103 protein-coding genes and 5 pseudogenes (1 of these 108 only partly in view) are annotated in these 111,972 nt (G+C 62.5%); 46 read left to right on the top strand and 62 right to left on the bottom strand.

The annotated features are described in order from the left end of the window. Together AC0ZT5_RS10830 and AC0ZT5_RS10835 are read right to left on the bottom strand one after the other, a co-directional pair. Positions 1-449, bottom strand: a pseudogene (locus AC0ZT5_RS10830) (hypothetical protein); the annotation flags it as partial. Positions 450-570: 121 nt separating this feature from the next. Next, positions 571-786 carry a hypothetical protein gene (locus AC0ZT5_RS10835; RefSeq protein ID WP_488496449.1) on the bottom strand — a complete coding sequence of 72 codons (216 nt, stop codon included), beginning with the start codon at positions 784-786 and terminating at the stop codon, positions 571-573. 216 nt (positions 787-1,002) lie between these two features. Between AC0ZT5_RS10835 and AC0ZT5_RS10840 the strand changes: the two genes are divergently transcribed. From AC0ZT5_RS10840 to AC0ZT5_RS10855, 4 genes and pseudogenes are all read left to right on the top strand, one after another. Beyond that, positions 1,003-2,718 carry a hypothetical protein gene (locus AC0ZT5_RS10840; protein WP_488496450.1) on the top strand — a complete coding sequence of 572 codons (1,716 nt, stop codon included), beginning with the start codon at positions 1,003-1,005 and terminating at the stop codon, positions 2,716-2,718. A 172-nt stretch (positions 2,719-2,890) separates the two neighbouring features. Continuing rightward, positions 2,891-3,011, top strand: a pseudogene (locus tag AC0ZT5_RS10845) (transposase); the annotation flags it as partial. A gap of 568 nt (positions 3,012-3,579) precedes the next feature. Beyond that, positions 3,580-4,731 (top strand): porin, encoded by a 1,152-nt coding sequence (locus AC0ZT5_RS10850; protein WP_488496451.1) that lies wholly within the window; start codon positions 3,580-3,582, stop codon positions 4,729-4,731. A gap of 220 nt (positions 4,732-4,951) precedes the next feature. After that, a pseudogene (locus AC0ZT5_RS10855) lies at positions 4,952-5,383 on the top strand (DUF6088 family protein); the annotation flags it as partial. Between the two features lie 1,219 nt (positions 5,384-6,602). Here the strand turns inward: AC0ZT5_RS10855 and AC0ZT5_RS10860 are convergent. Continuing rightward, a complete protein-coding gene (locus tag AC0ZT5_RS10860) occupies positions 6,603-6,770 on the bottom strand; it encodes a hypothetical protein (protein ID WP_167392245.1) in 168 nt (55 codons plus the stop codon). Between the two features lie 496 nt (positions 6,771-7,266). On the opposite strand from AC0ZT5_RS10860, the gene AC0ZT5_RS10865 reads away from it, so the two are divergent. Then, positions 7,267-7,470 (top strand): hypothetical protein, encoded by a 204-nt coding sequence (locus AC0ZT5_RS10865; protein WP_488496452.1) that lies wholly within the window; start codon positions 7,267-7,269, stop codon positions 7,468-7,470. A gap of 460 nt (positions 7,471-7,930) precedes the next feature. Then, complete coding sequence (locus AC0ZT5_RS10870) at positions 7,931-9,490, top strand: polysaccharide biosynthesis/export family protein (RefSeq protein ID WP_488496453.1); 1,560 nt, start codon at positions 7,931-7,933, stop codon at positions 9,488-9,490. Between the two features lie 948 nt (positions 9,491-10,438). Here AC0ZT5_RS10870 and AC0ZT5_RS10875 read toward each other — a convergent pair. Both AC0ZT5_RS10875 and AC0ZT5_RS10880 read right to left on the bottom strand, forming a co-directional pair. After that, positions 10,439-10,678 carry a hypothetical protein gene (locus tag AC0ZT5_RS10875; RefSeq protein WP_488496454.1) on the bottom strand — a complete coding sequence of 80 codons (240 nt, stop codon included), beginning with the start codon at positions 10,676-10,678 and terminating at the stop codon, positions 10,439-10,441. A gap of 129 nt (positions 10,679-10,807) precedes the next feature. Further along, complete coding sequence (locus tag AC0ZT5_RS10880; RefSeq protein ID WP_095089594.1) at positions 10,808-11,023, bottom strand: cysteine rich repeat-containing protein; 216 nt, start codon at positions 11,021-11,023, stop codon at positions 10,808-10,810. 63 nt (positions 11,024-11,086) lie between these two features. Between AC0ZT5_RS10880 and AC0ZT5_RS10885 the strand changes: the two genes are divergently transcribed. Continuing rightward, the gene (locus AC0ZT5_RS10885; RefSeq protein WP_488496455.1) at positions 11,087-12,250 is read left to right on the top strand and encodes an efflux RND transporter periplasmic adaptor subunit; all 1,164 of its coding nucleotides are present in this window, start codon (positions 11,087-11,089) and stop codon (positions 12,248-12,250) included. Beyond that, positions 12,247-15,396 (top strand): efflux RND transporter permease subunit, encoded by a 3,150-nt coding sequence (locus tag AC0ZT5_RS10890; protein ID WP_488496456.1) that lies wholly within the window; start codon positions 12,247-12,249, stop codon positions 15,394-15,396. Before AC0ZT5_RS10885 ends, AC0ZT5_RS10890 begins: the two co-directional genes overlap by 4 nt. 97 nt (positions 15,397-15,493) lie before the next feature. Here AC0ZT5_RS10890 and AC0ZT5_RS10895 read toward each other — a convergent pair whose 3' ends face one another. Together AC0ZT5_RS10895 and AC0ZT5_RS10900 are read right to left on the bottom strand one after the other, a co-directional pair. Beyond that, positions 15,494-15,847 carry a cupin domain-containing protein gene (locus tag AC0ZT5_RS10895; protein WP_488496457.1) on the bottom strand — a complete coding sequence of 118 codons (354 nt, stop codon included), beginning with the start codon at positions 15,845-15,847 and terminating at the stop codon, positions 15,494-15,496. Between the two features lie 102 nt (positions 15,848-15,949). Continuing rightward, positions 15,950-16,972 carry a sugar-binding transcriptional regulator gene (locus AC0ZT5_RS10900; protein WP_488496458.1) on the bottom strand — a complete coding sequence of 341 codons (1,023 nt, stop codon included), beginning with the start codon at positions 16,970-16,972 and terminating at the stop codon, positions 15,950-15,952. A 156-nt stretch (positions 16,973-17,128) separates the two neighbouring features. On the opposite strand from AC0ZT5_RS10900, the gene AC0ZT5_RS10905 reads away from it, so the two are divergent. Then, positions 17,129-17,929, top strand: coding sequence for a hypothetical protein (locus tag AC0ZT5_RS10905; protein ID WP_488496459.1), 801 nt, complete (start codon positions 17,129-17,131; stop codon positions 17,927-17,929). A 15-nt stretch (positions 17,930-17,944) separates the two neighbouring features. Here AC0ZT5_RS10905 and ptsP read toward each other — a convergent pair whose 3' ends face one another. From ptsP to AC0ZT5_RS10930, 5 genes are all read right to left on the bottom strand, one after another. Then, the gene (gene ptsP, locus AC0ZT5_RS10910; protein ID WP_488496460.1) at positions 17,945-19,924 is read right to left on the bottom strand and encodes a phosphoenolpyruvate--protein phosphotransferase; all 1,980 of its coding nucleotides are present in this window, start codon (positions 19,922-19,924) and stop codon (positions 17,945-17,947) included. Between the two features lie 50 nt (positions 19,925-19,974). Beyond that, positions 19,975-20,355, bottom strand: coding sequence for a PTS glucitol/sorbitol transporter subunit IIA (locus tag AC0ZT5_RS10915; protein WP_488496461.1), 381 nt, complete (start codon positions 20,353-20,355; stop codon positions 19,975-19,977). A gap of 129 nt (positions 20,356-20,484) precedes the next feature. After that, positions 20,485-21,489 carry a PTS glucitol/sorbitol transporter subunit IIB gene (srlE, locus tag AC0ZT5_RS10920; RefSeq protein ID WP_488496462.1) on the bottom strand — a complete coding sequence of 335 codons (1,005 nt, stop codon included), beginning with the start codon at positions 21,487-21,489 and terminating at the stop codon, positions 20,485-20,487. A 16-nt stretch (positions 21,490-21,505) separates the two neighbouring features. Then, entirely contained in the window at positions 21,506-22,267 is a 762-nt protein-coding gene (gene srlA / locus AC0ZT5_RS10925; RefSeq protein WP_013892733.1) for a PTS glucitol/sorbitol transporter subunit IIC, read from the bottom strand. A gap of 56 nt (positions 22,268-22,323) precedes the next feature. Next, on the bottom strand, positions 22,324-22,761 hold the full coding sequence (locus tag AC0ZT5_RS10930) for a transcriptional regulator GutM (protein ID WP_488496463.1): 438 nt from the start codon (positions 22,759-22,761) through the stop codon (positions 22,324-22,326). Positions 22,762-22,954: 193 nt separating this feature from the next. Here AC0ZT5_RS10930 and AC0ZT5_RS10935 point away from each other — a divergent pair, with 193 nt between their 5' ends. Next, complete coding sequence (locus AC0ZT5_RS10935) at positions 22,955-23,596, top strand: hypothetical protein (protein ID WP_488496464.1); 642 nt, start codon at positions 22,955-22,957, stop codon at positions 23,594-23,596. Between the two features lie 111 nt (positions 23,597-23,707). Continuing rightward, complete coding sequence (locus tag AC0ZT5_RS10940) at positions 23,708-24,382, top strand: HAD family hydrolase (RefSeq protein WP_488496465.1); 675 nt, start codon at positions 23,708-23,710, stop codon at positions 24,380-24,382. Between the two features lie 4 nt (positions 24,383-24,386). Here AC0ZT5_RS10940 and AC0ZT5_RS10945 read toward each other — a convergent pair whose 3' ends face one another. Continuing rightward, a complete protein-coding gene (locus AC0ZT5_RS10945) occupies positions 24,387-25,553 on the bottom strand; it encodes a DUF930 domain-containing protein (protein ID WP_488496466.1) in 1,167 nt (388 codons plus the stop codon). A 131-nt stretch (positions 25,554-25,684) separates the two neighbouring features. On the opposite strand from AC0ZT5_RS10945, the gene AC0ZT5_RS10950 reads away from it, so the two are divergent. Further along, a complete protein-coding gene (locus AC0ZT5_RS10950; protein WP_488496467.1) occupies positions 25,685-25,963 on the top strand; it encodes an HAD-IA family hydrolase in 279 nt (92 codons plus the stop codon). Here the strand turns inward: AC0ZT5_RS10950 and AC0ZT5_RS10955 are convergent. The 8 genes and pseudogenes from AC0ZT5_RS10955 to AC0ZT5_RS10990 form a co-directional block, all read right to left on the bottom strand. Then, positions 25,960-27,177: a DUF930 domain-containing protein gene (locus tag AC0ZT5_RS10955; RefSeq protein WP_488496468.1), complete on the bottom strand. Its 1,218-nt coding sequence runs from the start codon at positions 27,175-27,177 to the stop codon at positions 25,960-25,962. The two genes, AC0ZT5_RS10950 and AC0ZT5_RS10955, sit on opposite strands and share 4 nt — an antisense overlap. Before the next feature lie 160 nt (positions 27,178-27,337). Continuing rightward, positions 27,338-28,114, bottom strand: a pseudogene (locus tag AC0ZT5_RS10960) (ABC transporter ATP-binding protein); the annotation flags it as partial. 200 nt (positions 28,115-28,314) lie between these two features. Further along, positions 28,315-29,667 (bottom strand): pyruvate dehydrogenase complex dihydrolipoamide acetyltransferase, encoded by a 1,353-nt coding sequence (locus AC0ZT5_RS10965; RefSeq protein ID WP_488496469.1) that lies wholly within the window; start codon positions 29,665-29,667, stop codon positions 28,315-28,317. A gap of 3 nt (positions 29,668-29,670) precedes the next feature. Further along, the gene (locus tag AC0ZT5_RS10970) at positions 29,671-30,669 is read right to left on the bottom strand and encodes an alpha-ketoacid dehydrogenase subunit beta (RefSeq protein ID WP_488496470.1); all 999 of its coding nucleotides are present in this window, start codon (positions 30,667-30,669) and stop codon (positions 29,671-29,673) included. Next, the gene (locus AC0ZT5_RS10975) at positions 30,669-31,697 is read right to left on the bottom strand and encodes a thiamine pyrophosphate-dependent dehydrogenase E1 component subunit alpha (RefSeq protein WP_488496471.1); all 1,029 of its coding nucleotides are present in this window, start codon (positions 31,695-31,697) and stop codon (positions 30,669-30,671) included. The genes AC0ZT5_RS10970 and AC0ZT5_RS10975 overlap by 1 nt, the downstream gene beginning before the upstream one ends. A 2-nt stretch (positions 31,698-31,699) precedes the next feature. Continuing rightward, on the bottom strand, positions 31,700-33,028 hold the full coding sequence (locus tag AC0ZT5_RS10980) for an NAD(P)H-dependent oxidoreductase (protein WP_488496472.1): 1,329 nt from the start codon (positions 33,026-33,028) through the stop codon (positions 31,700-31,702). A 270-nt stretch (positions 33,029-33,298) separates the two neighbouring features. Next, positions 33,299-34,063 (bottom strand): phosphodiesterase, encoded by a 765-nt coding sequence (locus AC0ZT5_RS10985; protein WP_488496473.1) that lies wholly within the window; start codon positions 34,061-34,063, stop codon positions 33,299-33,301. A gap of 87 nt (positions 34,064-34,150) precedes the next feature. After that, entirely contained in the window at positions 34,151-34,939 is a 789-nt protein-coding gene (locus AC0ZT5_RS10990; protein WP_488496474.1) for a 3-hydroxybutyrate dehydrogenase, read from the bottom strand. A gap of 244 nt (positions 34,940-35,183) precedes the next feature. Here AC0ZT5_RS10990 and AC0ZT5_RS10995 point away from each other — a divergent pair, with 244 nt between their 5' ends. Further along, the gene (locus tag AC0ZT5_RS10995) at positions 35,184-35,972 is read left to right on the top strand and encodes an acetoacetate decarboxylase (protein WP_488496475.1); all 789 of its coding nucleotides are present in this window, start codon (positions 35,184-35,186) and stop codon (positions 35,970-35,972) included. Beyond that, positions 35,965-37,125 (top strand): annotated as a pseudogene (locus tag AC0ZT5_RS11000) (patatin-like phospholipase family protein). The gene AC0ZT5_RS10995 and the pseudogene AC0ZT5_RS11000 overlap by 8 nt, the downstream one beginning before the upstream one ends. A 160-nt stretch (positions 37,126-37,285) precedes the next feature. Here the strand turns inward: AC0ZT5_RS11000 and AC0ZT5_RS11005 are convergent. Both AC0ZT5_RS11005 and AC0ZT5_RS11010 read right to left on the bottom strand, forming a co-directional pair. Further along, positions 37,286-38,887, bottom strand: a complete 1,602-nt coding sequence (locus tag AC0ZT5_RS11005) for an inorganic phosphate transporter (protein ID WP_488496476.1) — start codon at positions 38,885-38,887, stop codon at positions 37,286-37,288. A 128-nt stretch (positions 38,888-39,015) separates the two neighbouring features. Continuing rightward, positions 39,016-40,230, bottom strand: coding sequence for an ROK family protein (locus AC0ZT5_RS11010; protein WP_488496477.1), 1,215 nt, complete (start codon positions 40,228-40,230; stop codon positions 39,016-39,018). 209 nt (positions 40,231-40,439) lie between these two features. On the opposite strand from AC0ZT5_RS11010, the gene AC0ZT5_RS11015 reads away from it, so the two are divergent. From AC0ZT5_RS11015 to AC0ZT5_RS11040, 6 genes are all read left to right on the top strand, one after another. Further along, the gene (locus tag AC0ZT5_RS11015; RefSeq protein ID WP_488496478.1) at positions 40,440-41,678 is read left to right on the top strand and encodes an extracellular solute-binding protein; all 1,239 of its coding nucleotides are present in this window, start codon (positions 40,440-40,442) and stop codon (positions 41,676-41,678) included. Positions 41,679-41,760: 82 nt separating this feature from the next. Continuing rightward, on the top strand, positions 41,761-42,645 hold the full coding sequence (locus AC0ZT5_RS11020) for a carbohydrate ABC transporter permease (protein WP_488496479.1): 885 nt from the start codon (positions 41,761-41,763) through the stop codon (positions 42,643-42,645). Then, positions 42,645-43,490: a carbohydrate ABC transporter permease gene (locus AC0ZT5_RS11025; protein ID WP_095089248.1), complete on the top strand. Its 846-nt coding sequence runs from the start codon at positions 42,645-42,647 to the stop codon at positions 43,488-43,490. The genes AC0ZT5_RS11020 and AC0ZT5_RS11025 overlap by 1 nt, the downstream gene beginning before the upstream one ends. After that, the gene (locus AC0ZT5_RS11030; protein WP_488496480.1) at positions 43,487-44,509 is read left to right on the top strand and encodes an SIS domain-containing protein; all 1,023 of its coding nucleotides are present in this window, start codon (positions 43,487-43,489) and stop codon (positions 44,507-44,509) included. Before AC0ZT5_RS11025 ends, AC0ZT5_RS11030 begins: the two co-directional genes overlap by 4 nt. Continuing rightward, the gene (locus AC0ZT5_RS11035) at positions 44,509-45,447 is read left to right on the top strand and encodes a PfkB family carbohydrate kinase (protein WP_488496481.1); all 939 of its coding nucleotides are present in this window, start codon (positions 44,509-44,511) and stop codon (positions 45,445-45,447) included. The genes AC0ZT5_RS11030 and AC0ZT5_RS11035 overlap by 1 nt, the downstream gene beginning before the upstream one ends. Next, complete coding sequence (locus tag AC0ZT5_RS11040; protein WP_488496482.1) at positions 45,434-46,522, top strand: ABC transporter ATP-binding protein; 1,089 nt, start codon at positions 45,434-45,436, stop codon at positions 46,520-46,522. The genes AC0ZT5_RS11035 and AC0ZT5_RS11040 overlap by 14 nt, the downstream gene beginning before the upstream one ends. Here the strand turns inward: AC0ZT5_RS11040 and AC0ZT5_RS11045 are convergent. After that, a complete protein-coding gene (locus AC0ZT5_RS11045; RefSeq protein WP_488496483.1) occupies positions 46,513-47,079 on the bottom strand; it encodes a TetR/AcrR family transcriptional regulator in 567 nt (188 codons plus the stop codon). The two genes, AC0ZT5_RS11040 and AC0ZT5_RS11045, sit on opposite strands and share 10 nt — an antisense overlap. 145 nt (positions 47,080-47,224) lie before the next feature. On the opposite strand from AC0ZT5_RS11045, the gene AC0ZT5_RS11050 reads away from it, so the two are divergent. Beyond that, positions 47,225-48,577, top strand: coding sequence for an efflux RND transporter periplasmic adaptor subunit (locus AC0ZT5_RS11050; RefSeq protein WP_488496484.1), 1,353 nt, complete (start codon positions 47,225-47,227; stop codon positions 48,575-48,577). After that, positions 48,574-51,657: an efflux RND transporter permease subunit gene (locus AC0ZT5_RS11055; RefSeq protein ID WP_488496485.1), complete on the top strand. Its 3,084-nt coding sequence runs from the start codon at positions 48,574-48,576 to the stop codon at positions 51,655-51,657. The genes AC0ZT5_RS11050 and AC0ZT5_RS11055 overlap by 4 nt, the downstream gene beginning before the upstream one ends. Positions 51,658-51,861: 204 nt before the next feature. Here the strand turns inward: AC0ZT5_RS11055 and AC0ZT5_RS11060 are convergent, their stop codons facing one another. Continuing rightward, positions 51,862-52,323, bottom strand: coding sequence for a L,D-transpeptidase (locus tag AC0ZT5_RS11060; RefSeq protein WP_488496486.1), 462 nt, complete (start codon positions 52,321-52,323; stop codon positions 51,862-51,864). Between the two features lie 245 nt (positions 52,324-52,568). On the opposite strand from AC0ZT5_RS11060, the gene AC0ZT5_RS11065 reads away from it, so the two are divergent. Next, positions 52,569-53,009 (top strand): hypothetical protein, encoded by a 441-nt coding sequence (locus AC0ZT5_RS11065; RefSeq protein WP_488496487.1) that lies wholly within the window; start codon positions 52,569-52,571, stop codon positions 53,007-53,009. A gap of 32 nt (positions 53,010-53,041) precedes the next feature. After that, a complete protein-coding gene (locus AC0ZT5_RS11070) occupies positions 53,042-53,209 on the top strand; it encodes a hypothetical protein (RefSeq protein WP_478351034.1) in 168 nt (55 codons plus the stop codon). A gap of 70 nt (positions 53,210-53,279) precedes the next feature. Here the strand turns inward: AC0ZT5_RS11070 and AC0ZT5_RS11075 are convergent, their stop codons facing one another. After that, entirely contained in the window at positions 53,280-53,966 is a 687-nt protein-coding gene (locus AC0ZT5_RS11075; RefSeq protein WP_457151571.1) for a winged helix-turn-helix domain-containing protein, read from the bottom strand. Positions 53,967-54,011: 45 nt separating this feature from the next. Here AC0ZT5_RS11075 and AC0ZT5_RS11080 point away from each other — a divergent pair, with 45 nt between their 5' ends. Both AC0ZT5_RS11080 and AC0ZT5_RS11085 read left to right on the top strand, forming a co-directional pair. Beyond that, positions 54,012-54,785, top strand: a complete 774-nt coding sequence (locus AC0ZT5_RS11080; RefSeq protein WP_488496488.1) for a response regulator — start codon at positions 54,012-54,014, stop codon at positions 54,783-54,785. 76 nt (positions 54,786-54,861) lie between these two features. Then, a complete protein-coding gene (locus AC0ZT5_RS11085; RefSeq protein ID WP_488496489.1) occupies positions 54,862-56,949 on the top strand; it encodes a PAS domain S-box protein in 2,088 nt (695 codons plus the stop codon). A 124-nt stretch (positions 56,950-57,073) separates the two neighbouring features. Here AC0ZT5_RS11085 and AC0ZT5_RS11090 read toward each other — a convergent pair whose 3' ends face one another. Further along, positions 57,074-57,484: a hypothetical protein gene (locus AC0ZT5_RS11090; RefSeq protein ID WP_477285160.1), complete on the bottom strand. Its 411-nt coding sequence runs from the start codon at positions 57,482-57,484 to the stop codon at positions 57,074-57,076. 497 nt (positions 57,485-57,981) lie between these two features. Between AC0ZT5_RS11090 and AC0ZT5_RS11095 the strand changes: the two genes are divergently transcribed. After that, on the top strand, positions 57,982-59,184 hold the full coding sequence (locus tag AC0ZT5_RS11095) for an aromatic ring-hydroxylating oxygenase subunit alpha (RefSeq protein WP_488496490.1): 1,203 nt from the start codon (positions 57,982-57,984) through the stop codon (positions 59,182-59,184). Between the two features lie 51 nt (positions 59,185-59,235). Here AC0ZT5_RS11095 and AC0ZT5_RS11100 read toward each other — a convergent pair whose 3' ends face one another. Then, positions 59,236-60,654, bottom strand: a complete 1,419-nt coding sequence (locus AC0ZT5_RS11100) for an aminotransferase (protein ID WP_488496491.1) — start codon at positions 60,652-60,654, stop codon at positions 59,236-59,238. Positions 60,655-60,925: 271 nt separating this feature from the next. Here AC0ZT5_RS11100 and AC0ZT5_RS11105 point away from each other — a divergent pair, with 271 nt between their 5' ends. The 3 genes from AC0ZT5_RS11105 to AC0ZT5_RS11115 are packed head-to-tail and all read left to right on the top strand — an operon-like array spanning position 60,926 to position 63,775. Beyond that, positions 60,926-61,843 (top strand): ABC transporter permease, encoded by a 918-nt coding sequence (locus tag AC0ZT5_RS11105; RefSeq protein ID WP_095089267.1) that lies wholly within the window; start codon positions 60,926-60,928, stop codon positions 61,841-61,843. Next, positions 61,840-62,664: an ABC transporter permease gene (locus tag AC0ZT5_RS11110; protein ID WP_488496492.1), complete on the top strand. Its 825-nt coding sequence runs from the start codon at positions 61,840-61,842 to the stop codon at positions 62,662-62,664. The genes AC0ZT5_RS11105 and AC0ZT5_RS11110 overlap by 4 nt, the downstream gene beginning before the upstream one ends. A gap of 37 nt (positions 62,665-62,701) precedes the next feature. After that, the gene (locus AC0ZT5_RS11115) at positions 62,702-63,775 is read left to right on the top strand and encodes an ABC transporter ATP-binding protein (protein ID WP_488496687.1); all 1,074 of its coding nucleotides are present in this window, start codon (positions 62,702-62,704) and stop codon (positions 63,773-63,775) included. On the opposite strand, the gene AC0ZT5_RS11120 is transcribed toward AC0ZT5_RS11115, so the two are convergent. From AC0ZT5_RS11120 to AC0ZT5_RS11140, 5 genes are all read right to left on the bottom strand, one after another. Next, positions 63,739-65,049, bottom strand: a complete 1,311-nt coding sequence (locus AC0ZT5_RS11120; protein WP_488496493.1) for a flavin monoamine oxidase family protein — start codon at positions 65,047-65,049, stop codon at positions 63,739-63,741. The genes AC0ZT5_RS11115 and AC0ZT5_RS11120 overlap by 37 nt on opposite strands. Further along, entirely contained in the window at positions 65,046-66,122 is a 1,077-nt protein-coding gene (locus AC0ZT5_RS11125) for an extracellular solute-binding protein (protein ID WP_488496494.1), read from the bottom strand. Before AC0ZT5_RS11125 ends, AC0ZT5_RS11120 begins: the two co-directional genes overlap by 4 nt. A 115-nt stretch (positions 66,123-66,237) precedes the next feature. Then, positions 66,238-67,320: an ABC transporter substrate-binding protein gene (locus AC0ZT5_RS11130; RefSeq protein WP_488496495.1), complete on the bottom strand. Its 1,083-nt coding sequence runs from the start codon at positions 67,318-67,320 to the stop codon at positions 66,238-66,240. Between the two features lie 25 nt (positions 67,321-67,345). Continuing rightward, positions 67,346-68,038, bottom strand: coding sequence for a transcriptional regulator BetI (betI, locus tag AC0ZT5_RS11135; protein WP_477285146.1), 693 nt, complete (start codon positions 68,036-68,038; stop codon positions 67,346-67,348). A 27-nt stretch (positions 68,039-68,065) separates the two neighbouring features. Continuing rightward, positions 68,066-68,860 carry a class I SAM-dependent methyltransferase gene (locus AC0ZT5_RS11140; protein ID WP_488496496.1) on the bottom strand — a complete coding sequence of 265 codons (795 nt, stop codon included), beginning with the start codon at positions 68,858-68,860 and terminating at the stop codon, positions 68,066-68,068. A 201-nt stretch (positions 68,861-69,061) separates the two neighbouring features. Here AC0ZT5_RS11140 and AC0ZT5_RS11145 point away from each other — a divergent pair, with 201 nt between their 5' ends. Genes AC0ZT5_RS11145 through AC0ZT5_RS11160 form a run of 4 tightly spaced genes read left to right on the top strand, consistent with a single transcriptional unit; the run spans position 69,062 to position 73,759 of the window. After that, positions 69,062-70,681: a phytoene desaturase family protein gene (locus AC0ZT5_RS11145; protein ID WP_488496497.1), complete on the top strand. Its 1,620-nt coding sequence runs from the start codon at positions 69,062-69,064 to the stop codon at positions 70,679-70,681. Next, positions 70,668-72,233, top strand: a complete 1,566-nt coding sequence (locus AC0ZT5_RS11150; protein ID WP_488496498.1) for a phytoene desaturase family protein — start codon at positions 70,668-70,670, stop codon at positions 72,231-72,233. The genes AC0ZT5_RS11145 and AC0ZT5_RS11150 overlap by 14 nt, the downstream gene beginning before the upstream one ends. A gap of 3 nt (positions 72,234-72,236) precedes the next feature. After that, positions 72,237-73,496, top strand: coding sequence for an aminomethyl transferase family protein (locus AC0ZT5_RS11155; RefSeq protein ID WP_488496499.1), 1,260 nt, complete (start codon positions 72,237-72,239; stop codon positions 73,494-73,496). Positions 73,497-73,498: 2 nt separating this feature from the next. Further along, the gene (locus AC0ZT5_RS11160; RefSeq protein ID WP_488496500.1) at positions 73,499-73,759 is read left to right on the top strand and encodes a hypothetical protein; all 261 of its coding nucleotides are present in this window, start codon (positions 73,499-73,501) and stop codon (positions 73,757-73,759) included. Between the two features lie 5 nt (positions 73,760-73,764). Here the strand turns inward: AC0ZT5_RS11160 and AC0ZT5_RS11165 are convergent, their stop codons facing one another. The 4 genes from AC0ZT5_RS11165 to AC0ZT5_RS11180 all read right to left on the bottom strand — a co-directional run bounded on the left by AC0ZT5_RS11165 (position 73,765) and on the right by AC0ZT5_RS11180 (position 76,836). Further along, entirely contained in the window at positions 73,765-74,823 is a 1,059-nt protein-coding gene (locus AC0ZT5_RS11165; RefSeq protein ID WP_488496501.1) for a dipeptidase, read from the bottom strand. Positions 74,824-74,976: 153 nt separating this feature from the next. Further along, on the bottom strand, positions 74,977-75,276 hold the full coding sequence (locus AC0ZT5_RS11170) for a GNAT family N-acetyltransferase (protein WP_488496502.1): 300 nt from the start codon (positions 75,274-75,276) through the stop codon (positions 74,977-74,979). A 2-nt stretch (positions 75,277-75,278) separates the two neighbouring features. Beyond that, the gene (locus AC0ZT5_RS11175) at positions 75,279-75,899 is read right to left on the bottom strand and encodes an alpha/beta hydrolase (protein ID WP_488496503.1); all 621 of its coding nucleotides are present in this window, start codon (positions 75,897-75,899) and stop codon (positions 75,279-75,281) included. A 4-nt stretch (positions 75,900-75,903) separates the two neighbouring features. Further along, a complete protein-coding gene (locus AC0ZT5_RS11180) occupies positions 75,904-76,836 on the bottom strand; it encodes a VOC family protein (RefSeq protein WP_488496504.1) in 933 nt (310 codons plus the stop codon). A gap of 226 nt (positions 76,837-77,062) precedes the next feature. Between AC0ZT5_RS11180 and AC0ZT5_RS11185 the strand changes: the two genes are divergently transcribed. Next, a complete protein-coding gene (locus AC0ZT5_RS11185) occupies positions 77,063-78,631 on the top strand; it encodes an alkaline phosphatase family protein (protein ID WP_488496505.1) in 1,569 nt (522 codons plus the stop codon). A gap of 69 nt (positions 78,632-78,700) precedes the next feature. On the opposite strand, the gene AC0ZT5_RS11190 is transcribed toward AC0ZT5_RS11185, so the two are convergent. Continuing rightward, positions 78,701-80,035 carry a PRC-barrel domain-containing protein gene (locus AC0ZT5_RS11190; protein ID WP_488496506.1) on the bottom strand — a complete coding sequence of 445 codons (1,335 nt, stop codon included), beginning with the start codon at positions 80,033-80,035 and terminating at the stop codon, positions 78,701-78,703. Positions 80,036-80,291: 256 nt separating this feature from the next. Between AC0ZT5_RS11190 and AC0ZT5_RS11195 the strand changes: the two genes are divergently transcribed. Then, on the top strand, positions 80,292-81,212 hold the full coding sequence (locus tag AC0ZT5_RS11195) for a diacylglycerol/lipid kinase family protein (RefSeq protein ID WP_477285124.1): 921 nt from the start codon (positions 80,292-80,294) through the stop codon (positions 81,210-81,212). 29 nt (positions 81,213-81,241) lie between these two features. Here AC0ZT5_RS11195 and AC0ZT5_RS11200 read toward each other — a convergent pair whose 3' ends face one another. Beyond that, entirely contained in the window at positions 81,242-81,415 is a 174-nt protein-coding gene (locus tag AC0ZT5_RS11200) for a hypothetical protein (protein ID WP_477285122.1), read from the bottom strand. 176 nt (positions 81,416-81,591) lie between these two features. On the opposite strand from AC0ZT5_RS11200, the gene AC0ZT5_RS11205 reads away from it, so the two are divergent. Further along, positions 81,592-83,112, top strand: coding sequence for a sensor histidine kinase (locus AC0ZT5_RS11205; protein WP_488496507.1), 1,521 nt, complete (start codon positions 81,592-81,594; stop codon positions 83,110-83,112). 75 nt (positions 83,113-83,187) lie between these two features. On the opposite strand, the gene AC0ZT5_RS11210 is transcribed toward AC0ZT5_RS11205, so the two are convergent. The 3 genes from AC0ZT5_RS11210 to AC0ZT5_RS11220 all read right to left on the bottom strand — a co-directional run bounded on the left by AC0ZT5_RS11210 (position 83,188) and on the right by AC0ZT5_RS11220 (position 84,874). Further along, positions 83,188-83,646: a hypothetical protein gene (locus AC0ZT5_RS11210; protein ID WP_488496508.1), complete on the bottom strand. Its 459-nt coding sequence runs from the start codon at positions 83,644-83,646 to the stop codon at positions 83,188-83,190. Between the two features lie 11 nt (positions 83,647-83,657). Next, positions 83,658-83,984, bottom strand: a complete 327-nt coding sequence (locus AC0ZT5_RS11215; RefSeq protein ID WP_488496509.1) for an ElaB/YgaM/YqjD family protein — start codon at positions 83,982-83,984, stop codon at positions 83,658-83,660. Between the two features lie 128 nt (positions 83,985-84,112). After that, positions 84,113-84,874: a Crp/Fnr family transcriptional regulator gene (locus AC0ZT5_RS11220; RefSeq protein ID WP_488496510.1), complete on the bottom strand. Its 762-nt coding sequence runs from the start codon at positions 84,872-84,874 to the stop codon at positions 84,113-84,115. A gap of 204 nt (positions 84,875-85,078) precedes the next feature. Between AC0ZT5_RS11220 and AC0ZT5_RS11225 the strand changes: the two genes are divergently transcribed. Then, positions 85,079-85,399, top strand: coding sequence for a response regulator (locus AC0ZT5_RS11225; protein WP_167392256.1), 321 nt, complete (start codon positions 85,079-85,081; stop codon positions 85,397-85,399). 42 nt (positions 85,400-85,441) lie between these two features. On the opposite strand, the gene AC0ZT5_RS11230 is transcribed toward AC0ZT5_RS11225, so the two are convergent. Together AC0ZT5_RS11230 and AC0ZT5_RS11235 are read right to left on the bottom strand one after the other, a co-directional pair. Then, the gene (locus tag AC0ZT5_RS11230; protein ID WP_095089299.1) at positions 85,442-85,993 is read right to left on the bottom strand and encodes a sigma-70 family RNA polymerase sigma factor; all 552 of its coding nucleotides are present in this window, start codon (positions 85,991-85,993) and stop codon (positions 85,442-85,444) included. Between the two features lie 3 nt (positions 85,994-85,996). Then, positions 85,997-86,200 carry a NepR family anti-sigma factor gene (locus AC0ZT5_RS11235; RefSeq protein WP_095089301.1) on the bottom strand — a complete coding sequence of 68 codons (204 nt, stop codon included), beginning with the start codon at positions 86,198-86,200 and terminating at the stop codon, positions 85,997-85,999. A gap of 224 nt (positions 86,201-86,424) precedes the next feature. On the opposite strand from AC0ZT5_RS11235, the gene AC0ZT5_RS11240 reads away from it, so the two are divergent. The 5 genes from AC0ZT5_RS11240 to AC0ZT5_RS11260 all read left to right on the top strand — a co-directional run bounded on the left by AC0ZT5_RS11240 (position 86,425) and on the right by AC0ZT5_RS11260 (position 89,725). Beyond that, positions 86,425-87,219, top strand: a complete 795-nt coding sequence (locus AC0ZT5_RS11240; protein WP_457154515.1) for a response regulator — start codon at positions 86,425-86,427, stop codon at positions 87,217-87,219. 203 nt (positions 87,220-87,422) lie between these two features. Continuing rightward, the gene (locus tag AC0ZT5_RS11245) at positions 87,423-87,587 is read left to right on the top strand and encodes a DUF1328 domain-containing protein (RefSeq protein ID WP_027031438.1); all 165 of its coding nucleotides are present in this window, start codon (positions 87,423-87,425) and stop codon (positions 87,585-87,587) included. A 185-nt stretch (positions 87,588-87,772) separates the two neighbouring features. Further along, entirely contained in the window at positions 87,773-88,804 is a 1,032-nt protein-coding gene (locus tag AC0ZT5_RS11250) for a sensor histidine kinase (protein WP_488496511.1), read from the top strand. Between the two features lie 283 nt (positions 88,805-89,087). Further along, a complete protein-coding gene (locus tag AC0ZT5_RS11255; protein WP_477285108.1) occupies positions 89,088-89,396 on the top strand; it encodes a hypothetical protein in 309 nt (102 codons plus the stop codon). Positions 89,397-89,479: 83 nt separating this feature from the next. Then, the gene (locus tag AC0ZT5_RS11260; RefSeq protein ID WP_477285106.1) at positions 89,480-89,725 is read left to right on the top strand and encodes a YMGG-like glycine zipper-containing protein; all 246 of its coding nucleotides are present in this window, start codon (positions 89,480-89,482) and stop codon (positions 89,723-89,725) included. Between the two features lie 73 nt (positions 89,726-89,798). Here the strand turns inward: AC0ZT5_RS11260 and AC0ZT5_RS11265 are convergent, their stop codons facing one another. The 7 genes from AC0ZT5_RS11265 to xylF all read right to left on the bottom strand — a co-directional run bounded on the left by AC0ZT5_RS11265 (position 89,799) and on the right by xylF (position 96,611). Beyond that, the gene (locus AC0ZT5_RS11265; RefSeq protein ID WP_488496512.1) at positions 89,799-91,439 is read right to left on the bottom strand and encodes a CHASE domain-containing protein; all 1,641 of its coding nucleotides are present in this window, start codon (positions 91,437-91,439) and stop codon (positions 89,799-89,801) included. A 154-nt stretch (positions 91,440-91,593) separates the two neighbouring features. Continuing rightward, entirely contained in the window at positions 91,594-92,451 is an 858-nt protein-coding gene (locus AC0ZT5_RS11270) for a sigma-70 family RNA polymerase sigma factor (RefSeq protein WP_488496513.1), read from the bottom strand. 70 nt (positions 92,452-92,521) lie between these two features. Continuing rightward, a complete protein-coding gene (locus AC0ZT5_RS11275; RefSeq protein WP_488496514.1) occupies positions 92,522-92,836 on the bottom strand; it encodes an EthD family reductase in 315 nt (104 codons plus the stop codon). A 34-nt stretch (positions 92,837-92,870) separates the two neighbouring features. Continuing rightward, positions 92,871-93,179: a putative quinol monooxygenase gene (locus AC0ZT5_RS11280; RefSeq protein WP_477285098.1), complete on the bottom strand. Its 309-nt coding sequence runs from the start codon at positions 93,177-93,179 to the stop codon at positions 92,871-92,873. Positions 93,180-93,274: 95 nt separating this feature from the next. Further along, positions 93,275-94,075, bottom strand: coding sequence for an ATP-binding cassette domain-containing protein (locus AC0ZT5_RS11285; RefSeq protein ID WP_488496515.1), 801 nt, complete (start codon positions 94,073-94,075; stop codon positions 93,275-93,277). 14 nt (positions 94,076-94,089) lie between these two features. Continuing rightward, positions 94,090-95,421, bottom strand: a complete 1,332-nt coding sequence (locus tag AC0ZT5_RS11290; RefSeq protein WP_477285096.1) for a sugar ABC transporter permease — start codon at positions 95,419-95,421, stop codon at positions 94,090-94,092. A 149-nt stretch (positions 95,422-95,570) separates the two neighbouring features. After that, positions 95,571-96,611 carry a D-xylose ABC transporter substrate-binding protein gene (gene xylF / locus AC0ZT5_RS11295; RefSeq protein WP_095089315.1) on the bottom strand — a complete coding sequence of 347 codons (1,041 nt, stop codon included), beginning with the start codon at positions 96,609-96,611 and terminating at the stop codon, positions 95,571-95,573. Between the two features lie 355 nt (positions 96,612-96,966). Between xylF and AC0ZT5_RS11300 the strand changes: the two genes are divergently transcribed. Beyond that, entirely contained in the window at positions 96,967-98,214 is a 1,248-nt protein-coding gene (locus AC0ZT5_RS11300) for an ROK family protein (protein WP_488496516.1), read from the top strand. Positions 98,215-98,368: 154 nt separating this feature from the next. Here the strand turns inward: AC0ZT5_RS11300 and phoB are convergent, their stop codons facing one another. The 7 genes from phoB to AC0ZT5_RS11335 form a co-directional block, all read right to left on the bottom strand. Next, positions 98,369-99,058, bottom strand: a complete 690-nt coding sequence (gene phoB, locus AC0ZT5_RS11305) for a phosphate regulon transcriptional regulator PhoB (protein WP_010911896.1) — start codon at positions 99,056-99,058, stop codon at positions 98,369-98,371. Positions 99,059-99,077: 19 nt separating this feature from the next. After that, the gene (gene phoU / locus AC0ZT5_RS11310) at positions 99,078-99,785 is read right to left on the bottom strand and encodes a phosphate signaling complex protein PhoU (protein WP_095089319.1); all 708 of its coding nucleotides are present in this window, start codon (positions 99,783-99,785) and stop codon (positions 99,078-99,080) included. Between the two features lie 25 nt (positions 99,786-99,810). Continuing rightward, positions 99,811-100,617, bottom strand: a complete 807-nt coding sequence (gene pstB / locus AC0ZT5_RS11315) for a phosphate ABC transporter ATP-binding protein PstB (protein ID WP_095089320.1) — start codon at positions 100,615-100,617, stop codon at positions 99,811-99,813. Then, positions 100,614-101,465 carry a phosphate ABC transporter permease PstA gene (gene pstA, locus AC0ZT5_RS11320; RefSeq protein ID WP_477227750.1) on the bottom strand — a complete coding sequence of 284 codons (852 nt, stop codon included), beginning with the start codon at positions 101,463-101,465 and terminating at the stop codon, positions 100,614-100,616. Before pstA ends, pstB begins: the two co-directional genes overlap by 4 nt. 3 nt (positions 101,466-101,468) lie before the next feature. Next, on the bottom strand, positions 101,469-102,452 hold the full coding sequence (pstC, locus tag AC0ZT5_RS11325; RefSeq protein WP_488496517.1) for a phosphate ABC transporter permease subunit PstC: 984 nt from the start codon (positions 102,450-102,452) through the stop codon (positions 101,469-101,471). Positions 102,453-102,518: 66 nt separating this feature from the next. Beyond that, a complete protein-coding gene (gene pstS / locus AC0ZT5_RS11330; protein ID WP_477299923.1) occupies positions 102,519-103,574 on the bottom strand; it encodes a phosphate ABC transporter substrate-binding protein PstS in 1,056 nt (351 codons plus the stop codon). A 513-nt stretch (positions 103,575-104,087) separates the two neighbouring features. Beyond that, complete coding sequence (locus AC0ZT5_RS11335; RefSeq protein WP_488496518.1) at positions 104,088-108,647, bottom strand: PAS domain-containing protein; 4,560 nt, start codon at positions 108,645-108,647, stop codon at positions 104,088-104,090. 186 nt (positions 108,648-108,833) lie between these two features. Between AC0ZT5_RS11335 and AC0ZT5_RS11340 the strand changes: the two genes are divergently transcribed. Next, positions 108,834-109,181, top strand: coding sequence for a hypothetical protein (locus AC0ZT5_RS11340; RefSeq protein ID WP_488496519.1), 348 nt, complete (start codon positions 108,834-108,836; stop codon positions 109,179-109,181). A 37-nt stretch (positions 109,182-109,218) separates the two neighbouring features. Here the strand turns inward: AC0ZT5_RS11340 and AC0ZT5_RS11345 are convergent, their stop codons facing one another. Further along, on the bottom strand, positions 109,219-109,455 hold the full coding sequence (locus tag AC0ZT5_RS11345) for a hypothetical protein (protein WP_477285084.1): 237 nt from the start codon (positions 109,453-109,455) through the stop codon (positions 109,219-109,221). Positions 109,456-109,607: 152 nt separating this feature from the next. Here AC0ZT5_RS11345 and AC0ZT5_RS11350 point away from each other — a divergent pair, with 152 nt between their 5' ends. Further along, positions 109,608-109,823, top strand: coding sequence for a hypothetical protein (locus AC0ZT5_RS11350; protein WP_477285082.1), 216 nt, complete (start codon positions 109,608-109,610; stop codon positions 109,821-109,823). A gap of 62 nt (positions 109,824-109,885) precedes the next feature. On the opposite strand, the gene AC0ZT5_RS11355 is transcribed toward AC0ZT5_RS11350, so the two are convergent. The 3 genes from AC0ZT5_RS11355 to AC0ZT5_RS11365 all read right to left on the bottom strand — a co-directional run. Then, a complete protein-coding gene (locus tag AC0ZT5_RS11355; RefSeq protein WP_488496688.1) occupies positions 109,886-110,254 on the bottom strand; it encodes a hypothetical protein in 369 nt (122 codons plus the stop codon). A gap of 359 nt (positions 110,255-110,613) precedes the next feature. Beyond that, positions 110,614-111,447 carry a glutathione S-transferase family protein gene (locus tag AC0ZT5_RS11360; RefSeq protein ID WP_488496520.1) on the bottom strand — a complete coding sequence of 278 codons (834 nt, stop codon included), beginning with the start codon at positions 111,445-111,447 and terminating at the stop codon, positions 110,614-110,616. 21 nt (positions 111,448-111,468) lie between these two features. Beyond that, a protein-coding gene (locus AC0ZT5_RS11365; RefSeq protein ID WP_488496521.1) for a VOC family protein crosses the window boundary here: on the bottom strand, positions 111,469-111,972 show its 3' portion. Its footprint extends 78 nt past the window's final position; the window shows 504 of its 582 coding nt (coding positions 79-582); the start codon falls outside the window, past its right edge; it ends in the stop codon at positions 111,469-111,471.

The following is a 111,972-nucleotide window of genomic DNA, read 5'->3' on the forward strand; positions in this document are numbered from 1 at the left end:
AGACGTCCGGCGTCACTCTGGAGGATCGAATAGCCCGCTCCGACCAGCCCTGAAAATGTCTGCGACGAGACCTCGACACTGTTGGCGACGACGCCTCTTGGTGTGCCGCTTTCTCCCGACAGTTTTACGTACATGAGGTCGCCGAAAATGCTGTAGCGGTCGTAGCGAGCCTCGGCGACGGCCATGGCCGCGAAGTCGAGATTCTTCAGGATGTCGCTGAAACTCGAGTCGACCTCAACAGTGGGCAGACCAAACTGCGCCACGTCCCCCGACATCCCGGCCGCCCAGAAATACGGCGCGACGGAGAACGTCCACCCTTGTTCGGTGACCACCGGCTTCAGGTCCGGCGTCACTGGTGAGACTGCATCCGCGGCTCCAGCGGGATGGGTAAGGCAAAGGAAGGCAAGAGCGACGCAACCCAGGGCTTGTGTCCGATACAAAGTCATCATGTCGGGGCTCCCCGCTGAGTTTGGCCGCCTTGCGACCTTTGTTGCTTGGGGAGTGGGCGACGGTGCGAAAACCCGCCCGTTGGCATGTTTCCCTCGGCGTCGGCCCGCCACTCATGGCTGTTCACCGTCGCGGCCACGGGTTGATACCCGATTTCCGGGCGGCCTCAGTGTTCAGCACTGCTGCTCCTAGCTCTCCAACCAGGCGATCCACCAGTTCCTGCCATTCGGCTCGTCTGGCTTCGCGCAATGCCGGCGGGGCCTCGTCGACCTTCGAAAGCGCAAACTCCGCATCGGCGAGTTCCTCGCAGATGTCGCGAAAGCTCTCACTTCGGTCCATCAGCCGATGGATCGTCAATTCAAACTGCGGGTATCGGCGCACTGCCGCCGAGACCGCTCGGTGTCTGTCAGACGATCCGTCTTTTGTGCTCATGACGCCAGTTCATCGACCTGACGCAATCATATTGCAAAGGGAGGGCCGCAGAAGGTAAGTTACGTGGATAAGTATGTAACCGCACAACAACAAGAACGCGGTTGCAAGGGATCAAGGGAGGACATGGCGATCCAGGCGGAAACGCCCGCACCGGGGGAGCATGAGCTCCCCATCGAGGCTTGTCGCGCCCAACTTGCCCTTATCCTCAACAGTACGGACTTCGGTGCCACCGGCCGCGAGCGCCGCTTCCTCAGCCATGTGGTGGAAGAGGCATTGTCGGGACGAGGCGACCGCATCAAGGCCTATTCGATCGCAGTCGAAGTGTTTGGTCGCGGCGAGTCGTTCGACCCGCAAACGGATCCGATCGTTCGCATCGAGGCTGGCCACCTCAGGCGTGCGCTGGAGCGCTATTATCTGACCGCCGGACACACAGACCCAATCCTGATCACGATTCCAAAGGGAGGGTATATCCCTGTCTTCCTGCTTCGTTCACAGCCTTTGTCGCCGCTACCGCAGGTGGCCGTTGTTTCTCCAACAATCACCCACTCTCCGGTCCGATGGATTGCGTTCCTACTGCCGGCGATACTTGTAGCCATTCTCGCGGCTGGAGCGTCGATATTGGCGTGGTCGTGGACGTCCGTCAGGTCAAGCGCGCCAGAAACGCCCCACGTGCTTGTTGAGCCGTTTGACGATCTGACCGGCACTGCCGCGGCGGCAGCCATTGCGAGCGGATTGCAGCAGGAAATTGTCAGCCAACTTTCGAAATTCCGGGACATTGTAGTCATGGAATCGGCGCCTGAGGACGGCGATACGTCGACCGGGCCACCTCGATTTGTCCTTGCCGGAAGCGTCAACCTGTCGGTCGATACCTTTCTGCTTCGGGTCAGGTTGATCAACCGAGCCAACGGTTCGGTTCTGTGGGCAGACAGCTATGATGGCCGGATGAAAGTCGCGGAACTTGTCGAGGCCCAGTCGGACATCGCGCGGAATGTATCGACGAGCTTGGCTCAAGTTTATGGCGTCATCTTCCAGGCGGATGCCAATCTCCATGTCGACAATCCGCCCGACGATTGGGTGGCATATTCGTGCACCTTGTCCTTCTATGCATATCGCGTCGAGCTCAGCCCGGAAACCCGTGCATCCGTTCGTACGTGCCTCGAGAAGGCCGTGCAGCGCTTCCCGAACTACGCCACCGCCTGGGGTCTTCTTTCACTTGTCTACATCGATGACTATCGGTTCGAATTTCCAAACGACGCCACATTGTCCGCCGCCGTGCTTGAGCGCGCGCTGGCCGCCGCAAGGCAGGCGGTGGAAGTCGACCCTCTCAATGTAAGAGGGCTTCAGGGAGAAATGCTTGCGCTCTATTTCAGCAAGGAAATCAATCTGGCACTGGGAGTGGGCAAACGGGGTTTGGCCATCAACCCCAACGATACCGAGTTCATGGGCGAATACGGACAGCGCCTGGCGGTCTCCGGAAATTGGCATGACGGCTGCGCGTTGATAACGGAGGCGCGCCAAAAAAATCCGCGGTCGTTGGGCTACTATGAGGTGGATTTGGCTCTTTGCTCTTATTTCAGCGGCGATTATCCGCAAGCGGTTATGTGGATGAAGAAATCACCGGTTCGATCGAATCCGATCTATCATATTGTTGCGGCCGCCATTCTGAGCGAAGGAGGTTACAAGATCGAGGCTGATCGCGAGCGCGCCTGGCTGGAGCAAAATCAACCAGCTTGGGCGAAGAACATGCGCCAGGTGGTTACGATGCGCCTAGCCCGTTCGCAAGACGTTGAAGTTTTCATACGTTCACTGAGGAAAGCCGGCTTCAACGTTGCGGACTGACCGCCGTGGAGTCACGTCCATTATTGACACGCTGATTGTTCTCAGCGGGGGTGGTCGCGTTCACGTTGTGGGTCTCTTGAAAAAGTACAATAAAACCAAATAGTTATAGGTTATTTTTGATGGGCCAGGAGGATGTAACAGGGAGCTTTGGTTCCATTGACTTTTTCGTGGCCTCAACGAGGAAATCCCCTGGCGCACCTATGTCTTGCGCATCTTCCCAAACTCACTGACTGCGCCTCGTCAGAGCGCTCGCCGTCGAGACCAACGAAAACTGGATGGAGGCAAACCGCTAGATCAACATGGACGACCTGCGCGAGCATAAGAAGCTCGCTCTACGCCAAGCCGCATGACCAGTGCCATGGCCGCCCTCTTTCTGCAGAACTTGACGCACACACCCCGATATAAACGCGCACAACCCGATATAGATGTCGTTTGTTTATGCGCTGATTCGATGGTATCTAATTCCATGGCTACCAAACCAAAGATCCAACCAACTATCACTACAGGTATTGTCCTTGCCGGAAGGAGATGGCGTCGCTCTGCCGGGCGAGTGCTCGGGGCACGTAGCATCTCGGAGGCGACACCCTCGCCTTTGATTTCCATGGCCCGTTTGGGCAATGGTGTCCGACAGATTGATATCGCCGATCAGATTGGCATTGAAATGCCCGTCTTTGGTACGCCTCATCAGGCTCAGGGTCTTAATAGAGCATCGATCCGATGGAAAAGACCGTCCCGCGAACGGCCTTTGGTTAATCAAGGAAGGTCAGGAACTCACACATGAGTTGGACAAGGGTGGTCACTCATCTTTTTTCAGAGGCCGGTAGATTCACGGCGCCCACTTTTGAAACTGGAGGTCAGAAAATGAACATCAAAAGCCTTCTCCTCGGCTCCGCTGCGGCTCTGCTCGCAGTTTCCGGTGCGCGCGCCGCCGACGCCGTTGTCGTCGCCGAGCCGGAACCCGCTGAATACGTCAAGATCTGCGACGTCTACGGCGTCGGCTATTTCTACATCCCCGGCACCGAAACCTGCCTGCGTATCGGCGGCTATGTCCGCTACGACATCGGCGTCGGCGACATCGGCTCGTTCGACGGTGCGAAATCCGCGGATCATCAGGATGGAGATGAGAACAACACATATTACAAGAACTTGCGCTTCGCGCTGAAGACCTGGACCGGCCAGGAAACCGAGCTCGGTACCTTGAAGACCTACACCGAAACCCGCTTCCAATTCGGTAATTCCAACGGCTTCGGCGACGAATTCGGCAATGATGCCCACAACAAGGGCACCGAGCTGAACTTCGCCTGGATTCAGCTTGGTGGTCTGCGCGTCGGTAAGGACGAATCGGCCTTCGATACGTTCGTCGGCTACGCCGGCGAAGTCATTCAGGATACGCTGGTTCCCTACGGCACATTCGACACCAACGTCGTGCAGTACTACTTCGACGCGGGCAATGGCTTTTCGGCGGTTGTCTCTCTCGAAGAAGGCTCCGGTGAGATTGGCACGATCGACAGCTACGTTCCGCATGTCGTCGGTGGTGCGAAGTGGACGCAGGGCTGGGGTGCGATCACTGGCGTCATCGCCTATGACAGCAACTACGAAGAAGTGGCCGGCAAGGTGCGCTTGGATGTGAAGGCGTCTGACGCTCTGACGCTGTGGATCATGGCCGGCTACGGCACGGACGACAACCTCACCGATCCGACCAACGCCATCGACGCGCACGGCCGCGGCTTCTACAAGCAGTGGGGCGGCAACTGGGCGGTGTGGGGCGGCGGCACCTACAAGTTCAACGAGAAGACCGCGTTCAACCTCCAGGTGTCTGCTGACGACTGGAAGAACGTTGGCGTTGCGGCGAACGTCGCTTACCACGTTGTTCCCGGCTTAACGGTCACTGCCGAAGTCGACTACCTCCATGCTGGCCGGTTTGGCGATGCCGACCTGGTCAACCCCGCGTTTACGCCTGCCGACAAGGAAGACAGCGTCGGCGGCATGCTCCGCTTCCAGCGCTCGTTCTAGCCAGTGGTGCCTGATTGAAGTGACGCCCGGCGGGCAGCCGCCGGGTTTTTCTATCATGGCGTTGGAGGGCGTTCGAGAGCACATCCGGCCAGCGCCGGGGCGATGCCAAACGCGAGCAGCACATCGTGCAGCTTGATTTCTGACGGCGATTTTACTGGCGATATTCACCGTCGTCGCTGCCAACTTGTTCCGCCGCAATTCGCCGATCAGAACACGATGATATCGCAGTCTCTATGACAAGCCTGGGATCAGCAAGCTGACAGGCACGATGGTGTTTCCGCCACGTGCGTCTTTCATCGACGCCATTGCCCGGCGCGACAAGTTGCGCGTGCTGGTCGACGGCATGACGGCCGCGAACGACCTCGGCCTCACAGGCGATCCGAAGGTGACTAAGCCAGTGATCTATAAGCTTGACTTGAAGCGCATCTCCGCCAAGACGGCGTTTTGGGCTGGCCGGCCGACCGTGCGCGTGATTCAGGCTTTGACGTGGTTTCGGGACCAGCGGTCCAGCCTCGACGCGGCCGTGAACGGTATCCTGCGACATCTGTCGCGTGATCCGAACCGACAGATGGTCGCGCAAGATCTGCGTGAGAACATTCATGCCGTCCGCGCATGGATATACCCACTGATCGAGACGATCGCCCGAAAGCTGCTCGCCGAAGCGATCCAGACATCGGACGAGCGAAGGACAATACGACGTGGCTGGCTTCCAGCAGTCCCACAACCATTAAGTGAACGGCCTGCCGCCGCTTGCTGCGAAATCCCGGAGCACCGGTCTCCGACCCGGCATCGGCCGTGGTCAACTCAGGATCGCCTTGCCGCAACGGTAGCAGCGGCAGCATCTTCGACTTGAAAACTAGATCGCCCTCCCGACCTAATTGGCTCGACTAGCCAACGGAACTTGCCGATGCTCTTCTGCCCTGCGCCCGGTAATCCGCATGAAAATCGTGCCGGCTTCACGGACACCAAGCATGTCGCCCCGACTATATGAACCGGTAGCGCAGGAGTGGCATGGCGCGCCGAGTTGGTCGAACAGTTCGGTCGTTGTGCGCTTGCTTCGGCGGATTGACCAGCTCCATCTGCTCGCACGCGGCTTTTTCAGTCACCTTTCCGCTAAACTCTCGCTTGTGAATTTGCGGCACCTAGCCCACGCTGGGAACCCGACAGGTCTGGGAGGACAGTAATGCCGTCAATTACTCAGTTCATTGTATGGCTCGTCATTGGCCTGCTCGGAGGCAGTCTGGCCGGACTGCTGGTCACGAGGCAGCGAGCGGGTACGGGTTTCTGCGGAATCTAGGTGTGGGCCTCGTCGGCGCACTGCTTGGAGGTTTGTTGTTCCGACTCTTCGGCTTGTTCCCTCGCCTCGATGCGATCGAGGTGTCGCTTCGCGACATTGTCGCCTCCTTCATCGGATCGTATTCTCCTAGCGGGACGCAGGCGCGGTCCGGAGCGCGTCAAGCGGTTGCTGAAGGCAACCGTTGAGACCGATTATTTCCTCGAGCGGCTTCATCACGTCGCCTTGGTGGATGGCACGAATAGGTCGGCGACAGCCTTAGGGCAGCCCGGCGACCTTGCTGCAGCGCCCGCCCGCTGGCGGGATCATGTCACGTCACGTTGAAGCGGCTACCGGTGGGTTCCAAACACTTTCGGCAGGTCCGCGCGACATTGGACGCGGGAACGCTTAAGCCCAAGGCTTCCGCGATCACACCATAGGCTAACGCGATTATGCAGTACACAATACAACTACAAGCGGTCGATTCCTTAGGGATGTAGCCACTCCGAAAGCCCGCCGCGGGTCGCTCCCGTGGCGGGCTTTTCATCGATCGGCACTAGGTTTTCGGGCTTCCATCAGGATGGCCTTGGGTAGACCGTCAGCGCCCCTTCTTGACCTTCGGCGCAATCTCTTCAATCCGCACCTTGTCCCCGATTTCCTTGGCCAAAGCGAAGGCCTTCTCCTTGTCCTTCGTTGACAGGACTGTGCGCCAGTGAGGTTTCTCGAACACGCTCACAACATAGGTCGGCACCGGCTTGTCGGTCATCCTTCCGGCCTTCGGAAATGGCCGGTGCGGTGGATGCTTGGGTGAAGCGCGCCGCACCGGCCACTGTAATAGCGGGAAAATCCCCCGCGCTGATAAGTCTATATTATATTAGAGGTCGCGCAATTAAGACTGAAGTCCTTGTTTCGCCGGCCCTAAGGGCCCGCTCTCGCGGTGTACGGGCTTCGCGCAAAAACCACCGGCTTCCCGGCCGATGACGGTGAAAGTGCAGCCACAACATCGTCACACAGCGGGTATTCGAGCGCAATGATCACGGTGCTGGCGCACCCTGATCTCGATTGCGCTGGCAAGCCGGGAAGACTGCGAACGGAGCGAAAGCGGAAGTGGCCAGCGGACGGCCACAACGAGATGTTGGCTCGACCGCAAAATGTATCGTTTTACACAATTTCCAATTGCTGGACTCGCGCGATGCATCGGTAGTTTAATTTTTTTCATCCAGCCAAGGAGTGGAAGGGTCGCGAACTGGGAGGAAGTAGGCATGGATTTCGAATTCGACATCCGCCATCCATCTGACGATCAGCCGTACGAAATCACCTCTTTCGCCCAAAAGTACGGCCTAACGATCCCAATTGCGGACGCCATGCTTTTCGCCAAAGGACCGTCGCGGACGGCGTGCGACGCTGCCGCATTGGCTTTCCTCTGCGCTATCGCCGTACAAGCCAAGAAACAGAGGGCGCAATAGGCCCTGCCAGCACTGCGACGCCTCGGGCCGAAAGCAGGATTGGCGTTCACCAAGGCGCGAATTGGCCAGATCTCCTGTCCATCACCAAGGCGACGTCGAGTCGCAGCTATCTTTGCGATGGCGACGCCTCACCGGGTTGGTGAGCGGGAACGCCGCAGCCGATCGCGCGGTATCGGCCGCCGTAAACCGTGACGAGCGAATAAAGGGGGCCTTCCTGGTGTCTTTGGCGAAATGCAGCGGTCGTTGAACGCGATATCGAAGGTCGAATCGCAGGACAGTTGGCTGTCGAACCTGGTACAGACGCGCCGCTTACTCAATTGGGCGATGCAGCTTACGCTCTATTTGGTACTCACCACTGCTGATCGACTTTGGTAGGCTCACGCCGTGAGCTTTGTGCTGCGCGCTGTGAGCTGTGAGCTTTGTGCGGCGCGTGGTCAGTGAGAGTCATGGAGGTCCAGTCATGGATCATATCCAGACGTCCAATGCGGATTGCCACAGCCCTGCACTCCCCGGTGGTATCCGACGATTCTCGGCCACGGCGGCGTTGTTTCCTGACATCCGCAAGAGGTCACGCGGCGCTGCGATAAGCCTCATCCCGTTCTGCCTGATTGTTTTGTTTGGCGCCCCAGCAAAGGGTCAATCGGAGACTGACGACAGGCTCGCCCCTCAAGACACTGTCGAGCTGAAGGTCTCGGGGTGGGATGCCTTGCGCGGCGGCATTACGGAGGGCGTGGAGCTCAACGGTGCTTTTACGATCGGTACAACCGGGACGCTGGATCTTCCGGGCATTGGGCACATTCCGGCTGCGGGTCTGCGCGAGAGTGAATTGGCAAGGCTGATTACCGATCGCTTACAAGCCAGAAGTGGCTTCGACACGCGTCCCGTCATGACCGTCCAGCGCACGCAATCGGCAGCGTCTTCGGGCGGCGCCAAAGTCGAGGGGCACCCGGCTAGGGCGCCACAAGACGTGAGCGGTTCTCGCCCATTAGTAGAGGCTGCCGCGACCGGGCCAGGACGGGAACGATCCAAGACGGATGCGTCACTGCATGACCTATCGGCCGTTCGCGAGGAGCTTGAGGCGGCTCGCCAGCAAGCGTCTGCAGATCGTCAGTCTGCAGACAGGGTTGAGCGGGTTCTTCGCAGCGAACTGGAAGCGGCACGAGACGAACTTGATGAGATGCGGCGCGTCACAGCCGACGCAGGCGTGCGTGCGCGTGCGGTCGCAGAGGCGACGACTCTTCAAGGGCAAGCCCTTGAAGACCAGAAGCAAAGAGCCGAGCGGCTCGCGCAGGATCTGGCGATGGCGCAGCGCGAAGTCGAAAGCTTGCAAGTCAAAGCCGCTCTCGCGATCCGCGAAAAGGCCGCCGCACTCGGAGCACACCAGGCTGCGGAAGCTTCCCTGTCTGGAGCGAGACGCGCGCTTGACGAGGGGCGGCAGACGATTGAACGGCTCGAACGCGATCTTGCCGCGACGCAACAATCTCTCGACGCTCTTGAGGCCAACGGAAAACTGGCTGCCGCTGCACAAATGGCAGCTATTCAGGACCGCCAGGCTGCTGAGGCCGCTGCAAAGCGAGCCGGCGAAGCGCTCGCATTGGAACGTGGGAGAGCAGATGCTCTCGAGCGCGATCTCGATGCTGCTCGCCAGGATCGCGACGCGGCAAAAGAGGAAGTCGCCCGGCTCTCTGCAGCGTTGGAGCAACAGCGCGAAAGGGCCGTTGGCCTGACCCGCGACCTCGTTGCGGCGCGCAACGAAACCGACATCCTGAAAGCTCGCAATACGCCTCGCGATCAGCGCATCGAGCCCGCTCCCAAAGCGCCTGCCGGTGATCGCGCAGGCCCACGTACCAGTGCGCTTGCAGGGAAACGGGCTCGATCAGCCCATGAGCCCGGGGGGCGAGAAATCCGCAAAGTGGCGGTCCGCAAGTCGCCGCAACCTGTTCGGCTGACGACGATTGGCCTTCCCGCCGCGTTGCTCCCGACGCGGGCGCCATTGCGCACGGCACAAGGATTATGGTGATGCGCAAGTATCCAGCTGCCGTATTGGCGATCGCAGTTGCGATCGGGCCTGCTTCGGCTCTTGCTGATGGCCTTGGGGGCAAAGTCGGTGGTATCGGGGTCGGCGCCGGTGTGGGCGTTGGCTCGAACGGCGCCTCTGTCGGTGTTGGCGCGAGCGTCGACGGAATCGGAGGAGCAAACTTTGGAGGGTCGGTTGGCGCGAGCCAAGGATCGGCGGGCCTTGGAGGCAACGTCGGTGGCATTGGGGCCGGCGCCGGTGTAGGCGTCGATTCGAACGGCGCCTCCGTCGGTGTCGACGCGAGCGTCGACGGAATCGGGGGAGCCAATGTTGGAGGCTCTGTCGGCACGAGCAACGGATCGCTTGGCGCCAACGTTGGAGCCGGTACCAGCCCCGGCGGCTTAGGTGGCCTTTCGGCAAGCCCCAGTGCGGGAGACGAATCCACCGGTGCTGGCGCCGCTCCGGGCAGTACGGCAAATAGTCGAGCAAGCGCGGCGTCGGAGGCTCCCACAGGGCCAGCAAGTGTCGGTGTCGGCAAGAAGGCGGCCGCCATGGTCGTGACCAGGGGCGTGCGACACGCAGTAGCCCTGCCACGCAGCCTCTGGCCTTCCAAAGGTGGTCGCGACAGGCAGAGCACCACAGGTTATCCCTTACGGCCTCAGGTGCCGTTAAAGACGATACCTGGCACCCCGGCGGCCATGGTTCGCGTCTGCCGTCAGGCGATCATGTCAGCTGCGAAGCCACTTGGTGCTGTGCGTGTGCACGCAGCCAGCGCAGGTACCCTGCGCCGGCACCGTCGCGGTGCCCTCACCGCACCGATCGAGGTGCGCATAGACTATGCAAGACAAGGCGGCATCGAAGTTCGGCAGGCGCGGGTCGGATGTCGCCTCGACGCGGCGGGACAGGTCGTCGCGGTGACATAGGCTGATGAATCTGGCGGTATCCGACGTCTCACTGCCAGACAAAGGGCCGCATCCATTCGCCAAAGCGCCGGTACGAGTTGATGCCACGCCCCAGAATCCAGATCACCACGGAACCGGGCGTGTTGCCGATCGTGGCGACCGCGACGAGCAGCGGCGGATCACCGCGACCCGGGACGCCCAAGCCGGCGAGCCCCACTTCCGACGAGACCGGCAGGATGGTTGCGGCAAGGAACGCGCTGACGAAAAGCGCGCCATAGAGCGCCGCCACCTTACCCTATGCCTGCACGTCGACAATGCCATCATGCCGAGTTGCTGATGCTCGGGGATGTGGCATTGATACATGCGCGGCTCCGGCCCCAGCCTACCCTGACAGCTGGGCGGAGAGCACTGCGCGATCCTAACCAGGTGTATTCGCCTTGACGACCTTCTGGCATTCCGGGGTCAGCTCGCTGAAATGCTCCGTCAGACATTGAATGACGCGGCCGCCGCCTGGCTCCACGCCTTTGCAGAACTTTTCGAAGTTCGCTTGGCAAGCCTCACGTTCGGCCGCTGTCTGCGCCTGAGCCGCAAGCATCTGAACGGCTAGGAAAACCACGCTCAAGGCAATTCGCATGACAAACCCCTCCAAAATGGCTAACATTCAATCAAAATACCGTGAAGTGTTGAGGGGGGTCAAATGCTTTTGGTATCGCGCATTGCGCTGGCCGTAACCTTGCTTACGGCGACGGCATTGCTTTCAGCTTGCAACAAGCAAAATGCCTATGTTCCGCCGCCCCCGCCCAAGGTTGATGTGGCGCTGCCGCTCAAGCAGACGGTAACACCCTATCTCAATGCGACGGGGAACACGGCCGCCGTCAATTCGACGCCATTGGTTGCCCGGGTAGCGGGCTTCATACAGGAAATAGACTACAAGGACGGCGACAGCGTCAAAGCGGGCAGCCGACTGTTCCTTATCGAGCCTGAACCTTACCAGTTGGCACTTGAACAGGCCCAGGCTGGACAGACTTCGGCAGATGCCTCAGTCAAACAGTCCAGCGCCGATCTGAAGCGGCAACAAGATTTGCTCGCGCAGAAGGTAATTTCGGCGTCCACGTTGGACCAGTCTGCCGCTGCCGCTGCGGTCGACGTGGCCAAGCAGCAGCAGAACGCCGTTGACGTCAAGCAGGCCCAGCTCAACCTGAGCTACACCGAAGTCAAGGCACCCTTCGACGGCATCGTCACCGCCCGCCAGGTATCGGTCGGCCAGTTCGTAGGCACTGCCAGCTCTTCCGACCTCGCAACGATCGTCCAGATGGATCCGATATACATCAATTTCAACGTCAGCGAGCAGGATGTGCAGCGGATCCGGGCTGAAATGGCCAGGCGCGGTCTGACGATGCAGAATCTGAAGAAGATACCGGTGGATGTCGGCCTGCAGACCGAGACCGAATATCCGCACAAAGGAACGCTCGACTATGCGGCGCCGCAGGTATCTTCCTCAACGGGCACGCTACTGGTTCGCGCCGTTTTGGAAAACAAGGACAAAGCGCTGCTGCCCGGTTATTTCGTCCGACTGCGCATCCCGCTCGGCGAACAGCCGGACATGCTGCTCGTACCGGATCGTGCAATCAGCAGCGATCAGAGCGGCCGCTATGTGCTTGTCGCCGGAAAGGACGACACAATCGAGCAACGCGGCGTCGAGATTGGCCAACAGGTCGGCGAGTTGCGCGTCATTACCTCCGGCCTGACAGCGGAAGACCGCGTCGTCATATCTGGCTTGCTGACAGCCCTGCCCGGCCAGAAGATCGAACCGACGGTGAAGACCCTCCAGCAAACTCCGGCCAATGGTGCTGGCCAATGATCTCCAAATTCTTCATCGAACGACCCGTCTTGGCGAATGTCATTGCCGTCCTTATCGTCGTCGTTGGCATCGTCTCGCTCTTTGCGTTGCCGGTAGCGCAGTATCCCGATGTGGTTCCACCGACCGTTTCGGTAACCACCCGTTATCCGGGCGCCAGCGCGCGCACGGTCATCGACACCGTCGCTCTGCCGATCGAGCAGCAAGTCAATGGCGTCGAGAACATGCTCTACATGCAGTCCTTCGCTGCCTCGGACGGCAGCTACAACCTGACCGTCACTTTTGCCATCGGTACAGATCTGGACCTGGCCCAGGTGCTTGTTCAGAACCGGGTCTCTGCCGCCATGGCCGGGTTGCCCCAATCAGTGCAGGTGCAGGGCGTCAACGTGCAGAAGAAGTCGACCTCCATCCTCGAGATCGTGACGTTGACTTCGCCTGACGGAAAATACGGCAGCCTCTATCTCAGCAACTACGCGACTATCAGCCTTAAGGACGAAATCTCGCGGTTGCCTGGCGTCGGCAATGTCAGCGTGTTCGGCGCTGGTCAATATTCCATGCGGGTCTGGCTTGATCCCGAAAAGATGCTGGCGCGCGGCTTGACCACGCAAGATGTCGTTCAAGCACTTCAACAGCAGAGCGAACAGGTCACGGCAGGTCAGATCGGCGCCCCGCCGGCGCCGGACGACCAGTCCTTCCAATATTCGATCGAAGTGTCCAGCCGCCTTGACGATCCCGACCAGTTCGGCGCCGTTGTGGTCAAGACGGGCGCCAATGGCGATATGACGCGTGTTCGCGATGTCGGGCGGGTTGAACTCGGTGCTCAGACCTACGGACAGTTCTTCAACCTCGACGGTCAGCAGGCCGCCGGCATGGCCATCTTCCTGGCACCCGGCGCGAACGCGCTCGATGTGGCCAAGAGGGTCGCGTCCAGGATGGAGGAACTGGCCCGTGCCTTCCCGCAAGGCATAACTTACGCGATACCGTTCAACACGACGAATTTCGTCAGCCAGGCGATCAACGAGGTCTACAAGACGCTGTTTGAGGCGGCGGTGCTGGTTCTGATCGTCATCCTCGTCTTCCTGCAGGATTGGCGGGCGATGCTAGTGCCGGCCACGACCGTACCGGTCACCATCATTGGCGCGTTCGCGGCGATGGCGGCGCTTGGCTTCTCTGTCAACCTTTCCACCTTGTTCGCCATCGTGCTCGCCATAGGCATCGTCGTCGATGACGCCATAGTCGTGGTCGAGGGGGCCGCCCACAACATGGAACGCGGCATGTCGAGCCACGACGCCGCCATTGCCGCCATGAAGACATTGTTCGCGCCTATCATCGGCATCACGCTCGTGCTGCTGGCGGTGTTCCTGCCGGCGGCCTTCCTTCCCGGCCTTACGGGCCGGATGTACGCGCAATTCGCGCTGGTGATCGCGGCGACCGCGCTGATCAGCGCCGTCAACGCAGCGACATTGAAGCCAACGCAATGCGCGACATGGCTTAGGCGTCCCGTACCACCGGATCAGCGCAATGTCTTCGCGCGGGGCTTCAATGCGGCCTACCAGCGTGCCGAGAATGCCTACGTCCGGTTGATCGGAGGGATGGTGCGTCATAGCGCCGTAACGGGTGTGGTCGCACTCATGATCATCGGCGCGGCCGGCTACGGCATGTCGCGCGTCGCTACCGGTTTCATCCCAATCGAAGACCAGGGTTATCTGCTCGCGGCGGTTCAACTGCCTGACGGCGCCTCGCTTGGTCGCACCCAGGAAACGCTGCAGCAGGTTTCGAAGATCGCCAAGGCAACACCTGGGGTGGAGACGGTGGTCACCATCGCCGGGCTTTCAGCCCTCGACAACAATTCAACGCTAGCCAACGCAGGCGTCGCTTACATCATTCTCAAGGACTGGGATCTGCGCGGCAAGAGCGAAGACCTGCCTTCGCTCTACGCCACACTCAACAAGAATCTGTCGGCCATGGCCGACGGGCTTGTTCTGGTGCTTCCTCCGCCACCAATCCAGGGCATCGGCAACGCCGCCGGCTTCACGCTGCAAGTCGAACTCCGCGACGGCAGTTTCGACCTCTCGAAGCTGCAAGGCTCCGTCAGTGCGATCGTCAACAAGGCCGAGACACAGTCGGGCATCCAGCGCGTCTCGTCATCGTTTCGCGCCAACGTCCCGCAGTACAAGGCCGAGATCGATCGCGACAAGGTGCAGGCCCTCGGCCTGACCACAGACCAGGTATTCCAGACGCTCGCCGGTTATCTCGGCTCCAGCTACGTGAGCCAGTTCAACAAGTTCGGGCGTGTCTTCCAGATCTATGTGCAGGCTGACGCCCAGTTTCGGTTGACGCCGGAGGAGATCGGCCGCCTAACCGTCCGCAACAACAACGGAGACATGATCCCGCTCGGAACCGTGTTGACGATTGAACCCAGCGTCGGTCCATCGCTGATAAGCCTGTACAATCTCTATCCCGCCGCGTCGATCGTAGGCGTGCCCGCTGCAGGCTTTTCGTCCGGTGACTCAATCAAGCTGATGGAGGAGATTGCCGCGGATACCCTTCCGCCCGGTACTGGCTTCGATTGGACTGCGCTGTCTTTCCAAGAGAAGCTCGTTACCAATCAGGTTTACCTGGTGTTCGGAATGGCGCTGCTGCTTGTCTACCTAGTCCTTGCCGGCCAATACGAGAGCTGGCTCGCTCCGATCTCAATCCTGCTCGCCGCGCCGCTGTCTCTGGTGGGGCCTGTCTTGGTGCTCAATGGCCTTGGCATCGACAACAATCTCTATGTCCAGATCGGCCTTATCCTGCTCATAGCGCTGTCAGCCAAGAATGCGATTCTGATCGTCGAGGTCGCACGCGAACTGCGTGCCGCCGGCACACCTATCGTCGAATCGGCGATCGACGCCGCACGTGCCCGCTTCCGGCCCATTCTAATGACATCGTTTGCCTTCATCCTCGGCGTGGCGCCGCTGGTGTTCGCCACCGGCGCCGGTGCGAGCGCGCGAAAGTCGATCGGCATCACGGTCTTTTCCGGCATGCTCGCTTCGACCTGCCTGGCCATTCTTTTTGTGCCATCCTTTTTCGTCATCCTGCAACGATTGGAGGAACGGCGCTCCGCACGCACGAAGAAGAGCGAGGCCACCCCAACGCTCGTCAAGTAACGATACAATCAAAGCTGGATGGCGCGCCGGCATGCCTGTCGTCGCTCGCACTGGATATGCCAGGGACGTCGACCATCAACGGCCTATGCGAGCGGGCTCAGCCGACCCTGACGACAAAATGCTTCGTTACCGGTTCGATGATCTTCCAGGTTCCCTTGAAATCGGCTTCTACCACGAAAGCGTCGCCGGGGCCCACCTCGACCGGTGCGCCGCTATCGGGGGTGATGATGATGCGGCCGGCGATCATGTGCACGAACTCGTAGTCGGTGTAGGTCGCGTGATAGGTGCCCGGCGTCGCCCGCCATGTACCCGAGATCACCTTGCCGTCCTCGGTCGTGTGCTGGACGGCGGTTTGCATGGTCGGCTTGCCTTCGACCACGATCCATCCGGCCAGATCGCCGGCGTCGGCCTTTTCGACAGCGCCGAATTTGAGGATTGTCTCGCGTGTCATGGCTCAGGCTCCGTTTGATTGCTCAGGCGTCAGTTGCCTGGACGGTGAGATAGCGGATGCTCCTGACGCCGGCAACCGGCCGGCAACTTCCGGCCGACATCACTATGAAGCTTGCGCCGCATGCGCCTCGAGCATGCGCCGCGCGCTTTCCTCGTCGGTGATCAGGATCGTCGGGGCGATCAGGGTCATGGCGCCAAGCAAGGCTTCGATCTTCTCCTCACCGCCGGAGGTGAGGATGCGGATCGGCGCCCTGCGCAGACGGTCGACATCCACCGACATCACGTGGCTGTTGACGGGATGGTCGACCAGTTCGCCATTGCGGTCGAAAAAATGGAACAGAAGGTCGCCAACGGCGCCACGCGCAAGCAGGGCCTCCCGATCCGCTTCCTTGAGAAAGCCGCCGCGAGAGAAGGTGGTGGCCGAGGCGATGCCGCCGACGCTCAGCAGAACGGCATCGAGCACGTTGGCCATTTCAAAAACCTCCTGCAGGCCGCAGCGCTCGACCAGCGCGATCTTGGTCTCGACGCTGTCGACGACGGCCGGCGTCGGGATCAGATAGCCGTCGCCCTGGAAGATTTGGGCGAAGCGCCAGGCGAACTCGGCCGGGTTGAAGCGACGCACGACGCCGACACCGCCGAGCAGCGAAATGACCTTGAAGTCGGTGAGCGACTTGGCGCTGATGAAGGGCAGGCTTGAGAACAGCGTCCTGCCCCAGCCGACGCCGACGCGCATGCCGGACTTCATCGTGTCGGACAGGAAGCTGCCGGTCTTGGCGCTGATCGCCGGGGTCGGGTCGGCATTGGGGGCTGAAAGCGGCGCCACCAGCGCCTGTTGCAGCCCGAAGGTCTTTTCCAGCGCGCGCTCCAGCCGCACGATTTCCGACAATTCGCTTTCGATGCTGATCTTCACCTCATTGCGCGAGCGGGCGTCCGCCAGCATGCGCACGATGGTGACGCGGCCGACGCCAAGCACGTCGGCGATCTCGTTCTGCGTCATCTGCTCGACGAAATACATCCAGGCGGCGCGAATCCTGAGGCGATCCGTCCGGCTTTCGCTGGCGACCTGCTCGGGCGTCTCGCTTCCACCTCGACGATCGTCGGTTTCGCTCTGTCGTCGCCTGCCCAAATTCGTCCCTCCCCCACGGCAATGGACGAGCGCGCCGTCGCCGATTCTGCATGCTGGCCTAGTATCGCCTATTGATCTACCAATCGATAGGAACAATCTAGAAGTGGCGGCTGCCTCCTGTTGGCGGCCATCCGCAGCAATTCGAGGCGATTGGCAATGCTCCGACAAATCTCCGAAGATGTCCGCGTCAATCTGAAAGACCGGTTGCGGGAAGTCCGTGAAATCATTCGCCAAAGCCGCCATGACGGCAGCGGCGACGCCAGTGTCGTGCGCGAAGCAACCAGCCATCTGCCGCCATTTCCAGGCAAAGGCATCGAAGGCCTGCTCAGCCACGCCGCAAGTGCCTTCGACGAAGCGCTGTCGATCGCCGAATCCTTTGTCCCGCATGAGCGCCCGATCAAGGTGGACGGCACTACCGTAAAGGGCCTCGCCACCTATTTCCCGGCCGGGAACGAAGAGCGCCAGTTGAGCGCGGAGCGCCTGTTCCGGCGCGACATGTATTATCTGACCAAGGCGGTGCTGGCCGGCCTGAACATCGACAATGCCCGCATCCACGAAGCCGATTTCGCCGCCGTCCATGCGACGATGCGCAAGCGGCATGGCGATCTGCTGGCCGCTTTGGTCGCGCCAGGTGCTGGACTGCCGGCGATCGCGGCCACCTGTTCGGCGCTGCTGGTCGAGTGTCTCAACCAGCGCCCTGTCCACTTTACCGAAACCGCGCCGGAAACGCCGGCGATTGGTGATCGGTCGCTCGACATCAGCTGCCTGTCGCCGCTCGTTCTGGCCTGCGGCCTGGCAAGCACCGGCAGGGACAGCTCGCCTGAGCCGGATATGCTGGAGATTGCGATCCTGGCAGCCGATATCCGCCATGACCGCATCGTTCAGGCCTGCGCCAAGGCGAGCCCGGTCGATGAACTGACACCCGTCTTCGCCACCTTGCTTGCCCATTTGCCGTAACGGCCCAGAACTCGGCTAGGCGGCACCTTCAGCCGCCATGGCCATGATCGCCTTCTTGGCACGATGGATCGAGGCCGGGCTCATCGAGAGCTCGGTCAGCCCCATTTTGACGAACGTTGCAATGAGATCGGGCCGGCCTGCCGCTTCGCCGCACATGCCGACCATGATGCCGGCGGCGACGCCGGCTTTGGCCGTCATTTCGATCGCCGACATGACGGCTGGATTGGTAACATCGTTGAGCTTGGCCACTGTCGGGTTCAGCCGGTCGGCGGCCATGATGTACTGGGTCAGGTCGTTGGTACCGATCGAGAAGAACGCCACCTCCTTAGCCAGCGCCGGGGCGATCAGGACGGCGGCCGGGGTCTCGATCATCACGCCGAGATCAAACGCCGCATGCGGCACGCTTTCGGCTTTCAGCTCGGCCGCGCATTCCGCGACCAGAACCCGCGTCTGCCTGACCTCGCCGATGTCGGCCACCATCGGCAGCATCACCTTGACGTTGCCATGCACGGCCGCCCGCAGCAGCGCCCTGAGCTGGCGCTTGAAGATGTCGGGCCGGTCGAGGCACATGCGGATGCCGCGCCAGCCCAGAAAGGGGTTTTCCTCGTCCGGAAACTCGATGCCAGCGATCGGCTTGTCGCCGCCGATGTCCAGCGTGCGCACGATGACCGGGTACGGTGCGAAGGCCTTGGCCAGCGCCGCATAGGTCTCGGCCTGCATGTCTTCCGAGGGAAGGTGCATATGGCGCATGAACAGAAGCTCGGTGCGGAACAGGCCGACGCCCATCGCGCCGGCCTCCTGCGCCGCTTCGATTTCCTCCAGCGAGCCGATATTGGCCGCGACCTCGATGACCTTGCCATCGGCCCGCTTCGGCGTCACCGTCTTGAAGATGGTCAGCCCGGCGCGTTCTTTTGCCGCCACTTCGACACGGCCGGCGAATTCGGCGCGGGTCGCCGCATCGGGATCGACGATCACGCGGCCGCTGTTGCCGTCGAGGGCCACTTCGCGCGCCGTGCGCAAGGCATTGATCTGGTCGCCGAGGCCGAGCACCGCGGGAATGCCATGCGAGCGGGCGATGATGGCGATATGCGAGGTGGCGCCGCCATGGCCGCACACCACCCCGCCCATGCGCTTCAGCGGCGCGCGCGCCAGGTCCCAGGCGCCAATATCGTCGGCGATGAGGATGGCGCCTTCGGCGATGTTTTCGAGGCTGATGTCGTCCTGCCCGAGCAGCACGAGACAGATCTGCCGCCCGACCGCATGGACGTCATCCGCCCTTGCGTTGAGATAGTGATCCTCGACCGCGCTGAAATCGGCGGCGATGGTGGAGGCGGCGGTGATGACGGCTGAAACCGCATCGTTGCCGCCCTTGATCAGGCCCTCCGCCTCACCGGTCAGGCTGTCGTCGGCAGCGATGTCCCTGAGCGCGGCGATGATGCCACGGTCGCCGGCCGACAGACTGTCCTGCTCCAGTGCCCGGTCCATGCGCGCCTGGACAGCAGCGACGGCGGCGCGGAACCTGTCGATCTCGCCGGCGACCTCCTCGACCTGCAACCTGCGGCCTTGTCCGGCGATATCAGGCGGGAAATGCGCGAAGGCCGGCCCGATGGCAAAACCTTCGCTTGCGGCCACGCCGCGCAAGCCGGTGGTTGCGCCGGCAACAGCAGGCACAGAGTCCAACGCGGCAGCGGCGTCCTGACCCGTATTGCCGGCCAGCGGCGAGTCCTCGTCATCAAGGCCCGCCTTGGGATTTTCGAGATAGCCGATCAGCGCCTCGATGGCCTCGATGGCATCGGCGCCGTTCGCCCGCACGGTGACTTCTTGGTTTTCCTTGACCGCCAGCAGCATCAGCTTGACCGAGCTCTTGGCGCTGACCGCCTTGCCGTCCTTGACCAGCTCGACATCCGATTCGAAACCCTTGGCGAGCTTGACGAACCGCGTCGCGGGACGGGCGTGCAAACCTTCATGCACTCTGACGATGGTCGAGCGTTCCATGGCAAATACTCAGGTTCTGTGCGCCAACATAGGCCGCGGCGCAAATACTGTCAGGCGGCGATGGTGATGATCGCGCCGGTCGTGAGCGCAGCCACGAGCGCTTGCGCATCGACCTGCGAGGCGCAGATCTCGCCGGGCCTCTCGGCCTCGGCAGCGCCGTTGAACGAGATGACGACATGGCCCATTTCCAGCACCTTGCTCCAGGCGCTGGAACCGACCGCGGTAATCGTCGCGGCAACCGGGCCAAAGGTGATCGACGCGCCCTTTTGAGGCGCGCCGTCGCTGGGTCCGTGCACCGTCTTGTGGAGCACGGAAACCTCGGCAAGCTCCGGCGGCGAGCCATCCGCAAACAGGATGACCACGCCCCCTTCGGCAAGATCCGCCACTTCGGGTCCGATGGCAGTGACCCGTGTTCTCAACAGAACCGTCATATGGCGAACCTCATTTCCTAACTTTCTCTAAGAGCGATTCACTGTTTCACGAAAACGGCGAACCGCTCTATCCCTTTGCTTGGCGGAATTCCGGACGGAAAACCGTCTCACATTTTTCCTGGAACTGTTTCAGAACACGATCAGGCTGACGATCCAGGCGATCAGCACCGAGACCGGGCCCATGATCTGGCGGCTGATGAGCACCGCCGGAACACCGATCTCGATCGTCTTCGGTTTGGCCTCACCGAGCGCCAGGCCGACGGGAACGAAGTCGCAGCCCACCTGGGTATTGTAGGCAAACAGCGCCGGCAGTGCCATTGCCGGCGAAATCGTGCCGTTGGCGATCTGCGGACCGATGATGGCAACGCCGATGACCTGTGCGATGACCGCGCCTGGCCCGAGGATGGGCGACAGGAACGGCAGGCCGCAGATCGCCGAGATGATCAGCAGGCCGACGATGTTGTTGGCCAGCGGGCCCATCGGCTGCGCCAGCACATCGCCGATGCCGGTGTAGAGGATCAGACCGATGAGCATGGTCACGAAGGCCATGAACGGCAGCACGTTGCGCACGACCTGGTCGATGGTACGGCGGCCGGCATTGAAGAAGATGCCGACGACACGGCCCATGACGCGGCCGATCGAACTGATCAGGCCGATCACACCGCCTTCGCTCGGCAGCGGCTGCGGCGCCGCGGCCGCGTTGTTATTGCCTGTATTCATCGATGCTGCTCCCCCGGCAGTAGTGACCGCTTCGGATCCGTCCGCCATTGTGATGTTGGCCGGCTTCACGCCCGAAACGTAGATGTCCTCGGTGATGAACTGGGCAAGCGGCCCAGACTGGCCGACCGGCGTCAGATTGACGGTCGGGATGCGCTTGCGCGGATAGACGCCGCATCGTGCGGTGCCACCGCAATCGACGACGACAACCGCCATCTCGCTTTCGATCGGCGGCGCCTTGAAGCCGTCGACGGCTTCGGCGCCGGTCATTTCGGCGATCAGTTTCGCCACCGGGTGAATGCCACCACCGGTCACGGAGACAACCTTGCTGCGCTGCTCGGTCGGCTCGATGACCAGCGGCCCACCCCAACCGGCGTTGCCCCGGGAAATCCTTACGGCTTTGTATGTCTTGGCCATGATGTCCTCCCCGCCCTTAAAGCTCGACGCCCTGGCGGCGTGCCATGATGGCGGTGATGCGTTCGGTCAGCATGCCCTTGAGCAGGATGACGACGAGGCCGACGATGGCGTACCAGATCGCCACCTTGACGTGGTAGCCGGCGACGACGGCGCCTTTCTTCTCGAGTTCCAGCAGCGCGACGAGAATGCCACCCCAGACGAAATACTCGCCGGGATTGATGTGCGGGAACAGGCCGAGCGGCGGGTGCACATAGGACACGGCCGCGTCATAGAAGGCGGGCTTGTGCTTCTCTTCCAGGAACGATCCGAACGTATAGGCCATCGGATTGGTGAGGAAGAACACCGCCAGCAGCGGCAGCAGCGTGTAGCGGGTCAGCGCTATCCTGCCGGCGCCGCGCGCCAGGCCGTGCACGCGCTCTTCGCCGACCAGTTCGGTGACCGCGTAGAAGGCGGTCATCAGCACCACCAGTGTCGGAATGATGCCGGTGACGAAGCCGGCGAAGACCTCGCCGCCCTTCTGGAAGATACCTATGAAGTACTTGCCGATGGCGGTCAGCCAGCCGAGCTGCTCTTCCTGCTGGACTTCCTTCAGCTTTTCCTTGAACTGATCGACGGTGATCGGTCCGCTGTCCGCCTGCGCGAGGACAACGAGATGGTCGGAGGCATGCTCTACCGCGAGCTTGCCATGCAATGCAGCATCAGAGACCATGGCACCTGCGACATGCAGATTGTGCACGGCCATGTCGGCATGCTGCGCCAACAACGAAAATACAGACATTTCTCCTCCTTATGCCGCCCGCCGGTTGATCCCAGTCGGTGCGCGGCGTCCTCTCTCTAAGCCCTTGCTACGTTCAAACCGGATAGGCCCGGCTTCTTCCCCGGCTCCGACCGTGTCTTGTCGATCTGTTCGATCGCCCGCTTCACGGCCTCGGCCACACCGGGTTCCCCCTCCCCCAAGATTGCAGGGTTGGACCGGACTCGATCGAGGGGAACGCCCTCGAATTCTTCATGTCTCTTGAACTTGGTGAACACGGAACGGCCGCTCATCACCATCAGGCGGCGCACGACCAGGTCAGGCGTCACCACGACCAGCGCGATGGTGCCCTTGGCCAATCGACCGCGAAAATTGCCGGCTCCGACGAAGCCATCCTTGTACTGGTCGGTGACGCCCCTGAAGACATCCGAATAGTGCCGCATCTGCAGCCAGACGCCGAGCGACTGCAGCGCCCAGACAATAACCAGCAGAAGCAGTCCCCACTGCCAAATAGCCATTCGGTTCTCCTCCCGAAGCCTGTGTTGAACCGCACCGTGGACCGACGCGTGACAACAGCAAAGTGAGAACATTTGTTTCCGCGAATGTCAATATGTATGATATTGGGCATGACCTCGGTCATCCACAGGCCGTCAACCGATTTCGGCGGCGGCGCCGTTGTGCTAGCCTGGCTGGGAACAGGATACGAGAAACATGGATCTGCCCTTCAGGGACGAATTGGCGCTGATGCCCGACCTTCGCCACCGGTTGCGGCAGTTGCGCTGGTTCCGCGCCACCTTCCGCGGCAGCGCCAAGGTGGTGTCGGACACATTCGGCGTGCGCTTTGAAATCGATGAAGCGAAGCTCACCCGTGCGTTTCTCGACTGGGTCGAGGTCATGGAGGCGCAGAAAGGCTTCGCCTCGGTCGACCGCGCCGACTTCATCGTCTTTGCCGCCGGCCTCGTTTTGCGCGAACTGATCAGGCAGGCGCCGGCAAGGGAAATCTCCGGCCTCAGCCAGTTGATTGAAACGGATTCGAATGCCGGCACGCTGGAAATCATCCGTTTCTGGCCGGAAGGGTTCCTCTACACCAACTACTGCGTCTCGGTGATCTCGGCGATCCACGAGCAGGAATTCGGCAGTGCGCCATGCATCGACAAATGCGCCGATGACCTGCGGACATGGTGGTCCTATCGCGAGAACGTGACCGAGATGCCGGCCTACGCAGTGGCTTTCCTAGACCGCTTTCTCGGCGCCGAACCGAACTGGATCACGCCCGATCGCGCGCAGTCCCGGCAAGCCATGCAACGGGCGCTCGGATCCTCGCGTGCCAGCGATGCCATCCGCCGGCTTTGATTGCCCCTCGGTTTCGCGCCTCCAGGCATGCGGCTGTCAAACCAAGCGCACTATTGAACATCTGACTTTTTGCCGATAGCGATGTGCGAAATCGACTCGGGAGAAAGGCGCGTGGCGCGATCAAGGCCTATCATTTTCGATTGCGACGGCGTTCTTGTCGACAGCGAGCCTCTGGCCGCCCGCGCCTATGAACGCGTCTATGACAAGCATGGCATGCCTGGGGTTCACGGCGGTATCATCGCCCAATGCATCGGCATGAAGCAGTCCGACATCATCGCCAAGATCAGGGACTTGACCGGTCACCAGTTTCCGGCAGCTGCGGACGGCGACATCTGGGCCGAGACCAAGATCCTGTTTTCGCAAGAGTTGCAACCAACCCCCGGCATCACCGCGTTTCTGGAGACGCTTGCCGGCGACCGCTGTGTCGCCTCGTCATCCTCCGTCGAGCGCATAAACCACAGCCTGACCGTGACCGAACTGGCGCGGTTTTTCGGCGATGCGATCTACAGTTCCTCGATGGTCAAGCGCGGCAAGCCTGCGCCTGATATCTTCCTGTTCGCCGCCGACAAGATGGGCGCCAATCCGGCAGACTGCATCGTCATCGAGGATTCGCCCTTCGGCATAGAGGGCGCGGTCGCCGCCGGCATGACGGCGATCGGCTACACCGGTGGCGGCCATACCTATGCCGAGCACGGCGCGCGACTGACCGCGGCAGGTGCCAATTTGATCTGCAGCGATTGGCAAGAGGTTAGCCGGCAACTGGCGGGGCTCGGTGTGCCGGCTTAATCTATCAGCGAACAGGCAATCCGAGGCGAACCCATTCGCTGGGCGGGATCGACGGTCCGACGCGGAAGGTGAAGGACAAGACCCTCGTCGCATCGGTGTCGACCTGGCACCGGAAGCCTAGATGGTACCATTTCGTCGTTGCGCGGAAAGCGACATCCGGGGCGTCGAGGACATTGCCCACCTTCAGCGGAACACTTGGGATCAGGTCGGGGAAATAAGAGGCATCCACCAGTTGCTGCTGCAACGCGCTGGCGCAAAGTTGGGCAATACGCTTCTCGCGAGGCACCCCGCCCATCGCGCTCGTAGCCAGCGCATCGCCGGTAGCGCCCTGCGAGTAGAGCCTGTGAACCCCCGGAAGACCCGAATAAGCCCGCGAAGCACTAGCGGCGGTATCCGTGGAATTTGGCCTCCCGGCGCTCTCGCTTCGGGACTTGGAGACCTTAGCAGGGCCAGGCTTCGGCGCATTTGCGGGTCTGGGCTTCGGCGCTTCGGTTGACGTGGGAAGCTCGATCTCACCGTCGCCGCCGTCGGCAGCCAAAGGCGGTGGCGCCGCTTCTGTCTGCTTGTCGGGTTCGTTCGCTCCCGCCTCTTCTTTGTCCGCCTGCTGTTTATCCATCTCCTGGGTTGGAGCTGCCTGTTTCTCCTGTTCGGGTTCGGCGTCCTTCGCAGCGTCTACCGGCTTCTCGCCGACTTTGGTTGAATCTGGCCGCCCCTCGGCGACCGCCGGCGTGGTGGATTGGTTCTCGGCAGGCTTCGGCACGACAGGCGGCTTCGAATCGTCATCCTTGGCCGGCGAAGGCGAGGTGTCTTGAGCGCTGGCCCCATCCAGGGATTTCCTGGGACCGGTATCCTTGTCGCCAAACTGGAAAACCGGCTTCAGGACCTCGACTTTCGAGGGCTTTTCCGGCGCAGGTGGTTTTTCTGCTTTCGGTTCCGGCGGTTTTTCAACCTTCGGTTCCGGTGGCTTCGGAGGCGGTATCGGAGCAGGTTTCGGTTTTGGTTGCTCGGGCGGAGGCACGAGCGCTACATTTACCGCTTGCTCCTGCTGCGGCTGTTGGGGAGGCCTCGGCACGTTGTAGACCACGAGCGCTGCGACGAGCGCGTGCAGGATCAGCGATGCGGGCAAGGCCCACAACAAATTCCGGCGCCGGTCTCGTGTCTCGTCCTTCATTCCTTCCGATGTGGAATGAAAAAGCGGCGGCTTCAAGCACAGCCACTGTATTGGCGCCGTTTAGCCGCTGACAGCTTTGTCGATTTGGATCATCACACCCAGGGCAGCCCGGCCAAGGCGCTGGCGGCTCAATGAGCGGCTACCCACGATCCGATCCATCAAGACCGGAGATCAGCCAGTTCGCCGCCGCCAGGATGGGTGCCGATCCGGCCGACTGCATCGTCATCGAGGATTCGTCCTTCGGCATCCAGGGCGCGGTTGCCGCCGGCCTGACGGCGATTGGCTACACTGGCGGCGGTCACACCTGTGCCAAGCATGCCGCCCGGCTGACGGCGGCTGGTGCCGATTTCGTTTGCGCGGACTGGCAAGAAATTAGCCCGCGATTGTCCGGGCTTGGCGTGCCGGTCTAATTTAGCGGATACTTAGTGAATCCACGACTGGCCCATTCGCCAGGCGGGACTAATGACCCCACACGGAAGTTGAAGGATAGGACCCTCGTCGCATCGGCGTCGACTTCACATCGGAAGTTTAGATCGTACCAAGTGCTTCTGGTGCTGAAGGCCGCTTGAGTAGGGTTGAGAACATTGCCTTTGTCCAGCGTAATGGTTGGCACCCATTTGACCGAATAGTCGGCACTTTGCAGTTCCTGGCTCAGAACATTGCCGCAAAGGGTGGCCACGCGCTGACCGCGCGGCACATTCTCCATGGAGCTTGTGGCGAAGGCATTGCCGGTTGCCCCCTGCGAGTAAAGCTTTCTGACGCCCGGAAGGCCGGAAAAGATTGGCGATCCTGCAACATCGTTGTTGGTGGGATTTGACCGACCAGCATTCCCGATCGGCGCTTTGAAGGCTCTTGCGGGTTTGAACGTCAAGGTCTTGGCAGGTTTGGGCTTTGCCTTTCCAGTTGAGGCTGGAGGCGCTGGCTTGCCACCAGGCTCAGCCGCCAATGGCTTTGGCGTCACAATCGCTTGCTTTTCGGCGGGTTGCGGTGCGAGCTCCTGTTTGTCCGGCTGCTGTCTGTCAGCGTCCTCGGTCGCCTGCTTCTCCTCGTTTTGGGCAGGTTTGGCGTCCCGCGCGGCGGCGTCCTGCTTTTCCTTGCCTTGCGCGGGCTTTTCGTCCGGCGCAAAGGTGGCCGGCTTCTCGTCAGGCTTGCTGGGCTCTGCCTTCTGCTGTGGCGTTGCAGCCGGGGCGGGCTGTGTCGGCGCGGGTGTCGGTGTTATAGGCGGCTTCGCCGCCTCATCCTTGGCCGGTGATGGCGTGTTGGGTTTAGCGCTGCTTCCGTCGAGCGATTTCTCCGGTCCCGTATCTTTCTGGCCGTACTGGAAAACGCGCTTCAGAACATGGTCGTCTGGCGGTTTCGGGGGCTCCGGAGGCGGCTTTTGTTCAGGCGGCTTTTCAGCCTTCTTTTCAGGTGTCGGCTCCGGTGGCTTTGGAGCAGGTTTCTGCTTAGGCTTCTCGGGCGGCGGCACAATCGCGACATTGACGGGCTGTTCTTGCTGATCCGGCTGCTGCTCGGATCTCGGCACGCCAAAGAACAAGAACGCTGCGATCAAGGCATGCAGGATCAGCGATGCGGCCAAGGCCCATCGCCAATTGCGAAACCACTCTCGTATCTTGCCGTTCATTGCGCCCGATGTGGAATGAAATAGCGGCGGCTTCAAGCACAGGCATGTGTTGGCGCAATTTAGCCGCTGACACTTTGGTGATTTCGACGACCACGCGCAGCAGCTGACGGCGGGACCGGCGCGGCCTTTTCCCCCAAGCTGCCGAGCAGGTTGAGCATCATCATGCCGCCCCCGTCGCCGGGATGAGCCATCCGGATCGTATCCGCAGGCATGCCTGCGCGCCGCGCTCCAGCACCACCGGATCGGGCTGTTCGAAATGCAAGGTAAGGTCGGAACTGGCGGAAGGCGCAAATTCGATGCGCGCCGAGCCACCTTGGTAGATCACCCGCTTGACGAGGCCATCGAAGCCGGGACCGTCCGGCACCACCTCGAGATCGGCTGCCCGGCAGCAGATCTTCGCGCCGGCGCGTGGCCGCTCGCCGGTCCGGCAGCGAACGACCAGCTCGGTGCCGAGAACCCTGACCTTGCAGTGCCTGGCCTGCTCTGAGCTCAGCACATCGGCGGGAAGCAAGATACCTTGCGAAATGAAGGACGCCACCATTTCATTTGCCGGCTCATGGAAGAGTTGGCGCGGCGTCGCCAACTGCGCCAGACGTCCATGATCCATCACCGCGATGCGGTCGGCCAGCGCCATTGCTTCGGCCTGATCATGGGTGATGTAGACGATGGTCGTGCCCGTGCGCTTATGGAAGGCGGCGAACTCATCCTCCATCGAGGTTCTGAGATGCACATCCAGATTGGCCAGCGGCTCGTCGAACAACACCAGCGAAGGCGCGGCCACAAGGCAGCGCGCAAGCGCCACGCGCTGGCGCTGGCCACCGGAGAGATTGGCCGGCCTGCGGTCACCCAGCCCCTGCAGGTTGACCAGGGCCAGCGCGTCGGCAACCTTCTGGCGCGCGACGGCCTTATCCAGCTTTGCCACCTTCAGCGAATAGCCGTCTCCCCTCCCTGCACGGCGCATATGATTGGTGGATGACAGCGCGCATGCCCGGCCCGATCAGGCGACAGCTTCGCGCGAAATGCTCTCACGGCACAGCGATACGGGCCCGCGGAACTGGCGTTCCACGAACCTAATAGCCGCCCGTGGGCTGGCTGCGATCCTTCGGGGACCCGAAGGCGATGGCGCGTCGACCGTTCCTAGACCAGCATGCCCATCGGGTTCTCGATCAGGCGCTTGAAGGCGACCAGCAATTCGGCACCGAGTGCTCCGTCGACGGCGCGGTGGTCGGTCGACAGCGTCACCGACATCACGGTGGCGATTTTGATCTCGCCATTCTTGACCACCGCCCGCTCCTCACCGGCGCCGACCGCCAGGATCGTCGCATGCGGCGGGTTGATCACCGCGGCAAAGTCCTTGATGCCGAACATGCCAAGGTTCGACACTGCCGTGGTACCGCCCTGATACTCTTCCGGCTTCAGCTTGCGGCTGCGCGCCCGGCTGGCCAGGTCCTTCATCTCGTTGGAGATTGTGGACAGCGTCTTTTCGTCTGCCTTGCGGATGATCGGCGTGATCAGGCCGCCCGGGATCGACACCGCAACGCCGACATCGGCATGCTTGTGCTTGACCATGGCGCTTTCGGTCCACGACGCGTTGGCATCCGGCACTGCCTTCAGCGCCAGCGCCATTGCCTTGATCACCATGTCGTTGACCGACAGCTTGTAGGCGGGAACCTCGCCCTTGTCGGTCTTCTTCATCGGCGCCGCCGCATTGATCTGCGTGCGCAATGCCAAGAGCGCATCGAGCTCGCAGTCGAGCGTCAGGTAGAAATGCGGAATGGTGGTCTTGGCCTCGACCAGGCGGCGCGCGATGGTCTTGCGCATATTGTCGTGCGGGACGAGTTCATAGGAACCTTGCTCGAACAGTTTCAGCACCTGCTCGTCCGACATCGCCTTCACCGGCGCCGCGGGAGCAGCAGCCGGAGCGCCGGCAGGCGCTGCCTTGGCGGCAGGCTTGGCGCCGCCCCCAGCAATTGCTGCATCGATATCAGCCTTCACCACGCGGCCATGCGGACCGGTGCCTGCAATGACGGAGAGAGCAAGACCCGCCTCACGGGCAAGACGACGAGCCAAAGGTGTTGCGCGCGCAGCCGAAGACGATTGGCCAATCTCCCCCCTTGTGGGGGAGATGCCCGGCAGGGCAGAGGGGCGCGCGACGGGCTGAGACGCAGGCGGGACAGCGGCCCCCCCTGTCGACTTCGCCGACATCTCCCCCACGAGGGGAGAGATTGGCGCCTTGTCGCCATAGGCTTCGTCATCGGCATAGATCCAAGCGACAGCCGCGCCGACAGGAATGTCGATCCCCTCCTTGCCGGTTACATCGCGTAAGGTGCCACTGGCCGGCGCGTCGATTTCCATCGCCGCCTTGTCGGTCTCGATCTCGAACAGAACATCGCCCTTCTTGACGCTGGCGCCTTCCTCGGCGAACCAGCGCGAGATCTGTCCGGTCGCCATGTCCATGTCGACCTTGGGAAGAATGACTTCGGTCGGCATCGATCAGCGAACCCCTCTCACGAGGTCGCGCGCAGCCGCAATGATGTCAGGGACCTGTGGCACAACAGCCTTTTCCAGCTCCGGATTGTAGGGGATCGGCGTCTCGGCGCCGCCCAGCCGCACGATCGGTGCGTCGAGATAGTCGAACGCCTCGCTCTCGGCGATCATGGCGCTGACCTCGGCGCCGATGCCCAGCGTCTTGACCGCTTCGTAGACGCACAGCAACCGCGATGTCTTCTTGACACTGTCGATGACGGTCTGCTTGTCCATCGGCCGGACGGTCCGGAGATCTACGACTTCGATATCGATGCCTTCGGCTTCCAGCGCCGCCGCGGCGTCAAGTGCCTTGTGCACCATGATCGAGGTGGCGACGATGGTCAGGTCGCGGCCCTCGCGGCGGATGTCGGCCTTGCCGATCGGGACCGTGTAATAGCCCTCGGGCACCGGACCCTTCATCTTGTACAGCAGCTTGTGCTCGAAGATCATCACCGGATCAGGATCGGCGACCGCCGCCAGCAGCATGCCCTTGGCATCGTATGGCGTCGCCGGCTGGATGACCTTGAGGCCCGGCACATGGCCGAGCCAGGCCTCGAGGCTCTGGCTGTGCTGTGCCGCGGCACCGGTGCCGGAGCCGGCGGGAAAGCGCATCACCACCGGAACCGAAACCTCGCCGCCGAGCATGAAGCGCATCTTGGCCGCCTGGTTGACGATCTGCTCCATGGCAAGCGTGGCGAAATCGGAAAACTGGAACTCGAAGATCGGCCGCATGCCGGTGAGGGCGGCGCCGACCGCCACGCCCGCGCCACCCAGTTCCGAAATCGGCGTGTCGATCACCCGCTCGGCGCCAAACCGATCGACCAGATCGCCGGTGACCTGGAAGGCGCCGCCATAGACGCCGATATCCTCGCCCATCAGGAAGACACGTTCGTCCATGTCCATGGCGATCGCCATGGCTTCCTGGATCGCCTGGGCGTAGCTCAGTTCACGCACCATCGCGTCCATCACGCCTGCTCCGTATAGACATATTTGCCGGTGTCGCGCACATCCGGCGACGGGCTGGCCTTGGCAAACTCGATGCCGTCGGCGATCTCCTGTGCCACGGCGCCGCGAATGGCCTCGATGCCCCTGTCGTCGATGAAGCCGAATTCGCGCAGCTCGCTTTCGAACAGGGTGATCGGATCGCGGTTCGACATCCAGTCCTCGATCTCCTCCTTGCTGCGATAGCGGTTGCGGTCGCTCTTGGAATGGCCGCGATGGCGATAGGTCTTGGATTCGATCAGCGTCGGCCCCTCGCCGGCGCGTGCACGCTCGACAGCCTTGCAGGACGCCTCGGCGACCTCCGAAAAAATGTTGCCGTTGACGATGACGCCTGGCATCGAATAGGCGGCGGCGCGTTCGGCGATGTTCTTGACAGCGGTCGAGCGCGCCGTCGAAGTAGACATGCCGTAGCCGTTGTTCTCGCAGACGAAGATCACCGGCAGCTTCCAGACCGAGGCCATGTTCAACGCCTCGTGGAAGGCACCTTCATTGTTGGCGCCATCGCCGAAGAACGACACCACGACCTTTCCGGTCTTCATCATCTTGGCGGAAAGTGCTGCCCCAACGGCGATCGGAATGCCGCCGCCGACGATGCCATTGGCGCCGAGATTGCCCTTGCCGACATCGGCGATGTGCATCGAGCCGCCACGGCCCTTGCAGTAGCCGGTGGTCTTGCCGAAGAACTCGGCGAACATGCGCTTGACCTCGGCGCCCTTGGCGATGCAGTGGCCGTGGCCGCGATGCGTCGAGGTGATCTGGTCATCCTCGGCAAGCGGCATGCAGATGCCCATGGCGCTGGCTTCCTGGCCGATCGACAAATGCATGGTGCCGTGGATGAGGCCGCGCGTGTAGCACTCCTCCGCGCCCTCTTCGAAGCGCCGGATGAGGTACATCTTGTAGAGCACGTTTCTGAGCTGCTCGCCGCTGTACTGTCGATAGACGAAAGGCAGGTTGGCGCGACTGTCGGCGACGGCTTTGCTGGCTCCGGCCATGATCAGGCTCCCACAGACCCGTAGACGAGCTTGTCCTGGCGGGCGCGCAATTCGGCGATCTTGGAGCCTGGCGCTGGAGCAGCATTCGCATAGGTGATGAGCTCGCCCTTCTTGATCGGCTGGGTCACCGACCCGCCTTGCAGCAGGCCGCAGGGAATCGCCTTGGCGGCGCGCGCCTCCGGCGCCGTCATGATCCAGGCGCGGTAGCAATATTCGCCGATCGCATCGAGCTTCTCACCCGGCTTCATATCCTTCTTGGCCACCGCGCAGACTTCGGCCGTTGGTTTCGCCAGCGGGACCATATCCGCCTTGCCGTAGAGCACGACACGGGCGCAGGTCAGCGGCACTTCGAGCGAGGTCAAATGATAGGGACGGTGGAAGGTGAAATACGGGCCCTTGCCCATCTTCAGATCTTCCATGCGCTCCGAAATGCGCGGATGTGACATGTCGGCGACGACGAAGACGCCGGGCGCGACACCCTTGCCGATCGAGTAGTCGACGACGCCGACCTTTGACAGCACGCCGCCGTCCTTCTGCGGTACCAGGACCTTGGACAGCTCGCCAAGCGTCGCCGCCGGGCCGTGCATGCCGGGCTTGTCGGGAACCAGCCCGGTGGCATTGGCGATCGCCGCCATCTCGACCATTGTCTTGGAGCCATCGACGAATTCGACCAGCATGCGCACATTCATATGCCGGCGCTCGGCCTCCTCCCCATAGTCGGGGGGCGTGGCGTCGATGTTGAGCGGATTGTTCTTGCCCTTGCCGGCGGCGACGATCGGATGGCCCATCGCCGAGACGAATTCGATCAACTCCATGCAGGACGACGGCTCGTCGCCCGCGCCCAGTGAATAGGTAACGCCCAGCCGGTCGGCCTCGCTTTTCAGATAGGCGCCGATGGTGACGTCGGCCTCGACATTCATCATCACCAGATGCTTGCCATGCTCCATGGCGCGAAGGCCGATCTCGGCGCCGACCGCAGGAACGCCGGTGGCGTCGATGACGACATCGATCAGGTCATTGTCGATGACCAGGCTGGCATCGTTGGTGACCGCGACCTTGCCGGCCTCCATCGCCGCCGTCATCGCCGACGCATTCGACACTTCGCGCGCGTGGCCGGTTTGCTGGAAGGCGATATCCACGGCCTTGCTGGCGGCGGGCAGGTTCAGTTCCGAAATAGCGCCGATCTCGATGCCGGACATATGGGCGACGCGGGTGACGATATCGGTTCCCATCTCGCCGGAGCCGATCAGGCCGATACGGATGGGCTTGCCCGACCTGGCGCGTTCCTCGAGATCGCGGGCAAGGCCCGTCAACGAAACATTGGAAGCCATACCGCTCGTTCCTCCCATAATGCAGGCTATTCAATCGCCTGACGGGTATTGAACATATGTATTTCTGTCAAGACTAATGTGCACATCAGTTGCTTTGTGACGCCGCATTGTGGAGGCTCCGCGTGACCCAAAACAGCCCACCAACGCGAGGGTCGCGCAGCGGTTGCGCAGACCACACACTGGCACGGCTGCGTGCCGCCAGACACACGGATTCTGGGTGGCTTATCCACCGGTCGTGACGATCGCTGCGCCACGCCCTAAAGATGCAGGCTATTGAGCCGACCCCACCGGGAAGTCGTGAAAATGCACGATCACCCCATCTGCATCGATCAGGATCACGGCATAGGCCGGCGGCTCGTGGCCGAGGCTCCAGCTCTGCGAGAAATCCAGCGCGGTCTGATGATTGGTGCTCCGCAGCGTGCTGACCGGAATGCCGCGCCAGCTGCCGGCGATCAGCCGGTGGACGTGTCCGGCGAAGATATGACGCACGTTGCCGTGGCGCAGCAGTACCTCATGCAAGGCATCGGCATCGGCGAGCATGACACGGTCGAGCTCGGGGATTTGGATCCGAAACGGCGGATGGTGCATGAAGAGGAAGACCGGCCGATCGCGAGCCTCTTGCAGCCGCTCATCGAGCCAGCCGAGGCGCGCTGCGCATAGTTTGCCCTCGACGCGGCCGCTATCCAGCGTATCGAGCAGGAGCAGGCGGCCTTCGCTGCTGTCGACGACGCTTTGGACAAAACCGCGCTCGGCGGTGGCTTGCGGGAACATCTCGAGAAACAGCGCCCGGTCGTCATGGTTGCCGAGCATCAGCCGGCATGGCGGACCGAACCCTGCCAGACTTTCGCTCAGCGCGGCGTAGGCGGAACGCTCGCCGTCATTGGTCAGGTCGCCGGAAATCACCACCAGATCGGCGTCGGCATGGTTGCTGCCTATGTCGGCAAGGCAGGCTTGCAACCTGGAGAGCGGATTGGAGCCGTAAAGAAGACCGCCCGGCGTCATCAGATGCGGATCGGATATCTGGATGACTTTCATGGACCTTACCGGGATGCTTTCCTGCTGGCGGCTTTCCTGTTGAAGCCTGGCAACACCAGCCGGCAAACGAAACGCCTTGACCATCCTCTACTGCGCGGTCCAGCCGCCGTCCATCGGCAAGGTCGTGCCGGTGATCTGCTTGGCAGAATCCGAGCACAGGAACAGCGTCAGCGCCGCAAGCTCGTCGACGGTGACGAACTCCTTGGTCGGCTGCGCCGCCAGCAGCACGTCGTGCTTGACCTGCTCCTCGGTCATGCCGCGCGCTTTCATCGTGTCGGGAATCTGCTTTTCGACCAGTGGCGTCCAGACATAGCCCGGCGCGATCGCATTGACGGTGATGCCGTCAAGCGCCACTTCCAGCGCCACCGTCTTGGTCAGGCCCGCAATGCCGTGCTTGGCCGACACATAGGCCGACTTGAACGGCGAAGCGACCAGCGCGTGCGCGGACGCCGTGTTGATGATGCGGCCCCATTTGCGCGCCTTCATGCCGGGCAGCGCCGCCTTGATCGCGTAGAAGGCGGCGAGCAGGTTGATACGAATGATGGCTTCCCATTTGTCGTCCGGGAAGTCCTCGATCGGCGCGACATGCTGGATGCCAGCATTGTTGACCAGGATATCGAGGCTGCCGAACGCGGCCTCGGCCTCATGCACCATGGCGCTCACCGCCGCGCCGTCCATCATGTTGGCATCGGAGTAGCGGCAGTTGACGCCGAAATCCTTCTCGATGCCGGCGCGCTCCTGTTCGATTGCCGCGGCATCGCCCAGCCCGTTGATGGTGACGTTGGCGCCCTGAGCAGCAAAGGCGCGGGCTATTGCCAGGCCGATTCCGCTGGTCGAGCCGGTGACGAGGGCATTTTTCGAAGACAGGGAACCCATGGTGATCTCGCGCGAGGTGGGAGGGAACATGACATATAATTGTGCATCGCAGCATGACAATGGCAGAGCCATGTGTCGATGCGATTACAACCTTGCGCCACGCCGGAGCATGGCTCCAATCCCTTCCAAACCGTTGTCGCCGGGCTGACACGGCGCTGTCATGGTGCCGTGCAACATAATCGGCTGCGCATTCGCGCGGTCGTTCCTGACGAGATATTGCCGTACAGAATCTTGGGGGTGCAGCTTGGAAATCTCCGATGTCTTGAAGCGCGCCTATGCGATGCCGCTGACCAATCCGTCCTACCCGCCGGGGCCGTATCGTTTCTTCGACCGCGAATACGTCATCATCACCTACCGCACGACGCGCGAGGCGCTCGAGGCCGTCGTACCGGCGCCGCTGGAGATCGACGAGCCGCTGGTCAAGTACGAATTCATCCGCATGCCTGATTCAACCGGCTTCGGCGACTATACCGAGACCGGCCAGGTGATCCCGGTGCGCTACAAGGGCCAGCACGGCGGTTACGTCCATTCGATGTATCTGGACGACGACGCGCCGATCGCCGGCGGCCGCGAGCTCTGGGGCTTTCCCAAGAAGCTGGCCAATCCCAAGATCGTGCATGAGGGCGAAGTGATCGTCGGCACGCTGCACTATGGCAGCGTTCTGTGCGCCACCGGCACCATGGGCTACAAGCACCGGGAGGCCGATCACGATTCCGTGCTTGCCTCGCTGGCTGCTCCCAACTTCCTGGTCAAGATCATCCCGCATGTCGACGGCACGCCGCGCATCTGCGAACTGGTTCGCTACTACCTTACCGATATCACGCTGAAGGAGGCATGGACGGCGCCCGCGGCACTCGATCTGCGGCCCCATGTCATGGCCGACGTGGCGAAGTTGCCGGTGCTCGACATCGTATCCGCTGTTCATTTCACCGCCGATCTGACGCTCGGGCTGGGCGAGGTGGTTTACGACTACCTTGCTGATCGCAACCCCTCCGAGATCAGCGCAACCCAGCCGGAGAAGATTTGTGCTTGAACGCAATCGCAAGAAGGAGGCCACCGCCACCATCGAGGAAATCTCGGCGCAGTATGACCGCATCGCGTTGGTGTTTCAGGGTGGCGGCGCGCTCGGCGCCTATCAGGCCGGGGTCTATCAGGCGCTGGCCGACGCCGGTTGCGAGCCGAGCTGGCTTTCCGGCGTATCGATCGGCGCCATCAACGCGGCGATCATCGCCGGCAATGAATCAAGCCGCCGCCTGCAGCGTCTCGAGCAATTCTGGCAGACGATCTCGGGCCGCAAGATCTGGGCCTATACGCCGGAAGGCGACATCTACCGCGACATCCGCAACCGCACCAGTTCGTGGATGACGATGACCATGGGCCAGCCCGGCTTCTTCAAGCCGCGCAATCCCAATCCGTGGTTCGAACAGCCGGGAGCCGAAGGCGCCACCAGCTTCTACGACACGGCGGAATTGAAGGAGACTCTGGAAAGCCTGATCGACTTCGATATCCTCAACGACGGCAAGAAGCGGCTGAGCGTCGGCGCGGTCAATGTCAGGACTGGCAACTTCGTCTATTTCGACACCGAGAAAGTGCGCATCGAACCGGAGCATATCATGGCCAGCGGCGCGCTGCCGCCGGCCTTCCCGTCGATCCGCATCGAAGGCGAATACTACTGGGACGGTGGCATCGTCTCCAACACGCCGCTGCAATACCTGCTCGACTAGGAGGAAGACCGCTCTTCGCTGGTGTTCCAGGTCGACCTGTTCAGCGCGCGCGGCACCTTGCCACGCGGCATGGCCGATGTGCTGTCGCGGCACAAGGACATCATGTATTCCAGCCGCACGCGGCAGAACACTGACAATTTCCAGCGCATCCATGCGCTGAAGATGAAGCTGCTCGAGGCGCTGAAGCGCGTGCCCGCCGAACTTTTGAAGGATGGCGAAAAGGAGCTGATCGAGGACTATTCGCAGGCCGGCGTCGTCAACATCGTCCACCTGATCTACCAGCACAAAGGCTATGAGGGACACGCCAAGGACTACGAATTCTCCGGCACCTCGATGCGCGAGCACTGGGAGATGGGGCTGGAAGACACGCAGCGCACGCTGCGCCATCGCCAGTGGCTGACACTGCCGACCAATGTCGAGGGCGTCGCCATCCACGATCTGCACCGCGAGGATCCGACCTGAGGTCTTTGCTGGCGCCCTTCCTCTGACAAGGCGCACGGCAAATTTCCACAGTTTTGCGGACCAAGGCCTTCAGCCCGCGTTGAAATAAGCCAGACTACCCCAAACGAAAAACGGCGCCGAAACCGGCGCCGTTTTCATTTCAACATCTGGATTGTCCGCTCTAGAAGACCTGGCGGAAGATGATGAACAGCACGAAGGCGAGCGTGATCGAGCACGGCAAGGTCAGCACCCAAGCCAGCAGCAGATTGCGCACCGTCGACCATTGCAGACCTGAACCGTTGGCGGCCATCGTTCCGGCGACGCCCGACGACAGCACATGTGTTGTCGACACAGGCAGCCCCAGCCGGTCGGCCATGCCGATGGTCACCATCGCGACAAGCTCAGCGGCGGCACCCTGGCCATAGGTCAGATGGCTCTTGCCGATCTTCTCGCCGACCGTGACGACAATGCGTTTCCAGCCGACCATGGTGCCGAGGCCGAGCGCCAGGGCGACGGCGACCTTCACCCAGATCGGGATGAACTTCGTCGCGTTGTCGACGGCCTTGTGATAGTCGGTGACCGCTTTCATATCGGCCGCCTCCATCGGCAGCAACTTCTTCTTGTCGATCAGCTTGAGTGCCTCGCCGATCAGGTAGATATCGTTGCGGGCGTTGCTGACCAGATCGGTCGGCACGTTGTCGACAGTCGCATAGGGCTGCAGGCCCGCTGTCGTGTTGTGGATGTAGGTCTGCAGCGCGACCGTCGTCTGGTCGTTCCAGGTCCGGGTGCGCACCGCATCCTGGACGGCGGCCTTGGCGTCGGTGACGGTGATGCCCGGCTTGACATATTTGCCGAGCGCCTGTTCGACGCTGACGGAAGCCGATTTGTAGGCCTCGAGATAGTTGATGTCGGGCGTCCGGTTCAGCGCAAAGGCCGTCGGCACGACACCGATCAGGATCAGCATGATCAGGCCCATGCCTTTCTGTCCGTCGTTGGAGCCATGCGCGAAGCTGACGCCGGTGCAGGTGAAGATCAGCAGCCCGCGGATCCACCATGGCGGCGGCGTGTTGCCTTTCGGTGCTTCGTAGAGGGCCGGATTGCGCACGAGCAGCTTCATCGCATAGAGCAGGATCGCAGCGGCGATGAAGCCAATGATCGGCGACACCAGCAAGGTGATGCCAACATTGGTCGCCTGCGACCAGTCGACACCGCTGGTGGCACTGCCGGCAGGCGCCATGAATTGGTTGGCGAGGCCGACGCCGATGATCGAGCCTACCATCGTGTGCGAGCTCGACGCCGGCAGGCCGAGGAACCAAGTGCCGAGGTTCCACAGGATTGCGGCAACGAGCAGTGCGAACACCATCGCAAAGCCGGAGGAAGAGCCGACCTGCAGGATCAGCTCGACCGGCAGCAGCGACAGGATGCCGAAAGCGACCGCACCGCTGGAGGTGAGAACCCCGAGGAAATTGAAGGCGCCCGACCACATGACCGCGAATTCGGCCGGCATGGAGCGTGTGTAGATGACCGTCGCCACCGCATTGGCGGTATCATGGAAGCCATTGACGAACTCGAAGCCGAGCGCGATCAGCAAGGCAATGCCGAGCAGAATCCACGGCACGGTCTTGGCCTCGGCCAGATCCTGGCTGAGCGCGTAGCCGACATAGACGACGCCGACGAGCACCAGCACGCCGAAGGCCGGCAGGAACCACTTCGCGCTACCCGAATTGTGCAGCGGATGATCCGGTCTCGGAATGCCCGCCTCACTAGAAACTATGTCCACCATGTCCCACTCCTTTTGCATTGCAGCAAAGAACCGGGATGAACGCTATGTCCGCACAATGAACCCTGTGTGACGATGTCGAACACAACTTCCGAGGATATTTCAGGCGAAATACCTAGTGGTCGACGCTGTCAGGTGCCGCTGGCCCGCGTCTTCAGGATCGCCGAAAACAGCGGATCGAAGGCGCGGCTGATCGGCGCCGCGGCAGCACCGAGCGCGATCGACCAGGGATCGGTGGTGCCGAGCTGCAGGCGCGGCAAATCCCGACCCGGCCGGTCGGCGATCGACGGCAGCAGCGGATGCATCGCCTCGACCAGCCGGCTGGCCAGCGCTTCCGGCGCTCCGCTGGTCAGGATGACGGTCTGAGGATCGAAGATCGTTTCGATGAGATGCACGCTCCAGCGCAGATCATGCGCCGCACCATCGATCCAGGCAATGATCTTGGGATCCTCGGCCGTGACCAGGCCGTCCAACCGTTGGTAGATGTCGTCGTCGGCCGGGTTGAGGCCGAGATACTGGTAAAGCGAGGCCAGCGACGCGCGATGTTCCAGCGGCGTCGAGCCGGGGCCGGCCGGCGACAGCAGCGCCATGCCGATCTCGCCGGCATTGCCATAGCCGCCGCTGTAGAGCTCGCCATTCAGGATCAATCCGGCGCCGATGCCGTAACCGACGTAGAGGCAAACCGCGTGATCGACGCCGTGCGCCGCGCCGACGATGCGCTCCGCCGTCGCGCAGGCGGCGGCGTCGTTCTGCAAGCTGACATTCAGGCCTGTGCCTTTCGCTAGCGTCTCCAGCAGCGGAAATTTCTGCCAGGCCGGCATCATCCATTTATCGTCGGAATTCTTCAGCCCGAAAGGACCCGGCATGGCGACGCCGAGACCGACGAGCCTCTCTTCGGATTGGGCGGACATCTGGGACAGCTCACGCCGGACGCCGCCGACCAGGCCAAGGATCACCTCGACGCCCTTCGACGGCTCATCGAACGGCAGGTTGGCCTCGGCTCGCGCCAGCACGCTGCCGACCAGGTCGACGGCGACCGCCCGCGTCAGGTGGCGATCGATCTGCAGCCCGATGGCGAAGGCGCCCTCGGGAACCAGCCTGTAAGGGGTCGAGGGCTGGCCCCTGCCCTTGCGCACCGCCTCGAGGGCAACGACCAGGCCGTCGCTTTCGAGATCCTCGATGATGTTGGAGACCGCCTGCTTGGTGAGTTGGGTCGCCCGCGCCAGATCCGCGCGCGACAGGGCGCCATTGAGACGCAGCGCCTCGATCATGACACGACGGTTGTGCGCGCTCGTGCCTTCCTGGTTGGTGCCGCTCTTGGCACGGATCGGGCTGAAATCGTCCACCGGCGTTTCCCTCTTGACTCCATTAGGATATTGATCGACTAATTAAGTCAAGCGAATTGACTTAATAGCGAAACCGACCGCAGAACAAGACGGCCAGGGCTTATGCCGGGCGCCGCTCACGGTCGGGGGACCATTGGGTCACGTGACATCAATCCGGGAAGGCAACGCATATATCGCCCGCCCGCCAACATCGGAAATGGGAGAAGAAGATGCTGAAATCGATCGGTAAGACACTCTTGGGCGCAGTCTTTGTCGGAGGATTGCTCGTTCCCCATGCTTTCGCCGAAACGTCCATCAATGCGCTTTTCATGGCGCAGGCCGCCTACAGCGAGGCTGACGTGCGCGCCATGACGGACGCCTTCACCAAGGCCAATCCCGACATCAAGGTCAATCTCGAATTCGTCCCCTATGAGGGCCTGCACGACAAGACCGTGCTCGCGCAGGGCTCGGGCGGTGGCTACGATGTCGTGCTGTTCGACGTCATCTGGCCGGCCGAATACGCCACCAACAAGGTGCTGGTCGATGAGTCGTCGAAGATCACCGGCGACATGAAGAAGGGCGTGCTGCCCGGCGCCTGGACCACGGTGCTGTACGAAGGCAAGTACTACGGCATGCCGTGGATCCTCGACACCAAATACCTGTTCTACAACAAGGAGATCCTGGAGAAGGCCGGCATCAAGGCGCCGCCGAAGACCTGGGAAGAACTCGGCGAACAGGCCAAGATCATCAAGGACAAGGGCCTGCTGAAGACGCCGATCGCCTGGAGCTGGTCGCAGGCCGAGGCCGCGATTTGCGACTATGCCACGCTGGTCAGCGCCTATGGCGGCGACTTCCTCAAGGACGGCAAGCCGGACTTCCAGAATGGCCCCGGCGTCGCGGCGTTGAAATACATGGTCGACAGCTACAAGTCGGGCCTCACCAATCCCAATTCCAAGGAATTCCTGGAAGAGGACGTGCGCAAGGTCTTCGAAAACGGTGACGCCGCCTTCGCGCTGAACTGGACCTACATGTACAACATGGCCAACGATCCGAAGGACAGCAAGGTCGCGGGCAAAGTCGGCGTTGTGCCGGCGCCAGGTGTCAGTGGCACCAGCGAGGTGTCGGCCGTCAACGGCTCGATGGGCCTTGGCGTCACAGCGGTCTCCAAGCATCCGGACGAAGCTTGGAAATACATTGAATTCATGACCTCGCAGGCGACGCAAAACCAGTATGCCAAGCTCTCGCTGCCGATCTGGGCGTCGTCCTATGACGACCCGGCGGTGACCAAGGGCCAGGAAGAGCTAATCGCCGCCGCCAAGCTCGGCCTGGCTGCGATGTATCCGCGCCCGACCACGCCGAAGTACCAGGAGCTGTCGACCGCCTTGCAGCAGGCGATCCAGGAATCGCTTCTCGGCCAGTCTTCACCGGAAGACGCCTTGAAGACCGCCGCGCAAAACAGCGGCCTCTGACCACTGTTGTCGTTCAACATGGGCGGCCTTGTGCCGCCCATGTTATGTCCAGATCAAAGATGAACGAAGAAAGGCTGCTCCGATGTCGGGCACCTGGATGACAACCCGTGCATGGCTGTTGATGCTGCCGCTGCTCGTGGTCATGGTCGCCGTCATCGGCTGGCCGCTGGCCGATACCGTCGGGCTTTCCTTTACCGACGCCAAGCTTGTCGGCACGGGCGGCAATTTCGTCGGCTTCGACAATTATGCGAACATGCTGTCCAGCTCGAATTTTTCGCGCACGCTGGTCACCACGACACTCTTCGCAGTGATTTCGGTCGCCGCCGAAATGGTGATCGGCGTTCTCGCAGCACTGCTGCTCAATCAGCAGTTTCATGGCCGCGCCATCCTGCGCGCCTTGATGATCCTGCCCTGGGCGCTGCCGACCGTGGTCAACGCCACGCTATGGCGGCTGATCTACAATCCCGAATATGGCGCGCTGAACGCTGCCCTCACACAATTGCACCTCATCGATGCCTACCGTTCCTGGCTCGGCGAGCCGGGCACCGCCCTGGCGGCGCTGATCGTCGCCGACTGCTGGAAGAACTTTCCGCTGGTGGCGCTGATCGCGCTGGCCGCGCTGCAGGCGGTGCCGCGCGACATCACCGCCGCCTCGCTCGTCGACGGCGCCGGGGCTTTCAACCGCTTCCGCTTCGTCATCCTGCCCTATCTCGCCGGTCCGCTGATGGTGGCGCTGGTGCTGCGCACCATCGAGGCTTTCAAGGTCTTCGACATCATCTGGGTAATGACCCGCGGCGGCCCTGCCAACAGCACGCGCACGCTGTCGATCCTTGTCTACCAGGAGGCTTTCTCCTTCCAGCGCGCCGGCTCCGGCGCGTCGCTGGCGCTGATCGTCACCTTGCTCGTCACCGTGCTGGCCGTCGCCTATGCGGCGCTGGTGCGCAAGACCGCCGGGAGTGCCGCCTGATGGAACGTCAGAGCCCTGCCTTCACCATCTTCATCCACGCCTGCGCGTTGCTGCTGGCCGCCGTCATCCTGGCGCCCCTCGCCTGGCTGTTCATCATGAGCATCTCGCCAGCCGCCGACCTTGCCGCCAAGCCGCTACGCTGGTGGCCGCAAAGTGCCGACTTCTCGCGCTACGGACAATTGCTGTCGACCGCGGAAAACAGCGCCGGCGCTGCCTTCACCTCATCGCTGCGCAACAGCCTCGAGATTGCCGGCATGGCGACCATCGCTGCGCTCGCGCTGGCTATCCCAGCCGGCTGGGCCGTCTCGCGCACGCCGTCGATCGGCTGGTCGCTGTCGATGGTCATCGCCACCTACATGCTACCGCCGGTGGCGCTTGCCGTGCCGCTCTATATGGGCCTGTCGTATCTCGGCCTGCTCAACAATGTTTTCGGCCTGGCGCTGGTCTACCTGACCATCCTGGCGCCGTTCACCACCTGGCTGATGAAGTCGGGTTTCGATTCGATCCCGCGCGAAATCGAGGCGGCGGCAATGATCGACGGGGCCGGCCTGTTCCAGACGCTGCGCATCATCACGCTGCCGCTGGCCGCACCTGTAATGGCGACATCGGCGCTGTTTGCCGTGCTGCTTGCCTGGGACGAATTCTTCTATGCGCTGCTGTTCACCTCGGACCAGCGCGCCAAGACCTTGACCGTCGCCATCGCCGATTTGGCCGGCGGCCGTGTTTCCGACTACGGATTGATCGCCACTGCCGGCGTGCTGGCAGCCTTGCCGCCGGTGCTGATCGGCCTGGTCATGCAGCGGGCGCTGATTTCGGGCCTGACCAGCGGCGGTGTGAAAGGATGACGATGACCCCTGGCAAGAGCCGCCCCGCCGGGCTCATGGCGATCGACCGCGAAATGGCGCGCCAGCATGCCGATGCGATCGCGTCGTTCGAACGCAACGAGGCCATGGCGGCAAAGGTCGCCGCCTCGATCCGGCGGAGCGGGCGCGTTTTACTGCTCGGCATGGGCGGCTCGCATGCCGTCGGCCGCGCCGTCGAGCCGTACTACCGCGCGCTTGGCATCGATGCGCTGGCACTGCCGCTTTCCGAACAGCTCGGCCAGCCACTGCCGCTGGCCGGCAGGACGGTGCTTGTCACCTCGCAGTCCGGTGAGAGCGCCGAGGTCGTCAGATGGTTCTCCGAGATCGGCAGCACTGCCGACGTTTTCGGCCTGACGCTCGAAGGCGCCTCGTTCCTCGCTCGCACCGTGCCATGCCTGGTCGGCGCCGGCGGCACCGAACTGGCCTTCGCCGCGACCCGCAGCCTCACCGTGACCTTCGCCATGCATCTGGCGATCCTTGCCGCACTCGGCGAGGACCCGAGTACCGCGCTTGGCGCCCTGGATCAGCCACTAGACAACGACATCGCACAGGCGCTCGCAGCACTGGCTGGGGTGACGGCCATCGTCACCTCGGGCCGCCGGCTGCAAGGTCTTGCCGAAGCGCTGGCACTCGGCCTTACCGAACTGTCGCGCCTGCCGTGCTTTTCGCTCGAGGGCGGCCAGTTGCGTCATGGGCCGATGGAAATGCTCGGCCCGCACATCGGCGTCATCCTGTTTCGCGGCAACGACCCGACATCGGATCTGGTGACCGCCATGGCCATGTCCGTGGTCGAGGCCGGCGCACCGCTCGTCGTCTTCGATTCGTCCGGGCAAACGCCTGTCGCAGGTGCCGCGACGCTTTCCTTCAAGCCGGCCTCCGGCCTCGCCGCGATCTTCGCCATGCTGCCTCCAGCGCAGCGCCTGATGATCGCTTTCGCCGATGCCCGCATCGACAATGCCGGCATGCCGGTTCGCTCCACCAAGATCACCAGGAGCGAGTGATGCGTCCGCTTGCAGTGATCGGCAATGTCAATGTCGACCTGATTGTCGGCCCGGTAGCACCGTGGCCTGTCGCCGGAACGGAGACCGTCGTCGACCACGACGAATTGCGCGTCGGCGGCCAGGCCGGCAACAGCGCGCTGGCCTGGCAGGCACTGGGCGTCGATTTCGCCGTTGCCGCCAACGTCGGCGACGACCAGTTCGGCCGCTGGCTTCGCGAGGCCTTCGGTCGCCGCGCCGAGAAATGGCCGGTCCGTCCTGAAGGCACGACGCTGTCCGTCGGCATGACCCACCCGGACGGTGAGCGGACCTTCTTCACCACACGCGGACATCTGCCGCGCTTCAGCCTCGCCGACGTGCTCGCCGTCCTCGACGGCAGGGCGCTCTCGGGCGGCTACGCGCTGTTGTGCGGCTCCTTCCTGACCGACGATCTCACGCGCCACTACGACGCGTTTTTCGACTGGGCGGACAGCCACGGCATTGCCGTTACGCTCGATACCGGCTGGCCGATCGACGGCTGGACCGAGGCCAATTGCACAGCCACCCGAGCATGGCTGTCGCGCTGCGAGCTGGCGCTGTTCAACGAGGTCGAGACCGTGACACTGGCCGGAATGCAGAGCCCTGTGGAGGCGGCGCGCGCGATCCGGTCGAGCATGAGGAAAGGCGCGACCTTCGTCGTCAAGCGCGGCCCTCTGGGCGCCATCGCCATCGGCCCGGACGGCGCACTTGTCGAAGCCGCCGCACCCGACGTCCGGGTCGTCGACACGATCGGCGCCGGCGACGTCTTCAACGCCGCATTCCTCGCCGCACTGGCGCAGGAGCAACCGCTATCGGCCTGTCTCTCCGCCGCGACGCATGTGGCGTCGCGCGCGATTTCCACCTTGCCCCGCAACTATGGTGGGCCGATGCAGTTCAGGGAATCCACACATGAGCGCGCTTGAAATCCGCGACATCCGCAAGAGCTACGGCAGTGTCGAGACGCTGAAAGGCATCGACATCGCCCTGCAGAGCGGCGAATTCCTGGTGCTGCTCGGCTCGTCGGGCTGCGGAAAATCGACGCTGCTCAACATCATCGCCGGGCTGGCCGAGGCGACCAGCGGCGACGTGCTGATCGGCGGCCGCTCGATCCTTGGCGTTCACCCCAAGAACCGCGATATCGCCATGGTCTTCCAGTCCTATGCGCTCTATCCGAACCTCACCGTACACCGTAACATCGGCTTCGGATTGGAGATGCGCGGGGTTGCCGCCGACGAGCGCGACAGGGCGGTGCACGAAGCGGCGAAATTGCTGCAGATCGAGACCCTGCTTGACCGCAAGCCGAGCCAGCTTTCCGGCGGCCAGCGCCAACGCGTCGCCATTGGCAGGGCGCTGGTGCGCAAGCCGCAGGTCTTCCTGTTCGACGAGCCGCTGTCCAATCTCGACGCCAAGCTGCGTCTGGAAATGCGCACCGAACTGAAGCGGCTGCACCAGATGCTGCAGACCACGATCGTCTACGTCACCCACGACCAGATCGAGGCGATGACGTTGGCGACCCGCATCGCGGTGATGCGCGACGGCCGGATCGAGCAGCTCGGCACGCCGGAAGAGATCTACGACCAGCCGGCGACACTCTATGTCGCGGGCTTTGTCGGCGCGCCGTCGATGAACATGCTGCAAGCGGTCGTCGCCGACGGAAAGCTGGCCATTGCCGATACCGAGGTGCGCATATCCGTGCCTGCGGGCTATCGAAACTCGGCTCGCGACGGCGCACGGGTCGTCGTCGGCATCAGGCCCGAAGCGCTTCGCGTGGCGACCAGTGCTGCGACGGACTTGTCGTTGCCCGTGGAGATCGAGGTCGTCGAACTGACCGGACCCGAACTGGTCACCACGGCCCGCATCGGTGCACAGCGGCTGACGGCTTGCCTGCCGCCACGGACCCGGCTTGCCAAGGGCCAGACATGCAGCTTCGCCTTCGACGAGACAGCGTTTCGCTTGTTTGACCCGGCAACCGGCAAGGCCTTCCTGGATCAGCCCTGATCGATGTCCTCGCGGGTCTGAGGCGATCCCGCAATCTCAAGCAGGGACGCCACCAGCAACTGCCGCTCGTCTTTCGAAAGGACATCCGCATCGAAGAGGCTCATGCTGCGCAGCCCTTCTATGGCCAGGTAGCAGACCAGCAGCGACTTCAGATCCGGCGTCTCGCCCTTCAGCCGCTCGAAAAGCTGCCGCTTGAACGTCTTTATCGGCGTCATGAAGTCGGGATCCTCGGCGATCGCCGAAAAGATCCAGGATGCCGATGGCTGCTTCTCCTCGCAATCGTTTGCTGACAGCGTGATGTAGACGGCGAGTGGGTTTTTGCCTGTGTCGGCGCTGTTGGCGGTTTCGAGCGCCTGCCCGAAGTCACGCAAATAGCCTTCGACCAGTCCCTGCATCAACTTGGCCTTGGTCGGGAAATTGTAGAGCAACCCGCCTTTCGATACGCCGGCGCGGCTGGCGACCGCTTCCAGCGACAGGCTACCGGGCCCGGATTCTCGTGCGACATCGGCCGCCGCAGCAAGAATTTTCTCGCGCGAGTTCGATCTTGGAGCTTTCATGGCCCCTCCCATCGCAAGCTTAGGCCCGATTGACAAGACCGTCCAGACGGTACAGTAAGACCGCCGTTATTTGAAATCGGGACCCGCAGTCGATATGTGTCCCGATGTCCGCGCTTCGCGCCGGATTTCGGCTGAGGGGACTTCCTTGTTCAAGCGCATCCTTCGTATCGTCATCATCGCCCTTGTTCTGCTCATCCTCTTCGTCGTGGTCGGCGGCATTGTCGGCTTCAACTTCCTGCGCGACAACGGCATCAAGCAGTATTTCGCAACGATGAAGCCGCCGGCGGCGACCGTATCGACGACCATCGCCAAGCCGTCGACCTGGACGCCGGGCGTCGAGGCGATCGGTACGGTCAGGGCTGTGCGCGGTGTCGATCTGACGGTTGAAACCACCGGCATCGTCAAGGAGATCCTGTTTCACGCCAACCAGAAGGTTGCGGAAGGCGCGGTCCTGCTGCAACTCGACGGTGCGGTCGAGCGCGCCGATCTGGAAGCGACGAAGGCGCAAGTCGCGGTCGTCCAGATGGCGCTGACGCGCGCCATTGAACTGCAGAGGCGTGGCGTCAATGCGGACGCTACGCTCGACACGGCGCGGGCAACCGCATCGGCAACCGCCGCGCAAGTGAACAAACTGCAGGCGGTGCTCGACCAAAAGCAGCTGACGGCGCCTTTCAGCGGCACGGTCGGCATTCCGAGAATCGACCTCGGCCAGTACCTGGCGCCTGGCACCGTAGTGGTGACGTTGCAGGATCTGGACACGATGCGGGTCGATTTCTCGGTTCCCGAACAACAGCTCCCGCTGCTCAAGATCGGCCAGACGGTGCGGCTGGGCATCGGCGGCGGCGAGATGCCCTATGCGGGTACCATTCGCGGCATCGACCCGAAAATCGACCCGTCCAGCCGGTTGGTGAATATCAGGGCGGAAGTCGCCAATCCTGAAGGCAAGCTGACCCCTGGCCAGTTCGTGCAGGTCCGTGTCGAACTGCCCGAAGAGCAGAATGTACTGGCGCTGCCGCAGACGGCGCTGACCACCAGTCTCTATGGCGACTATATATTCGTCGTGCAGCCGGCGAAGCCCGCCGAAGCGCCCCCCACGCAGGCAGCCAACCCGGAGGAAAAGCCCGCCGCGTCGGCAACCGACAAACCGGCGGACGCCCAGCCCGCAGACAAAAAGCCGGCAGATACCAAGCCGGCCGATGCGATGAAGCCGGCGGCTGATGCAACCAAGCCGGCTGTCGATGCGGCAAAGCCAGCGGACAAGGCTGCCGATCCGGCCAAGCCGGCGGCGGAAGCCGACAAGCCCGCGCTGGTGCTGTCGCAGGTCTTCGTCAAGCCCGGCCGCCGCAACGAGGGCATGGTCGAGATCGTCGAGGGGTTGAAGGCTGGCGATGAGGTCGTCACCGCCGGTCAGAACCGGCTCTTCAACGGCATGTCCGTCGCCGTCGACAACACCATCGACCCGACCAAATCGGCGAACAAGCAGGCCGACGATCAATGAGCTTTTCCGATCTCTTCATTCGCCGGCCTGTCCTTTCGACAGTCCTCGCCTGCATGATCCTGCTGCTGGGTTTCCAGGGCATCTTCAACCTGTCGATCCGGCAATATCCGAAGGTTGACGAGACGGCGATCACCATCACGACGGCCTATCCGGGCGCCAGCGCCGACCTGATCCAGGGCTTCATTTCCGCCCCGATCGCCCGCGCCGTCGCCTCGACCGAAAACATCGACTACGTCACCTCGTCGAGCCGTCCGTCCTCCAGCACCGTGACGGTGCAGATGAAGCTTGGCTCCAATCCCGACGTCGCGCTGACCGAAGTGCTGTCCAAGGTCCAGGGCGTGCGCGGCACCTTGCCGGACGCCTCCAAGGATCCCGTCATCGTCAAGGGCACCGGCCAGCAGTTCGCGATGATGTACATCTCGATGCAGAATCCGAACATGACGAAGGAGCAGCTGACGGAGTATATCGAGCGCGTCATCCGGCCACGCATGTCGACGGTCGAAGGCGTCGCCGACGTGCAGATCTTCGGCGCCCAGGAATACTCGATGCGCGTCTGGATCGACCCGGTCAAGCTTGCCGCGCGCGGCGTGACGGCCTCTGAGGTTCTGGAGGCGATCAACAATTCCAACTTCCTGTCGGCGCCGGGCAATACGCAGAACGAGTATGTCGTCTCGTCGATCACCGTGCGCTCGACGCTGCAGACGCCGGAAGCGTTCGCTGCGCTGCCGCTGCGCTCGACCGACGGCAATGTGGTGCGGCTGCGCGACGTGGCTCGCGTCGAACTCGGCGCCGAGAATACCGACACCAGGGTCAGCTTCAACGGCAAGCCCGGCACCTTCCTCGCCATCTTCCCGACGCCGGCGGCCAACCCTCTGACCACGGCGGCAGCGCTCACCAAGCTCGTGCCGCAGATTCAGGAAACACTGCCGAAGGGCATGACGATCGAGGTCGTCTACGATGCGACCGGGCAGATCAGTGCCTCGATCGACGAGGTGTTCAAGACCATCGCCGAAGCGGTTGCCATCGTCGTCGTCGTCATCCTTTTGTTCCTTGGCTCTTTCCGTTCGGTGATGATGCCGATCGTCACCATCCCGCTGTCGCTGATCGGCGTCTGCTTCCTTTTGTTTGCGGTGGGCTATTCGATCAACCTTCTCTCCCTGCTGGCCATGGTGCTGGCAATCGGCCTCGTCGTCGATGACGCCATCGTGGTGGTCGAAAACATCCACCGCCACATGGAAGAAGATCACATGTCGCCGATGCAGGCGGCATTCAGCGGCATGCGCGAAATCGCCTCGGCCATTGTCGCCATGACGATGACGTTGGCCGCCGTGTTCGCGCCGCTGGCCTTCACCGGCGGCCTGACCGGCGCACTGTTCCGCGAATTCGCGGTCACCCTCGCCGGCTCGGTGGTGCTGTCAGGTGTCATCGCCATCACCATCACCCCGATGATGTCGGCGCGCCTCTTGAAGTCCGGCACACCGGGCCGTTTCCAGCGCATTGTCGACGGCACTTTCGCGCGGGTCGAGCACGTCTACGAGAGGGCCGTCACCGGTTCGCTGAACTATCGCCCGCTGACGCTGATCATCGTGCTGGCGCTTGTCGGCGTCACCGGCTTCATGTTCACCAAGACCTCAAGCGAACTGGCGCCGGAAGAGGACCAGGGCTTTCTGCTCTCGATTGTGACAGCGCCACGCTATGCGACGTCCGACTACACCGAGACATACGTCAACCAGATGCTCGGCCTGGTGAGGGATATTCCCGAGACGCGGGCGCAGTTCTCCGCCGTCGCCTTCGGCGGTGAGACAAACAGCGCCTTCGTCGGCTTTGCCTTCAAGGACTGGGCTGAACGCAAGCGCAATTCCAAGGAATTGCAGGCCGACATTACGGCCCGTCTCGCCAAGGTGGCGGGTGTCCAGGCGTTCGTCTTTGCGCCACCGACGCTGCCGGGCTCCGGCGGCGGCCTGCCCATCGCCATGGTGGTGCGATCGACCGGCGATTCCTCGGAAGTGTACGATGTGGCGGAGAAGATCAAGAACAAGGCGCAGGCCTCCGGCCGCTTCATCGTCGTGCAGAATTCGATGGCCTATGACGCGCCGCAGGTGACGGTGACCATCGATCGCGACCGCGCCGCGGCCCTCAACCTGCCGATCGCCGATATTGGCCGGACACTGACGCTGCTGGTCGGCGGCGCCGAAGTGGCGCAATTCGATCGCGACTCCAACAGCTACGACATCATCCCGCAGGTGCCGCAGGAATTCCGCGACAACCCCGAAAAGCTCGGCGAGTACTTCGTGCGCAGCGTGACGGGCGAGATGGTGCCGCTGTCGGCCGTGGTGAAGATCTCCAACAATGCCGCGCCGGCGGCCATCGAGCAGTTCAACCAGCTGAATTCAGCGACGATTTCCGCGCTTCCGCTGCCCGGCGTCACCACCGGCGACGGGCTGAAGGCACTGGAGGACATCGCCAGGGAGAACCTGCCCGATAGCTTCTTCATCGATTACTCCGGCCAGTCCAGGCAGGAGAAGGAACAGGGCAACACCATCCTGATCGCCTTTGCGGCGGCCGTCATCGTCATCTATCTGGTGCTGGCGGCGCAGTTCGAAAGCTTCCGCGACCCGCTGATCATCATGATGGCGGTGCCGCTGTCGATCTTCGGCGCCATCGTGCCGCTCAATTTGGGTCTCGGCACGCTCAACATCTATACGCAGGTCGGCCTGATCACGCTGATCGGTCTGATCACCAAGCACGGCATCCTTCTGGTCGAGTTCGCCAACCAGCAGCGTGAAATCCATGGCATGCGCCGGCGCGACGCCATCATCGCCTCGGCCAAGGTCCGCCTGCGCCCGATCCTGATGACGACGGCGGCGATGGCGCTTGGTGTGGTACCGCTGATCACATCCAGCGGTGCGGGCGCCGCGGCGCGCTATTCGATGGGCCTGGTCATCTTCACCGGCATCCTGGTCGGCACCATGTTCACGCTCTTCGTCGTGCCCATGTTCTACACCTTCATCGCCAGCAAGGACCTGCCGCATCTGGCCGAGAAGCCGGATCCCAAGCTGATGCCGGCACTGCCGAACTAAGACAATTCCAAGAAATGTGTGCAGCGGTTTTCGTCCTGAATTGCGCAAAAACAGGATGACAAACAAAAGAGGCCGGAAGATTCCGGCCTCTTTTGTTTGGCTGGGCTCGATACCGCCGGTAAGCTGTATTCAATACCGCGACAAGCTTTCCTGCGGGAGCCTTGAACGAGGACGCGGCGGTTGGCCTGCCCGTTCCACAGCCTGCTACTTGACGATGACGATGCTGGTGTTGGTCGGCCCGAACATTTCAACAAGCTGATAGAAATCGGCGGCGTTGTCGGGATGCAGCCGCACGCAGCCATGCGAAGCCGGCTGGCCGAGACGCTTGATCGCGTTGGTGGCATGCACCGCATAGCCGCCGCTGAAGAAGACCGAGTGCGGCATCGGCGCGTTGTCGTACTTCTTCGAATACCACATCTCATGCATGCGCGTTGGCTTGAACGAGCCGGTCGGCGTCACATGGGCTCCGTCGCCGGTGGAAACCTTCCAGGCGAAGGCCGGCCGGCCGTCGACCGAGACTTCCATGACCTGCTGTGAAAGCGAAACGCGGGCCACGATCTTGTTGGCGGCGTGCGCTGCACCCGAGTCGGCGCCGAACAGCAGTGCCGCACCGGTCAGGGCGGCGGCGGCGACGTTGATGAGCTTGGCGGAAATGGCGGTGTGCATGATGGTATCCCCTCTCTTTGCCGGGCTTGGCCGGCTCCAATTCGATGGCTGCTTATCCCAACGCCATGTTTCGGGGAGATTTCGTGAAATGCTCGTTTGTGTTTCGAATCTGTTTCCTCTGGTTAACAAGAAACGCCGCTGACGCAGCCGAGAATGGGGGACAGACACTGCTTGCTGACAGGGCTCAGATCACAAACATGGGTATTTGCCTCTAAACGAAGGTGCGAATTTCTGTATATGAAACAATGATCTTCGATCTCGAAACCAAGCGGCAACAAAGCGCGACTCCAAGCGGCATGATCCGGATACGGGCCGCAAGCAAAGTTGACGTAACGAAAACAGCCGGTACGAAAATGGAAACGAAATCGAACGCACTGTCCTGGGTTCTCAGGATCAGCATCGCGGCAGTGGTCATCGGCGGCGTCGGCACGGTTGCCGGCAACTCGCTGACAAATCTCGGCGCGATGACGTCAGGCGAGATTTCGACCCTGCATGCCGCACTGTTTTTTGCCACGGTCTGGATTGTTTCCAGCCTGCGCATCGTTCGGCTCAAGGCCCTCTGGCGGGTCGGTCTTAAGCTGACGGGAATGCGCGGCCCCTCCGGCAACTTGCTGCCGAGAGGACCGAAGGCCCGCGCCGCAGCGGGGGGCTCCGTGAGCGGCGCGGGCACTTCGGGAGTATCCTGAAGTGACCTGCACACATATGGGGAACTGATACGATGAACACGAAATTCGCCGCTTCGGTGCTTTCTGCACTGCTTTACGCGCAGGGCCTGCTGGGCTTTGCCGCCGTTGCCACTGTGCTGCTCAGGGACCGCGCCCATGCGAGCGAGCTCACAATGGGCAATGACATCCCATCGGGTCCCTCGCTGCTGGTGGTGCGCTGAGCGTCAGGAGCATCGGACCCAGGTGGAAACTCCGATGCTCGAACGAAGAGATGGTGTCAGTGCCCAGCCGTCAGTCGACGAATTGCTGCGGCGGATCGAACCGATAGCCGGCGCCGCGAATGGTGGTGATGGTGTCGGTGTCGAGCTTGCGGCGCAGCCGCACGATGCGCGAATCGATCGAGCGATCGAAGGCGTCGGCGTTTTCGGCAGGTGCCGCGGCAATGATATCGTCACGCGTCAGCACCTTGCGCGGACTGGCCAGGAACAGCCTGAGCAGCGCCACCTGACCGGGCGAAAGCTGCTCTTCCGTGCCGGACCGATGCATGACCATGGCCGATCTCAGATCGACGGTCGCGTTCTCCAACACGATCAGTTCCTGCGTGCCCCTGCCGCGTCGCGAAAGCAGGCCTCCGACACGGGCGGCGAGTTCCCTGACATTGAGTGGGCTCTCGACGACGTCGGCCGCACCAAGCTCGAGCGCCAGCACCTTGTCGACGAGATCTGCCGGCCGGCAGATCAGGATGAAATCCGGTCCGCCCTCGCCACCATGGCGCTTGAGCAGATCCCGCCCTTCCGCCTGGCTGACGCTGTCGCCGATGACGACGACGTCGATGCCCTTTCCCGACAGCAGCGACTCAGCCTCCCATGGCTGCCGCGCCTGATGCACATCGTGGCCACGACGCTCGAGATGGTCGGCGAGTTCGGTCGCGACCACTTCGGCGACCGAAACGAGCGCAATGACGGATCGTGCGGCCATATTTTCCAACCGTTCCCTGGCAACTAGATATGAGTGCTGGACATCATGTTTATACCCAATCTACTTTCCACTGAAAGTGGGAGCGAGAGCATCGTGCGGGCAAGAATTGTCATCGTCGAGGATGAGCCCGACCTGAGGGACGCGGTCGCCGAATATCTCGGCGCCGCCGGCTATGACGTGGCCACCGCTGAAAGTGCGGCCGCCGCGCGCAGCCTTGTTGAAACGCAGTCGTTCCATCTCGCCATCCTCGACATCGCCATGCCGGGCGAGGATGGCCTCTCGCTCGGTCGCTGGCTGCGTTCGCGGCTGCCGATCGGTATCATCTACGCGACCGCCGCCGGCACCGCGCTCGACCGCATCGTCGGGCTGGAACTCGGCGCCGACGACTATATCGTCAAGCCCTACGAATTGCGCGAAGTGCTGGCAAGGGTCCGTAGCGTGCTGCGCCGGGTTCCTCAGCCGCAGGAGCTTCAGAGCAAGAAGGCCGCGACGGATCGCCGTTCCGTTGCCTTTGGCCCTTTCCAGGCCGATCTCGACGGCAGGCTGGTCACCGGGGCCAATGGCTCGGTGATCGACATGGCCAAGAGCGAGTTCGACGTGCTGGAGGTTTTCCTGACCCGCGCCAACCGGCTGCTGACCCGCGCCGCGATCTCCGAGGCGATCGGCTTCACCGAAGACCCGGACTCGTCGCGCGCGGTCGACATCCGCATCATGCGGCTGCGCAAGAAGATCGAGACGGATCCGGCCAATCCGAAATTTCTGCGCACGGTGCGCGGCGAAGGCTATATCTTCTCACTGCCGACCGGCGACGGCAACTGAGCACCCGAGCCCAAAGGGGGGTCAGGCTCGCAGCCGTCGCTCGCCGATCGAACTGGCCCTGGAATGACGGCAGAAGATGACCGCTGAAACAGCAAACACGGATATGCAAGGGTTCAGGCAGGGCGCGGCGATGGCGGCCGTGCGCGTCGTTCGCCGGCTGCGCGAGGCCGGCGACTGGCAGCGCGAGATGGAGGGCATCCTGGAAACGCTCTGCCGGGCCATAGAATGCCAGCGCGGCATCCTGTTTCGCTTGCGCGAGCTGCCCGGCCAGGGCTTCGCCCAGTCGGTCGCCGCCTACTGGATCGACCCCGACTTCGGCGGAGAACTGGCATCGCCAACCGTCATCATGCAGTCGGTCGTCAATTCGGATCCGCTGCTGGAGCGGGTGGCCGAGGATGAACGGCAAGGCAAGATCTTCGCCGGTCACACGCGCGATCTCGAAGGCTTCCTGAGAACCGACTTCGAAAAGCAGAACATCAAGTCGTTCCTGTCGGTGTCGGTCTTCGCGCATGGCCATCTGTGGGGCACGCTGGCGGTCAATGACTGCGTCGACGAGCGCGACTGGACCGACGAGGAGGAGGCGACGCTGCACATTATCGCGCTCGCCATTGGCGACGCCATCGAACGATCGCCCTCCGACGCCCATGCCAGCGAGGTCATTCGCCGCACCATGCTGCAGGCCTCGCTCGACGCCATCATCGTCATCGACGAGGCCGGATCGATCATCGAATTCAACCCGGCCGCCGAAAAGATGTTCGGCTTCCAGCGCAGCGACATCCTCGGCAAGGACCTGCTCGACACCGTCGTGCCCGAATACTACCGCAAGGGCTATTCTTCGGGCGCCGACTATATGTCCGGCCGCGGCGCGCCTATGGTTGGCCAGCGGCTAGAGACGGTGACGCAGAATGCGGCCGGCGAGGTGTTTCCGATCGAGTTGACGGCGACCGAGATGCGGGTCGCCGATCGCCGCCTGATCTTCGGTTCGATCCGCGATTTGCGCGACAGGCTACGCGCCGAGGAGGAGATCGGTCGCCAGCGCGAGAAGCTACACCAGAACGAGAAGATGGCGGCGATGGGTTCGTTGCTGGCCGGCGTCTCTCACGAACTCAACAACCCGCTGGCCGTGGTGGTGGCGCAATCGACGCTGCTGCACGAATTCGCCTCCGATCCGCAGACCAAGGTGCGCGCCGAGAAAGTGCGTGCCGCCGCCGAGCGTTGCGGCCGCATCGTCAAGAGCTTCCTGTCGATGGTCCGCCTTCACCCCGCCGCCCAAGCCGAGACCGATCTCAACCAGGTGATCCGCGCGGCCCTCGAGGTGACCGCCTATGGCGCGCGGTCGAGCGGCATCATCATCGACACCGATTTCGCCGCCGGCCCGCTGCTGGCCATGGCCGACGCCGACCACGTGACGCAGGTGGCGGCCAACTTCCTCATCAACAGCCAGCATGCATTGGCCGGCATTGCCGGCGACCGGCTGATCAAGGTGCGGACGTTCCGCGGCGACCGGGGCAACCCCGGCTTCTCGGTCGAGGACAATGGGCCCGGCGTGCCGGAAGCGATCCGCGGCCGCATCTTCGAATCCTATTTTACCACCAAGCCGGTCGGCGTCGGCACCGGCATCGGCCTGTCGATCTCGAAATCGATCATCGAGCGGCACAATGGCAATGTCTGGTTCGAGGAAGTTGTACCGAGGGGAGCACGCTTCGTGGTCCAGCTGCCGGCCATTGCGGCCGGCGCCGCCAGCGCCGGCGAGAACCAGCCGCGCTCGAGCGGCTTGCGTCATGCCTTGATCATCGACGACGAGCCGGATGTCGCCGGCTCGCTCTCCGACATCCTCGAATTGATGGGCATCAAGTCGCGGATTGCACCTGTCTGGGAATCAGGCACCGTCACCTTGGGCGGCCACATGCCGCCCGATATCGTCTTTTCGGACCTGCGAATGCCCGGTATCAGTGGCATATCGATCTATCGCGAGCTGCTTGTCGAAAGGCCCGACCTGGCGCAGCGTTTCGTGCTGGTCACCGGCGACCTGATCGGCGCGAAAGCCGAAATCGAGGCCTTGCCGGCGCAGCAGCGGCCGCAGATCCTGGAAAAGCCGTTCAGCACTTTGGATGTACGCAGCGTGCTGTCCGCCATTGCCGAACAGGCGGCATTGAAAGGATAAAAAGAGGCCCCCAGCCGGGCTCGTGGCAGGGGGCCGAAGAAGAGCGCGCTGGAGGGAGCGCTCGGGGGAGGTCAGAGCTGATCCCAAAGAGGGAACCGGTTTCAGGATCAGGCTTTGACAAAGATCAGAAAACGTTCGGCGTGCTGGTCAGCGGCGCAGCATTGGCGATCATGCGGATCGCGCGGATCTTGTGCGCACCTGACTGCTCGGCGATGGCGCGCAGGCAATCCATGCTCTCGGCGCCCCAGGCCTGCCCCTTGCAGGCGAAGTCGATCGTCGGCATCGGAAGACGCGCGGTCCTGGTCGTCGTCTGCGCGCCGTCGACAAGGTTGGCTGGCGGATTCAACGAAGCGAAGGCCGGCCCGACTGTCGGTGCGAACGCCATGCCGACGAAGGCGCAAGCAGCCAGCAGAATGAACATCGCCATGGGATGGTCGCTGGCCTGCTGGCGCAGCGCCAGTTTCGGACGGCGGTCATCGCGCTCTGGAGCCTGGAGGAGGTGCTCGCCACGGGTCGTGTTGATTTTCGCATACATCGCCGTTCCCTTCGCTGAGTTTCTTTTTGGTGATGAAACGAACTTAGCCGCACTGTGTAACCGGGCTAGGGTGGCGCAAGTCTGACAATGTAACCGCCCTGAAACAGTATTTCGGGCAGAATCGGGCAAAACCGGTCACAGCGTTTCGCACATCCTCTCGAAAAATGAGTCTTCGCCCGATTCCGGCCCTGATTGCTCTGGCCAAGCGCCGCCGCAGCGCGGCCCAAACGGACGACCGGCAGGCCCGTTCCGGCCCCTGCAAGGTGCTTTGTCCGCCGCTCCGTCCGCCTCGCAAAGTCGTGCCGGGACAGTGTCCCTGAAAACGTGACTAACACGCGGATTCTCCGGGATTTTCCGGGCCGACAGCCGCGCGGATTCTGGCTCCAGACGGCATCGGAATTCCATTCCGGAAACCTTCCGATTTTCACAAGCCATTGCATTTCAATGAAAAATATGATTTTATTGAATGAGTATTCAATAAAAAGAAGAGACGTTTTATGAACCCGCACCTCCGCGACGTGGCGATCCCCAACGATTGGGACCGGCGGGGACTACCGGGCTGGAGTTACCATTCCGATGCCCTTCTCGAACTCGAGAAGGAGCACGTCTTCCGCAACCACTGGCAGATCGTCGGTCATGTCTCGGACATCCCGAATGCCGGCGACTACCTGACCATGGACGTGGTCGGCGAACGCGCCTTGATCGTGCGCGGCAAGGATGGCGTCGTGCGCGGCTTCAACAACATGTGCCGCCACCGTGGCAGCCGCGTCGTCGCCGACAGCCAGGGCAATTGCAAGAACGCGCTGGTGTGCCCGTTCCATGGCTGGGTCTACAATCTCGACGGGACGCTGCGCGGCGCCGCGCGCCCGCGCTCCTTCCCCGATCTCGACAAGACCGAATTCGGCTTGATGCCGCTCGACCTGGAAGTCTGGATGGGTTTCATCTTCATCCGCTTCCGCAATGGCGGGCCGCAGCCTTCGGTCGCCGAGCTGATGAAGCCGATCGAGCCCGAATTCGCGCATTACAACGCCGCCGATATGGTGCCCTCCTGGGGCATCTGGACCCAGAAGACGCCGGTCAACTGGAAGTCGGTGCGCGATGTCGACAATGAGGGCTATCACGTCGCCATGGCGCATCCAGCACTTCAGGATCTCTATGGCGCCACCTATTTCGATGAGCCGTTCATCAACGGCGTGTCACGCTCCTTCGCCACCTACAACCCGCATGCCGGCCGCCGCTGGAGCGTCAAGAACTATGTCAAGATCGCGCCCGAGCCGACGCATCTGCCCGACTATCTAAAGAAGGCCTGGGTCTATTACGGCATCTTCCCCAATACGGTCATTTCGGTGATGCCGGAATCGGTGCAGTTCTATGAGGAGTTCCCGCTGTCAACCGGGCAAACCCTGCTGCGCGGCGCCATCTACCGCTACCGCGACGAGAGCCGCGAGCAGGCCGCCGCCCGCTACCTCTCCTTCCGCATCGATCGCGACACCATGTCGGAGGACGTCCAGCTTTCGGTATGGTCGAACGAATCCATGCAGTCCGAGGCCTTCGAGGGCTTTTATCTCTCCGACCTCGAATATGGCGTGCGCACCCATCACGATCACCTGCGCAAGATGCTGCCTGTGCTGGGCCTGGAAACCGCGCCCGAGGAGAAGGACATGTGGAATCTGAACGACGCGCTCAGGTCGCGGTCTTAAGGGCAGACGGCGATCAGAGGCCCTCTCCATGCTACGGGGAGAAGGGAGAATTCACCCCCGCCACACGCCTTCTTTCGTCAGATCGTCCATCGTGCGCGAAATGCCCTCGCGCAAGATGCCGACCATGTCGTCGATCTGCTCACACGTGATGACCAGCGGCGGCGACATCACGCACATGTTGATCAGCGGACGGACCAGCAGGCCGAGTTCATGGCAATGGGCATCGATGCGCTTGCCGACATTCTTGTCGAGCTGCAGCGGGTCCTTGCTTTCGCGGTCGGCCACGCATTCGACGCAGCCCATCAGCCCCAGGCCACGCACCTCGCCGACCAGCGGCAGCTCTTCCAGTGTCTTCAGCTGCGCCTGGAAATAGGGCGCGACGTCCTGTGTATGGGCAAGCACGCCCTCCTCCAGCAGATCGAGGTTTTTCAGCGCCACGGCGCAGCCGATGGGATGGCTGGTATAAGTCAAGCCGTGGCCGAAGATCGCGTCGGGATGATTCGACCGGCGCAATTCTTCCAGCAGCCGCTCCGAGATGATGACACCGCCGAGCGGGAAATAGCCCGAGGTGACGCCCTTGGCGAAGGTGATCATGTCGGGATCGATGCCGAACATGTCGCCCGAGGCAAAGACATGGCCAAGCCGGCCGAAGGCAGTCACCACCTCGTCGGAGACATAAAGGATGTCGTTGTCGCGGCAGATCTCGCGGATGCGCTTGAGGTAGCCGTCGGGCGGCACGATGACGCCGCCGGACGCCTGCACCGGCTCGCCGACGAAGGCGCCGATCTTCTCAGCGCCGACTCGGGCGACCGTGTCGCGGAACTGATCGACCAGGAAATCGGTGAAAGCGGCAAGGCTCATCCCGTGCGGGCGGCGGAACGGATCGGGCGAAGACAGCTTGATCACCAGCTCGTCGGCGCCGTCCATCCAGTCGTGGTCGCGCGGTCGGCCATTGAGCGAGGCCGACAGATAGGTCGAGCCGTGATAGGCGCCGCCCCGGCTCAGGATCAGCTTCTTTTCCGGCCGGCCGCGCACATTGTTGTAGAACTGCATGAAGCGCAGCGCCGTCTCGACGGCCGAAGAGCCGCCGGTGGTGCAGAAGACGTGGCTGAGATCGCCTGGCGCATGGCCGGCGATGCGCTTGGCAAGTTCCGCCGACGGCGTGTTCATCGTGTACCACGGCGTGTTGTAGGACAGCGCCATCGCCTGGTCGTACATCACCCTGGCGAGTTCCTCGCGGCGGTGGCCGACATTGACGCACCACATGCCCGCAGGCCCGTCGATCAGCCGCTTGCCGGTGCTGTCGGTGATGTAGATGCCGTCGCCTTCGCCGATCAGCGTGCGCGCTTCGGCACCGACCGAACCGGCATAAGGCCAGGGCTGGATGAGATGGCGCTTGGCCAGTTCGACGGCATCGTCATCGCCGACATCAGCCGTATCGCTCGCCCTCAAATCTCTCACAGCAGCCACAATAGCCTCCACATCATCTCGTCCAATTTTTCTCGGGCATGAAATTCAGCGTCAAATGCCGGAAATGGCGGCTTTCTTCACCTCATTTTGAATGTCCGTTCAATCAATATTACAGAAATAGCGCTTGATTTCAATCCGCCGATGCGCGCATGATCAAAGAAAGCCGGCAAGCCAAAACAAAATTGGGAACAGGCGCCGGCGCCAGCACAATGGGATGCCGTATGGCGGGACAGTCCAGGCCAGCAACCGAGATCACACCCGGAGCCCTGCAATGACGGCGGCGGCGGAAGGGTCGCCCCCGTGGCGCATGACGCGGGCCAGACGAAATGCCCTTCTGCAATCCGAACCCGTACAGGGGCTTGCTCTTATCAGCCCAACCTTTCTCTACGCGCTCATCCTTCTTGTCCTGCCGATCCTGGTGGTCATTGCGCACTCCTTCTGGACGCAGAACTACCTGACCATCGACCGCACTTTCACGCTGGAAAACTACCGCATCGCGCTGACCGAGCCGATCTACCGCGATCTGTTGTGGCGCTCTCTCTACATCTCGCTGACGGTCAGCCTGTTCACCGTCATTCTGGCTTACCCGATCGCCTACTTCATTTCGTTCCACGGCGGTCGCCACAAGAGCCTGTGGCTATTCCTCATCACCATCCCGTTCTGGACCAGCTATCTCCTGCGCGTCATGTCGTGGAAGGTCATCCTCGGCTACAACGGCGTCCTGAATTCCGGCTTGATGGGTCTCGGTATCATCGACGAACCGTCTACCGCCCTGCTCTACAACTCAAGCGCCGTCATCATCACGCTCACCCATGCCTGGGCGGCCTTCGCAATCCTGCCGATCTTTGTCTCGCTGGAAAAGGTCGACCGAACGCTGGTCGAAGCAGCCACCGATCTCGGCGACGGTCCACTGCGCTCATTCTTGCGCGTGACCTTGCCGCTGTCGGCGCCAGGCGTGATTTCTGCAGCCTTGATCGTCATGATCCCGACCGTCGGCGACTATGTCACGCCGAAGCTGGTCGGTGGCAAGGACGGCGTCATGATCGCCAATGCCATCCAGGCGCAGTTCGGCAAGGCCTCGAACTGGCCGCTGGGCGCGGCCCTGTCCGTCACCACCATGCTGATCGTGACGCTGATGGCGGGCGCCACTGTGCTCATCATCCGCGCACTGCAGAGGCTGGCACGATGAGGGCGGTGCGGCGTTTCCTGTCAGGCGGCTGGCTGCCGGCCTACGCGTTCCTCTACGTCGTGTTTCTCTACCTGCCGGTCATCTTCCTGCCGATCTTCTCGATCAACACGGCGGCGACACCGAAGTTCCCGCTCTCCGGCTTCACCTTGCATTGGTACGAGGACCTGCCCCGCACCCCGGCTTTGCTCGACGCCGCCTGGAACAGCCTGATCGTCGGCGTGTCGGCCGCGATCCTCTCCACCGTGCTTGGCATCCTCGCCGCCCGTTCGATCACCCGCTACCGCTATCCCGGCCGCCGCACCATCAACGGCCTGATCATGGCGCCGCTGGTTCTGCCCGAAGTCATCGTCGCCATCTCGATGCTGCTGGTGATGCTGCAGCTCGGCTTGAGCCTGTCGCTGTTCACGGTCGTGCTTGGCCATGTCCTGGTCTGCATCCCTTATTCGATGACGGTGCTGACCTCCGGCTTCGAGGGCTTCGACCGCAGCCTGGAGGAAGCCTCCGCCGATCTCGGCGAAAGCGCCTTCGGCACGTTCCGGCGGGTGACGCTGCCGATGGTGGCGCCGGCCATTATCTCCAGCCTGCTGGTCTGCTTCACCATTTCGCTGGATGAGTTCATCATCGCCTTCTTCCTCACCGGCACAGAGGCGACACTGCCGATCTACATCTGGGGCCAGTTGCGTTTCGCGGCGAAATTGCCCGGCGTGCTGGCGCTGGGCACGCTGTTGCTGGTTGCCTCCTTCCTGCTGATGACAATTGCCGAAATCCTGCGTCGCCGCGCCGCCAGACGCACCCAGAACGAGGGAGGCCTCTATGCCTGAGCAGCCGCAAGTCGAGCGTTCCCAGTCCGATAGGCCAATGATCGAGATCCGCAACGTCACCCGCAGCTATGGCGCGTTCAAGGCGCTCGACGACGCCTCCTTGACCATCAAAGAGGGCGAATTCTTCTCGCTGCTCGGTCCGTCCGGCTGCGGCAAGACCACGCTGCTGCGCATGATCGCCGGCTTCGACAATCCGACCAGCGGCTCGATCTCGGTCGGCGGCCAGCCGATGGAAGGCATCCCGGCCAATCGCCGGCCGACCAATATGGTCTTCCAGAGCTATGCGATCTTCCCGCATCTCAATGTCGAGCAGAACGTTGCCTATGGGCTGAAACGGCTCAAGCTGCAGGGCGGCGAGGAGAAACGCCGCGTCGAGGAAGCGCTGGCGCAGGTATCGCTGACCGGCCTCGGCAAGCGCCTGGCAACCGAACTTTCCGGTGGCCAGCGCCAGCGCGTGGCGCTCGCCCGTGCGCTGGTCATGCGGCCCAAGGTGCTGCTGCTCGACGAACCGCTGTCGGCGCTCGACAAGAAACTGCGCGAGCAGATGCAGGTCGAGCTGCGCCGCCTGCAGCAGGCTGTCGGCATCACCTTCGTGCTGGTCACCCACGACCAGTATGAGGCGCTCGCCATGTCCGACCGCATCGCCGTGATGTTCGGTGGAAAAATCGCGCAGGTCGCCTCGCCCAAGGAAATCTACCAGCGGCCGGTCAATCGCCAGGTCGCCGACTTCCTCGGCGGCATGAACTTCGTCAAGGCTGAGATCGTCGAGGAGAATAGCGCTTCGCTGGTTGTCGACACGCTGGGCTTCGGCCGCGTCAAGACCGACAAGCCCAAGGCCTTCGTGCGCAATGGTGGCGCAGCCACGCTCGGCATCAGGCCGGAACGCCTGCGCGTGCTGTGGGACAACGCGACGGCGAAGTTCGAGGTCGCCGGCAAAGTGGTCGAACGCCACTATTTCGGCGAGATCACCCATCTGATCGTCGAGATCCCAGGCTTGGAAAAGCCGCTGTCGGTGACCGAGACCAACGATTTCGGCGCCGACGACATTCCGGTCGGCACCCCGATCCGCCTTGCCTACGATCCCGAGGCTCTGGTGGCGGTGGCCGATTGAAGTTCGGTCACGATTTTACGCGCCGCGATGCGCCCGGCAACGATGGCGCCCTCGACATAGCCTGGAAATGACGGCGACAGTTCCGAACTGGCGAAATGCACCGGCGCAGCACCGGTGAGAAGCGTGCGCTCGGCGTCGGTTGCCGTCGCATCGATGATGAGATCGCTGTAGGCGCCGCCGCTCCAGCGGTCATCGGTCCAGTCGCGGTAGCTGAGATCGAGGATGCCGGCCGCTTCGGGCCCCAAGGCCTCCACCAGTCTTTTCGCTATTTCGGCGCGCAGTGCCGCATCGCCGAGTTCGCGCCAGCGCAAGGCGAGCGGCCCGCCGACGAAGACGACCAGCGCCGCGTGATCGTCGTCCTTGCTGACATCACAGGCAAAAAGCCCCGGCAGGTCGCGCCACATCACCATGCCGCTCAGGCCGTGGTCGCGCCAGATGGCGGTGGGAAAGCGCACCAGCACCTTGATCACCGCCCCGCTTTGCCAGACGGCCAGAGCCCTTTGCAGGCCAGCCGGCAACGGCGGCGCAAAATCCAGTTTCGCGGCCATCGTCGGTGGCACGGCGATCAACACCATCCGTGCCTCGATGATACCCGCCGCCGATGCAAGACGAACCCTTCCCGGCCCATGTTCGATCGCCGTGACCGCTGTGCTCAACCGCAGCCGATCGCCGAGATCGCGGGCCAGGTCGTCGGCCAGCGAATGCATGGTTTCGCGCACGAAATACTGCAGCTCCGTCACCTCATTGGTGATGCGCCGGTCATTGTCGATCAAGTGCCACAACGGCAGCTTTTCCAGAGCCTGACACCAAAGGCCTTCGATCATCGAGCGGAACACCGCCTTGGCGTCGTCAGGATCATTCTGGCTATCGAGCCATATGGCGACGGTCAAGCCGGCAATCGCCGGATCATCCGGCGCGATCGTATTCATCCGGTCGCGGATCGCCATCGAACCGACATATGTTCGTTCCGCCTCCCGAGTGGACATCGCCGGTTGGGCGACGAAGTCGCCATCGAGATAAGTCTCGACCAGCGTCATGCCGCGCGCCTCGACCAGGGCCATCACCTCCGGCATGTCCTCGCACAGGAACTGGCCGCCGCTGTCGATGCGCTCGCCAAGCCCATTCTGTCTGGCTTCTACGCGTCCGCCGACGCGGTCGCGCGCCTCGAGCAGCAGGAAGTCGATGCCGGCTGCCTTCAGCTCGAGCGCCGCCGACAGGCCGGTGAAGCCGGCACCGACTATGACGACGTCGGTTCTTTCCGGTTCGCTCGTCAATAGCCGGCCTTGATCTTCTCGAACTCGGCAACCATGCGCTGCTTGAGCGCCGGTGGCACCGGCTGCTGGAACAACGTCTTGTCGAGGAATTTGTCGAGATTGTCGAAGCCGCGGTCGACCAGCACCGTGTGGTCGATGGCAGCCATGCCTGCGCCATTGCCATGGCCGTAGCCGAAGGTCTTGACCAAATAGTCCGACACGGCGGGTGCATTGACGGAGTTCAAGAAATCATAGGCTTCGTCGAGCTTGCCCGGCGCATCCTTCATCAGCACATAGCCGCACACCCAGGTCGAAATGCCTTCCTTGGTGTCGCGGTTCATGGCGATCGGCATGCCTTGGCGCTTGAGCGTCACGAAGGTCTCGTTCCAGCCCCAGACCAGATCGACTTCATTGCCGATAAAGGCCTGGTTGAGATCGGTGTCATCGGTCCAGTAGAAGCGAATGTTCTTGTGCACATCGCGCAAGAAGGCGGATGCCTCCTGGAACTGTGCGTCGGTCATCTTGGTCCAGTCCTTGAGGCCGATGACGAGGCTCGCCAGCGCATAGGCGTCGTCGACATTGTCACCGATGGTGACGCGGCCTTTGAACTTGGGATCGGCAAAAATCCTGAGCGATTGCGCCTGTTCAGCAGTCACCTTGTCGGTGCGAAAGAGCAGCGAGGTGTTGCCCCAGTCGAACGGCATGAACCAGGCCTTGCCGTCGGCGGTGGTGGCGAGATCCTTCATCGCCATGATGCCGGGATTGAGGTCCTTCCAGCCGGCGATCCTGGAGGTGTCGAGCGGCTGCAGCATGCCGGCCTCGCGCCACTTGACCACGCTTTGCGAACAGGGGTGGGCGATATCGGCCTTGAAGCCTGCCCGCATCTTCTCGAAGGCTTCGTCCTCGTCGCCAAAGAAAGCGAAGGTCGGCTCGGCGCCGTATTTGGTAGCGTAAGCGGGGTGCAGCAGCGGATCTTCATAGCCCGACCAGTCGAACACCACGAGGTCGCCGCCGCCTTGCGCCAAGGCATAGAGGGAGCCCGCACCGATCAAACACGCGGCGGCAAGGGCAAGGCGGCGTAGCACTGACTTCATGGCTCGAAAACTCCCCCGTCGCGAAAAAGGTTGCTGCGACGTTAGGAGAATTCGGCTTCTTTGGCGAGCCTGTCCGCCCGCCATGTCGACGGGCGGACGGACCGGCGAGACAGGCTCAATAGCCGGCTTTGATCTTCTCGAATTCGGCGATCATCTTGAGCTTGAGTTCGGAAGGAACCGGCGACTGGAACAGCGTCTTGTCGACGAATTTCTGCACGTCGTCATAGCCCTTTTCCTTCAGCACCGCCTGATCGACGCCGGCCATGCCCTTGGCATTGGCCTGGCCATAGCCCCAGTCCTTGACCAGCACCTTGGCGGTCTCCGGATCGTTGACGGCGTTCAGATAGTCATAGGCCTTGTCGACATTGCCGGGCGCGTCCTTGAACAGCACGTAGCCGCAGACCCAGGTCGAAATGCCTTCGTCGGTGTCCTTCTTGGACATGATCGGCACACCGGCGGCAACCGACTGTACCGTCGCGTCATTCCATGCCCAGGCGAGGTCGACCTCGCCACCGCTCAGCAACTGCACGACGTCGGTGGTGTCGGTCCAGTAGGAGCGCACGTTCTTGTGCACCTGGCGCAGGAAATCCGAAGCCTGCTTGAACTGGTCGTCGGTCATCTTGGTCCAGTCCTTGAGGCCGATGGCGAGGCTCGCCAGCGCATAGGCGTCGTCGACATTGTCGCCGATCGACACCCGTCCCTTGAACTTGGGGTCGGCGAAGGCCTTTAGCGATTGTACGTCCTTGGCGTCGATCTTGGAGGTGTTGTAGGTGAGCTGGGTGTTGCCCCAATCCCAAGGCATGAACCACGCCTTGCCGTCCGGGGTGGTGGCAAGATCCTTCATCGCCATGATGCCGGGATTGAGGTCCTTCCAGCCCGTGATCTTCGACGTGTCGAGCGGCTGCAAGAGGCCCGCCTCGCGCCATTTCACCACGCTCTGCGAGCAGGGATGGCCGAGGTCGGCCTTGAAGCCGGAGCGAACCTTCTCGAACGCCTCGTCCTCGTCGCCGAAGAAGGCGAAGGTTGGCGAGTCGCCGTTCTTCTCGACATACTTCGGGTGGAAGCTGGGGTCTTCGTAGCCGGACCAGTCGAACACGATCAAGTCCTTGTCGGCGGCGACCGCAAGTGCGGCGGCCGACGCCGCCAACGTTCCGGCCAGCACCAGGGTCAGTGTCAGGCGTCTTGTCAGTGTCTTCATTGCTGTTCCATCCTCTGTGGTTTTCTTATGGTTTCGCCGCGCCGGCCGCCTTCCACGGATAGTGTTTGGGGAATGCCGCCGACAGGAATTCATTGGCCGCCTGCAAGGCGGTTTCACGGGTGGTGTCCTCGGTGCCCATCATCAGCCGCAGCCACAACCCTTCGGTCATGGCACTGAGTGCCAGCGCCATGACCTGCGGCTCATAGGCATAGTCGCCGCTCTGCTTCAGCGCCGCGCAAAGGTCGATGAAGATGTTTTGGTAGACGGCATCGCGGGCACTGCTCAGCGCCTGATAGGTCGGCCGCGACTTGGCCTCGCCCCAGAAGGCGCACCAGGCGGCGAGCTTGCGCTTGTTGCAGATCGAACGATCGAAATCGGCCGCGACCAGCGCCTGGAGTTGCCGAGCCGGATCATCGCCGGCCTTCTGCAGGGCATTGCGCCAATGCGCCGAGTACTCGTCATACATATGCTGCAAGGTCGCTATGAGCAGTTTTTCCTTGCTCTCGAAATGGAAATTGACGATGCCGCGCGACAGGCCAGCGCCGTCGGCGACATCGGCCATCGTCGTCTCCGAATAGCCGCGCTTGGCCAGTGAATCGATCGTCGCCTCGATGAGCTGAAGCTGCCTGACCTCCTTCGAGGCCTTGCGTCCGCGCTTCTCGGATTCAGTTTTCCGCATTGGTTCAAGGAGGGCGTCCCTGGCGTCTGCCGTCTTCATGGGTCTGATGGTCTCCAGCATCGCCGGCTATCCAACCGGCTTCCGACCGCGAAGATGAGTGGGACGGTGTTCGCCACTGTCAAGCACCTTCTGCATGGCTTCCCAGGTTCGGATGTTCTTGTCGACATAGGCTGCGCCGACCACAGCCGCGACCGTCGGATAGAGCGGCCCTTTCAGCCTTTCCAGCTCGCCGCGCGCGACATCGCGGTACCAGGGATTGCGGTCCCTGATGGTGACATCGGCAAAGCCGGCCCGGCGCATCGCCTGCGCATAGCGGGAGGGCGATGCCATGGCGAAGGACAGGCCTTCGGCGGCGATGTAGGCCTTCATCTCGGGCGACGGTTCGCCGTCATGCGAGATCATCCAGTTGGAGGCGGCAAAGACACCGCCCGGCTTCAGTACGCGGAAGATTTCGGCGAACAGGGCATCCTTGTCGGGCACATGCAGCAACGCATCCTTGGAGAAGACGACATCGAAGGAATGGTCGGCGAAAGGCAGCGAGCCCGGTGGCGCCTGGATGAAGCTGACACGATCCGTGAGCCCACGCGCGGCGGCGCGGCGCCGAGCTGTCTCGATCACCGGCTGTTCGACATCGAAGCCGGTGGCGCGGGCAGCGCCATGGCGCTCGACCAGATGCAGCGTGATGCCGCCCGAGCCGCAGCCGATGTCGAGGATCGTCTTGCCCCGGAGCGAGAGCCCTTCGACCACCCGGTCGACCTCTTCCGGCCCGGCGGGCGACAGGTAGCCGTCGCCCCACAGCGCCTCGAGGAAGCGGATGGCGGTGTCGTCATACTCCGGCTCGGCTGCTGCCGTTTCGATCATCGCACCTCGGCCCCATCAGCCGATTTGAGCACTTTCGATTGTCGGCAAAGCGTAGCGCATACAGAGCAAAACGCAACACCATTTGTTGAACATTCATTCAATATGGCTGGACAAAATGGCGGCTGCCATGCCAAATTCCGCGCATTCGGGAACAGATCACGCAAAAATGAAGAGCGGGTCGCACGGGAAGACTGGGCCAAAATGAAAGCTTGGGATGCGATCATCATCGGCGGCGGACACAACGGCCTGGTCAACGCCTGCTATCTGCAGCGCGCCGGCCTCGACGTGCTGGTGATCGAGAAGAACGACTGGGTCGGCGGTGCCGCCACCAGCCGGGAATTGACGCCGGGCTTCCTCTATTCCAACTGCTCCTATGTCTGCTCGCTCTTTCGCCCCGAGATCATGCGCGACCTCGAATTGCCGCGCTTCGGACTGCAGGTCATCTCCTATGAGGGTGGCGCGGTGTTCACGCGCGACGGTGACTACCTCGCCAACTACCGCGACCACGATGCCCACCGGCGCGAGTTCGCCCGCTTCTCGATACGCGACGCCGAAGCCTATGACCGCTACGCCCGCGACGTGACGCGGCAGTGCCGTTTCATCCAGCCGCTGTTGATGCGTACCGCGCCCGACCCGACCAGCCTGCGGCCGCGTGACCTCGGCGAGCTTCTCTATCTCGGCAAGAAATTCGCCGGCCTGTCGGCGCAGGAAATGGCGTTGACGCTGCGCTTCTGGACCATGTCGATCTCGGAGTTCCTCGACGAATATTTCGAGACCGACGTCATCAAGGCGAACTTCGCATTGTCCGGCATCATCGGCACCGCGCTCGGGCCGATGTCGCCCGGCACCGCCTACGTGCTGCTGCATCACTATATGGGCGAGGTCGATGGCTCAGTCGGCGCCTGGGGTTATGCGCGCGGCGGCATGGGCGCGGTCACCAAGGCGCTGGCCGCGTCGTTCAAGGCCTCGGGCGGCACCATCCGCACCGGTGCTGAGGTCGACCATGTGCTGATCGGCAGGGGCAAGGCCAAGGGCGTTGTGCTGGCTGGCGGCGAGGAGATCTATGGCAAGCTCGTCGTCTCCAATGCCGACGTGAAGCGGACCTTCCTGAAGCTGGTCGAGGAAAAGGAACTGCCCGACATCTTCCTGCGCCGGGTCAGGAACTTCAAGATCCGCGGCTCGTCCGGCAAGGTCAATATCGCCCTTGACTCGCTGCCGGAATTCCCGGCGCTGCCGAAGGATTCGCCGGTCTATCGCGGTGACATGCATTTCACCGATTCGGTGGAGCGCATGGAGCGCGCCTATGACGACTGGAAGGCCGGGCGCTGGTCGGCTGACCCCTTCCTCGACATGGTCATTCCAACGACGCTCGACCCGACCATGGCGCCGCCCGGCAAGCACTTCATGAGCTGCTTCGTGCAATACGCACCACCGAAGATCGGCGGTCGAGAATGGACCGATGCCGACCGCGACGGCTTCGCCGAAAGCGTGATTTCGCAGATCGCAGAGTACTCGCCCGGCTTTCGCGATCGCATCGTTCATATGGAAGTGCGCACGCCGCGCGAGATCGAAGCCGAGGTCGGCCTCACCGAAGGCAACATCTTCCAGGGCGAACTGACCTTCGACCAGCTTTTGTTCAACCGCCCAGTTCCAGGTTACGCGCAGTACCGCTCGCCGGTCGGCGGCCTCTATATCTGCGGCTCCTCGACCCATCCCGGCGGCGGCGTCATGGGTGCGCCCGGCCGCAATGCCGCCGCGGAAATCCTGCGCGACCTCGCCAAATCGACCTCGCATATGAGTGCTGCCCATGACGTCATCTGAGACAATCGTCATTGGCGGCGGCCACAACGGCCTCGTCGCCGCGGCCACGCTGGCCAAGGCCGGCCGCAATGTGCTGGTGCTGGAAGCCGGAAGCGAAGTCGGTGGCGCCGCGCGCACCGAGGAATTCGCACCGGGCTTTCGCGTCTCGTCAATCGCCCATCTGCTGAATCGGCTGCATCCCGATGTGGTCAAGGCGCTGGAGCTGGACAGGCACGGGCTGCAATTCGCGCGTGCCGACTTCATGCCGTCGGTTGCGCTGTCGAGGGACGGCCCGCCACTGGTCCTGCATGGCGCCTATGGCGAGGTGCTGACCGGCGCCAGTTCGTCCGAGCAGGCGGCCTGGAAGGAATTGCGCGCGCAGTTGCTGCGCTATGCCGGTGTATTGAAGCCGTTCCTGTCCCGCCGCCCGCCCGATCTCGCCGGCATGTCGCTGCTCGAGACCGCCTCGCTCGGCCAGGCCGCGCTGGCGCTGAAGAAACTGGGCAAGGAAGACATGCGCGACTTCCTGCGCGTGCTCTTGATGAACGTTGCCGACCTGCTCGACGAACAGCTGGCCGATATCAGGCTGAAGGGGCTGCTCGCCTTCGACGCGACGCTGGGCAGCCATCTCGGCCCCCGCTCGCCAACCTCATTGCTCGGCCTCTACTACCGGCTGGCCGGCGAGACCGGCGGTGCGGTCGGCGCGCAGATGCTGCCGCAAGGCGGCATGGGCGCGGTTGTCGCTGCCATCCGCGCCGCAGCGGAAAAAGCCGGCGTTACCGTCCGCACGTCGACGCCGGTGGCGAGGATCATCGTCGAGAAAGGCCGTGCAGTTGGTGTCGCGCTCGACACTGGCGAGGTGCTGCGTGCCAGGACGATCATTTCGGCCATCAATCCGGCGACCACCTTCCTCGACCTTGTCGGACCGCGCGAGATCGATACCGGCTTTGTGCGCAAGGTGAAGAACATTCGCATGAAAGGCGATGCGGCCAAGCTCAATCTGGCGCTCGTCCGGCCCCCGCAATTCAAAGGTGTCGATGCCGCCGGCCACAAGGGCCGCCTGGTGATCGCGCCCTCGCCCGACCATGTCGAGCGCGCTTTCAACCCGTCCAAATATGGCGAATTCTCACCCGAGCCGGTGATGGAGATCACATTGCCCAGCCTTGCCGACCCGTCGCTCGCGCCCAGCGGCGCCTGCGTGCTGTCGGCGGTCGTGCAATACGCGCCCTACGCGCTGAAAGAGGGCTGGGATGCTGGCAAGCCGAAATTCCTCAAGGCGATCATGGCTCAGCTCGAAGCCTATGCGCCTGGCATCGGCAAAAGCGTGGTGCACGCCGAGCTTTTGACGCCGGCCGATATCGAAACGCGCTACCGCATGCCGGGCGGCCAGTGGCACCACGGCGAATTGCAGGCCGACCAGATGCTGATCTCGCGACCGGTGTCCGGCTGGTCGGGTTATGACACACCGCTCGAAGGGCTGTTCCTGGCCGGAGCCGGCTCTCATCCCGGCGGCGGCGTCTCCGGCGCTCCCGGCCTCAACGCCGCGCGGCGCATCATCGCGATGAAGGGGTAGGCCATGGCCCAGCCAACCAGGAAGAAGCTAGTCTCGAAGACAGTAAACGCGGCCGTTTCCGCCCGCATCGCTGCGCAGGACCATTTCCGCACGCTGCGGCTCGGCACGCCGTTCCAGCCGCGCATCGACGCGCTGGCAAAAACCCAGGACTGGTACAATTGGGCCGGCTACCGCGCCCCGCATTCGCTGTGGGACGAGGAACTCGAATACTTCGCCATCCGGAGCCAGGCGGCGCTGTTCGACATTTCGCCAATGACCAAATACCGGATCGAAGGGCCGGATGCCGAAGCCTTGCTCGACCGCGTCACCTTGCGCGATGTCACCAAGCTGAAACCCGGCCGTGTCCACTACACGGCGTGGTGCGACGACGAGGGCTTCGTCCTCGATGACGGCACGCTGTTCCGCTTGTCGCCGACACGCTTTCGGCTGTGTTCGCAGGAGCGGCATCTGCCATGGCTGCTCGACAGCGCGATCGGTTTCGATGTGACGATCGAGGAGGAGACCGAGGCTGTCGCCGGGCTCGCGCTGCAAGGGCCGACCTCCTTCGCGGTGCTTCGTGATGCCGGCTTCGCCGGCGTCGAGAAGCTCAAAATATTCGACCTCGCCGATTTTCCTCATGATGGCGGCAGCGTCGGCATTTCGCGCACCGGCTTCACCGGCGATCTCGGCTATGAACTGTTCGTCTCGGCCGACAGGGCGCTCAGCCTGTGGGACCGGTTGATGACATCAGGCCAACTGCGCGGCATCCGCGCCATCGGCTACACCGCGCTCAATCGCGCCCGGCTCGAGGCCGGATTGATCGTCGCCAATGCGGATTTCACCACCGCCGAGCACGCCATCCGCGCCGACCGCTTGCGCATGCCGGACGAGATCGGCCTCGGCTTCATGATCGATCTGGAGAAAGGTCATTTCAACGGTCGCCGCGCCATCCTCGACGCCAGGGCAAAACGCAAGCTGCGCCATGTGCTGGTAGGGCTGGAGATCGAGGGCAACATCCCCGCCGAACATGCCATCGTCTACCACAAGAAAAGCCAGGAAGTCGGCCTGGTCAGCGCCGCCATGTGGTCGCCAATGGCTAAGCGCAACATCGCCATCGCCTCGCTGGCGCGACCGTACGGTGATACCATGGTCGAGGACCTCTGGGTCGAGATCTACGCCATGCGCGAGCTGCAGTATCAGAAGCTGATGAAGCGGGCCAAGGTGGTGGCGCGGCCCTTCATCAAGCTCGACCGCCGCACCGCCAATCCGCCGGCGGATTTCTGACCATGACCGACGAAGCCGGCAAGCAGGAAGAAGATGGGGAAGCCGCCGAGCAATGGGAGCTGGTCAACACGCCGCTCGGCGAGAAATGGTCGGGCCGCACGCGCTATGCCGCCGCCATGTTCTTCTACAAGGGCGGCGAGATGAGCGCCGAGACGCTCGAGGTGTACCGCATCTGCGCAAGGCTCGATTCGGAAGATCCGTTGCCGATCATCCGCGATCGCGGTGTCGGCAAGGACTGGCTCAAGCGCATGGGTTTCGAATAGGTCTTCTACCCGATGGTTCTCTCCAGCATGCTGAGCCAGTTGCGATAGGCGATCTTTTCGATCAGCGCGCGGCCGAAACCGCGCGCCGCCAATGCATCGATCAGCTTCGGCAAGCCGGCGACATCGCCGATGACGGCCGGGATCATGGCGCCGTCGAAATCCGAGCCGAGGCCGACACCGTCCTCGCCCAGCGCCTGCAGCAGCGAATCGACGTGGCGAACCATGATGTCGAGACTGGTATCCGCATTCATGCGGCCGTCCTCACGCAGGAATCCGGTGGCGAAGTTCAGCCCGACCATGCCGCCGGATTCGCGGATCGCGCCGAGCTGCCAGTCGGTGAGGTTGCGCGAATGGCCGCAGATCGCGTGCACGTTGGAATGGGTGGCGACCAGCGGCGCATCGCTGAGCGCTGCGACATCGCGAAAGCCCTTCTCGTTGAGATGCGACAGGTCGATCATGATCTTCAGCTGGTTGCACGCCTTGACCAGCGCCTTGCCGGCATCGGTCAGCCCGGGGCCGGTGTCGGGCGAGGACGGAAAGCGGAACGGCACGCCGTGGCCGAAGGCGTTCGGCCGGCTCCAGACGATGCCGAGCGAGCGCAGGCCGGCGGCATGCAACACGTCGAGCATTGTGAGCTCGGGATCGATCGCCTCGACCCCTTCGATATGGAATACCGCCGCAATCGAGCCTTGCGCCATGGCGTTGCGGACATCGCCGGCACTGCGGCAGACGGTGAGCCCCCCGGCTCGTTCCAGCCTGAACAGGATCGAGGCCATCGCGATCGTCGAGGTCAACGCATCGGCGCGCGGAACCTCTGGCGGCAGCGGCTCGGCATCGCTCGGCGCCAGTGGCACGGCGCTGCGCCTGGTTTTCTCGACAGGCGGCGGAAAGATGGCGAACATGCCGCCGGCAAAGCCACCGGCTTTCGCGCGCGGCAGGTCGACATGGCCGCCCGATTTCCCCTCGATGAACAACTTTTCGACATCCGTGTCTTTTGACTGGTAGAGTCTGAGCAACGTGTCGTTGTGGCCGTCGAAGACGGGAACGAGGTCGGATTCGGTCATTGGGGAATCATTCGGTTCGTTTGTCGGCGCGGTGGCTGCGATAGATCATATCCACTTAGGCAAGATGCGCTACCCGTGCAAATGCCAAAGCCATCGAAGCGGGACGACAGCCTGATGTCGCGCCCGTTTCGATCGACGAAATGCCGGCCGATCCTACTGCTTCAGCACGTCTGCCCACTCGTGGTGGCGGCGGAACTGGGCGTTCGCGAACGGGCAAAGCGGGATGATCTTCTTGCCCGCCGCGCGCGCATCCTCGACGGCGCGGGTGACGAGCCGAAGCCCGGCACCCTGACCGCGGAAGACGTCCGGCACTTCCGTATGGTCGATGATGATCTGGTGCTCGCCGATCTTGGTGAAGGTCATCTCGGCCTCGGCGCCCTCTGGCCCGCGCAGGACATAGCGACCCTTGGAACCGCGATCTTCCAGTTCGATTTCAGGCAGTTGGTCCGGCATCGCTATGCTCCCTGGATGGCACCGGCAAAGAGATGCTGTGCCGCCTCGATCTCGTTTGGCCGCACCTCGTGCCCGCCTTCATGCCACGCCACTGTGACATCGGCACCGTCGGCACGCAAATAGGCTTCAAGCCGCGTGGTCAGGTTCGGCGGACAGATTGGATCACGCCTGCCGGCGGTCACGAGAATGTGACGGCCGGCGAGACTGCCGTTGATCTCAGGTTCGAACGGGATCAGCGGATGCATCAGCGCCGTGGCATCGAACATCGCCGGCGCGGCGAACACCACCGAGGCCAGGATGTTGGCGCCGTTGGAATAGCCGAGGCCGAACACGGATGACGGCTTCGCCGCCTCGATATGAGCCCTGATGAAGCCGGCCATCTTGTCCGTTGCCCGCGCCAGATCGCCCATGTCGTAGACGCCCTCGCCGGTGCGGCGGAAGAAGCGCGCCGCACCATGCTCCGCCACATCGCCGCGCGGCGAGATGATGGTTGCCTGGGGCGAGAGATCGCGCCCCAGCGATAGAAGCTGGTTTTCATCGCCCCCGGTGCCGTGGAAGACGAAGAGCAGCGGACCGCCCGGCGAACCGGGCAGCACCTTGTAAGTGTAAGCGTCCTTGCTCATGGTCTCAGCCTTCCAGCTTCTGCAAATGCTGTTCGAGATAGGGCCGCAGGTGCTGGTGCTGCGTTGGCAGCTTCAGCGCCTCACCGAGATGAGCGGTATCCTCATCGCGATCGAAACCCGGTTCGTTGGTGGCGACTTCGAACAGCACGCCACCCGGCGTGCGGAAATAGATCGCCCAGAAATAATCGCGGTCGATCACCGGCGTCACCTGATAGCCGGTGTCCATCAGCGCCTTGCGGACTTCGAGCTGCTTGGCGCGGTTCTCGACGGCGAAGGCGACATGGTGGACGGAGCCCGCGCCGAGATCGGCGAAAGCGGCACCCGGGAACGATTCGATGTCGACGACGTCGGCGCCATTGCCGTTCTTCACCGCCAGCCGCCGGACATTTCCCGACTTGTCGATCTCCTCGTAGCCCATGAACTTCAGCAGCTCCTCGGTGGCGCCGCCATCCTTCAGCCTGAGCGACACGGAGTGAAAGCCGCGGATCGCCTCATCGGTGGGGATGCCGCCTTTCGCCCATGGCTTTCTGGCGTCGGCCTTGTCCTCGACCAGGGCGAAACCATCGCCGTCCGGTCCGGCAAAGGCCAGGCGCTTCTCGCCGAATGTCTCGTCGCGCGACAGGCCCGAGACGCCTTCATCGGCAAAACGCTTTTCCCAATAAGCGAGCGTGCCTTCCGGCACGGAGTAGACCGTGGTGCCGACTTCACCGACGCCATGACGGCCCTTGCCAATGTTGGGAAACGGAAAATAGGTCATCACCGAACCCGGCGTGCCGGCCTCGTCGCCATAGTAGAGATGGTAAACGTCAGGCGCATCGAAATTGACGGTCTTCTTGACCCGGCGCTGGCCGAGTTTCCTGGTGAAGAAATCGTTGTTCTGCCGTGCATCCCTGGCCATCGAGGTGACGTGATGGAGGCCCTTGATCTGATCGAGCATGGTCTTGCTCCTTCCCTTGGTGCTTCTGCGGCCCTAGCCGCTGTCCACGCCTATATGAGGACACCACCGCCTGCGGCAAAGGCGGCAAACACAGAATGGACTGTGCTTTAATAGTGAACAACCAAAATGCCTTTGTTCACCAACTGACGAACATGGCAGGCTTGCGCCGTCGCCGGAATTCGGTTCCATGGGCGGCGTTCGACCATAGAGGATAAGGGTATCGCGAGTGACCGGAAAAGCCAGGCGCCCGAATGTTCTTCTGATCACATGCGACCAGTGGCGCGGTGATTGCCTGTCGGCTGCCGGCCATCCGGTTGTGAAGACGCCGAATGCCGACGCGCTGGCCGCCGAGGGTGTGCTGTTCAAACGGCACTATGGTGGTGCGGCACCTTGCTCGCCGGCCCGCGCCTGCCTCTACACCGGCCTCTACCAGATGAACAACCGCGTCTGCCGCAACGGCACGCCGCTCGACGCCCGTCACGGCAACATCGCGCTGCATGCCCGGAGGCTCGGCTATGATCCGACGCTGTTCGGCTACACCGACATATCGCTCGACCCGCGCCTGCTGGCGCCGGGTGACCCACGGCTGCAAAGCTATGAAGGCGTGCTGCCTGGATTCACGGTGCGCCAGTTGCTGCCCGAGCATCAGAAGCAGTGGCTGTCCTGGCTCAAGCAGCGGGGCATCGATACCGGCGCCGGATCGCCGAATATCCATCGCCCGGTGAACGAAGGCGGCAAGGCCGAGGCCGGCGTCAGCAACGCACCGCCCGTTTATTCGAAGGACGAAACCCCATCCTCCTTTCTGACCGGCGAATTCACGCGCTGGCTCAGCGAGCAGGAGAACGATGTGCCATGGTTTGCCCATCTTTCCTTCATCAGCCCGCACCCGCCCTTCATCGCGCCCGAGCCGTACAACAATTTGTATGATCCAGCTGCCGGTCCTGCCTTCCACCGTGCAGCGAACTGGCAGGCAGAAGCGGAGAGCCATCCCTATCTCGGCTATGATCTCGGCCGGCAGAAGCAGGCCAAGTTCCGCCCCGACGCCAGTGGCAAGGTGCATGATTGGAGCGGCGACGACTTTCGCCGCATCCGCGCGATCTACTACGGCATGATCTCGGAGGTCGACGCGCAGCTCGGCCGTATCTGGCAAGCGGTCAAGGCCGCGGGCACGTGGGACGACACCATCATCGTGCTGACCTCGGACCACGCCGAGATGATGGGCGACCATTTCATGCTGGGCAAGGGCGGCTATTTCGACGGCAGCTACCACATTCCGCTGATCATCCGCGACCCGCGTCACGGCAAGGCTGCCGGCGGCAGTGTCGATCGGTTCACCGAAGCGGTGGACATTTTGCCGACGCTTCTCGACCTGCTCGGCGAAGCCCCACAACCGCATCTCGACGGATGCTCGTTGAAGCCGTTTCTGAGCGGCGGGAGCAATGCGGCGTGGCGCGATGCCGCGCATTGGGAGTTCGATTTCCGCTCGATTGCCGAGGGCGAAGCCGAACGGCATTTCGGCATCGCCTCACGCCAATGCAATCTCGCCGTCATCCGCACGGAAAAATTCAAATATGTGCATTTCGGCGGTAACTTGCCGCCGCTGCTGTTCGACCTGGAAAGCGATCCGGGCGAATTGAACGACCTCGCCGCCGATCCGGCCCACCTGGCCGTGCGGCTGGAGTTCGCCGAAAGGCTGCTTGCCTGGCGGGCTGAACATCTCGACCAGTCGTTGGCATTGGCCGAACTGACCGAGCATGGCGTTGCCGGCCATGCTAGCAGGGGATCAAGGCAGTAGGGCGGTAGGCCTGGATGCGCCGCACCCTACTGCCCTACTGCCCTACTGCCCTACTGCTGCCCTACTATCCTACTGTACGATCATGCGCTGCTGGTCACGCTTCTCCGTATAGCTGCCCTTGTCGTAAGCAGTTTGAGCCTCGAGCTGTTCCTTGGTGAAGGTCGTGTACAGGTACTTCCTGCCATCCTTGTCGGTCATGAATTTGAGATTATCCATGCCGACCGCGACTTCCTTCTCGCCAATGCCGAGGAAGCCGCCGACGTTGACGATCACAGCGTCAGTCTTGTTGTCGGGCGCCAGCACGACGTCACCGATTTCGCCAACCTTGGCATCATTGGCGCCGTAGACGGTCGTGCCCTTCAGGTCGTCGGCGCGAATCTCGCCGACAGGCATCTCGGTCAAGGTCGACTTGTCGATTGCCGCCGTCTGGGTCTGGTCGGGTGCCGAGGCATCGGGTGTCGAAGCAGCAGGAGCCTCAGCCGTCTTGTCAGCCGGTGCGACGGCAGGAGCCGTGGCATCGGACGGTGCAGCAGCCGGTGCGGTTGCAGCCGGCTCATTGGAAGCCGTCGTTGCCGGTGCCGGATCATAGGCCTTGCGGTTGAAATCCGGCTGCGCCTGAAGCTCCTCCTTGGTGGTCTGGGCCACCAGCCAGCGGTCGCCGTTTTTCTCCGCCCACTGGGCCTTGCCGAAGTCATAGGTGACATTCTTGGCGCCAAGGCCGAGGAACCCGCCGACGCCGATGACAAGCGACTCGGCCTTGCCTTCCTTCGTCAGCACGATGTCGTTGACGCTGCCTATGTTCTGCGCGTCATCGCCGGTGCCGTTGTAGACGGTTTCGCCAATGATGTTGGTGGCGAGATTGCCGTCGGCGCGCTTCACCGGTTCGGCCGGCGCAGCATTCATGTCGACGGGTGTCTGCGCGGTGTCAGCCGGCGCGGATGCCGGAGCGTTTGCATCCGTCGATGCGACCGGCGCCGGAGCAGGCGCATAGGGCTTGCTGTCGAACTCCGGCTGCGCCGTCAGTTCGTCCTTGGTCGTCTGGGCAACCAGCCAGCGGTCGCCGTTCCTTTCGGCCCATTGCAGCTTGTCGTATTCGAAAGCGACATTCTTCGCTCCGACACCCAGAAAACCGCCAACGCCGATGACTACGGACTTGGCCTGGCCATCCTTGTCAAAGACGACATCGCTGACCTTGCCGATGTTCTCGGCATCGTCGCCGGTGCCGTTGTAGACGGTTTCACCGATGATGTTGGTGACGATGCTGCCTTCGGTGCGCACCGGAGCGGCGGCTGGCTCCTGAACTGCGGGGGTCTGGGCGGGCGCCGGGGATGTCGCATTCTGCGCATAGGCCCCGGTCGCGACCAGCGCTGCGAGTGCGGTCGTGGCTAAGAGGTTGCGGGTCATGATGATCTCTCCTCGTGGGTGATTTCGTACGCGCCGCGCCCGGTTGAACCGTCGCTGAGGAGGTTCGGACGCGGCATCTTCTTCACAACGTCGTGACCATGCTGTTGTTCCGACAAAACACTTCGCGTCGTGGCGAAGCCAAGAAGCGGGGAAGCGCCGGCGATTTCTCAAAAACGGAACCTTTCCCGCTTGGTCGCGTTTCAGCCCGTGGCTGGGTCTATCCCGGCCGTATCGTGATGGAATGGCGGAGCGGGGCATGAAATTTGCTGCGGTGCTGAACCGGGACGGCGGCACCTTGCGCACAACGGACCTTGCCGCCTTTTCCGACAGGATGCGCCAGACCCTGGAGACGGCAGGCCACTCCCTCAGCATTGATGTTGTTGCCGGCAAGGACGTGGTGGAGACGCTCGATGGCGCTGCATCGCGACGCGCTGTCGATGTCGTGCTGGCCGGCGGCGGTGATGGAACCATTTCCGCCGCGGCCGCTCGGCTGATGGGCACCAGGAAGGCGCTTGCCATATTGCCGGCCGGCACGATGAATCTGTTCGCACGCGGACTGGGTATTCCGCAATCCCTCGATGCCGCGCTGAAATCCTTCGCCGATGGCGAAATCATCGCAGTCGACGTGGCCACGGCAAACGGCCGGCCCTTCGTTCATCAGTTCTCGATCGGCATGCATGCAAAGATGGTGCAGCTGCGCCAGAAAATGGAATTCGGTTCACGTCTGGGAAAGATCGGCGCCTCGGCCAAGGCGGCCTGGGCGACGATCAACAATCCACCGGCGATGAACGTGACGCTCAGCATCGGCAACGCCGAGATGGCGGCCCGCATCACCGGCATCGGCATCACCAACAATCTGTTCGGCGAAGGCCACCTGCCCTACGCCGACAACCCGGCGGGCGGCGTGCTTGGCGTCTATGTCACGGTGGCGCAGCAGCGTGCGGAACTGGTCAAATTCTTCTTCAACATGGCGCGCGGAAAATGGCGCGACAACGAACACGTGGAAATCCATCAAGCTGACCGAACGGTCCTGAAAATCCATTCGGGCAGCAGCAAGTTCCGCGCCGTCATCGACGGTGAACTGGTCCGGCTTGACCGTGAGACGACGATCGAAATCCGGCCTGGCGCACTGAATGTCCTGGTGCCGGCCCGCATCGCAGAGGCGAAGGCTGCCTGATGCGATCTCGAACGATGAAGGCCGAAAATCTAGCCGCCTGGCGCGCTTCCTTGTTCTGTCGCCGGCGTCCTGGCCATTTCACCATAGATTTCGGCGATGCCCCAGGCAGCGAAGGCCAGAAGCAGCGCGGCAATCAGGATACGCAAGCCGTGCCAACCCCAACCTCCCTGTCGCGCTTTGTTTTCGGGGATGATCTTGGTCATGATCGGTCCTTGTCTGGCATTACGCCAACTGCCACGGTCGGCAAAACACGGTCGGGTAACGGTTCCTCGCTGGGATGGTTCCGGGGAAGCCGGGTGGTCATGAGCCGGCAGGTGCGAGATGCAGCGAAGGCCGGGACGGGCCATTGGGGACTTGGGTGAACAGCAAGGCGGAAACAGTGCCGAATCTGCCGGCCGAAGTAGCGCGCGCGGTCGAGGACGAGGACCGGCTGGCCGTGCTGCACGGTCTGGAGGCGTTGGATACGGCGGCCGATCCGGATTTCGACCGCATAAGCAGCCTTGCCGCGGCGGCTATGCAGGTTCCGATCGCCTTGGTGACGCTCGTCGACCACAAGCGCCAATGGTTCAAATCCTGTGTCGGTCTGGACGAGACCGAAACCGCGACCGACATCTCCTTCTGCGCCCATGCGATTGCCGCCGGCGACGAGCCGATGGTGGTGGCGGACGCCACGACGGACCCACGCTTCAAGGCCAACCCGCTGGTCACCGGCAAGCATCATCTCCGCTTCTACGCCGGCGCGCCGATGATCGTGGCTGGGGCCCGCATCGGCACGCTGTGCGTGCTCGATCGCAAGCCGCATGCCTTTCCGTCTAGCGCCATGCTCGAGCAGTTGAAGGCGCTCGCCGGCCTCGCCGGCAGCCTGTTCACCTTGAAGGATGCGACCCGCAGCGGCGCTATCGCCGAAGCAGCACTGGTGCGTGAGGAAAAGCGGCGCGCCATTGCGCTCGACGCAGCTTCGCTCGCCAGCTGGGCATGGGACATCCGCACCGACATCATCGAATGCGATACCTTACTGTCGGAGCTGTTCAACCTGCCGCGCTCGAACCGGCTGCGGGCGCGCGACATCCTCACCGCCATCGATCCTCGCGACGTCTACCAGACCGAAACCCGCTTTCGCGATGCCTTGACCGGCAGCGACGACTATTTCGGCGAATACCGGGTGAAGGGCTTTCATCCGCCGCGCTGGCTCGCCACGCGCGGCCGCGTCATCGAGCGCGACGGCGACGGCAAGCCGACCCTGATCTTCGGCGTCAACTACGACATCTCCGAGCGCAAGCTTGGCGACGAGCGGCAACGGCTGCTGCTGCGCGAGCTCAACCACCGCGTCAAGAACACGCTGGCGACCGTCCAGGCACTGGCGACGCAGACCGTGCGCCATGCCCGCCAGCCGAGCGAGTTCCTGGAAGCCTTTGGTGCCCGGCTTCAGGCCCTGGGCATCGCCCACAATCTGTTGTCCGACCGCGAGTGGCGCGGCATCGGCATCCGTGAACTCGTCCAGATCGAGGTCAGGCCTTTCGACACCGCCGACCAGCCGCGCATGACGATCTCCGGCGACGAGTTGTTGCTGTCGCCAGACCAGGCTGTCGGCCTTGGCCTGATCCTGCATGAACTGGCAAGCAATGCACTGCAATATGGCTCGCTGTCGGTGGCGTCAGGCAAGGTTGATCTCGGCTGGAGGACGAAAGGCAGAAAGGGGACCCGACGCCTCGTGCTGACCTGGCGCGAAAGCGGCGGCCCGCAAGTCGCCCCGCCGGAGCGACACGGCTTCGGCTCGATCCTCATCCGACGCAGCCTTGCCAAGGTCATTTCAAGCGAAGTAACCCATGAGTTCCGGCCGGAAGGCGTGTTTGCCGAAATATCGATGCCGCTGGAAGATCTGCCGAGTGAAAAGCCATGATGCCGAACCAAAAGGCCGCGACGCAAGGTTGAAGCCGGTTTTCGGAAGAGATCATGGTCAAAGAGAGAACCGACCTTACTTCCGCTCGTCTTCTTCCGGATCGTCTGGTTTCACGTTTTCGCGGTAGATGGCGTAGGCAGCCAGCGCCACGGCAGGACCCAGAATGACGCCGAGACCGCCCTTGCCCTTGAGCAGCGCCGGCAGCACGGCAAGCGCCGCGGTGATGCCGATCGCTTTCATGTCGGCATTGCGCTGTTGTGCCCGGCGCCGGGCACGTGAGCCTGCGGATATCTGGAAAATCAGCAGGATTAGCCCGGCAAGCAGCAGGAAACCGGCGCCAAAGCCCAGCGCGGCGGCAAGCGACCCGTAGCGACTTGCCGTCCAGATATAGGCTGCCCCGACCAGAAAGCCGAGGCCGCAGAGCGCCACTGATATGGCGAGCCCATAAACGATTGCCGCCGTGCGCGCCCGGCGCATGGCGGCGGCGGTTTCGCCCGATGCCAGACCTGCAATCAGGGATGCGAGCATTCCCATCTGGAATGCGACTAGCGACGCGCGAGGAGCGCGAAGAGGAAGCCGACGCCGGCGGCGATCGCCAGTGACGTCACCGGCTTTTCGCGTACGCTCGCCATTATCTGCTCTTCGATATCCTTGGCATTGCCGCGCAGGCTGTCAAAGGCTGCTTCGCCCTGCGCACGCAATTGCTCGACCCCTTCCGTAGCCGCACGCCGCGCGGTGCCGTAGCCATGCTCGCCGGTCTTGGCCAACTGCTTGGTAAGCTTGTCGATATCGGCCTTCAATTGCCTGATATCGGCTTCGAGATCTGAATTCGACGGGCTTTCGGTTGCGGTCTTTCCTGCGGCAGTTGCCATTGCTTAACTCCTTGTGATTGCTTGATTTCAAACGCGCCGCATGTCTCAAGGTTCCGGCATCAGGGAACAAAGTAGCCGAAAACGCTTGCGTGTGCACCCGATCCGCTGGCGCTGAAAAAGGCGTTTCGTCAGATCAGCGGCCGGCGCGCCTCGCCCAGCCCTTCCCAGCCGGCGAGTTGCTTGAGCCCTTCATTATCGGTGACCTCGCAACCGCCGTCGCGCCAGACAATCAGCTTTCGGTCCATCAGCTTGCGGATCGTCTTGTTGGTATGGACCAGCGACAGGCCGAGCGTGTCGGCGATGTGTTGTTGGGTGATCGGTATCTGGACAGATTGCTTGCCATTCAGGCCAACGACCTTGGCCCGGCTGCCGATGAAGGCGATAAGATAGGCGGCGCGCTCGATGGCGCTGCGCCGCCCGAGGCTGAGCAGATTCTCGTCCAGCATGCGCTCTTCGCGCGATGCGATCCAGGTGATGTCGTAGGCCAGCCCGGGATGGTTGCGGTAGAGTTCGTGGAGAGACTCGCGTTCGAAAACGCATAGCAGCATCGGCGACAGGGCCTCGACGGAATGCTGCATTTCGCCCATCACGCTGCCCTGCAGGCCGATCAGATCGCCGGGCATGAGATAGTTGAGGATCTGGCGGCGCCCATCCAGTAACAGCTTGTAGCGGAACGCCCAGCCGGAGAGCACGGTGTAGAGATGGGCACTGTGGCTTCCCTCCACCAGGACCGTGGCGCCCTTGTCGACGGCGAGCTCCCCCTTCTTGAATTTACTGATGAAGGCCAGTTCCTGCTTTTCGAAGTCGCGGAAGACCGGTAACGGCCGCAACGGGCAGTTCTCGCAAGGATACTGCCGACTGGAGACGGCACGACCGTTCTGGCCTGACATTTCGACCCCTCTTCGAAAGCCCGCACAAGGCTGCGTCACAACGCGTTAGCGCGGATCGAGGTTCCGCGCGGGCACATGTCTTTTTTAAATGACAGCTTGCCAAATAGCGATCATGACTCCATCCGTTACAAGGAGCCCTTGCCTGTGTCCCCTTTGCTTGATGGATTGCGGATTCTGGTCCTGGAGGATGAGTTTCTCATCGCCATGGATGTCGAGCAGCTTTGCCGCGATCATGGTGCGGGCGAGGTGGTGATCGCCCGCGATCTGGCCGAGATCGACGATCGACAAATCGCCACGCACTTCGACGCCGCCATTGTCGACCTTATGCTGGGTGGCGCCTCGACACTCGATTTCGCGTCGGGCCTACGCGCGGCAGGCGTGCCGTTCGTGTTTGCCTCGGGTTATTCGGATCCCGATGAAATCAAGACATCGTTTCCGGGCGTCAGGCTGGTCGGCAAGCCCTATTCGGGTGAGGACCTGATGCAAGCGGTGGCGGCGGCCTGCGGGCGGGGTTCTCCCGGCTGAGACACGATCCAACTTCTGCGGATCGCACCTTGCGATCGCAGCTCAGTTGGCCGGCGAGCCCGTGACCTGGGTCGAAATCGCATCCGGGCCATACTCGTCTTCGCCGGAGATCTTCAGGATCTCCTGCAATCGCGTGCGGGCCCGGCTGACCCGGCTCTTGATCGTCCCGACCGCGCAACCGCAGATTTCGGCCGCCTCCTCGTAGGAGAAGCCCGACGCACCGATGAGGATGATGGCTTCGCGCTGGTCTTCCGGCAATTGCTCGAGGGCGCCGCGAAAATCCTTCAGGTCGAGCTGGCCATGCTGGGCCGGATGAACGGCGAGCCTGGCCGTCATGATACCGTCGCTGTCTTGCACCTCGCGCCCGCGCTTGCGCATCTGCGAATAGAATTCATTGCGCAGGATGGTGAACAGCCACGCCTTGAGATTGGTGCCGGGCTGGAAGCTCTCATGCTTGTCCCAGGCCTTGACCAGTGTTTCCTGGACGAGATCGTCCGCCTTGTCGGCATTTTGCGTGAGCGACACGGCAAAGGCGCGCAAGCTTGGGATTGCCCCAAGCAGATCGGTCTTGAAGCCTTGGGAGACCGCTGCCATGCTTCAGTCCTTCTTCTGTGCGGGTTCGGCCTGTTCCAGTTGACTGAGCAACTGTGCGAAGCGATCCGGCACATCGTCAGAGACCAGCTCATCGTAATATTGTTTGAGTTTGCGTCCGATTTCGGAATTCGGCCCGAGTGCGTCACTGGACCCGTTCCGGCGCCTGCCCGCGACGCCAGCCAGAATATCTTTCGTCATATCCTTCATTTTGCCCTTGTATTCCCAGCGCCCAAGCCGCTCATAACACTACTCAACACAACGCAAGCGGCCCCCTCGTCTGGTTGCCCGTCCAAACTTCAAACGCCGTCCCGGCGCGTTAGTTCCATCAAGGTCGGAACTTTTTCTCAAGACCCGCGTTGTTTGACCGGGGCTTGCAATCAGCTTGACCTGCACTCTATGCATCCACGTCATTCTGAGGGAGACGTCTTACCATGAGCTTATCAGCCACCATCGCACCACATCTGCCGTTCCTGCGCCGCTTCTCGCGGGCCGTTTCCGGATCGCAGGAAAGTGGCGACGCGCTGGTCGCCGCGATGCTGGAAGCCATCATCGCCGATATCGATATCTTTCCCGAGGCCTCGAGCGACCGCATCGCGCTTTACAAGGTGTTCGCCAAGCTGTTCACGTCGGTCGCTATCCGCGTCCCGCAGGAGCAGGCGCAGTCGCCATGGGAACAGCGCGCCGCCGCCAATCTGAACGCGATTGCGCCGCGTCCCCGCCAGGCCTTCCTGTTGGTAGCCGTCGAAGGTTTCAGTGAAGACGAGGCGGCCGAGATCCTCGATGCCGGCGACCAAGAGTTTTCAGAGTTGCTTGCCCAGGCAAGCAACGAAATATCCCGCCAGGTGGCAACGGACGTGCTGATCATCGAGGATGAACCGCTGATCGCCATGGACATAGAAGAAATGGTCGAGAGCCTCGGTCACCGCGTCGTCGGAACGGCGCGCACGCATGCCGAGGCGGTGACGATGTTCGGCAAGACGCGGCCCAAGATGGTGCTTGCCGACATCCAGCTTGCCGATGGCAGCTCGGGCATCGAGGCCGTGAACGAGATCCTGTCGTCGACGTCGGTGCCGGTCATCTTCATCACCGCCTTCCCCGAGCGTCTTTTGACCGGCGAACGCCCCGAGCCGGCATTCCTGGTCACCAAGCCGTTCAACCCCGACATGGTCAAGGCTCTGATCAGCCAGGCGCTGTTCTTCGATCGCCAGGCGAAAGCCGCCGCGTAGGGGCAGCAGCAGGCACGACGCGATATCAAAAGGCCGTCTGATGCGATGCATCAGACGGCCTTTGACATGCCGGGACCCCGTCATCTGCGAATTCCCGGCGCCACCCTGTCTGGAACGATTGGCAAGCATCGTCTTTTTCGGCAAATGGTGGAACAAACCGCATCTACCCACGTTTTCATCACACCATTCGAAGGAGATGGATCATGCTTTACTGGGCGCTCGTATTTCTCGTCGTGGCAATCATAGCCGGCGCGCTTGGTTTCGGCGGCATCGCCGGCACGTCTGCCGGCATAGCGCAGATATTGTTTTTCATCTTTCTCGCTTTCCTGGTCATTTCGCTTCTTGCCGGCCTGTTCAAACGGGCGTGAGGACCGAACGATCATCCGAGCGAACACTGGAAGCCGCACCCCTCAAACGGTTTCCAGCCACCGCCGGGCGGTGTCCTTCACAGGACACCGCCCGGCGGACCGCTTTTGGAGGCGGGTTTTCGGGAAGCCCTCTGGAACCCATTCCGCAGTGAGCCGACAGCCTGAGTTGGGTGGACAGATTGGCGATGCGTTCCCGGGCCGGAGATAGGAAAGACGACGTGCCAAGCGATGAAGTCATCGCCCTGCATCCCGCCGAAAGTGGCATGCAACTTGGCCGGGCTCTTCTCCACGCGCTGCACAATGCCGGCATTTCCGTTCTCTATCAGGATCGCGAACTGAAAACGGTTTGGGCGCGCAATATGCGTGCGCCTTGGGTTTCCGACACCGCGGACGGCAACGGCATCCTGCCCGCGGCGCAGATCGACCGCATCGGCGCGGCAAAGCGCGACGTCATCGCATCCGGCAATCCGCAACGCCTTGAAATCAGCGTCCCCGCCGAGGACGGCTTTCGCTGGTTTCAGGTCTGGGTCGACGCCGACCATGGCGATGGTGGAACGGTGCAAGGTGTCGTCACCACCATGGTCGAAACGACCGATCAGAAGCGCCGTGAGCAGACCCTGACGACGCTGTTGCGCGAAGTCAGCCATCGCTCGAAGAACCTCCTGGCGATCATTCAAAGCATAGCCACCCAGACCGGGCGCTATTCCGATGGCATCGCTGATTTCCTGACGCGCTTTCGCGGCCGGCTGCAGTCGCTGGCCTCGTCCCAGGATCTGGTGACCTCCTCAAATTGGCGCGGCGCCGCACTTCGCGAGCTGGTGTCGGGCCAGGTCGGTCGCAACGGGGTGAATCCGTCGCACGGCCTGCGCTTCCGCGGCGCAAATCCCTATCTCAATCCCAACGCCGCGCTGCACATCGGCCTTGCCATGCATGAACTCGCCGTCAATTCGGTCAGCTATGGCGCCCTTTCACGTGCGGACGGCTTCGTTGACGTCACGGCCGATCTCAATGCTGCTGCAGGCGGCCTGGCGCTGTCGCTGACATGGTCCGAAGCGATACCGGCGAGCGACGTCGAGCACAGCGAGAAGCGCTTCGGCAGTGTCGCGCTCGAGCGGGTCGTGCCCGCCTCTCTGAACGGAACGGCGACGCTGGAGCTGATACCCGGTCGCCTTGAATACCGCCTTGTCGTTCCGCACGGCAATTTCGAGACCGAGTAAGCGGCGGCGCCTCTCGTCTGATCATCCATCCTTAACCGGCTATTCACCATAAAAGCGGATTCTGTTTTTCCCAGGTACCGCTGGAACCTGCCGGACCGTCGAACATTGCCGCGTTGAAGTTGGTCTCCGGACGTCCGCCGACTGCGTCTGCTGTCGCGGTCGGCGCCGGAATTGCCCCTTTGCGCCGCGTTATTTCGCTGGTCGCCCTGCGGCCGAGGAACTTTGGCGGCTATGGACCGTTACTGTGGCGAGAGGACATGTCGCCATGGAACACATTGCTGCATTGTTGCTGGTCATCGGTTGCTCGAACACGATGGCCGACTGCCATGAATTGCAGGTACCGGTGAGCGTTTTCGAAACCGCCGACCAATGCGTCGCCGAACGGCCATTCGCGCTGGGCGACGTGCAGGGGCAGGCTCAGCACATCGTCGGCAAGTGCCTTGCCGTCGATCCGGCGTTGGAAGACGACTATGACCAGATCGTCTGGAACGTGCGCGCTGACGGCACGCTCGACGCTTCCCTGGCAATCTCCAACGTCGTGATCGCATCGAACGCGGCGCGCCCAGAAAAAGACTATCTTCGCCAACAATAGATTGCAGCAGCAAAGGCCGCCATTTAATGCTAAATGGCTGTCAGAGCTTACCAAAGTGTGGACACAAAGTGAGGAGTGACTCTATGCGGAAGATGATTATTGCCATGATTGCGGTGGCTGCCCTCAGCGGCTGCACCAGCACCGAGAAGGATGTGGTTGGCGGCGGCTTGATTGGCGCCGGTGTCGGCGGCTTGGTCGGCGGCGGCAAGGGCGCGCTGATCGGTGCGGCAGTCGGTGCCGGTTCCGGCCTGTTGGTTCGCAACCTGCGCAACGGCTATTGCCAGTATCGCGATCATCACGGCCGGATCTACACGGCTCGCTGCAACTAGTTCGGCGATAATCGAAACGTCGATCCGGAGACCGGCCCGCCGGCCTCCGGATTTTTGACGTCTGGAGGCGGCATTAGCCTGTCAGCGGAATCCTGATCTCCACATTCAACCCGTTATCGCGATAATCGCGGTTGATCGTGCCGCGCAATTCGCGCGTGACGTTGAGGTCGATCAGCTTGGTGCCGAATCCGGTCTTGGCCGGCGTCTCGAGTTTCTTCTGCCCGGTTTCGCGCCAGTTGAGAACCAGCACCCTGTCGCGCCCGCGCCCTTCGAGCGACCAGTCGACCTTAAGCGCCCAATCTCCCTTCAGCGAATTGGCTGAATTGCCGGTTTCGCCATATTTCAATGCATTCGTCGCCAGTTCGTGGAACGTCAGGCCGAGCGCCTGCGTCGTGGTTTCGTCGAGCAGCACCTCCGGCCCCGTCAGAAGCTCTTCGGGCAGCTCCTTGCCGAACACCTGACCGAGCTCGATGCGCAGGAGATCGCCAAGGTCTGCCTTCTGCCAGCGCGAGCGCGTCAGCATGTCCTGAGACGCCGCCATCGCCTGCAGCCTGGCCGAGAAGGACGAGGAAAATTCGTTGACGTCAGTGGCCCGCGAAGCGGTCTGGCGCGCGATCGCCAGCACTCGGGTGATCGAATTCTTGATGCGGTGCTTCATCTCCTGCAGCATCAGGTCTTTTTCAAGCAGGCTCTTTTCCGTCGTCTCATGCAGGCGCGACGCCGCCTCATAGGCCCGCTCCTGATAGCGCGCCACCAGAGCGATGGCGCCCGCCAGGAGCAAGCCGAACAGCCCCAGCATCACCGGAATGGCGCGCGACGACGGCTGCGAGAAGGCGCTTGTCGGCCGAAACAGGACCGTCCACGGCTGGCCGGCCACCATGATCTTGCGGGTGACCAGCAGCCTGTCCCCTAAGGATGACACTGGCGGCGTCTCCGACCGGAACAAGAGATTGTCGCCACTCACAGCGCCGTCATAGATTTCCGTGTTGACCGGCAGCAGCGGCGACCGGCTGAGCGCTATCTGGAAGAGGTCCCGTGCCCGAAAGGCCGCGTAGAGAAAGCCGGCCGTGGAGGACCTGGACGCATTGATGACATCGGGAGCCGTTTCGACATTGAGCCGCACGAAGACCAGGAAGCCGGGGAACGTCTGCGCGGCACCCGTGCTCTGGCCGAGCTGCACCAGCGCGCTGGCGTGCTGCTCATCGTCGGACATTGCCTTTTCGATGGCCACGCGCCGCACCGGTTCGCTGAACATGTCGTAGCCCATGGCGGCCTGGTTGGATGGATCCAGTGGCTCGAACATCACGATGGGCGTGCGCCAGGGTTGCGTGGTGTCCGGATAGATCGGATGGCTGACACCAAGGTCGTGCAGCATGTCGCGTTCGACCGCCGCCTCGTCCCCCGTCCTCACCAGCCTGAGAAAGCCGATACCGCGCAAGCCGGCGAAATTGTTGTCGACATCGAGCGCGTTGAAGAACGCCTTGAACTCGTTCTGCGAGATATCGCCGTTGCGGGCATCGAACAGGGCCTGCGTCGACCGCAGCAGCGACAGATGCAGGTCGATGCGGCTCTCGATCCGGTTGAGCGCGTCGTCGGCCGTCGCTTCGAATTTGATACGGGCAGCTTCCTGCGTGGCGAAATAGGCAAACCCCGCCATCGTCATGCTGATCAGCGCAACGGCGATGAACGCGACGATTGGAAAAAGCTTCTTCAACGGATGATGCGGTCCATGGGCAATGTCGGACCTTTATGGGCAAGTCGATGTGCCAACACAATGGCAACGCCAAGCCATCATGACAGCTGGCACATCACATGACCGGCAACCAGCGGCCGGGCACGGCTCGTCCGGCCAAGTGGTACTGTAGACGCTAGTCCAGCCGCACCCAATCTGTGGCTTCGAGCACATAGGGAGCGAACAAGAAATCGCGGATCTCGATGATCCGGCTTTCCGACCAGTCGATCAGGACAAAATGCGCAGGTCTTTCCATCCGGCCGGTGCTGTCGAAGACCAGCATAGCCGGCTTTCCTTCGACAGCGCCGAGGGCGAACCGCCATTTCGTCTCTTGCGCATAGCGCGTGAAATAGATGCCGATTTTGTCGCGCCCCTCCAGTTGGATCCGGTTCACCAGATCGAGCTTCACGTCGTCGGCAAGCATGACGCGGATTGCGTCGAAATCGCCGCTCCGGAACAGATGGACATAAGCGGCGATCTTGCGCCGGTCCGAATCAGACATCAGCGGCAGCCTTGTGTCTTCGGGCGTCTGTGCGAAAAGCCGCAGCGCAGCGCGCCCGCGCTGAAGCGCCGATTTTGCGGCTGTCGGAGAGCACCCTGCGATGCTTGCGATCTCGTCGACCGAATGACCCAGAACATCCTTGAGGATCACCGCGCAGCGCTGAAGTTCGGGCAGCCGCAGAAACGTCTGAAAGCTGACCGCAACGATGTCCGCCTCGGGTATGGGTGCCGCTTCGACGTCTTCGGTAAGCGGGACGACCGTGTTCCGGGATTTGGCGCGCAGGAAATCGAGGCTCGCATTGTGGGCGATGCGGAACAGCCAGCCCTCGAGGTTATCCACTCCGGCGCCCTTGGCTCGCGCGTGAAGGGCCTTGACGAGGGTGTCCTGCAATACATCCTCGCCATTGACCGCCGATCCCGTCATGCGCGCGCAGTAGCGGTGAAGGCGTGGCCGCAGCGCTTTCAGACGATCCTCGAATTCGTTCGCGTTCATGTATCTAGACCTACCGCGCCTGCGCGCTCTTTCGTCGTCATTTTACCCGAGACGAACAAAGGAGGAGGGTTCAAACTTCCCTGTTGTCGAAAAGGAACATTTGAACACCCGAGTCATCAGGCGCAAAAAGGCGGCGATCCGCCCCGGCCGCTTGTCCCTCCGCGCTTGCAAACGCCTTTTCGATCGCCGCAAGGTCGTCGAAATGCAGCGTTCCGATCCGATGAACGTTGGAGGGTCCTACCGGCGTTGCGATAGGGCCATTGCTGACTTCGTACTTCCTGAGGCCCGGAAGCTTCTTGGCGAGAGGCACGTGGATTTCGAAGTAATGCCGGTCAAACGCCTCGACGTTCTCCGGTGTCCGGTAAATCACAACCATCCGAGACATTGCGGTTCTCCTTTGTTGCTTGTGTGACCCAACCTTACTTGTGTGTTTCGCTCAACACCTCCGAGCCCATGATCGAGTCCAGGCTCGCCAGCTCCAGGATCTTCGGGAAATAGGCTTTCATGCGCGGATCGCTGCGCATCGCCTCGACGGCTGCCGGGGTCTCCCACTCGGAGTAGATGACGACGCCAGCGCCGTCTTTTGCAGCGATCAGCCGGGTCGTCTTCCAGCCGCGGAGCGTGCGGATCACCGTGTCGGTGTTCTGCTTCAAGAGCGCGATCAGCGCATCCTGCTTCCCGGGTTCGACCTTAAGCAGATTGATCAAGATGACGGACTCGTCGGACATGGCATGTCTCCTTCTGTTTGGACACACCAAGGACGATCCGACGGGAAGAAACGGATCGAGACGTGGAAAGATTTTTTGGAAGATACGCTGGAGTTCTAGGCGGCGATCTTCAGGGCGCCTGGCCCGGGAATGGCGCCGGGCGGGCATTTGCCCAGAATGATCATGCCGAGCACTTCGTCCTGGGTCACATCGGTGGTGCGCGCGGTGCCGACAACCTGGCCGTTCTTCATGACGCAGACCCGGTCTGCAAGCTCGAACACGTCGTGGATGTCGTGGCTGATCAGGAAGATGCCGATGCCGTCGGACTTGAGCTGCTTGACCAGTTCGCCGACCTGCGCCGTTTCCTGCGGACCAAGTGCCGCCGTCGGCTCGTCCATGATCAGGATGCGCGCATTGAACAGGATCGCGCGCGCGATCGCCACCGACTGCCGCTGACCGCCAGACAGCTTGATCACCGGCTCCTTGAAGCGCTGGAAGCGGGGATTGAGCCGGCCCATCACCTTGCGCGCCTCGGCCTCCATGGCAACGTCGTCGAGTGTGCCCCAGGCGGTCATCAGTTCCCGGCCGAGGAACAAATTGGCGGCGGCATCGACATTGTCGGCCAAAGCCAGCGTCTGGTAGATCGTCTCGATGCCGTATTTCTTGGCGTCGCGCGGGTTGGAGATCGATGCCTCCTCGCCGTTGACGAAGATATGGCCCGCGTCGCGCTTGTAGGCGCCGGACAGTATCTTGATCAGCGTCGACTTGCCGGCGCCGTTGTGGCCGAGCAGCGCCACGACCTCACCGGGGAACAGATCGATCGAGGCGTCGTCGACGGCGCGGATGCCGCCAAAGGCGATCGAGATGTTCCTCATGTCGATCAGCGCGGTGGTTGCGGGAGCGGTTTTATCTGACATATCCTTGTCCTCCCCTAAACGCGCTTGCGATAGACGGTATCGAGCCAGACCGCGACGACGAGCACTGCGCCGACGACGATGCTCTGCAGCGGCGAGTCGATGCCGAGCAGCACCATGCCGGACTGCAGCGACTGCATCAGCAGCGCGCCGAGCATGGCGCCGAGCACCGTTCCGGAGCCGCCGGCAAGCGAGGTGCCGCCGATGACGGCGGCGGCGATCACCAGCAGCTCGTCCAACGTGCCCAGCGCATTGGTCGACGCGTTGAGGCGGGCCGACGAGATCGCCGCGCTGATCGCGGCCAGTACGCCCATGATCATGAACACCTTCATGGTCACCCAGCGCGTGTTGATGCCGGCGAGATTGGCGGCCTCCGGATTGCCGCCGATGGCAAAGACATAGCGGCCGAAACGGGTGCGCTTGGTGATGAAGGTCATGACGATGCCGACCGCGACCGCCATCAGCACCGGTATCGCGATGCCATGGGCGATGAACAGCCCGCCTTCGGGAATGGTGATGCCGTTCTGCTGTGCATACTGGCGCACGATGCCGATTGGCCATGGATAGGAATTGGCGATCCAGACGGCCCCAAGGATGGCAGCGCAACTGACCACACCGAGAAAGGTTTCCGCCCACACGGGGCGCAGTGGAAAGTTGAACCGTTTGCGCTGCGACCGGCCGTTGAGCAACGCGAAAGCGACAGCCACGCAAGCAACGATGCCGATGATCCAGCTGGCGGTGGCGCCGATCGAGCCTCGCGGTCCGCCGCCCATCAGCTGGAATGTAGCGTCGAGTGGCGCGACCGTGCGCCCGTTGGTGATCAGCCATGCCATGCCGCGCCAGACCAACAAACCGCCCAGCGTCACGATGAAGGCAGGAACTTCGAGATAGGCGATGATGAAGCCCTGGAAGGCGCCGATCACAAGACCGAGCACCACGCCGACGACCAGTGCGATGATCCAGAGCCAGGGATTTCCAAGCTGGAAGCCGATGACGCGAATGAGGAATTCGGCTTGCGCCACACCCATGATCATACCGATCACGCCTTCGACGGAACCAACCGAAAGGTCGATGTTGCGCATGACGATGACCAGCACCATGCCGGTCGCCATGATCGCGACCGAGGAAGTCTGCACCGACAGGTTCCAGAGATTGCGCGGCGTCAGAAAAAGTCCGCCCGACAGGATATGAATGCCGACCCAGATGACCAGCAACGCACCGACCATGCCAAGCATGCGCGTATCGAGTTCGGTTGCCTTGAGGAAGCGTCCGACGGCGCTCAATTCGGACGCACGCGCCCGGTCTGCGGGCGCATTCGCGGCAGGCGTGTTAGAGGCCGTGTCGGTCATGAAGTCCTCCCACCGGTTTGCCGTCTGGCGCGGATGCCGGAAACACGATGCTATTTGCTTTCCGCGATCATTTGAAGCGGAATGCCCCTTGAGAAACGCCGCGGCCCAGGGGCCGCGGCGCTGAGATCGAACCGGGATCCCGTTCGGTTTTAGTTGCAGGCCGCGACGGTGCCGGCGGCGACGCCTGCACAGACTTCGTCCTTCTTGATCCAGCCGGCGTCGATGACGACGTTGAGATTGTCCTTGGTGATCGCGATCGGGGTCAGGAACAGCGAGTTGGTCTCGTTGCCGCCGGGCGTGGTGAACTTCACGGCGTTCGGGATCTTGTCCAGGGCAGTGCCAGCGGCCAGCTGCGAGGCGATCTCGGCAGCGTTCTTGCCGAGTTCGCGTGCGTCCTTCCACACCGACACGGTCTGTGTGCCGAGTGCAACGCGGTTCAGTGCGGCATGGTCGCCGTCCTGGCCGGACACCGGAACCGATCCTGCCAGCCCTTGCGCCGTGAGAGCGGCGACGACGCCGCCGGCGGTGCCGTCATTGGCTGCCACCACGGCATCGACCTTGTTGTCGTTGGCGGTGAGGAACTGTTCCATGTTCTTCTGGGCATTGGCGGGCAGCCAGCCATCCGTATAGGCTTCGCCGACATTCTTGATCTTGCCGCTATCGATGGCTGCCTTGAGCACTTCCATGGAGCCGGCGAACAGGAAATCGGCATTCGGATCGGCGCCCGAGCCCTTGATGAAGACGTAGTTGCCTTCCGGCTTGACCTTGAACACTTCGCGGGCCTGCATGCGGCCGACTTCCTTGTTGTCGAAGGTCAGGTAGAACACGTTCTTGTTCTCGATCAGCCGGTCATAGCCGACGACCGGAATGCCTTCGTCCAGTGCCTTCTGGACCGCCGGGCCGATGGCCGAGGCATCCTGCGCCAGGACGATCAGCGCGTTGGCGCCTTGCGAAATCAGGCTCTCGACGTCGGTGAGCTGCTTGCCCGGATTGGACTGCGCATCAGCGGAAATGTATTTGTCACCAGCCGCCTCGATGGCCTTCTTCATCGCCGCTTCGTCGGTCTTCCAGCGCTCTTCCTGGAAGTTGGACCACGAAACGCCGATGACCTTGTCCTTCGCCTGCGCGACCGACACCAGCGTCAGCGACATGGCGACACCCGCCAGGATGGCGGCTGTGAATTTTTTCATAATATCCTCCCTGCGCCGCGTATGGCGCGACCAAACTGACCCGTAGGCCGGCACAGAGGCTCTATTTTTTCGAGCCTCGAAAAAATAGTGATCCAACGCCCGAACGCTGTCAACATCGATTCTGATGGATTTTGACGTCTCTCCAAGTTTTTTTCGAGCTCCGGAATAAATAATGACATGATGGTGGGGTTCTGCCAGAATTTGGCTTGGCGCATGTCGCCCCAAAAGTGCGCAGTGGTTTTGGGGCAACGACACGCGCAGAAACAAGTGCCTGAAGCGCGTCGCGTTTTCAGGCTTCGCTGATGGCCTTCGGGAGGCACGAAAGGCTGCAGCGACCGGGAGGATGTGAAAAAGCATGTCGGTCGGAATCCGCCACGACGATCTGCGCCGCCGCAACCGGGCGATGGTGATTGCGGCCGTGCGCCGCGCCGGACAGCCGTCCCGCACCGAGATCGCCGCGACCACGGGCCTCAGCCATTCGACCATATCGGCGATCTCCTCCGACCTCATCGGCGAAGGCATCCTGACTGAGAGCAAGCCGAGCGAGGCCGGCTCGCTCAAACGCGGCCGGCCGCAGGTCGGCCTCGGCCTCAATCCGGAAGCGGCGGCGGTGATGACCGTGGTGTTGTCGCTGAACTTCCTCTCGGTCGCCGTCATCGACTATGCCGGCCAGGTGATCGCCGAGGAACAGCGCCGGCTGGACACGCTGACCATGTCGCGCGACGCGCTGGTCGGTGAATGCGTTGCCATCGTACGCCGTCGTCTCGAAGACCCCGACCTCGACGTCCGCAGTGTCGCCCGCATCGCGCTGGCGATCCAGGGCATCACCGACACGCGTGCCCGCGCCATGCTGTGGTCACCGATCACGCCGCACACCGATATCGCCTTCGCCGACATACTCGAGGACGAGTTCGGCATCCCCGCCACCATGGAGAACGACTGCAATATGATGGCGATCGCGTTGCGCTGGCGCGACCCTGATCGCTACCGCGACGACTTCATCGCCATCCTGTTGTCGCACGGCATCGGCATGGGCCTGGTGTTGAAGGGCGAGTTGTTCACTGGCACTCATTCCTCAGGCGGCGAGTTCGGCCATATGATCCATCGGCCGCACGGCGCGCTGTGCCGCTGTGGTCGGCGGGGCTGCGTCGAGGCCTATGCCGGCAACTATGCCATCTGGCGGAACGCAAGGCAGATGAGCGAGGACGCGGAACCGGTGGCCGATGTCAGTGACGCCGACATGCGCGCCCTGGCGAGCGCGGCCCGCGAAAGGGATGGACCCGAGCGCGAGGCCTATCGCAAGGCCGGCGAGGCACTCGGCTACGGTCTCGGCAGCCTGTTCGCGCTGATCGATCCGGCGCCCGTCGCCATGGTCGGTGTCAGCGCCGCCGCCTTCGACCTGATCGAGCCGGCATTGCGCGAGGCGATTGCGCAGACCGCCGGCGGCCAGCATTCGCAATCGATTTCCTTCGACACCGAACCGAACGAACTGCCACTGATCCGCGAAGGCTGCGCGACGCGGGCGCTGACCTTCGTAGACCAGGAGATTTTCGCGCCCGGCACGCAGGCGAGATCCGGCCTCGGCGGCAAGAACGTTGCGTGAATAACGCGTCGGGATGTGTTGAGATTCAGGTTAGGCCGAGTCGAGAATGGCGGGTTCCGAGAACCGGAACGGAGCGGACATTTGGATCCGTGAGTACCGGAAGCGCTGGAAACTGCCGTTCGCAGGCAGGCATCACCTGAATATCAGCATATCCCTAATCTTCCCGGATTGCGTAGCCCGCCCCACGAATGGTGCGGATGACATCGGGCATGCGGCCATTGTTGACCGCCTTGCGCAGCCGGCCGACATGCACGTCGACCGTGCGTTCGTCGATGTAGATCGTCTCGCCCCAGACATTGTCGAGCAGCTGGCTGCGCGAGAACACACGGCCGGGATGGCGCATCATGAATTCGAGCAGGCGGAATTCGGTCGGTCCGAGCCGAATCTCGCTCTTCTTGCGATAGACCCTGTGCGATTCACGATCGAGCACGATGTCGCCGACCTTGAGCACGCTGGACAGCACTTCCGGCTTGGCGCGGCGCAGCAGCGCCTTGACCCTGGCCATGAACTCCGGCGTCGAGAACGGCTTGACCAGATAATCGTCGGCGCCGGTCGAGAGGCCGCGCACACGATCGCTTTCCTCGCCACGCGCGGTCAGCATGATGATCGGCAGCCGCTCGGTCTCGGGACGCATCCTTAGCCGGCGGCAGAGTTCGATTCCGGAAACCGCCGGCACCATCCAGTCCAGCACCAGAAGGTCGGGGACGTTCTCCTGCAGCCGGATCTCGGCCTCGTCGCCGCGCGTCACCACCTCGACCTGGTAGCCCTCGGACTCCAGATTGTAGCGGAGCAGCACACCCAGCGGCTCCTCATCCTCCACCACCATGATTCGTGGCGCGATCATCGACTGGTCACCCCTGCCGTCATGCCGCCGGCGCGGACATTGCCGTCTCGTCCTGCTTCGGACGATTGGCGGGCAGCTGCGTACCGGTCAAAACATAATACGCATTTTCCGCGATGTTGGTGACGTGATCGCCGATGCGTTCGAGGTTCTTGGCGCAGAACAACAGATGCGTGCAGGCGGTGATGTTGCGCGGGTCTTCCATCATGTAGGTCAGGAGTTCGCGGAACACGGAGGTGTATTTGACGTCGATGCGCTCGTCGTCGGCGCGCAGCTTCGCCAAAGCCGCCGCGTCGCGCGCCGTATATTCCTCGATGACGCCCTGCACCTGGATCAGCACCAGCTGCGCCATTGCGTCGATGGAGTGCGACAGGTCGCGTGGGGTGACGCTGAGGCCGACGGTGCCGACGCGCTTGGCGATGTTCTTGGCAAGGTCGCCGATACGCTCGAGGTCGCCGGCCATGCGGATCGAACCGACGACATGGCGCAGATCGTCGGCCATCGGCTGACGCTTGGCGATCAGTGTGATGGCGCGGTCGTCGAGTTCACGCTGGCGCGCATCCATGATCGCATCGTCGGAGACGACGCGCTGCGCCAGGGCGTTGTCGGAATTCAACAGCGCCTTGGTGGCGCCGCCGACCATCGAGCCGGCGAGGTCGCCCATGTCGCGGATCAGCCTGCTGATCTGTCCGAGATCCTCGTCGAAAGAAGCCACTGTGTGTTCGCCCATGATCTTAGTCCTCGTATGCCTGAGCTCAGCCGAAGCGGCCGGTGATGTAGTCCTGCGTGCGCTTCTCGCGGGGCGACGTGAAGATCTTCTCGGTGCGGTCGAACTCGACCAGTTCGCCCAGATACATGAAGGCCGTCTGCTTCGACACGCGCGCCGCCTGCTGCATGTTGTGGGTGACGATGACGATCGTGTAGTCGGCTTGCAACTCGTCGATCAGCTCTTCGATCTTGGCGGTCGACAGCGGGTCAAGCGCCGAGGCCGGCTCGTCGAGCAGGATGACTTCCGGCTTCACCGCCACGGTGCGGGCGATGCAGAGTCGCTGCTGCTGGCCGCCTGAGAGGCTGAGGCCGCTGGCGTTGAGCTTGTCCTTGACTTCGGTCCACAGTGCGGCGCGCTTCAGCGCCTGCTCGACACGGCCGTCCATCTCGGACTTGCTGATCTTCTCGTAGAGCCTGACGCCGAAGGCGATGTTTTCATAGATCGACATCGGGAACGGCGTCGGTTTCTGGAACACCATGCCGATCTTGGTCCGCAGCAGGTTGAGGTCCTGCGAGCGGTCGAGAACGTTCTGCCCGTCGAGCAGCACCTGGCCCTCGGCCGTCTGCTTGGGATAGAGCTCGTAGATGCGATTGAAGACGCGCAGCAGCGTCGACTTCCCGCAGCCCGAAGGTCCGATGAAGGCGGTGACGCTGCGCTCGGGCAGCGACAGCGTGATGTCCTTCAGCGCCTTGCTCTGGCCGTAGTAGAAGTTGAGGTTCTTGACCTCGATCTTGGCCTTGCCGGCAATTGCCTCGGCGGCGATCGTCATGTCTGGAGACAACATCTGGCTCATTTGTCCTCTCTGCGTCCGGTCAGGCTGCGAGCAAAGATGCTGAGCGCGAGAACCGTCAATGTGATGATGAGTGCACCGGTCCAGGCCAGTTGCTGCCATTCCTCGTAAGGGCTGAGAGCGAACTGGAAGATGGTCACTGGCAGGCTGGCCATCGGCGCGTTGAGATTGCTCGACCAGAACTGGTTGTTGAGCGCTGTAAAGAGCAGCGGCGCCGTCTCGCCGGAGATACGGGCGATCGACAGCAATATGCCGGTGACGATGCCTGAAAGGGCGGCGCGGTAAGCGACCGACTTGATGACCACCCAGCGCGGCGCGCCGATCGCGGTGCCGGCCTCGCGCAACGCGTTCGGCACCAGGTTGAGCATGTCCTCGGTGGTGCGAACGACGACCGGGATGACCAGGATGGCAAGCGCGACAGCGCCGGCGATCGCCGAGAAATGCCCCATCGGCCGGACCATCAGTTCGTAGACGAAAAGGCCGATGATGATCGACGGCGCCGACAAAAGGATGTCATTGATGAAGCGCACCACGGTGGTGAGCTTCGAAAAGCGTCCGTATTCGGCCATGTAGGTGCCGGCCAGCACGCCGATCGGTGTACCGACGACGACGCCGATAATGGTCATCACGATGCTGCCGTAGATGGCGTTGAGCAGGCCGCCGGCATCGCCGGGCGGCGGCGTCATTTCGGTGAACACCGCAAGATTGACGCCGGACAGGCCCTTGTAGAGCAGCGCGCCGAGGATGAGCGCCAGCCAGGCAAGTCCGATGCCCGCGGCGGCGACGCACAGCGTCATCATCACGGAATTCTTCCTCTTGCGGCTCTGATGAAGCGATGTGGCTGTCGACATCGGTCAGGCTCCCGTGCGGGCGTCAATGCGCATCAGCATGTAGCGTGCGATGGCGAGGATCAGGAAGGTGATGACGAACAGGATCAGGCCGAGCGCTACCAGCGAAGAGGTGTAGAGATCGCCGACGGCTTCGGTGAATTCGTTGGCGATGGTCGCGGAGATCGTCGTTGCCGGCGCGAACAGCGAGGTGCTGATGCGGTGCGCGTTGCCGATGACGAAGGTCACCGCCATGGTTTCGCCGAGCGCGCGGCCAAGGCCGAGCATGACGCCGCCCATGATGCCGATCCTTGTATAGGGAATGACCACGCGGCGGGTCACTTCCCAGGTCGTGCAGCCGATGCCGTAGGCGGACTCTTTCAGCACCGGCGGCACCGTGTCGAAGACGTCCTTGGTGATCGAGGTGATGAAAGGCAGCACCATGATGGCAAGGATCAGCGACGACGTCAAAAGGCCGATGCCGTAGGGCGGACCGGCAAACAGGCTGTTGAGGCCGGGAATGCCATGGAACGCGCTGATGATGAAGGGCTGCACGGTCGTCTGCAGGAAGGGCGCCAGCACGAACAGGCCCCAGATGCCGTAGATGATCGAAGGGATGCCGGCGAGCAGCTCAACCGCCATGCCGATCGGGCGCCGCAGCGGGCGCGGGCAAAGCTCGGTGAGGAAGATGGCGATGCCGATACCGAGCGGCACGGCAATCAGGATGGCGATGGCGGACGTGATGATGGTGCCGTAGATCGGCGCCAGCGCGCCGAATTTCTCCGTCACCGGGTTCCAGCTTTCGCTGGTCAGGAAGGAGAAGCCGAAGGTCGACAGGGCTTGCCAGGAGCCGGCAAACAGCGAGATCGCAACACCGCCGAGCAAGGCCAGCACCAGTATGGCTGCGGCACGGGTCATTCCGTGGAAGATCGCGTCGGTCAGCGCGAAACGTCTGACAGTCGCGTCGCGCGAACCTCGAATGGCTGGCAAGGCTTCCTGGACAGCACTCATGTGAAGCTCGGCTCTTTGAGTTGAGGGAAAAGGAGCGCCGCGGCGCGGCGCTCCTTCAAAGGGATGTTACTCGCCGACGTAGACGGGCTTGCCGTCAGCCTGGATGTCGGCCTTCCACGAAGCCTTGATCAGGTCGACGACGCTGTCGGGGATCGAGACGTAGTCGAGACCCTTGGCGGTTTCCTTGCCGTCCTTGTAGGCCCAGGCAAAGAACTTCAGCGCTTCGCCGGTCGCGGCGGCGTCATCGGGGGTCTTGTGGATCAGCACCCAGGTCGAAGCAGCGATCGGCCAGGTGGCATCGCCAGGTTCGTTGGTGATGATGACGTTGAAGTTCTTCGCGCCCTTGAAGTCGGCATTCGAAGCAGCCGAGCCGAAGGATTCGAGCGACGGCTCGACGACCTTGCCAGCGGCATTCAACATCTTGGAGTACGACAGGTTGTTCTGCTTGGCATAGGCATACTCGACGTAGCCGATGCCGCCGTCGGTCTGCTTGACGGTGTTGGCAACGCCCTCGCTGCCCTTGGCGCCGACGCCGGTCGGCCATTCGACCGCGGTGTCCGAACCAACCTTGTCCTTCCAGTCGGGCGACAGCTTGACCAGATAGTCGGTGAAGTTGAAGGTCGTGCCCGAACCGTCCGAACGGTGGACGACGGCGATCGCCGTCGACGGCAGGGTCAGGGTCGGGTTGAGCGCCTTGATCGCGGCGTCGTCCCAGGTCGTGATGGCGCCGAGGTAGATCTGCGCGATCGTCTTGCCGTCAAGGATGAGTTCGCCCGGCTTGACGCCCGTCAGGTTGACGATCGGCACGATGCCGCCCATCACCATCGGGAACTGCACGAGGCCGTTCTTTTCCAGATCGGCATCGGACATCGGCTTGTCGGTGGCGCCGAAGGTCACGGTCTTGGCGATGACCTGCTTGATGCCGCCGCCCGAACCGATCGACTGGTAGTTGAGGCCGACGCCGGTGTCTTTCTTGTAGGTGTCGGCCCACTTGGCGAACACCGGGTAGATGAACGTCGAGCCGGCGCCGGAAAGGTCCGCGGCCATGGCTGCAGAAAGGGTGACGGTAGACGCTGTGGCCATTGCAATCGCAACGACCGCTGAGCGGATGAAATGTCTCATGTGGCCTGCTCCTGTTCGGAAGATGGTCTCTCGGCGCCATCCTCTCGGCGCCCGCTGAGGCCAATAGCCTTCGATTATAACAGTCGCATGACAGTTTCATGTCACCCCGGTAACGCGTCATCGGGGCGGGGAAAATGCCGGCCGGCCGGCGCTTGCGGCGGAAACCGGCTTTGTGCCCGGAATCAGGTACTTGCGCCGTTTCACACCGAGAGTGACCTGCCGTTTCGCGATCAACGCCTCGGCAAAGAAAATCCGGACGGGAACGCGTTGCTCTCGGCCAGATGTCGTGGCCGGGCCATCGCCGAAAACAGGTCCGTTGGGGTAGGTTGACGCTGTCTCATGCCGGCGGTCGCTGCTCCCGCCCGTAACTGGAAGAGCGGAATTCGAATGTGGCTATTGTCTCGGCTGGGCGTCGCCTTGGATATGGTGCGATCGCGCCATAGTCTTGCCTCAGCGAGGGGTCGCGAATCTCCGCCGGGCTCCCCCGGGCAAGCCGGGTGCGACGCCGGCCTTTTACCCGGCGTTGCGCTGAGCCTGGCGACTGGCGCCGACCCAGCGCTCGACTTTCTCGAGCAGGGCCCTTGGGCTGATCGGCTTGGGCAGGTAATCGTCCATGCCGGCCTCCAGGCAGCGTTCGCGATCGCCCTTCAGCGCATGCGCGGTGACGCCCACGATCGGCACATGCGTGCCGGTTTCTTCCTCCAGCCGGCGAATGGCGGCGGTGGCTTCGAGCCCGTTCATCTCCGGCATCGAGACATCCATCAGGATCATGCATGGATTGAGCCGGCCGAAGGCATCGAGCGCTTTGCGGCCATTGCCGACGATCTCGAAACCATAGCCGGTCTCGCCGAGAATCTGGGTGAACACCATCTGGTTCACCTCATTGTCCTCGGCCACCAGGATATCCAGCCTGTCGCCGCCGGCCGTCGCGGGAGGCCGGGGCCGAACCAAAGGCGGCTGCAGCAGCGCCCGTTGTTCCGCTGGCGCCGGCGGCGGTGGCCGCACAACCTTGCCCGGAGGGATGTCGGCTGCCTGCGGCTGGGTGTCGGCCGTGTTGTGGCGATGCCGCTGGATCGTGGCAACCAGCGTTTCCAGCAGCGCCGATGACCGCGCCGGCTTGATCAGCTGGGCATCGATGCCGAGATCGCGATAGCTGGTGTTGGCGAGCGACTGGTCGACCGAGGTCAGCATGATGATCGGCGTGCCAGCGAGGCCGGCGGTGTTGCGCACGATCCGCGCCATTTCGGCGCCGCTCATGCCCGGCATCTGGTAGTCGAGCACGACGCAGTCGACCGGCACGCCATAGGCGGCGGCCGCGATCAGCACCTTGAGACCCTCGGCGCCGCTTTCGGCCGCGCAGGAATCGAACGTCCACGATGTCATCTGTTCGGTCAGGATGGCCCGGTTGACGGCATTGTCGTCGACGATCAGCACGCGCGCGCCGGTCACGTCGACGGGCGTGATCCGTTGCCCGTTCTGCTGTCCCGCCCTCGGCAGCGTGACGGTGAACCAGAAGGTCGAGCCCTTGCCCTCGGCGCTCTCGACACCGATGTCGCCGCCCATCAGCTCGACGAGCCGCGAGGTGATGGCAAGACCAAGGCCGGTTCCCTCGTGCCGCCTCGTCGACGAGGTGTCGACCTGGCTGAATTTCTCGAACACGAGTTTCAGCTTTTCCTCCGGGATACCTATGCCGGTATCGGTGACCGAGATCGTCAGTTTCGTCCCGGTCGGAACCCTTTCGCCGGTGACATCGACCAGCACATGGCCTTCATCGGTGAACTTCACCGCGTTGCCGAGCAGGTTGGTCACGATCTGCCTGATGCGGCCGACATCGCCCACGAACAGGCTCTCGAGACGAGGCTCGATGCGCACGATGAGCTCGAGATCCTTCTCCTTGGCGCGTGTCGACACCAGCGTCGCCACATCCTCGATCGCCTCGGCAAGGTTGAAGGGCGCCGGATCGAGCACCAGCTGGCCGGCGTCGATCTTGGAGAAATCCAGGATGTCGTTGATGATGGTGAGCAGCGCGTTGCCCGATTTGACGATGATGTCGGTGAACGTCTTCTGTTTCGAGTTGAGGTCCGATTTGGCCAGCAGTTCGGCCATGCCGAGCACGCCGTTCATCGGCGTGCGGATCTCGTGGCTCATATTGGCGAGGAATTCCGACTTGGCGCGGTCGGCGAGTACGGCGCGCTGCCGTGCCTCGCGCAGTTCGGCCTCGCGCGTCTTCAATTCGGTGATGTCGGTGGTTGACCCGATCAGGTAGAGCGAACCGTCGGAGGCGATCATCGCGCCCTTGCGGGCGAATTGATGCCTGACGCTGCCGTCGGCCAACGTCACCGTCTCTTCGACCTCCTGGGTTTCGCCGGTGCGCAGCACCGCAAGGTCGCTGCCGACAAAGGCTTCGCCGTCAGGCCCGAAGATCTCTATGTCTGTCTTGCCGATCGCCTCTTCCTTGGCGAAGCCGGTCAGGTCGCACCAGCCCTTGTTGACATAGAACTGCCTAAGATCGGAGCGCTTGGCATAGATCGACACCGGCACGTTGTCGATCAGGCTGCGGAACACCTCGTTCTCGCGCATGCTCTCTTCCAGCGCGCGCTCGCGCGCCTTGACCTCGGTGATGTCGGTACTCGAACCGACCAGATGCACCGACCCGTCCAGCGCCACCAGGCGGCTCTTGCGGGTCATCAATTGCCGGACCGTGCCGTCGCGATGGGTGACGGGTTCCTCGATCTCCTTGACGGCGCCGGTCACGGCGACCTCGGTGTCGTCATGGCTGTAGCTATCGCCATCGTGCCCACCGAACAGCTGACGGTCGGTGCGGCCGATGACCTCTTCCTTGGCGAGACCTGTTATCGCGCACCAGGCCTTGTTGACGAACTCGATGCTCAGGTCCTGCGCCTTGATGAAGGCAGCCACCGGCAGATCGTCCAGCACGTGCCGGAACAGATCGATCTGGCGCATCGAGTCGCGCAGCGCCTTCTCGCGGCTCTTGATCTCGGAGATGTCGACGCGAACGCCGATGAACGTGCCATCGTCGGTCCGCATGTCGTAGACCTGATACCAGCGGCCATCGGGGTTGTGACGTTCGAACGAGGAACTGGACAGGCGGTAGCGGGCAAGGATCGCATCCAGCCATGGATCGGGGTCGCCGTCATAGAGCGTGTCGACTTGCGGGTCGCCGCTGTTGCGGAAATAGCCGTTCGAACGGCCGAGAGCCAGCGCCTCGCGGAGTGTGCAGCCGGGCTGCCATACCGGCCTCAAGGCCGGCAGTGTGTCCTGGATCTTGCGGTTGGCGAAAACGAACTTGTCGTCGCGATCGTAGATGATCACGGCCGCCGGCAAGGATTCCAGCACGCTGGCGAGATGCTTGCGCGCATCCTCGGCCTCGGTCTCGCGGCGCTTCATGTCGGAAATGTCGAACAGGAAGCCGGCGACGTAGTTGCGGCCGCTTGGCATGCCGACGCGGCTCTTCCTGACGATGCGCGACCGGCTGGCGCCATCGGCCTCGAAATTTTCTTCCACTTCGTAGGCGCGCCCGCTGGCAAGCACGTCCCGTTCGCTCTGTTCGAATAGCGCGACATGGCTGCCTGAGACAAAATCGCCGCCGGGCTTGCCAAGCATGGCTTGCGGCGTCTGGCCAAACAAGGCGGCGAACGCTTCGTTGACGAACACAAACCGCAAATGGTCGTCCTTGACGAAGATCGGATCCTTGACGGCGTTGATCACCGCTTCCGCCAGCCGCGATTTCTCCAGCGCGTCGGCAAGCTCAGCCTCGCGATCCTTCATATCGGTGACGTCGACATAGGAGATCAGCCGCTTGCCGCCGGCCAGCGGCGCCATCGACGAGATCAGCGTGCGCCCGTCATTGCGCGGGAATTGTCGCGATCCGGCCGTGCCGGCCCTGATTTCGGCCTCGCGATCGGCGATGTGCCGCTGCCATGTCGCCTCATCGGAACCATACGGGTCGACGCCGCGGCTGGCGTCCATCAGCTCGCGGAAGCTGCAGCCGATCTCGGCGCGGCGGGCGTCGATCTGCCAGAAATCGTAGAAGGCACGGTTGATGACTTCGGCGTGCAAATCGGCATCGAGGACGAGGACACCGATCGGCATCTGGTCGACCATGGCGCGAAGGTTCGCGAAGGTCTCCGCCGTCCTGGCATTGGCGTTCTCGACTTCGGCGTCGCGAAGCTTCAGATCGGTGATGTCGTAGTAGGTCAGCAGGCGCTTGCCGCCGGACAGGGCGGTGACCGAGAACATCATGGCCCTGCCGTCGGCGTGGAGAAATTCGCGTGGCGCAACGGAGCCGGCGCGAATCTCCTCGATGCGGGTGCCGAGGTAGCGCTGCCATTGCTGTTCGTCGATATCGCCATAGATGCCGTTGCGGCGGTTGAGTTCCATCAACAGGCTGAACGGGGCGCCGATGGTCACGGCACCGTCCGGGATCCTGGACAGGTCGCGATAGGCCTTGTTGACGATCAGCGTATCCAGTCTGGCGTCCAGAAGCACCACGCCCATGTGCATGGCGTCCATCGTCCGCTCGAGATCGACAAGATGCTGGACGGGTTCGGCGTCCGCCGCCGGCTTCTGCTCCAGGGCTCCGAAGGCCCCGGCCAGCGCCGTGACGTTGCGGCCGATGCCGCGATAGCCGGCAAATTTTCCTTCGCCATCGAACCTTGGAAAGCCCGAGGTCGAGATCCAGCGGCAATCGGCGCGGCCGCCTTTCAGCTCATGGACGAAGTCGCGAAACGGCCGATGCGCCTGCAGATCCGCCAGATGCGCGGCACCGCTGCGGTCGCCGTTCAGGACCTGGTTGAGAAAGTCGAAACGGAACCGGCCAAGCACTTCAACCGGATCGATGCCGGTGGCTGCCTGGTAGTTCTGCGAAAGCCAGGAGAAGCGTAACTCGGCGTCGGTCTCCCAGACCCAGTCCGAACCGGCTTCGACCAGCTGGCGAAGCGTGTCGGTCGAATCCCTGCCCGCAGGGGACGGTAATGCAGCGTCGCCATGCGTTGCCGATTTGCGAGGCCCGCGCTTGCCACGCGCGCCGATTGTGTCGTCCGCTTCCGCCATGCCGTCCCCACCCGAAAACCAAGGCCGAACCCTCCCCGCGGTTCGTCGCCGGAATGTGCCCGACAAGCATTAATGATCCGCTAACCTTAACAGGCGGTTAGATATTTTGGCCGACACGGCCTGCGTTGTTCCGCCGGCTTGCCGGCAGGATTGAAGCCGCTATATAAGCTTCAAGGGATATTGCGGATGGTTGGACGGACTTTGCCTTGTTTCATGGGGCTGATGCTGCTTTTCGGCAGCGGCTGCTCGCGCACCTATGACGGCACCGTGGTCATCCCGAGGCCGCTCGACGTCAGGCGTTTCTGGGACCGGCCGCCACCGCGTGTCGAATACGAGCAGGTTGAAGACGGGGCCTTTCCGGTGGCGCCGCAGCCGCCACCGCGGTTTTCCGAGCGCAGGGTCGTGAGCCATGCCGCGCCAGGGCGGCACCGGACGAGGGTCTCGACACCGCCTTCCTCGTCTGAACCGGCGAAGCTGCTGACGTGCAGAAACGTCAGCGAGCCCGGCAAGAGAGCTCGCATGGTCTGCGAATAGCGATTGATTGGCAAATGCCTGTCAGCAAGCTCTGCGTTCAGAGCGAGGCAGCGCCCTTTTTGGGTTCTTTCGCACCGAGCTTGTCGAGTGCAAGACGCACCTGACGCAAATCGTCCTGCCAGCCGTCATCGTCGCCCATCGGGCTCTCCGACGCAGCCCGCTGCAGCCCACGAGCCTCGGATTCGATCTCGCGCAGTTCAGCGATTTTCTGTTCGGTGGTCAGGGAGCCGTCTTCGACGATCTCCAGCACCCTCATTTCCCTGAACGTTGCCATGGCGTTTCTCCTGGCTGATGTCGATCACAACGCCGTGAGTGCCCCTCTGTTCCAACTGTCCCTGTGATCCAGACCATCCTTTATTTGTGTTTGAGCTTGAAACCTTTGCCTGGCCTTCAGCGTTGAATGGGTCAGGAGAGAGGAGAACGCAGATGTCGATCCACTTCACGGTTTCGGACCTGACAAGGAACCTGTTTCACTCGCTGGGGCTGGATCACGAGCGTGCACCAAGGCCCCTCAATGCCGAGCAAAGCCTGTTGCTGGAATGCTATCTGGCCGGCCAGGTTCCGGAATCGGCCTGGAACGACTACGTTTTCGAGACGCCTGATCTTGCCCGGCATGCCGAGGCGAGGCGCAGTCACCACTAAACCAGCATACGCCAAGAGCTGAGCGCACCGCCGTGGCAAGGCGGTTCCGGCTCGCTTGTCGCCTACTTGGGAGACGTGAACTGCAACGTGAACACGCTGCCCGCGACCCCTTGCGCCAGCTTCGACGAGAAGGTCAGGGGCAGGCAATTCTGCAAGGCCGTAGTCGCGGCATCAACAAATGACTTTTTCGCATTGGCGTCGCCATCCACCTTGATGGCTGTCGGCCTCGGGGGGCCGATCAGCGTGCCGTCCCGCTTGAAACTGAAGCTCAAGGTAACGCTGGCAGTTCCGGCGTCCGCCGGCGGCGTCCAGCATGCCTGGATCGCAGCCCCGACATCGCTCATTGTGTTGAGTTCAGCGGCATTTGAAGGATGAACGGCGCCTGCCAGCATCATCCCCGCAACCGCAGCCTGCCTCGCAACGCTTTTCATCGCCAGCCCTCGTCTCACTCCTGACCGGCAGTCCATGCCGACTGCCGAAATGGATGGTAAGGCCAACGCCGGCAATGACAATATCTCTGGGCAAAAAGTTGACGCCGAAAATGCTACACCGGAGCAATTCCATGAAAGGTGTGAAACGGAGTTTTCCGTCTGGAATTGCGTTAAAACAAGAAGATAGGACGTCACGTCGACAGTGAGCGAAAGCAAAAAGGCCGGCATTGCGCCGACCTTTCCTTCCACCTCGGCGCCAGTACATCCGTGGTCGCGGGGTGAATTATCGGCAGTAGACAGGGCTTTGGTTAACGAATCCTTAACCTCGGGCTCCCTTTAACCACAGGCCCCCTTTAACCTCAGGCCTTGGCTTGCGATCTCACATAGGCGATGTAGCCGCGCACGTCGCCGGCAGGCTCGGCGTACGCCTTGCCGAGCTTCTTCTCGATCGCCGCCATATACTCCTTGGCCCATTTGGGCAGAGGATAATCGACGACCGCCAGGAACTCGAGTGTCGCCGCCAGGCGGATGTCGGCGATCGACGGGTTCTTGCCGCCGATGAACGGCTTGCCGTCCCTGAAGAAGCTGTGGAAGACCTCCAGCGGCTCGGCAATCGCGGCCATCGCGGCCTTCTGGGCTTCGGACTTCTTGTCGGGGTGGGCGTCGCTGTGGCCGACCTCGCCGGCATATTGCGGGAAGCCAAGGAACGGATAGGTGGCGCGCGCCACGTAGGGGTAGAGCGTACCGACCAGGTAGAACATGGCACTGTCGATCATCGCCCGCTTGGTCGGCGCCTTGGGATAGAATTTCTCCAACCCGTGCTTGTTCGCCAGGTACTGCATGATGGCGCAGCTTTCCCACAACACGCCTCTGGGAAGGCCCTTGTCCTCGATCATCGGCGTCAAATGCGAGGGATTTCGCGCCGTGAATTCCGGCGAGCGCGTGTGACCCCAGGCATCGGTCTCGTCGGCACCCAGCCCGGCCGCGCGCGCGAACACCCGCACGGTCATGTTGTTGACGCTGGGCTTCAGCATGCTCAGCTTCACGGCAGGTTTCTTAGCCGGCTTTGCCTTGGCCTTCGCAGCGGGCTTGGCAGCAGCCTTCACCGCCGGCTTTGCCGCCGCTTTCGCCGCCGGTTTTGCGGCTACCTTGGCCGCAGGTTTTTTGGCGCTCTTCGTTGCTGTCTTGGCCATTTGTTCCTCCCTCTGGTTTGTTCAGTATGGGTTCTTCGGCGCCCGGTCGTCCGACAAGGTTGCGCGCGAACGCTCGACGAGCGCCTGGATCGCATCGGCGAGATGCACTTCCGCAATGTTGTAGTCGCCGCGCGCGACACGCAGCCTGTGCGCTTCCATCAACACGTCGGCATGGGTGAAACCCACCGGCGGCTCGAACCGGTAGGAGGCGAGTTCGATCAGCAGGCCGAGCGGATCCTCGAAATAGATCGAATCCATGAAGCCGCGATCCTTGACGCCGCTGTGCTTGATGCCGCGCTCGTCGAGCCGGCCAACCGCCTGCAGGAAAGTGACGCGCGACACAGAAAAAGCGATGTGGTGGACGCAACCCGGATCGGTCGGCGTGCGTCGCTTTTCCGGCGTACGGCTCTCATCGGTGAAGATGGTGATCAACCGGCCATCGCCCGGATCGAAATAGAGGTGGCTCTCTTTTGCCTTGTCGAGGTTGGGCTGCTCGAAGATGAACGGCATGCCGAGCACGCCTTC

Source organism: Mesorhizobium sp. CNPSo 4670 (assembly GCF_057784235.1).

What these genes read in the sequence shown, in the direction of transcription:
- AC0ZT5_RS10985 (WP_488496473.1), bottom strand. Translation starts at nt 34,063, where the DNA reads ATGAAAGTCATCCAGATATCCGATCCGCATCTGATGACGCCGGGCGGT.
- AC0ZT5_RS11215 (WP_488496509.1), bottom strand. Translation starts at nt 83,984, where the DNA reads ATGGCAACTGCCGCAGGAAAGACCGCAACCGAAAGCCCGTCGAATTCA.
- pstS (WP_477299923.1), bottom strand. Translation starts at nt 103,574, where the DNA reads ATGAGACATTTCATCCGCTCAGCGGTCGTTGCGATTGCAATGGCCACA.
- AC0ZT5_RS10850 (WP_488496451.1), top strand. Translation starts at nt 3,580, where the DNA reads ATGAACATCAAAAGCCTTCTCCTCGGCTCCGCTGCGGCTCTGCTCGCA.
- AC0ZT5_RS10905 (WP_488496459.1), top strand. Translation starts at nt 17,129, where the DNA reads ATGCTCCGACAAATCTCCGAAGATGTCCGCGTCAATCTGAAAGACCGG.
- xylF (WP_095089315.1), bottom strand. Translation starts at nt 96,611, where the DNA reads ATGAAAAAATTCACAGCCGCCATCCTGGCGGGTGTCGCCATGTCGCTG.
- AC0ZT5_RS10930 (WP_488496463.1), bottom strand. Translation starts at nt 22,761, where the DNA reads ATGGCTATTTGGCAGTGGGGACTGCTTCTGCTGGTTATTGTCTGGGCG.
- AC0ZT5_RS11035 (WP_488496481.1), top strand. Translation starts at nt 44,509, where the DNA reads ATGCGTCCGCTTGCAGTGATCGGCAATGTCAATGTCGACCTGATTGTC.
- AC0ZT5_RS11350 (WP_477285082.1), top strand. Translation starts at nt 109,608, where the DNA reads ATGTCGATCCACTTCACGGTTTCGGACCTGACAAGGAACCTGTTTCAC.
- AC0ZT5_RS11360 (WP_488496520.1), bottom strand. Translation starts at nt 111,447, where the DNA reads ATGGCCAAGACAGCAACGAAGAGCGCCAAAAAACCTGCGGCCAAGGTA.
- AC0ZT5_RS11270 (WP_488496513.1), bottom strand. Translation starts at nt 92,451, where the DNA reads ATGAACGCGAACGAATTCGAGGATCGTCTGAAAGCGCTGCGGCCACGC.
- betI (WP_477285146.1), bottom strand. Translation starts at nt 68,038, where the DNA reads ATGAAGACGGCAGACGCCAGGGACGCCCTCCTTGAACCAATGCGGAAA.
- AC0ZT5_RS11175 (WP_488496503.1), bottom strand. Translation starts at nt 75,899, where the DNA reads ATGAGCAAGGACGCTTACACTTACAAGGTGCTGCCCGGTTCGCCGGGC.
- AC0ZT5_RS10955 (WP_488496468.1), bottom strand. Translation starts at nt 27,177, where the DNA reads ATGAACGGCAAGATACGAGAGTGGTTTCGCAATTGGCGATGGGCCTTG.
- AC0ZT5_RS11045 (WP_488496483.1), bottom strand. Translation starts at nt 47,079, where the DNA reads ATGAAAGCTCCAAGATCGAACTCGCGCGAGAAAATTCTTGCTGCGGCG.
- AC0ZT5_RS11030 (WP_488496480.1), top strand. Translation starts at nt 43,487, where the DNA reads ATGACGATGACCCCTGGCAAGAGCCGCCCCGCCGGGCTCATGGCGATC.
- AC0ZT5_RS11110 (WP_488496492.1), top strand. Translation starts at nt 61,840, where the DNA reads ATGAGGGCGGTGCGGCGTTTCCTGTCAGGCGGCTGGCTGCCGGCCTAC.
- AC0ZT5_RS11125 (WP_488496494.1), bottom strand. Translation starts at nt 66,122, where the DNA reads ATGAAGTCAGTGCTACGCCGCCTTGCCCTTGCCGCCGCGTGTTTGATC.
- AC0ZT5_RS11150 (WP_488496498.1), top strand. Translation starts at nt 70,668, where the DNA reads ATGACGTCATCTGAGACAATCGTCATTGGCGGCGGCCACAACGGCCTC.
- AC0ZT5_RS11005 (WP_488496476.1), bottom strand. Translation starts at nt 38,887, where the DNA reads ATGGTGGACATAGTTTCTAGTGAGGCGGGCATTCCGAGACCGGATCAT.
- AC0ZT5_RS10890 (WP_488496456.1), top strand. Translation starts at nt 12,247, where the DNA reads ATGATCTCCAAATTCTTCATCGAACGACCCGTCTTGGCGAATGTCATT.
- srlA (WP_013892733.1), bottom strand. Translation starts at nt 22,267, where the DNA reads ATGTCTGTATTTTCGTTGTTGGCGCAGCATGCCGACATGGCCGTGCAC.
- AC0ZT5_RS11105 (WP_095089267.1), top strand. Translation starts at nt 60,926, where the DNA reads ATGACGGCGGCGGCGGAAGGGTCGCCCCCGTGGCGCATGACGCGGGCC.
- AC0ZT5_RS10885 (WP_488496455.1), top strand. Translation starts at nt 11,087, where the DNA reads ATGCTTTTGGTATCGCGCATTGCGCTGGCCGTAACCTTGCTTACGGCG.
- AC0ZT5_RS11160 (WP_488496500.1), top strand. Translation starts at nt 73,499, where the DNA reads ATGACCGACGAAGCCGGCAAGCAGGAAGAAGATGGGGAAGCCGCCGAG.
- AC0ZT5_RS11220 (WP_488496510.1), bottom strand. Translation starts at nt 84,874, where the DNA reads ATGTCAGGCCAGAACGGTCGTGCCGTCTCCAGTCGGCAGTATCCTTGC.
- pstB (WP_095089320.1), bottom strand. Translation starts at nt 100,617, where the DNA reads ATGAGCCAGATGTTGTCTCCAGACATGACGATCGCCGCCGAGGCAATT.
- AC0ZT5_RS11140 (WP_488496496.1), bottom strand. Translation starts at nt 68,860, where the DNA reads ATGATCGAAACGGCAGCAGCCGAGCCGGAGTATGACGACACCGCCATC.
- AC0ZT5_RS11260 (WP_477285106.1), top strand. Translation starts at nt 89,480, where the DNA reads ATGCGGAAGATGATTATTGCCATGATTGCGGTGGCTGCCCTCAGCGGC.
- AC0ZT5_RS11345 (WP_477285084.1), bottom strand. Translation starts at nt 109,455, where the DNA reads ATGGCAACGTTCAGGGAAATGAGGGTGCTGGAGATCGTCGAAGACGGC.
- AC0ZT5_RS10980 (WP_488496472.1), bottom strand. Translation starts at nt 33,028, where the DNA reads ATGGCTTCCAATGTTTCGTTGACGGGCCTTGCCCGCGATCTCGAGGAA.
- ptsP (WP_488496460.1), bottom strand. Translation starts at nt 19,924, where the DNA reads ATGGAACGCTCGACCATCGTCAGAGTGCATGAAGGTTTGCACGCCCGT.
- AC0ZT5_RS10965 (WP_488496469.1), bottom strand. Translation starts at nt 29,667, where the DNA reads ATGCCGACCGAAGTCATTCTTCCCAAGGTCGACATGGACATGGCGACC.
- AC0ZT5_RS10870 (WP_488496453.1), top strand. Translation starts at nt 7,931, where the DNA reads ATGGATCATATCCAGACGTCCAATGCGGATTGCCACAGCCCTGCACTC.
- AC0ZT5_RS10990 (WP_488496474.1), bottom strand. Translation starts at nt 34,939, where the DNA reads ATGGGTTCCCTGTCTTCGAAAAATGCCCTCGTCACCGGCTCGACCAGC.
- AC0ZT5_RS11200 (WP_477285122.1), bottom strand. Translation starts at nt 81,415, where the DNA reads ATGACCAAGATCATCCCCGAAAACAAAGCGCGACAGGGAGGTTGGGGT.
- AC0ZT5_RS11230 (WP_095089299.1), bottom strand. Translation starts at nt 85,993, where the DNA reads ATGGCAGCGGTCTCCCAAGGCTTCAAGACCGATCTGCTTGGGGCAATC.
- AC0ZT5_RS11115 (WP_488496687.1), top strand. Translation starts at nt 62,702, where the DNA reads ATGATCGAGATCCGCAACGTCACCCGCAGCTATGGCGCGTTCAAGGCG.
- AC0ZT5_RS11335 (WP_488496518.1), bottom strand. Translation starts at nt 108,647, where the DNA reads ATGGCGGAAGCGGACGACACAATCGGCGCGCGTGGCAAGCGCGGGCCT.
- AC0ZT5_RS11055 (WP_488496485.1), top strand. Translation starts at nt 48,574, where the DNA reads ATGAGCTTTTCCGATCTCTTCATTCGCCGGCCTGTCCTTTCGACAGTC.
- AC0ZT5_RS11025 (WP_095089248.1), top strand. Translation starts at nt 42,645, where the DNA reads ATGGAACGTCAGAGCCCTGCCTTCACCATCTTCATCCACGCCTGCGCG.
- pstC (WP_488496517.1), bottom strand. Translation starts at nt 102,452, where the DNA reads ATGAGTGCTGTCCAGGAAGCCTTGCCAGCCATTCGAGGTTCGCGCGAC.
- AC0ZT5_RS10840 (WP_488496450.1), top strand. Translation starts at nt 1,003, where the DNA reads ATGGCGATCCAGGCGGAAACGCCCGCACCGGGGGAGCATGAGCTCCCC.
- AC0ZT5_RS11210 (WP_488496508.1), bottom strand. Translation starts at nt 83,646, where the DNA reads ATGGGAATGCTCGCATCCCTGATTGCAGGTCTGGCATCGGGCGAAACC.
- phoB (WP_010911896.1), bottom strand. Translation starts at nt 99,058, where the DNA reads ATGATCGCGCCACGAATCATGGTGGTGGAGGATGAGGAGCCGCTGGGT.
- AC0ZT5_RS11245 (WP_027031438.1), top strand. Translation starts at nt 87,423, where the DNA reads ATGCTTTACTGGGCGCTCGTATTTCTCGTCGTGGCAATCATAGCCGGC.
- AC0ZT5_RS11275 (WP_488496514.1), bottom strand. Translation starts at nt 92,836, where the DNA reads ATGTCTCGGATGGTTGTGATTTACCGGACACCGGAGAACGTCGAGGCG.
- AC0ZT5_RS10950 (WP_488496467.1), top strand. Translation starts at nt 25,685, where the DNA reads ATGAGCGGCTACCCACGATCCGATCCATCAAGACCGGAGATCAGCCAG.
- AC0ZT5_RS10915 (WP_488496461.1), bottom strand. Translation starts at nt 20,355, where the DNA reads ATGACGGTTCTGTTGAGAACACGGGTCACTGCCATCGGACCCGAAGTG.
- AC0ZT5_RS11095 (WP_488496490.1), top strand. Translation starts at nt 57,982, where the DNA reads ATGAACCCGCACCTCCGCGACGTGGCGATCCCCAACGATTGGGACCGG.
- AC0ZT5_RS11280 (WP_477285098.1), bottom strand. Translation starts at nt 93,179, where the DNA reads ATGTCCGACGAGTCCGTCATCTTGATCAATCTGCTTAAGGTCGAACCC.
- AC0ZT5_RS10935 (WP_488496464.1), top strand. Translation starts at nt 22,955, where the DNA reads ATGGATCTGCCCTTCAGGGACGAATTGGCGCTGATGCCCGACCTTCGC.
- AC0ZT5_RS11190 (WP_488496506.1), bottom strand. Translation starts at nt 80,035, where the DNA reads ATGACCCGCAACCTCTTAGCCACGACCGCACTCGCAGCGCTGGTCGCG.
- AC0ZT5_RS10895 (WP_488496457.1), bottom strand. Translation starts at nt 15,847, where the DNA reads ATGACACGCGAGACAATCCTCAAATTCGGCGCTGTCGAAAAGGCCGAC.
- AC0ZT5_RS11290 (WP_477285096.1), bottom strand. Translation starts at nt 95,421, where the DNA reads ATGACCGACACGGCCTCTAACACGCCTGCCGCGAATGCGCCCGCAGAC.
- AC0ZT5_RS11240 (WP_457154515.1), top strand. Translation starts at nt 86,425, where the DNA reads ATGAGCTTATCAGCCACCATCGCACCACATCTGCCGTTCCTGCGCCGC.
- AC0ZT5_RS11065 (WP_488496487.1), top strand. Translation starts at nt 52,569, where the DNA reads ATGATCTTCGATCTCGAAACCAAGCGGCAACAAAGCGCGACTCCAAGC.
- AC0ZT5_RS11155 (WP_488496499.1), top strand. Translation starts at nt 72,237, where the DNA reads ATGGCCCAGCCAACCAGGAAGAAGCTAGTCTCGAAGACAGTAAACGCG.
- AC0ZT5_RS11080 (WP_488496488.1), top strand. Translation starts at nt 54,012, where the DNA reads ATGTTTATACCCAATCTACTTTCCACTGAAAGTGGGAGCGAGAGCATC.
- AC0ZT5_RS11285 (WP_488496515.1), bottom strand. Translation starts at nt 94,075, where the DNA reads ATGTCAGATAAAACCGCTCCCGCAACCACCGCGCTGATCGACATGAGG.
- AC0ZT5_RS10945 (WP_488496466.1), bottom strand. Translation starts at nt 25,553, where the DNA reads ATGAAGGACGAGACACGAGACCGGCGCCGGAATTTGTTGTGGGCCTTG.
- srlE (WP_488496462.1), bottom strand. Translation starts at nt 21,489, where the DNA reads ATGGCCAAGACATACAAAGCCGTAAGGATTTCCCGGGGCAACGCCGGT.
- AC0ZT5_RS10970 (WP_488496470.1), bottom strand. Translation starts at nt 30,669, where the DNA reads ATGGACGCGATGGTGCGTGAACTGAGCTACGCCCAGGCGATCCAGGAA.
- AC0ZT5_RS11165 (WP_488496501.1), bottom strand. Translation starts at nt 74,823, where the DNA reads ATGACCGAATCCGACCTCGTTCCCGTCTTCGACGGCCACAACGACACG.
- pstA (WP_477227750.1), bottom strand. Translation starts at nt 101,465, where the DNA reads ATGTCGACAGCCACATCGCTTCATCAGAGCCGCAAGAGGAAGAATTCC.
- phoU (WP_095089319.1), bottom strand. Translation starts at nt 99,785, where the DNA reads ATGGGCGAACACACAGTGGCTTCTTTCGACGAGGATCTCGGACAGATC.
- AC0ZT5_RS10860 (WP_167392245.1), bottom strand. Translation starts at nt 6,770, where the DNA reads ATGACCGACAAGCCGGTGCCGACCTATGTTGTGAGCGTGTTCGAGAAA.
- AC0ZT5_RS10835 (WP_488496449.1), bottom strand. Translation starts at nt 786, where the DNA reads ATGGACCGAAGTGAGAGCTTTCGCGACATCTGCGAGGAACTCGCCGAT.
- AC0ZT5_RS11130 (WP_488496495.1), bottom strand. Translation starts at nt 67,320, where the DNA reads ATGAAGACACTGACAAGACGCCTGACACTGACCCTGGTGCTGGCCGGA.
- AC0ZT5_RS11235 (WP_095089301.1), bottom strand. Translation starts at nt 86,200, where the DNA reads ATGAAGGATATGACGAAAGATATTCTGGCTGGCGTCGCGGGCAGGCGC.
- AC0ZT5_RS11075 (WP_457151571.1), bottom strand. Translation starts at nt 53,966, where the DNA reads ATGGCCGCACGATCCGTCATTGCGCTCGTTTCGGTCGCCGAAGTGGTC.
- AC0ZT5_RS11060 (WP_488496486.1), bottom strand. Translation starts at nt 52,323, where the DNA reads ATGCACACCGCCATTTCCGCCAAGCTCATCAACGTCGCCGCCGCCGCC.
- AC0ZT5_RS11085 (WP_488496489.1), top strand. Translation starts at nt 54,862, where the DNA reads ATGACCGCTGAAACAGCAAACACGGATATGCAAGGGTTCAGGCAGGGC.
- AC0ZT5_RS11070 (WP_478351034.1), top strand. Translation starts at nt 53,042, where the DNA reads ATGAACACGAAATTCGCCGCTTCGGTGCTTTCTGCACTGCTTTACGCG.
- AC0ZT5_RS10865 (WP_488496452.1), top strand. Translation starts at nt 7,267, where the DNA reads ATGGATTTCGAATTCGACATCCGCCATCCATCTGACGATCAGCCGTAC.
- AC0ZT5_RS11195 (WP_477285124.1), top strand. Translation starts at nt 80,292, where the DNA reads ATGAAATTTGCTGCGGTGCTGAACCGGGACGGCGGCACCTTGCGCACA.
- AC0ZT5_RS11355 (WP_488496688.1), bottom strand. Translation starts at nt 110,254, where the DNA reads ATGAAAAGCGTTGCGAGGCAGGCTGCGGTTGCGGGGATGATGCTGGCA.
- AC0ZT5_RS11225 (WP_167392256.1), top strand. Translation starts at nt 85,079, where the DNA reads ATGGATGTCGAGCAGCTTTGCCGCGATCATGGTGCGGGCGAGGTGGTG.
- AC0ZT5_RS11300 (WP_488496516.1), top strand. Translation starts at nt 96,967, where the DNA reads ATGTCGGTCGGAATCCGCCACGACGATCTGCGCCGCCGCAACCGGGCG.
- AC0ZT5_RS11145 (WP_488496497.1), top strand. Translation starts at nt 69,062, where the DNA reads ATGAAAGCTTGGGATGCGATCATCATCGGCGGCGGACACAACGGCCTG.
- AC0ZT5_RS10880 (WP_095089594.1), bottom strand. Translation starts at nt 11,023, where the DNA reads ATGCGAATTGCCTTGAGCGTGGTTTTCCTAGCCGTTCAGATGCTTGCG.
- AC0ZT5_RS11040 (WP_488496482.1), top strand. Translation starts at nt 45,434, where the DNA reads ATGAGCGCGCTTGAAATCCGCGACATCCGCAAGAGCTACGGCAGTGTC.
- AC0ZT5_RS11090 (WP_477285160.1), bottom strand. Translation starts at nt 57,484, where the DNA reads ATGTATGCGAAAATCAACACGACCCGTGGCGAGCACCTCCTCCAGGCT.
- AC0ZT5_RS11015 (WP_488496478.1), top strand. Translation starts at nt 40,440, where the DNA reads ATGCTGAAATCGATCGGTAAGACACTCTTGGGCGCAGTCTTTGTCGGA.
- AC0ZT5_RS11020 (WP_488496479.1), top strand. Translation starts at nt 41,761, where the DNA reads ATGTCGGGCACCTGGATGACAACCCGTGCATGGCTGTTGATGCTGCCG.
- AC0ZT5_RS10975 (WP_488496471.1), bottom strand. Translation starts at nt 31,697, where the DNA reads ATGGCCGGAGCCAGCAAAGCCGTCGCCGACAGTCGCGCCAACCTGCCT.
- AC0ZT5_RS11180 (WP_488496504.1), bottom strand. Translation starts at nt 76,836, where the DNA reads ATGCTCGATCAGATCAAGGGCCTCCATCACGTCACCTCGATGGCCAGG.
- AC0ZT5_RS11250 (WP_488496511.1), top strand. Translation starts at nt 87,773, where the DNA reads ATGCGTTCCCGGGCCGGAGATAGGAAAGACGACGTGCCAAGCGATGAA.
- AC0ZT5_RS11170 (WP_488496502.1), bottom strand. Translation starts at nt 75,276, where the DNA reads ATGCCGGACCAACTGCCTGAAATCGAACTGGAAGATCGCGGTTCCAAG.
- AC0ZT5_RS11340 (WP_488496519.1), top strand. Translation starts at nt 108,834, where the DNA reads ATGGTTGGACGGACTTTGCCTTGTTTCATGGGGCTGATGCTGCTTTTC.